The sequence below is a fragment of the Bartonella bovis 91-4 genome (genome assembly GCF_000384965.1).
GTDB classification, from domain to species: Bacteria; Pseudomonadota; Alphaproteobacteria; order Rhizobiales; family Rhizobiaceae; genus Bartonella; species Bartonella bovis.
The window spans coordinates 1,379,667-1,495,009 of record NZ_CM001844.1; the positions used below are offsets into that span (position 1 = coordinate 1,379,667).

General features: G+C 40.3%; 112 protein-coding genes, 2 tRNA genes, 1 other RNA gene and 9 pseudogenes (2 of these 124 cut by a window edge). 48 read left to right on the plus strand and 76 right to left on the minus strand.

The genetic code is table 11. The annotated features are described in order from the left end of the window. Positions 1–242, plus strand: partial view of a M23 family metallopeptidase gene (locus tag BBBE_RS05965; protein WP_010701627.1) — the final stretch only. The gene continues 1,771 nt to the left of window position 1, outside the view; only the last 242 of its 2,013 coding nucleotides appear in the window; the start codon falls outside the window, past its left edge; the stop codon is at positions 240–242. A 228-nt stretch (positions 243–470) separates the two neighbouring features. Here the strand turns inward: BBBE_RS05965 and BBBE_RS05970 are convergent, their stop codons facing one another. The 4 genes from BBBE_RS05970 to BBBE_RS05985 are packed head-to-tail and all read right to left on the minus strand — an operon-like array spanning position 471 to position 2,892. Then, complete coding sequence (locus tag BBBE_RS05970; protein ID WP_022708740.1) at positions 471–1,901, minus strand: sensor histidine kinase; 1,431 nt, start codon at positions 1,899–1,901, stop codon at positions 471–473. 29 nt (positions 1,902–1,930) lie between these two features. Continuing rightward, complete coding sequence (locus BBBE_RS05975; RefSeq protein ID WP_022708741.1) at positions 1,931–2,116, minus strand: hypothetical protein; 186 nt, start codon at positions 2,114–2,116, stop codon at positions 1,931–1,933. A gap of 11 nt (positions 2,117–2,127) precedes the next feature. Next, complete coding sequence (locus BBBE_RS05980) at positions 2,128–2,682, minus strand: RNA polymerase sigma factor (RefSeq protein WP_010701629.1); 555 nt, start codon at positions 2,680–2,682, stop codon at positions 2,128–2,130. A gap of 6 nt (positions 2,683–2,688) precedes the next feature. Next, a complete protein-coding gene (locus tag BBBE_RS05985) occupies positions 2,689–2,892 on the minus strand; it encodes a NepR family anti-sigma factor (protein WP_010701630.1) in 204 nt (67 codons plus the stop codon). Between the two features lie 163 nt (positions 2,893–3,055). Here BBBE_RS05985 and BBBE_RS05990 point away from each other — a divergent pair, with 163 nt between their 5' ends. From BBBE_RS05990 to BBBE_RS06005, 4 genes are all read left to right on the plus strand, one after another. After that, positions 3,056–3,850 carry a response regulator gene (locus BBBE_RS05990; protein ID WP_010701631.1) on the plus strand — a complete coding sequence of 265 codons (795 nt, stop codon included), beginning with the start codon at positions 3,056–3,058 and terminating at the stop codon, positions 3,848–3,850. Between the two features lie 20 nt (positions 3,851–3,870). Then, on the plus strand, positions 3,871–4,890 hold the full coding sequence (locus tag BBBE_RS05995) for a sensor histidine kinase (protein WP_010701632.1): 1,020 nt from the start codon (positions 3,871–3,873) through the stop codon (positions 4,888–4,890). Positions 4,891–5,181: 291 nt separating this feature from the next. Further along, entirely contained in the window at positions 5,182–5,490 is a 309-nt protein-coding gene (locus BBBE_RS06000; RefSeq protein ID WP_010701633.1) for a hypothetical protein, read from the plus strand. A gap of 99 nt (positions 5,491–5,589) precedes the next feature. Next, positions 5,590–6,048: a hypothetical protein gene (locus tag BBBE_RS06005; RefSeq protein ID WP_010701634.1), complete on the plus strand. Its 459-nt coding sequence runs from the start codon at positions 5,590–5,592 to the stop codon at positions 6,046–6,048. A gap of 7 nt (positions 6,049–6,055) precedes the next feature. On the opposite strand, the gene BBBE_RS06010 is transcribed toward BBBE_RS06005, so the two are convergent. The 5 genes from BBBE_RS06010 to BBBE_RS06030 all read right to left on the minus strand — a co-directional run bounded on the left by BBBE_RS06010 (position 6,056) and on the right by BBBE_RS06030 (position 10,858). After that, on the minus strand, positions 6,056–6,769 hold the full coding sequence (locus BBBE_RS06010) for a DUF4167 domain-containing protein (RefSeq protein WP_010701635.1): 714 nt from the start codon (positions 6,767–6,769) through the stop codon (positions 6,056–6,058). 1,016 nt (positions 6,770–7,785) lie between these two features. Beyond that, complete coding sequence (locus BBBE_RS06015; protein ID WP_010701636.1) at positions 7,786–8,100, minus strand: hypothetical protein; 315 nt, start codon at positions 8,098–8,100, stop codon at positions 7,786–7,788. A gap of 128 nt (positions 8,101–8,228) precedes the next feature. Continuing rightward, the gene (locus BBBE_RS06020; RefSeq protein ID WP_010701637.1) at positions 8,229–8,945 is read right to left on the minus strand and encodes a CtxA-like, cholera toxin A subunit; all 717 of its coding nucleotides are present in this window, start codon (positions 8,943–8,945) and stop codon (positions 8,229–8,231) included. Positions 8,946–9,698: 753 nt separating this feature from the next. Continuing rightward, on the minus strand, positions 9,699–10,013 hold the full coding sequence (locus tag BBBE_RS06025; protein WP_010701638.1) for a hypothetical protein: 315 nt from the start codon (positions 10,011–10,013) through the stop codon (positions 9,699–9,701). A 128-nt stretch (positions 10,014–10,141) separates the two neighbouring features. Then, a complete protein-coding gene (locus tag BBBE_RS06030; RefSeq protein ID WP_010701639.1) occupies positions 10,142–10,858 on the minus strand; it encodes an enterotoxin A family protein in 717 nt (238 codons plus the stop codon). Positions 10,859–11,383: 525 nt separating this feature from the next. Between BBBE_RS06030 and BBBE_RS06035 the strand changes: the two genes are divergently transcribed. Continuing rightward, positions 11,384–12,316: a formate dehydrogenase accessory protein FdhE gene (locus BBBE_RS06035; RefSeq protein WP_244428350.1), complete on the plus strand. Its 933-nt coding sequence runs from the start codon at positions 11,384–11,386 to the stop codon at positions 12,314–12,316. Between the two features lie 488 nt (positions 12,317–12,804). On the opposite strand, the gene BBBE_RS06040 is transcribed toward BBBE_RS06035, so the two are convergent. From BBBE_RS06040 to infA, 19 genes are all read right to left on the minus strand, one after another. Then, entirely contained in the window at positions 12,805–13,251 is a 447-nt protein-coding gene (locus BBBE_RS06040; protein WP_010701641.1) for a hypothetical protein, read from the minus strand. A gap of 785 nt (positions 13,252–14,036) precedes the next feature. After that, entirely contained in the window at positions 14,037–14,699 is a 663-nt protein-coding gene (locus BBBE_RS06050; RefSeq protein WP_010701642.1) for a lysozyme, read from the minus strand. 71 nt (positions 14,700–14,770) lie between these two features. Then, positions 14,771–15,025, minus strand: coding sequence for a hypothetical protein (locus tag BBBE_RS06055; RefSeq protein WP_010701643.1), 255 nt, complete (start codon positions 15,023–15,025; stop codon positions 14,771–14,773). A gap of 305 nt (positions 15,026–15,330) precedes the next feature. Further along, positions 15,331–16,314, minus strand: coding sequence for a phage tail protein (locus tag BBBE_RS06060; protein ID WP_010701644.1), 984 nt, complete (start codon positions 16,312–16,314; stop codon positions 15,331–15,333). Further along, positions 16,311–17,435 carry a tail fiber domain-containing protein gene (locus BBBE_RS06065; protein WP_010701645.1) on the minus strand — a complete coding sequence of 375 codons (1,125 nt, stop codon included), beginning with the start codon at positions 17,433–17,435 and terminating at the stop codon, positions 16,311–16,313. The genes BBBE_RS06060 and BBBE_RS06065 overlap by 4 nt, the downstream gene beginning before the upstream one ends. Beyond that, positions 17,432–17,956: a hypothetical protein gene (locus BBBE_RS06070; protein ID WP_010701646.1), complete on the minus strand. Its 525-nt coding sequence runs from the start codon at positions 17,954–17,956 to the stop codon at positions 17,432–17,434. Before BBBE_RS06070 ends, BBBE_RS06065 begins: the two co-directional genes overlap by 4 nt. Positions 17,957–18,089: 133 nt before the next feature. Further along, a complete protein-coding gene (locus tag BBBE_RS06075; protein WP_010701647.1) occupies positions 18,090–19,553 on the minus strand; it encodes a hypothetical protein in 1,464 nt (487 codons plus the stop codon). A gap of 80 nt (positions 19,554–19,633) precedes the next feature. Further along, a complete protein-coding gene (locus BBBE_RS06080) occupies positions 19,634–20,347 on the minus strand; it encodes a hypothetical protein (RefSeq protein ID WP_035464712.1) in 714 nt (237 codons plus the stop codon). Positions 20,348–20,535: 188 nt separating this feature from the next. Further along, positions 20,536–21,654: a N4-gp56 family major capsid protein gene (locus BBBE_RS06085; RefSeq protein WP_010701649.1), complete on the minus strand. Its 1,119-nt coding sequence runs from the start codon at positions 21,652–21,654 to the stop codon at positions 20,536–20,538. Between the two features lie 144 nt (positions 21,655–21,798). After that, positions 21,799–22,632 (minus strand): hypothetical protein, encoded by an 834-nt coding sequence (locus BBBE_RS06090; protein WP_010701650.1) that lies wholly within the window; start codon positions 22,630–22,632, stop codon positions 21,799–21,801. 416 nt (positions 22,633–23,048) lie between these two features. Then, positions 23,049–24,902, minus strand: a complete 1,854-nt coding sequence (locus BBBE_RS06095) for a portal protein (protein WP_192812782.1) — start codon at positions 24,900–24,902, stop codon at positions 23,049–23,051. A gap of 476 nt (positions 24,903–25,378) precedes the next feature. Next, positions 25,379–26,704, minus strand: coding sequence for a phage terminase large subunit (locus BBBE_RS06100; RefSeq protein WP_010701652.1), 1,326 nt, complete (start codon positions 26,702–26,704; stop codon positions 25,379–25,381). A gap of 305 nt (positions 26,705–27,009) precedes the next feature. After that, positions 27,010–27,135, minus strand: coding sequence for a hypothetical protein (locus BBBE_RS07595; RefSeq protein ID WP_022708750.1), 126 nt, complete (start codon positions 27,133–27,135; stop codon positions 27,010–27,012). A gap of 362 nt (positions 27,136–27,497) precedes the next feature. Beyond that, positions 27,498–27,827: a hypothetical protein gene (locus BBBE_RS06105; RefSeq protein WP_010701653.1), complete on the minus strand. Its 330-nt coding sequence runs from the start codon at positions 27,825–27,827 to the stop codon at positions 27,498–27,500. Between the two features lie 408 nt (positions 27,828–28,235). Continuing rightward, positions 28,236–28,361 carry a hypothetical protein gene (locus tag BBBE_RS07600; protein WP_275450431.1) on the minus strand — a complete coding sequence of 42 codons (126 nt, stop codon included), beginning with the start codon at positions 28,359–28,361 and terminating at the stop codon, positions 28,236–28,238. 625 nt (positions 28,362–28,986) lie between these two features. Continuing rightward, the gene (clpB, locus tag BBBE_RS06110) at positions 28,987–31,590 is read right to left on the minus strand and encodes an ATP-dependent chaperone ClpB (RefSeq protein ID WP_010701654.1); all 2,604 of its coding nucleotides are present in this window, start codon (positions 31,588–31,590) and stop codon (positions 28,987–28,989) included. Between the two features lie 505 nt (positions 31,591–32,095). Continuing rightward, positions 32,096–32,296, minus strand: coding sequence for a DNA gyrase inhibitor YacG (yacG, locus tag BBBE_RS06115; protein WP_010701655.1), 201 nt, complete (start codon positions 32,294–32,296; stop codon positions 32,096–32,098). 706 nt (positions 32,297–33,002) lie between these two features. Continuing rightward, positions 33,003–33,632 carry a Maf family protein gene (locus tag BBBE_RS06120; RefSeq protein WP_010701656.1) on the minus strand — a complete coding sequence of 210 codons (630 nt, stop codon included), beginning with the start codon at positions 33,630–33,632 and terminating at the stop codon, positions 33,003–33,005. A 325-nt stretch (positions 33,633–33,957) separates the two neighbouring features. Beyond that, positions 33,958–34,176, minus strand: coding sequence for a translation initiation factor IF-1 (gene infA, locus BBBE_RS06125; RefSeq protein ID WP_004857577.1), 219 nt, complete (start codon positions 34,174–34,176; stop codon positions 33,958–33,960). A gap of 1,196 nt (positions 34,177–35,372) precedes the next feature. Between infA and purE the strand changes: the two genes are divergently transcribed. Both purE and BBBE_RS06140 read left to right on the plus strand, forming a co-directional pair. Further along, positions 35,373–35,888 (plus strand): 5-(carboxyamino)imidazole ribonucleotide mutase, encoded by a 516-nt coding sequence (purE, locus tag BBBE_RS06135; RefSeq protein ID WP_010701657.1) that lies wholly within the window; start codon positions 35,373–35,375, stop codon positions 35,886–35,888. Continuing rightward, positions 35,872–36,984, plus strand: a complete 1,113-nt coding sequence (locus tag BBBE_RS06140) for a 5-(carboxyamino)imidazole ribonucleotide synthase (protein ID WP_010701658.1) — start codon at positions 35,872–35,874, stop codon at positions 36,982–36,984. The genes purE and BBBE_RS06140 overlap by 17 nt, the downstream gene beginning before the upstream one ends. A gap of 135 nt (positions 36,985–37,119) precedes the next feature. On the opposite strand, the gene BBBE_RS06145 is transcribed toward BBBE_RS06140, so the two are convergent. Together BBBE_RS06145 and BBBE_RS07360 are read right to left on the minus strand one after the other, a co-directional pair. Then, positions 37,120–37,302, minus strand: a complete 183-nt coding sequence (locus tag BBBE_RS06145) for a hypothetical protein (RefSeq protein WP_022708754.1) — start codon at positions 37,300–37,302, stop codon at positions 37,120–37,122. Next, positions 37,299–37,487, minus strand: a complete 189-nt coding sequence (locus BBBE_RS07360; RefSeq protein ID WP_152023209.1) for a hypothetical protein — start codon at positions 37,485–37,487, stop codon at positions 37,299–37,301. Before BBBE_RS07360 ends, BBBE_RS06145 begins: the two co-directional genes overlap by 4 nt. A gap of 1,239 nt (positions 37,488–38,726) precedes the next feature. On the opposite strand from BBBE_RS07360, the gene ykgO reads away from it, so the two are divergent. From ykgO to BBBE_RS06170, 5 genes are all read left to right on the plus strand, one after another. Then, a complete protein-coding gene (ykgO, locus tag BBBE_RS06155) occupies positions 38,727–38,852 on the plus strand; it encodes a type B 50S ribosomal protein L36 (protein ID WP_034990194.1) in 126 nt (41 codons plus the stop codon). A gap of 122 nt (positions 38,853–38,974) precedes the next feature. Next, a complete protein-coding gene (locus tag BBBE_RS06160; RefSeq protein WP_022708759.1) occupies positions 38,975–39,841 on the plus strand; it encodes a tetratricopeptide repeat protein in 867 nt (288 codons plus the stop codon). A 76-nt stretch (positions 39,842–39,917) separates the two neighbouring features. After that, positions 39,918–40,078: non-coding RNA, 6S RNA (ssrS, locus tag BBBE_RS07260), on the plus strand. 815 nt (positions 40,079–40,893) lie between these two features. Beyond that, complete coding sequence (locus BBBE_RS06165; protein WP_010701661.1) at positions 40,894–41,502, plus strand: 5-formyltetrahydrofolate cyclo-ligase; 609 nt, start codon at positions 40,894–40,896, stop codon at positions 41,500–41,502. 3 nt (positions 41,503–41,505) lie between these two features. Beyond that, positions 41,506–42,369: a TIGR00282 family metallophosphoesterase gene (locus BBBE_RS06170; RefSeq protein ID WP_022708762.1), complete on the plus strand. Its 864-nt coding sequence runs from the start codon at positions 41,506–41,508 to the stop codon at positions 42,367–42,369. 841 nt (positions 42,370–43,210) lie between these two features. Here BBBE_RS06170 and murA read toward each other — a convergent pair. Next, positions 43,211–44,503 (minus strand): UDP-N-acetylglucosamine 1-carboxyvinyltransferase, encoded by a 1,293-nt coding sequence (murA, locus tag BBBE_RS06175; protein WP_010701664.1) that lies wholly within the window; start codon positions 44,501–44,503, stop codon positions 43,211–43,213. Between the two features lie 169 nt (positions 44,504–44,672). Further along, entirely contained in the window at positions 44,673–44,867 is a 195-nt protein-coding gene (locus BBBE_RS06180) for a hypothetical protein (protein WP_035464552.1), read from the minus strand. 224 nt (positions 44,868–45,091) lie between these two features. Between BBBE_RS06180 and BBBE_RS06185 the strand changes: the two genes are divergently transcribed. Next, positions 45,092–45,166 (plus strand) — tRNA-Thr (locus BBBE_RS06185). 93 nt (positions 45,167–45,259) lie between these two features. On the opposite strand, the gene BBBE_RS07450 is transcribed toward BBBE_RS06185, so the two are convergent. The 5 genes from BBBE_RS07450 to BBBE_RS06205 form a co-directional block, all read right to left on the minus strand. Next, a complete protein-coding gene (locus BBBE_RS07450) occupies positions 45,260–45,421 on the minus strand; it encodes a hypothetical protein (RefSeq protein ID WP_022708766.1) in 162 nt (53 codons plus the stop codon). Between the two features lie 268 nt (positions 45,422–45,689). Next, positions 45,690–46,355, minus strand: a complete 666-nt coding sequence (locus BBBE_RS06190) for a YqaJ viral recombinase family protein (RefSeq protein WP_010701665.1) — start codon at positions 46,353–46,355, stop codon at positions 45,690–45,692. 713 nt (positions 46,356–47,068) lie between these two features. Next, positions 47,069–47,257, minus strand: a complete 189-nt coding sequence (locus BBBE_RS06195) for a hypothetical protein (protein ID WP_010701666.1) — start codon at positions 47,255–47,257, stop codon at positions 47,069–47,071. 6 nt (positions 47,258–47,263) lie between these two features. Continuing rightward, positions 47,264–47,653, minus strand: coding sequence for a hypothetical protein (locus BBBE_RS06200; protein WP_010701667.1), 390 nt, complete (start codon positions 47,651–47,653; stop codon positions 47,264–47,266). Between the two features lie 353 nt (positions 47,654–48,006). Then, on the minus strand, positions 48,007–48,324 hold the full coding sequence (locus tag BBBE_RS06205) for a transcriptional regulator (protein WP_010701668.1): 318 nt from the start codon (positions 48,322–48,324) through the stop codon (positions 48,007–48,009). A 491-nt stretch (positions 48,325–48,815) separates the two neighbouring features. Here BBBE_RS06205 and BBBE_RS06210 point away from each other — a divergent pair, with 491 nt between their 5' ends. The 3 genes from BBBE_RS06210 to BBBE_RS06220 all read left to right on the plus strand — a co-directional run bounded on the left by BBBE_RS06210 (position 48,816) and on the right by BBBE_RS06220 (position 52,684). Next, the gene (locus BBBE_RS06210) at positions 48,816–49,670 is read left to right on the plus strand and encodes a YdaU family protein (RefSeq protein ID WP_010701669.1); all 855 of its coding nucleotides are present in this window, start codon (positions 48,816–48,818) and stop codon (positions 49,668–49,670) included. Between the two features lie 87 nt (positions 49,671–49,757). Then, entirely contained in the window at positions 49,758–51,719 is a 1,962-nt protein-coding gene (locus BBBE_RS06215) for a toprim domain-containing protein (RefSeq protein WP_010701670.1), read from the plus strand. Between the two features lie 386 nt (positions 51,720–52,105). Further along, complete coding sequence (locus BBBE_RS06220) at positions 52,106–52,684, plus strand: hypothetical protein (RefSeq protein WP_010701671.1); 579 nt, start codon at positions 52,106–52,108, stop codon at positions 52,682–52,684. Between the two features lie 480 nt (positions 52,685–53,164). On the opposite strand, the gene BBBE_RS06225 is transcribed toward BBBE_RS06220, so the two are convergent. After that, positions 53,165–53,482 carry a hypothetical protein gene (locus BBBE_RS06225; RefSeq protein ID WP_022708770.1) on the minus strand — a complete coding sequence of 106 codons (318 nt, stop codon included), beginning with the start codon at positions 53,480–53,482 and terminating at the stop codon, positions 53,165–53,167. Positions 53,483–53,774: 292 nt separating this feature from the next. Between BBBE_RS06225 and BBBE_RS07265 the strand changes: the two are divergent. From BBBE_RS07265 to BBBE_RS07560, 4 genes and pseudogenes are all read left to right on the plus strand, one after another. Continuing rightward, positions 53,775–53,879, plus strand: a pseudogene (locus BBBE_RS07265) (single-stranded DNA-binding protein); the annotation flags it as partial. 264 nt (positions 53,880–54,143) lie between these two features. Beyond that, on the plus strand, positions 54,144–54,323 hold the full coding sequence (locus BBBE_RS06230; RefSeq protein WP_035464553.1) for a type II toxin-antitoxin system HicA family toxin: 180 nt from the start codon (positions 54,144–54,146) through the stop codon (positions 54,321–54,323). Beyond that, complete coding sequence (locus BBBE_RS06235; RefSeq protein ID WP_010701672.1) at positions 54,320–54,715, plus strand: type II toxin-antitoxin system HicB family antitoxin; 396 nt, start codon at positions 54,320–54,322, stop codon at positions 54,713–54,715. Before BBBE_RS06230 ends, BBBE_RS06235 begins: the two co-directional genes overlap by 4 nt. A gap of 364 nt (positions 54,716–55,079) precedes the next feature. After that, positions 55,080–55,226: a hypothetical protein gene (locus BBBE_RS07560; RefSeq protein ID WP_244428351.1), complete on the plus strand. Its 147-nt coding sequence runs from the start codon at positions 55,080–55,082 to the stop codon at positions 55,224–55,226. Between the two features lie 433 nt (positions 55,227–55,659). Here BBBE_RS07560 and BBBE_RS06240 read toward each other — a convergent pair whose 3' ends face one another. Further along, positions 55,660–55,956 (minus strand): HigA family addiction module antitoxin, encoded by a 297-nt coding sequence (locus BBBE_RS06240; protein WP_010701673.1) that lies wholly within the window; start codon positions 55,954–55,956, stop codon positions 55,660–55,662. Positions 55,957–55,974: 18 nt separating this feature from the next. Then, positions 55,975–56,259, minus strand: a complete 285-nt coding sequence (locus BBBE_RS06245; RefSeq protein ID WP_010701674.1) for a type II toxin-antitoxin system RelE/ParE family toxin — start codon at positions 56,257–56,259, stop codon at positions 55,975–55,977. A gap of 90 nt (positions 56,260–56,349) precedes the next feature. On the opposite strand from BBBE_RS06245, the gene BBBE_RS06250 reads away from it, so the two are divergent. Both BBBE_RS06250 and BBBE_RS06255 read left to right on the plus strand, forming a co-directional pair. Then, on the plus strand, positions 56,350–56,919 hold the full coding sequence (locus BBBE_RS06250; RefSeq protein WP_010701675.1) for a hypothetical protein: 570 nt from the start codon (positions 56,350–56,352) through the stop codon (positions 56,917–56,919). Then, positions 56,912–57,790: pseudogene (locus BBBE_RS06255) on the plus strand (phage terminase large subunit family protein); the annotation flags it as partial. The gene BBBE_RS06250 and the pseudogene BBBE_RS06255, both read left to right, overlap by 8 nt. Positions 57,791–57,933: 143 nt before the next feature. Here the strand turns inward: BBBE_RS06255 and BBBE_RS06260 are convergent. The 8 genes and pseudogenes from BBBE_RS06260 to BBBE_RS06290 all read right to left on the minus strand — a co-directional run bounded on the left by BBBE_RS06260 (position 57,934) and on the right by BBBE_RS06290 (position 64,776). Further along, positions 57,934–59,129 (minus strand): annotated as a pseudogene (locus BBBE_RS06260) (multidrug effflux MFS transporter). 440 nt (positions 59,130–59,569) lie between these two features. Beyond that, positions 59,570–60,058, minus strand: coding sequence for a hypothetical protein (locus BBBE_RS06265; RefSeq protein WP_010701676.1), 489 nt, complete (start codon positions 60,056–60,058; stop codon positions 59,570–59,572). Between the two features lie 137 nt (positions 60,059–60,195). Beyond that, on the minus strand, positions 60,196–61,374 hold the full coding sequence (locus tag BBBE_RS06270) for an alpha/beta hydrolase (RefSeq protein ID WP_010701677.1): 1,179 nt from the start codon (positions 61,372–61,374) through the stop codon (positions 60,196–60,198). A 180-nt stretch (positions 61,375–61,554) separates the two neighbouring features. Beyond that, positions 61,555–62,097, minus strand: a pseudogene (locus BBBE_RS06275) (phage tail protein); the annotation flags it as partial. A gap of 3 nt (positions 62,098–62,100) precedes the next feature. Further along, a pseudogene (locus BBBE_RS06280) lies at positions 62,101–62,514 on the minus strand (baseplate J/gp47 family protein); the annotation flags it as partial. Continuing rightward, a pseudogene (locus tag BBBE_RS07365) lies at positions 62,511–62,678 on the minus strand (phage baseplate assembly protein V); the annotation flags it as partial. The pseudogenes BBBE_RS07365 and BBBE_RS06280, both read right to left, overlap by 4 nt. After that, positions 62,662–63,192: a hypothetical protein gene (locus BBBE_RS06285; RefSeq protein ID WP_010701679.1), complete on the minus strand. Its 531-nt coding sequence runs from the start codon at positions 63,190–63,192 to the stop codon at positions 62,662–62,664. The pseudogene BBBE_RS07365 and the gene BBBE_RS06285, both read right to left, overlap by 17 nt. 120 nt (positions 63,193–63,312) lie before the next feature. Beyond that, entirely contained in the window at positions 63,313–64,776 is a 1,464-nt protein-coding gene (locus tag BBBE_RS06290) for an aegerolysin family protein (protein ID WP_022708774.1), read from the minus strand. Positions 64,777–65,393: 617 nt separating this feature from the next. Between BBBE_RS06290 and BBBE_RS07565 the strand changes: the two genes are divergently transcribed. Then, the gene (locus tag BBBE_RS07565) at positions 65,394–65,507 is read left to right on the plus strand and encodes a type II toxin-antitoxin system YafQ family toxin (protein WP_244428352.1); all 114 of its coding nucleotides are present in this window, start codon (positions 65,394–65,396) and stop codon (positions 65,505–65,507) included. 127 nt (positions 65,508–65,634) lie between these two features. On the opposite strand, the pseudogene BBBE_RS07570 reads toward BBBE_RS07565, so the two are convergent. Continuing rightward, positions 65,635–66,011, minus strand: a pseudogene (locus BBBE_RS07570) (hypothetical protein). Between the two features lies 1 nt (position 66,012). After that, a pseudogene (locus BBBE_RS07615) lies at positions 66,013–66,336 on the minus strand (major capsid protein); the annotation flags it as partial. On the opposite strand from BBBE_RS07615, the gene BBBE_RS06300 reads away from it, so the two are divergent. Together BBBE_RS06300 and BBBE_RS07290 are read left to right on the plus strand one after the other, a co-directional pair. Next, on the plus strand, positions 66,292–66,828 hold the full coding sequence (locus BBBE_RS06300) for a lambda exonuclease family protein (protein WP_022708775.1): 537 nt from the start codon (positions 66,292–66,294) through the stop codon (positions 66,826–66,828). The pseudogene BBBE_RS07615 and the gene BBBE_RS06300 overlap by 45 nt on opposite strands. A gap of 79 nt (positions 66,829–66,907) precedes the next feature. Further along, positions 66,908–67,048, plus strand: coding sequence for a helix-turn-helix transcriptional regulator (locus tag BBBE_RS07290; protein WP_010701682.1), 141 nt, complete (start codon positions 66,908–66,910; stop codon positions 67,046–67,048). 161 nt (positions 67,049–67,209) lie between these two features. Here BBBE_RS07290 and BBBE_RS06305 read toward each other — a convergent pair. Then, positions 67,210–67,294: transfer RNA gene (locus BBBE_RS06305), tRNA-Leu, on the minus strand. A gap of 222 nt (positions 67,295–67,516) precedes the next feature. On the opposite strand from BBBE_RS06305, the gene BBBE_RS06310 reads away from it, so the two are divergent. From BBBE_RS06310 to dut, 4 genes are all read left to right on the plus strand, one after another. Further along, positions 67,517–68,119: a YqaA family protein gene (locus BBBE_RS06310; RefSeq protein WP_010701683.1), complete on the plus strand. Its 603-nt coding sequence runs from the start codon at positions 67,517–67,519 to the stop codon at positions 68,117–68,119. Between the two features lie 34 nt (positions 68,120–68,153). Next, complete coding sequence (locus tag BBBE_RS06315) at positions 68,154–68,729, plus strand: disulfide bond formation protein B (RefSeq protein WP_010701684.1); 576 nt, start codon at positions 68,154–68,156, stop codon at positions 68,727–68,729. 373 nt (positions 68,730–69,102) lie between these two features. After that, entirely contained in the window at positions 69,103–69,852 is a 750-nt protein-coding gene (locus BBBE_RS06320) for a VIT1/CCC1 transporter family protein (RefSeq protein WP_420806251.1), read from the plus strand. 319 nt (positions 69,853–70,171) lie between these two features. Further along, positions 70,172–70,699, plus strand: coding sequence for a dUTP diphosphatase (gene dut, locus BBBE_RS06325; protein WP_010701686.1), 528 nt, complete (start codon positions 70,172–70,174; stop codon positions 70,697–70,699). A gap of 216 nt (positions 70,700–70,915) precedes the next feature. Here dut and BBBE_RS06330 read toward each other — a convergent pair whose 3' ends face one another. Continuing rightward, a complete protein-coding gene (locus tag BBBE_RS06330) occupies positions 70,916–71,473 on the minus strand; it encodes a biopolymer transporter ExbD (protein WP_010701687.1) in 558 nt (185 codons plus the stop codon). Next, on the minus strand, positions 71,470–72,282 hold the full coding sequence (gene exbB, locus BBBE_RS06335; protein ID WP_022708777.1) for a tonB-system energizer ExbB: 813 nt from the start codon (positions 72,280–72,282) through the stop codon (positions 71,470–71,472). Before exbB ends, BBBE_RS06330 begins: the two co-directional genes overlap by 4 nt. Positions 72,283–72,850: 568 nt before the next feature. Here exbB and BBBE_RS06345 point away from each other — a divergent pair. Both BBBE_RS06345 and BBBE_RS06350 read left to right on the plus strand, forming a co-directional pair. After that, positions 72,851–73,177, plus strand: coding sequence for an ElaB/YgaM/YqjD family protein (locus BBBE_RS06345; protein WP_010701689.1), 327 nt, complete (start codon positions 72,851–72,853; stop codon positions 73,175–73,177). Positions 73,178–73,180: 3 nt separating this feature from the next. Next, on the plus strand, positions 73,181–73,618 hold the full coding sequence (locus BBBE_RS06350) for a hypothetical protein (protein WP_010701690.1): 438 nt from the start codon (positions 73,181–73,183) through the stop codon (positions 73,616–73,618). 19 nt (positions 73,619–73,637) lie between these two features. On the opposite strand, the gene BBBE_RS07455 is transcribed toward BBBE_RS06350, so the two are convergent. The 7 genes from BBBE_RS07455 to BBBE_RS06380 all read right to left on the minus strand — a co-directional run bounded on the left by BBBE_RS07455 (position 73,638) and on the right by BBBE_RS06380 (position 83,143). Continuing rightward, positions 73,638–73,778 (minus strand): hypothetical protein, encoded by a 141-nt coding sequence (locus tag BBBE_RS07455; RefSeq protein ID WP_022708779.1) that lies wholly within the window; start codon positions 73,776–73,778, stop codon positions 73,638–73,640. 341 nt (positions 73,779–74,119) lie between these two features. After that, the gene (gene glmM, locus BBBE_RS06355) at positions 74,120–75,469 is read right to left on the minus strand and encodes a phosphoglucosamine mutase (protein WP_010701691.1); all 1,350 of its coding nucleotides are present in this window, start codon (positions 75,467–75,469) and stop codon (positions 74,120–74,122) included. A gap of 499 nt (positions 75,470–75,968) precedes the next feature. Continuing rightward, a complete protein-coding gene (ftsH, locus tag BBBE_RS06360) occupies positions 75,969–78,044 on the minus strand; it encodes an ATP-dependent zinc metalloprotease FtsH (protein WP_010701692.1) in 2,076 nt (691 codons plus the stop codon). Between the two features lie 123 nt (positions 78,045–78,167). After that, positions 78,168–79,775, minus strand: coding sequence for a tRNA lysidine(34) synthetase TilS (gene tilS / locus BBBE_RS06365; protein ID WP_010701693.1), 1,608 nt, complete (start codon positions 79,773–79,775; stop codon positions 78,168–78,170). Then, a complete protein-coding gene (locus tag BBBE_RS07375; protein WP_152023210.1) occupies positions 79,760–80,638 on the minus strand; it encodes a tol-pal system YbgF family protein in 879 nt (292 codons plus the stop codon). Before BBBE_RS07375 ends, tilS begins: the two co-directional genes overlap by 16 nt. A gap of 760 nt (positions 80,639–81,398) precedes the next feature. After that, the gene (pal, locus tag BBBE_RS06375) at positions 81,399–81,917 is read right to left on the minus strand and encodes a peptidoglycan-associated lipoprotein Pal (protein ID WP_010701695.1); all 519 of its coding nucleotides are present in this window, start codon (positions 81,915–81,917) and stop codon (positions 81,399–81,401) included. A 509-nt stretch (positions 81,918–82,426) separates the two neighbouring features. Then, entirely contained in the window at positions 82,427–83,143 is a 717-nt protein-coding gene (locus tag BBBE_RS06380; RefSeq protein WP_010701696.1) for a DUF1013 domain-containing protein, read from the minus strand. A gap of 397 nt (positions 83,144–83,540) precedes the next feature. Here BBBE_RS06380 and BBBE_RS06385 point away from each other — a divergent pair, with 397 nt between their 5' ends. Further along, the gene (locus tag BBBE_RS06385; RefSeq protein WP_010701697.1) at positions 83,541–84,287 is read left to right on the plus strand and encodes a YebC/PmpR family DNA-binding transcriptional regulator; all 747 of its coding nucleotides are present in this window, start codon (positions 83,541–83,543) and stop codon (positions 84,285–84,287) included. Positions 84,288–84,724: 437 nt separating this feature from the next. Here BBBE_RS06385 and rpmE read toward each other — a convergent pair whose 3' ends face one another. After that, a complete protein-coding gene (gene rpmE / locus BBBE_RS06390) occupies positions 84,725–84,946 on the minus strand; it encodes a 50S ribosomal protein L31 (protein ID WP_010701698.1) in 222 nt (73 codons plus the stop codon). A gap of 207 nt (positions 84,947–85,153) precedes the next feature. Here rpmE and BBBE_RS06395 point away from each other — a divergent pair, with 207 nt between their 5' ends. After that, entirely contained in the window at positions 85,154–86,971 is a 1,818-nt protein-coding gene (locus tag BBBE_RS06395) for an ABC transporter transmembrane domain-containing protein (RefSeq protein ID WP_010701699.1), read from the plus strand. 339 nt (positions 86,972–87,310) lie between these two features. Here BBBE_RS06395 and BBBE_RS06400 read toward each other — a convergent pair whose 3' ends face one another. From BBBE_RS06400 to BBBE_RS06415, 4 genes are all read right to left on the minus strand, one after another. Next, complete coding sequence (locus BBBE_RS06400; protein WP_010701700.1) at positions 87,311–88,102, minus strand: inositol monophosphatase family protein; 792 nt, start codon at positions 88,100–88,102, stop codon at positions 87,311–87,313. Between the two features lie 3 nt (positions 88,103–88,105). After that, on the minus strand, positions 88,106–88,678 hold the full coding sequence (efp, locus tag BBBE_RS06405) for an elongation factor P (RefSeq protein WP_010701701.1): 573 nt from the start codon (positions 88,676–88,678) through the stop codon (positions 88,106–88,108). Between the two features lie 384 nt (positions 88,679–89,062). Beyond that, a complete protein-coding gene (locus tag BBBE_RS06410) occupies positions 89,063–90,145 on the minus strand; it encodes a tetratricopeptide repeat protein (RefSeq protein ID WP_010701702.1) in 1,083 nt (360 codons plus the stop codon). Between the two features lie 36 nt (positions 90,146–90,181). Continuing rightward, on the minus strand, positions 90,182–90,847 hold the full coding sequence (locus BBBE_RS06415; RefSeq protein ID WP_010701703.1) for a thiamine phosphate synthase: 666 nt from the start codon (positions 90,845–90,847) through the stop codon (positions 90,182–90,184). Positions 90,848–90,946: 99 nt separating this feature from the next. Between BBBE_RS06415 and BBBE_RS06420 the strand changes: the two genes are divergently transcribed. Together BBBE_RS06420 and BBBE_RS06425 are read left to right on the plus strand one after the other, a co-directional pair. Then, positions 90,947–92,119, plus strand: a complete 1,173-nt coding sequence (locus BBBE_RS06420; protein ID WP_010701704.1) for an OpgC family protein — start codon at positions 90,947–90,949, stop codon at positions 92,117–92,119. Between the two features lie 151 nt (positions 92,120–92,270). Continuing rightward, entirely contained in the window at positions 92,271–92,789 is a 519-nt protein-coding gene (locus tag BBBE_RS06425; protein WP_010701705.1) for a DUF1465 family protein, read from the plus strand. An 8-nt stretch (positions 92,790–92,797) separates the two neighbouring features. Here BBBE_RS06425 and BBBE_RS07460 read toward each other — a convergent pair whose 3' ends face one another. Beyond that, positions 92,798–92,992: a hypothetical protein gene (locus BBBE_RS07460; RefSeq protein ID WP_022708782.1), complete on the minus strand. Its 195-nt coding sequence runs from the start codon at positions 92,990–92,992 to the stop codon at positions 92,798–92,800. 232 nt (positions 92,993–93,224) lie between these two features. Here BBBE_RS07460 and ruvC point away from each other — a divergent pair, with 232 nt between their 5' ends. From ruvC to tolB, 8 genes and pseudogenes are all read left to right on the plus strand, one after another. Further along, positions 93,225–93,728, plus strand: a complete 504-nt coding sequence (ruvC, locus tag BBBE_RS06435) for a crossover junction endodeoxyribonuclease RuvC (protein ID WP_010701706.1) — start codon at positions 93,225–93,227, stop codon at positions 93,726–93,728. A 3-nt stretch (positions 93,729–93,731) separates the two neighbouring features. Next, positions 93,732–94,367: a Holliday junction branch migration protein RuvA gene (gene ruvA, locus BBBE_RS06440; protein WP_010701707.1), complete on the plus strand. Its 636-nt coding sequence runs from the start codon at positions 93,732–93,734 to the stop codon at positions 94,365–94,367. 59 nt (positions 94,368–94,426) lie between these two features. After that, positions 94,427–95,521: a Holliday junction branch migration DNA helicase RuvB gene (gene ruvB / locus BBBE_RS06445; RefSeq protein ID WP_010701708.1), complete on the plus strand. Its 1,095-nt coding sequence runs from the start codon at positions 94,427–94,429 to the stop codon at positions 95,519–95,521. A gap of 181 nt (positions 95,522–95,702) precedes the next feature. Then, positions 95,703–96,119: pseudogene (gene ybgC, locus BBBE_RS06450) on the plus strand (tol-pal system-associated acyl-CoA thioesterase); the annotation flags it as partial. Between the two features lie 172 nt (positions 96,120–96,291). Further along, positions 96,292–97,005, plus strand: coding sequence for a protein TolQ (gene tolQ / locus BBBE_RS06455; protein WP_010701710.1), 714 nt, complete (start codon positions 96,292–96,294; stop codon positions 97,003–97,005). A gap of 10 nt (positions 97,006–97,015) precedes the next feature. Next, a complete protein-coding gene (gene tolR / locus BBBE_RS06460) occupies positions 97,016–97,468 on the plus strand; it encodes a protein TolR (protein WP_010701711.1) in 453 nt (150 codons plus the stop codon). 89 nt (positions 97,469–97,557) lie between these two features. Then, on the plus strand, positions 97,558–98,685 hold the full coding sequence (locus BBBE_RS06465) for a hypothetical protein (RefSeq protein WP_010701712.1): 1,128 nt from the start codon (positions 97,558–97,560) through the stop codon (positions 98,683–98,685). A gap of 63 nt (positions 98,686–98,748) precedes the next feature. Beyond that, positions 98,749–100,083: a Tol-Pal system beta propeller repeat protein TolB gene (tolB, locus tag BBBE_RS06470; protein WP_010701713.1), complete on the plus strand. Its 1,335-nt coding sequence runs from the start codon at positions 98,749–98,751 to the stop codon at positions 100,081–100,083. Positions 100,084–100,306: 223 nt separating this feature from the next. Here tolB and BBBE_RS06475 read toward each other — a convergent pair whose 3' ends face one another. The 4 genes from BBBE_RS06475 to tkt all read right to left on the minus strand — a co-directional run bounded on the left by BBBE_RS06475 (position 100,307) and on the right by tkt (position 105,896). After that, on the minus strand, positions 100,307–101,338 hold the full coding sequence (locus BBBE_RS06475; protein WP_010701714.1) for a class I fructose-bisphosphate aldolase: 1,032 nt from the start codon (positions 101,336–101,338) through the stop codon (positions 100,307–100,309). An 81-nt stretch (positions 101,339–101,419) separates the two neighbouring features. Then, positions 101,420–102,616: a phosphoglycerate kinase gene (locus tag BBBE_RS06480; protein ID WP_010701715.1), complete on the minus strand. Its 1,197-nt coding sequence runs from the start codon at positions 102,614–102,616 to the stop codon at positions 101,420–101,422. A 269-nt stretch (positions 102,617–102,885) separates the two neighbouring features. Continuing rightward, positions 102,886–103,893, minus strand: a complete 1,008-nt coding sequence (gene gap, locus BBBE_RS06490; protein WP_010701716.1) for a type I glyceraldehyde-3-phosphate dehydrogenase — start codon at positions 103,891–103,893, stop codon at positions 102,886–102,888. Beyond that, positions 103,890–105,896, minus strand: a complete 2,007-nt coding sequence (tkt, locus tag BBBE_RS06495) for a transketolase (RefSeq protein ID WP_010701717.1) — start codon at positions 105,894–105,896, stop codon at positions 103,890–103,892. Before tkt ends, gap begins: the two co-directional genes overlap by 4 nt. A 347-nt stretch (positions 105,897–106,243) precedes the next feature. Here tkt and BBBE_RS06500 point away from each other — a divergent pair, with 347 nt between their 5' ends. Both BBBE_RS06500 and BBBE_RS06505 read left to right on the plus strand, forming a co-directional pair. Next, complete coding sequence (locus BBBE_RS06500; protein WP_010701718.1) at positions 106,244–106,519, plus strand: DUF4164 domain-containing protein; 276 nt, start codon at positions 106,244–106,246, stop codon at positions 106,517–106,519. A 12-nt stretch (positions 106,520–106,531) separates the two neighbouring features. After that, positions 106,532–106,897 (plus strand): cell division protein ZapA, encoded by a 366-nt coding sequence (locus BBBE_RS06505; RefSeq protein WP_010701719.1) that lies wholly within the window; start codon positions 106,532–106,534, stop codon positions 106,895–106,897. Between the two features lie 176 nt (positions 106,898–107,073). On the opposite strand, the gene pyk is transcribed toward BBBE_RS06505, so the two are convergent. Continuing rightward, entirely contained in the window at positions 107,074–108,510 is a 1,437-nt protein-coding gene (pyk, locus tag BBBE_RS06510; protein ID WP_010701720.1) for a pyruvate kinase, read from the minus strand. Next, positions 108,507–109,049: a DUF1036 domain-containing protein gene (locus BBBE_RS06515; protein ID WP_010701721.1), complete on the minus strand. Its 543-nt coding sequence runs from the start codon at positions 109,047–109,049 to the stop codon at positions 108,507–108,509. Before BBBE_RS06515 ends, pyk begins: the two co-directional genes overlap by 4 nt. 269 nt (positions 109,050–109,318) lie before the next feature. Between BBBE_RS06515 and BBBE_RS06520 the strand changes: the two genes are divergently transcribed. After that, the gene (locus tag BBBE_RS06520) at positions 109,319–109,576 is read left to right on the plus strand and encodes a DUF2312 domain-containing protein (RefSeq protein ID WP_010701722.1); all 258 of its coding nucleotides are present in this window, start codon (positions 109,319–109,321) and stop codon (positions 109,574–109,576) included. Here BBBE_RS06520 and BBBE_RS06525 read toward each other — a convergent pair. The 4 genes from BBBE_RS06525 to BBBE_RS06535 form a co-directional block, all read right to left on the minus strand. Continuing rightward, positions 109,573–111,399, minus strand: a complete 1,827-nt coding sequence (locus BBBE_RS06525) for an ABC-F family ATP-binding cassette domain-containing protein (RefSeq protein ID WP_010701723.1) — start codon at positions 111,397–111,399, stop codon at positions 109,573–109,575. The two genes, BBBE_RS06520 and BBBE_RS06525, sit on opposite strands and share 4 nt — an antisense overlap. After that, entirely contained in the window at positions 111,399–111,794 is a 396-nt protein-coding gene (locus BBBE_RS06530) for a glycine zipper domain-containing protein (RefSeq protein ID WP_010701724.1), read from the minus strand. Before BBBE_RS06530 ends, BBBE_RS06525 begins: the two co-directional genes overlap by 1 nt. Positions 111,795–113,264: 1,470 nt before the next feature. Then, a complete protein-coding gene (locus BBBE_RS07465; RefSeq protein WP_022708789.1) occupies positions 113,265–113,441 on the minus strand; it encodes a hypothetical protein in 177 nt (58 codons plus the stop codon). A gap of 89 nt (positions 113,442–113,530) precedes the next feature. Next, a complete protein-coding gene (locus BBBE_RS06535; RefSeq protein ID WP_010701725.1) occupies positions 113,531–114,178 on the minus strand; it encodes a thiamine diphosphokinase in 648 nt (215 codons plus the stop codon). A gap of 236 nt (positions 114,179–114,414) precedes the next feature. Here BBBE_RS06535 and BBBE_RS06540 point away from each other — a divergent pair, with 236 nt between their 5' ends. Next, positions 114,415–115,343 carry the 5' portion of a M48 family metalloprotease gene (locus BBBE_RS06540; protein ID WP_476693089.1) on the plus strand. Its footprint extends 505 nt past the window's final position, so only the first 929 of its 1,434 coding nucleotides appear in the window; the start codon lies at positions 114,415–114,417; its stop codon lies beyond the right edge, outside the window.

Consider the following 115,343-nt stretch of genomic DNA (forward strand, 5'->3'; position numbering starts at 1 on the left):
TTAAACGAGGAATGAAAGTGCAGCAAGGGCAAATAATTGGATATGTTGGATCAACTGGTCTTGCAACAGGGCCTCATTGCCATTTTGAAATTATTGTTAACGGCACAAAAGTTGACCCCATGCGCATCCGCATACCCAACAGTAAAGAATTAATCAATCAAGATCTACAAACATTCCTGCGAGAAAAACGCAATATTGATTCTTTAATCAATAGCCCCACAAAATCAACCAATGATTCTTAAATCAGACTTTAGTTCTGATGATCAGAAAAAATACTAAAAGTACACTCTTTTCAATTTTTTAAAGCAACAAAAGAGTAAAAAGGCTTATACAAATAGAATACTAAAAAGGAGAGCTAAAAAACGCATAAAGCCGAATGTTTTAAAGCCTACAAAAAAGCAACGCTTGGCTTTCCCTTACACAAGGAAGCAACACATAAAAGAAGAGAAGGAATTTTTAAATAGCGCTTCTTAAGAGACAAATGATGAACCATTCGCCTTACGGGTTTTTAGTTTTGGTAAAGGAATGATTACCTTTGTACCACCTAAATCAGATGTTTCAAACGATGGTTTTTCACCAAACTGCATACAAAGTTGTTCGACAACCAAGTGGCCAAGGCCCGCTTTTTCTTCTAAATTTTGGTTGTTAATGCCCACACCGTCATCTTCAACAATCAAGATCATTTGATCATTATCCTGAGGAATAAAAGAAACATAAATATTCCCACACCGTTGATCAGGAAAAGCATGTTTTAAAGCATTTGTCAGCAATTCACCAAGAATAATCCCAAGTGTTGTTGCATCTCTTGATGATAATTGGCAATCTTTGAAAGATGTATGAATGGTGATATTTTCGCGCAATTCAAGAGGCACAGCCAATTCAACATCATGAACAACCGAGCTTAGAAATTCGGCCACTAAAGTTGTTTCCATATCATCACACAAACGCAAACGTCGGTGTGCTGTGGAGATTGTTTGGATACGATCACGTGCAGCACCAAGAACAGAACGTACTTCTTCATTTTTACTTCGATTTAATTGCAAAGCAAGCAGAGAAGACACTGTACTGAGTGAATTTCCGATGCGGTGACTTGCATCTTGCAAAAGCATTTCAACACGCTGGCGTTCTTTTTCAGCGTGGTTGCGTGCTTTTTCCAATTCTTGTGTTCGCTCTTTCACACGTGCTTCAAGAGCAGCATTTTCACTATGAAGCAACAATTGATATGTTTTTAAGTAACGAACATCACGGCGAAACCGGTTAATTACAAAATAAGCTGAAATAAAAGTGCTGACAACAGCAACAATTGCTGCCAACGTTAAGGCAGCACGCATCATAGCTATGTCTTTGCGTTGTTTTTGCCGTGTAGTATTATCACCATTGATAAAATTTGTCATTAACTGAGCTAAACGTGCAACTTGAAGTTTTGAAATTTCAGGAGAAGGCGGTAGTTTAACTGATGGATCGGAAAAAGAATCAAGAGAAACCATATGCGCAATCATAATGGCTTTGCGTGTTTCAACTTCTTTTTTAAAAGCAGTAAACCATTCATACCATTGTGGCTTGGAGTAAACAATAAGCCCAGTGTAATCAAGAATATCATCAAGATCACGAGCTGCATTTGTAAAGTGAGCTTTATCTTCCTCTCTGCGGGTACTTTCATAGCGACGGTCCGCTGCCGCCATATTAATCAAATTAATTAGCACCAAATCAGCTTGTTCTCGCAGCTGTGAACTTGTATTCAACCGCGCAATTTCCCGATCTACTGCGTTAGATAATAACATAATAAAAATTGCAGCTAAACAAGCCATCAAAAGAGAGATGATAATTGCCACCCAACGCCAACGTGTAATCGTTGAACCAGAAGAAGATATTTGAGGGAGAAAATCCGTCTGTGTTGTCATAGAATTTCCATCAATAAACCTGACAATCGTCATTCTTCAGTGTATAGGAGAAGGGCTTTTCTGATCATCGGTGTAAAAACCCCAACAGATGCTTGATGCAGGCCTTTTTTATTTTTTCTCAAAATGCAGGCCAAACTGTTCAAAAGATCTTCCAAACGGTGATTTCCTGTAAAAGTTGTAATGGAAAGACAAAAAACAAAGCTTTTTACCATCATGGTGACGCTCTTTAGTTATTAAATGAGCACAATGTACTTCCAGCCGAATAAGTATCGGGGCCATAATCGGATTCACCATTTACTTTGAGAAGTTCTTGCAAACGATTGCGCGCTCTACTGACACGGCTTTTAATTGTCCCTACAGCGCAATCACAAATAGCTGCAGCATCTTCATATGAAAAACCAGATGCACCAATTAAAATAATTGCTTCTCTCTGATCAGCAGAAAGCATGTCTAAGGCCTTTTTAAAATCTTGCAAATCCAATGACCCATATTGAGCGGGGTGAATAGCGACATTTTTAGACAAAAGGCCATCACTATCTTGAACCTCTCTACCTCTTTTGCGCATCTGACTGTAAAATTCATTACGCAAAATGGTAAAAAGCCAAGCTTTGATATTTGTACCCATTTCAAAACTGTCTTGCTTAGCCCATGCTTTCATAATGGTGTCTTGAACTAGATCTTCCGCCTTATCGTGCTTACCACTTAAAGAAATAGCAAAAGCGCGTAGAGCTGGCAGAATCAAAAGCAATTCTTGTTTAAAATTTTTCGCACCCGTCATCATAAAGGATCAAACCTCTTTTGCACTGTTTAAAGAGGCACGTTCTACCTGATCCAATTTTTCCAAAAGTTCTAGAAAACGAACAGGAATAGCTTCTTCCTGAATTCCCATATAAAATTGGCGCAATTTCAGAACGATTTCGCTATTAACGCCAAAAAGATTATCGCCAAGTGCAGAAGGATCGGTGAGATTTTTTTCACCACAGTCGTTCATTTTTCAGTCCCTTAACCCATATATTAATTCAAAGAAGATTTTTCTCTTCATGGTTGTAAATATAGTTGCGCTCAAAAAGTTCCATATGAGGGAAGGAACTTTTTCGTATGTTGGGAATTTTAATTTTCAAAAGCGCTTTTAAAGACAGAAGGAGTTATCAATCATGTCATTATCAATGCGTATTGCCCCACATCTTCCTTATCTTCGGCGTTTTGCTCGGTCTGTTACAGGCAGCCAATCGTCTGGCGATGCTTATGTAGCAGCAATGTTAGAAGCGCTTATTACCGATATCTCCATTTTTCCAAAAGCATCAAGTGATCGCATTGGAACCTATCGGCTCTTTTGTCATCTTTTTGATCAAACCACACCCAACATCGCCGAGCCACTGCCGCAATTTGGTCTTGAACAAAAAGCAAACGCAAAATTATCGTATCTTACACCACGTGCACGCCAAGCATTTTTACTCATTGCTGTAGAAGGCTTTAATGAGCGTGAAGCGAGCGAAATTATGAATATTGATGCACAAAAGTTTCATCAATTCCTCAACCAAGCATCCATTGATATTTCAGCACAAATAGCTACACAAATTATGATTATTGAAGACGAGCCTCTCATTGCGATGGATATTGAACAAATGGTAGCAAATCTTGGACATCAAGTCGTAGGGATTGCACGCACCCGTGATGAAGCTGTTGTCATGTATCATCAAAAAAAACCTCGGATGGTTTTAGCCGATATTCAATTGGCAGATAACAGTTCGGGTATCGATGCAGTCAATGACATTTTGAAAAATGACCACATACCTGTGATCTTTATCACTGCTTTTCCAGAAAGATTATTGACAGGAGAACGCCCTGAACCGACCTTTTTGGTAACAAAACCCTTTAATCCTGATATGGTAAAAGCACTCATTTCACAGGCTTTATTTTTTCAAGAAAATGCTTCCAAAGCCGCATAATGGAAAGCAATATTTCAATTATGAACATCAACCCTGTTTCTACTCTGCCTATGGACAGATCCCATCTCAGCGCCCTTATGCAGGCCATCCGCAGCGCTGATATTTGTGTTTTCTATCAGACAACAAATCTGATCCATTTATGGGCTGAAAACTTGCCTCAGCATTTGCACAATAAATGGCGCGTGGGGTGTCGTGATAATGATTTTTTTTCGCTCGATCTTGCCGATAAGATGGAAACAATCAAACTACAGGTCTTAACCACTGGCAAAATGCAAACTATTGAAGTGCAATTTGAAGATATGGCAAAACAAGAAATCTGGTATAAATTCTCGATTGATTGTGACCGTAATGATCGTGGAGAAATTATCGGCATAATCACCACTGGTGTTGAAATTTCAGGCTTGCGCCGACGCGAACAAGTGTTGAAAATTTTGCTCCGAGAAGTCAGTCATCGCTCTAAAAATCTTTTGGCTATCATTCAAAGCATTGCTAGCCAAACTGCACGCTATACAGAATCGCTCCAGGTTTTCTTACGCAAATTCCAAGGGCGTCTGCATTCTCTTTCTCATTCTCAAGATCTCATTACCGATTCCAACTGGCGTGGAGCACAATTTCGTGAATTGGTACAATCGCAAGCTTTGGGGTATCTTGTAAAAGAAATAGAACGATTCTCTATTGAAGGTGCTGATCCTTACCTCTTTCCAAATGCAGCTTTGCATATTGGTTTGGCTTTTCATGAATTAATTGTCAATTCACTCTCTTTTGGTGCCCTAGCGCAAGAAAAAGGAAACATATCTGTGCGCTGTGAAATCCACGCAAACACTAATAAACCAGCAAACCTTTTAATCACTTGGCATGAAAATTTTGAACCTGGAACCACTCTTTGTGAGCATAATAAAGCCTGCTTTGGCAGTACAGTTTTAGAAAAAATTGTTCCCATTTCTGTAAATGGATCAGCTTCTTTAAAAGTAACAGAAAAAAGCGTGATTTATTGCTTATCTGTGCCTGATACTTATTTTGATTTTGACACGTTCTCTTAAAAAAATATTTCAAACACGAAGCAATACACCTCCTCATCATTGCCGATATGACAAGCGATTCTATTTATGCCCCCTTTTTGAAGCAAAGACATAAAGTTTGCACTACTAATTTAGTGAAAATCAAACCAATACAACCAACCTCTTGGCAATAAATTTACGCCACTACTCTTTGAGAAATAAATCTGCTCCACTCACCTTTTGGAACAAATCAAATGTGTAAGCGTTTAAGCTACAAACCCTTTTGTAAGCAGTTACTTAAAAAATTATCAACATTTTTGGGGAAGGTATTTTATGAATCCTATCGTTGCTGTCCTTCTTTTAGTTTCATGTACCGATGATTTGAACAGCTGTTATTCCAATGACTCCATGGTGAAAGTCTACCCAACAGCACAAATATGTGAGCAAAATATCATACCATCAATCAAAAAATTAACGTCTTCAGGTCAGCAAATCTTTGCCCAATGCACAGACATACCAATAAACTCAACACAACAAAAAACCTCCCTTGTTTGGTCTGTTACAAACCAAGGCAACTTCTTGCTTCAAAGTCTCCATAACAATGATAACGAGCAAACAGATCTTAAAGCAGACACCTTGTGACCTCTTTCTTGTCTTTTCTAAGCACTTATCCATTGTAAAAAAATTATTTAAAGCATAAACCCTTTAAGCCTTAAAAAAAGAACAATGGAAAAATGTACCATGACTTATAATAATACGCATGCTTTTGAGGAAAATCACCCAGAACAACGCACCTTATCTCAAGATGAACCTTTAGATCCTGCAGTAGAACGGGTGAGAAAAAAACTCATGCGTTTAATGATCATATCCATTTCAATTACAATCATTCTTATTCTTTTTGTGTTTGCGGGAATAATCTATAAAATTATAACACCTGAAATAGCTTCCAAACAAATAAAGTCTCTTTCTCTTCAAAGCGATAATCTACCCTTTACCAATCACACACTCTCTTTGCCACCAAAAGCACAGATCATATCGCAAAGTCTCTCAGACCATCACATCTCACTGAGAATTTTAATGCCAAACGGGCAAACACATTTTATGATTTATAATTATCACACAGGTGCTCTTATCGCCAATCTTTCCGTAACAATGACACAAGAAACAGCTGTCACAAGGCCTTCAAGCACAATAAACTAACGCAAGCTTAATTTTTTTCACCAACTGAACGCGTTGTTGCCACCTTGCGTCGACGTGGCTTTTTGGGTACCTCCTCTTCACCAGATGAAGGAAGGGAAGCTATTTTTTCTGCAGATTTATTCCTTTTTTCAGACAGTTTTAGAACTGTCTGAGGCTTCTCACTAGAAGACGACTCTTGAGCCTGAGCATGCCGATGCGACAAACGACGCGACTTTTTAGCAGTTTCATTCCCCCCTTCAGCAGTTTTTTTCCCTTTCTCAACCGTTTCAGTTAATCCAGAACCTTTAGTTTCTAGCCCATCAGATGGCCGTACATCTTTTTTGCCACCTTTTCGTCTCTCATTGTGTTCTTGTGATTGCGCGTGCATCACAGGCTTTTCATCATTGCGATCATCTATTTTAGCATCTTCAGCACCTGTTTCTTCACAACTCTTCTCACCATTTTCATCAACCTGAGCTGGTTGAGAGTTATGCCCAACTGCTGCAAGGATAATACGCAAATAATGTTCAGCATGTTGCAGATAATTTTCCGACATAACACGATCGCCAGCACCTTGTGCATCACGCGCAAGACTTATGTATTTATCAGCAATTTGCTGGGCATTACCACGAATTTTAACATCCGGTCCGTTACTTTCATAATTGCGGGACAATGGATTAGGGCCACGACGATTATTGTTATTATTACGATTGCGTACCCGTCTATTTTGCTGTGACCTCATATGTATCCCTTTTGGACTATACTTATTAACTGATTCTTCTTATCGCATTATTTCTTTAATAATGCTGACCATGTTCAAAATACGGTTATGGAACTATCCCCGTTTTATTTAACTTAAATGATATTGAATTGACATCATATCAAAAGCGCATATTTTTTGAAAATCACCCAACACAGCAGGGAATATTTTAGTATAATTCCCAATTTGCCTGCTAACAAGCAGAAACGTAACGATGTTCTCATAAAATTCCAAGTGTTTTTTTTAAAAATAGCTCATATTTCTTAAAAAAATGATCATCTTGTGGAAAAATAGTAAAAAAAAGTACTCTCATATGGTACAAAAAGCTCAATAAATACCCTTTCCCTTGGGCATTATCACCTCTTAAAACCTATAAGACTTTACTGCCCCTTCACATATGAAACCTATAAAAAGCGCAATGAAGATAACATTTCTAACAATAAACAAACCACATCTTACCTTCTCATCAGAGGCTTTTCAAGCACTCATTGCCTTTTATATTCAACTCTCCCACGAAGCTTTCATTAACTCATTTCGTTTGAATTGGCTAACAATAGTGTTATTCAAGCAGCACTTGCACCAACAAATCATAAGCTTTAATAAAACGCTCTAATTATGTTATAAATGTGATCACTCTATAATGTGGTCTAGATCAGTGATTCATAACAAGCCATGGTGTCATCATGAAACAAATGATGCATAAGCTAAAATCAAATGAAAGTTTTCATATAAATTTTAGAATGTAAAAAACACACCTCAACAATAAAACGAGCATTTTTCACTTTCTATTTTCACCGTTAATTGGTATTTTTATATAAATTGCTTTTTCAATTTTAACTACAAAGCTAAGTAGTAAACTTTCCTTAGTACATACACGCTACAAATTCTCTATCCCTCCTAATTGATTCTCTATCCCCTCCTAATTGAATAAAAAATGAGAGGCTTTCCCGCCTCTCATCAAACTCTTTAGAGCATTCACCAAAACATAACTTGCTATATTATTTGAAAGTAATGCCTAATACTGGTTTTACTTCCTTTCCATTACCTACAAACCTTACTTCTACTGGTCTTTCTAGAATGAGTGCTGTTTTAGCCAAATCCAGAATGTTTTTTCCATACACGTTATCACACGACCACTCTCCTAACTGATGATCACCTGGATTTGATCCGTATGTTACTTTTAAAGTGCACTGTTTTTCATCGATTTTAACCCAATTTATATAGCCTGGTTGTTCATACGGCCCAGCAAATGCTGTTCCAACCATTAAAACCATCATACTCAAAGATAAAAGTATTTTTTCTTTAATTTTCATAATAATTTTCCTCCCTTAAAATTTAAAATAAAATAAGATTATTTTTCACGTATTATATAAACGCTATACTTATAAATTATACAGTATATAAGTAGTATTATAAATAGATATATTTATAATACTTTATTTTAATCAAGAATAGTAACTATCACTCCAAGTATAGAGTAATGAGTTTTCCAAAAGAACTCTTCTCCAAATTCCTGTGCTGATTTAATAGGAGAACAAGATGCTATTGATGTACAGTTAGCAAATTCAATCCATGGAGATTCTGTCCAAGCTACGTGCTTAATAGGAAAACCAGCTAGTTGTGGTTGAGCACCTGATGATGAAAAATTTCCATATAACCGCTCGTTGTAATCTGGATTGGGAACAAATGGATCAACTTTCCCGTTTCTTACTCTTTCCCATCCAATAATTTGATTCCAACGAATAACACCCAATGCAGATACTTCTTCCTCAATCGCATATCGACTATACTTTCCCAACGATTCATTAAGATCAACAAAATTAGGGGTAGTCTTAATATGATAAACATAACCATCCTTATCAAGGTTAAGATCAATCCACTCCATTGCAAATTCTCGAGAAATTGTTGTTGAAACGTAGCCATTACCTAGCCCAGTAGGAAACATTGTAAGCATATGATCCCATAAATTTATGCTTGGTGGAGGTTTATCAATCCATGATTCATCTAAACATCTAGGATAAAAACCACCAGTGATTTTTACATCTTTAGGATCATTTTTAGTTGCGCGATAGACTGTTTTGATATCATCGGCAAAAGCAGAACACGAAAATATAAAAATCATTAAAGAAATAAATGATTTCAGTATAATTTTTCTCATAAAAACCTCCCCATTATTATATAAATAATACATATACCGTTATTAATTTAAGCCATAAATGATGCGTAATTAAAACCATCATGACACAGTGCAAAGAGCACCTTTTAAGTGCTTTTTCCAAAGCACTTCTCCTTAAAAATCACCAAAATCTTACTGCCCCTTCACACATAAAGTCTATAAAACACAATAGAGACAACCCCTCATTATACTAAACAAACCAAATCTCACCTTGTCATTAGAAGCTTTTTTTCAACCGCTCATTGCCCTATATAACGTGCTTGTGCGTGAGATCTTTTAATTTGTTATGTGTGATCGGTCAGCTAATAGCGTTATTCAAGCAGCACTTGCACCAATAAACACGAGCTTTAATATATATTATAAATATTCACTCTATAATGTGATCTAGATCAGTGATTCATAACAAGCCATGGTGTTATCATGAAACAAATGATGCATAAGCTAAAATCAAATGAAAGTTTTCATATAAATTTTAGAATGTAAAAAACACACCTGAACAATAAAACGAGCATTTTTCACTTTCTATTTTCACCGCTAATTGGTATTTTTATATAAATTGCTTTTTCAATTTTAATTACAAAGCTAAGTAGTAAACTTTCCTTAGTACATACACGCTACAAATTCTCTATCCCTCCTAATTGATTCTCTATCCCCTCCTAATTGAATGAAAAATGAGAGGCTTTCCTGCCTCTCATCAAACTCTTTAGAGCATTCACCAAAACATAACTTGCTATATTATTTCAAAGTAATGCCTAATACTGGTCTTACTTCCTTTCCATTACCTACAAACCTTACTTCTACTGGTCTGTCTAGAATGAGTGCTGTTTTAGCCAAATCCAGAATGTTTTTTCCATACACGCTATTACACGACCACGTTCCTAACTGCTGACTACCTGGGCTTGATTTGTATATTATTTTTAAAGTGCAATGTTTTTCATCGATTTTAACCCAATCTATATAGCCTGGTTGTTCATACGGCCCAGCAAATGCTGTTCCAATCATTAAAACCATTATACTCAAAGATAAAAGTATTTTTTCTTTAATTTTCATAATAATTTTCCTCCTTTAAAATTTAAAATAAAATAAGATTATTTTTCGCTTATTATATAAACGCTATACTTATAAATTATACAGTATATAAGTAGTATTATAAATAGATATATTTATAATACTTTATTTTAATCAAGAATAGCAAATATCACTCCAAGTATAGAGTAATGAGCTTTCCAAAAGAACTCTTCTCCAAATTCCTGTGCTGATTTAATAGGAAAACAAAATAATTTTGATACGCAGTTAGAAAATTCAACCCATGGATGTTCTGTCCAAGCTTTGTAATTAATAGGAAAACCAGCTAGTTGTGGTTGAGCACCTGATGATGAAAAACTTCCATATAACCGCTCATTGTAATCTGGATTGGGAACAAATGGATCAACTTTCCCATTTCTTATTCTTTCCCACCCAATAATTTGATTCCAATGAATAACACCCAATGCAGCTACTTCTCGTTCAGACGAATATGGACTATACTTTCCCAACGATTCATTAACATCAACAAAATTAGGGGTAGTCTTAATATGATAAACATAACCATTCTTATCAAGATTAAAATGGACCCAACCTATTGCGAATTTTCGAGCAGTTGTTGTTGAGATGTAGCCATTACCTAGCTCAGTAGTAGACACTGAGCTCACATGATCCCACAAATTTATGTTTGGTGGAGGTTGATTAATCCATAACTCATCTAAACCTTTAGGATACAAACCACCAGCGATCTTTGCATCTTCAGGAGTAGCCTTAGTTGCGCGATAGACTATTTGGACACTATCGGCAAAAGCAGAACATGAAAATATAAAAATCATTAAAGAAATAAATGATTTTAGTATAGTTTTTCTCATAAAAACCTCCCCATTATTATAATACATACACCATCATTAATTAATTTAAGCCCTGATGATGAGTAATTAAAACCATCATGACACAATGCAAAAAACACCTTTTAAGGGCTTTTTTCCAAAGCATTTCCCCTTAAAAACTACCGAAATCTTACTGCCTCTTCACACATAAAGCCTATAAAACACAATGAAGACAACCCTTTATTATACTAAACAAACCAAAACCTGTTATCAGAAGCTTTTTTTCAACCGCTCATTGCCCTATATAACGTGCTTGTATGTGGAATCTTTAATAATTTGTTATGTGTGGATCGATCAGCCAATGGTGTTATTCAAACAACACTTGCAACAACAAATCAAAATTTTTATTAAGACTTTCCAATTGTGTTATAAATATGATCACTCTATAGTGTTGTCTACATCAGTGATTCATAACAAGCTCAGGGTGTCATCATAAACAAATGATGCATAAGCTAAAATCAAATGAAAGTTTTCATATAAATTCTAGAGTGTAAAAAACACACCTCAATGATGAAAAAACAAACAAGGGGAATGATTACCATGCTACAACGCAATACTCTCTTTGAAAAAAAGAGCGAGAGTAACACTGCCCACCCCTCCCCTTGGGTCAAACTGCCTGATAGAGAAATTTTGTTTAAAAAGCGAGCTCACCGTTTTGCGCATTTAGCCACAACCAGCCCCAATAAAGAAGATCTCTTATTTTGGGCTCATTTTTGTAATGCACAGCAACAATTAACAAACACATTGCAAGATTTTTCCACAGCACTCAGCCGCTTTACAACTGTATCTACCCCTCCTTTTGATAGATCAAAAATATTGAGCTTAGGATTTTATGATAGTGTTGTGCACAATTTTTTAAATCATATTTCGACCAGCGCACTACCTTTAAAATATCAAGAAGCTTTCAATCAAATACAACAAAAACAAGACCAATGGCGCTTATGGGGGCATAATCTGTTAAATTATCCGCTTTCCCACCAACATTTAGCAGAACATATTTTCATCATCGGTGCTTTGCAAATTATTTACTGCCTCACCGCTTCACAGCTTGATCCTCAAACATTGACCCCACAACAAAACAACCTTTGCCCAGCCTGTGCAGGTACACATTTGGCCAACATTGTTGGTGGCTGGAAAGGAGAAGAAAAACAACGGCTTTGTTCCTGCCTTTATTGTGGCGCATCATGGCGCTCAGCACATCTTCAATGCACTTTTTGTAACACAACACACAACACATTTCACCATAACTTTGAAAAAGATTCAAAAAATATTCTACTAGACAGTATTCTCATTGAAACATGTGAAGTATGTAGACATGATTACAACCAACTCAATCAACAAGACCATTCCTCTCTCAATGTTTTTGCTGACGATAATGAGAACGCTCATCCCAGATTTTTTCTTGAAATTTCACCTTCATTTGAAGCAGAAGAACTCTAACCCTTTTTTAACAAAAAATGAGCAGTTGAGTATTCCCCTACTCCTAACATCATCCCATTTTGGGTAGCAATTTAAGAAAGTGTTTGCTTTGCTATCCTTCATAAGCATTGCACTATCGCAAACCATCATAAAATTTACAGATATCGAAGTATTCTTCGCATCTCTTTAAAAGATTTTTGATCACAAAAAAGTAATGCCACCTTGTAAAGGAATGGCTCACGCACTCATACCTTTCAATACAAAAAATGCACAATATCATTTAAAAGTACAACCTTTAATGTGCTTCAAATAATATGCTTCAAACCAACCTTTTTACTTAACCAATATTCCTTGAAATAAACATTCATTAGCATTTTATAAAACACTAAACTTACGCATCATCCATTTTATGTTTTACAAACTAAAATCAAATTGAAAAACATTCCTGTTGCCTCACATATTTATCTTTTATCGTGTTTTGTCTGTTCTCAATTCTTTTATTAAAGAATCTAAAAATGATTGCGCGTTTTATTATTATTTTCATCTTGTTCATTGATTAAACAATCCCGTAAGAGAAAATAATTTCCATCTCCTGGTCTAATCACTTTGATACATTTTTCCTTTGAGTTATCAGAGATCTCTTCCCACATTTCGCGAACGGTAAAATAGGCTTCACTTTCTAAGCGCAAGCAGCGTGAATAAACCTCTCCGCGTATATCCGGTAGAACTGAAGCAGCAATTTCTTTACAATAAATATACAAATCAAATGCTGGAATAACGAGCTTAATAGGCACATGTTGTGGAATCTGTTTTGTGAAAAAAAAGTGATCAGAAATTTTTTGAACTGCAAAATAAGAAATCAACCCACACAAAAAAAATGCAAAGAGAATAACAACAATCTTACGATATGCTTTTCTACGATAATATCTTAATCTTGCGTGGATTTTTTTGTTCATGAACTATCTGCCTTTAACCAATTATGGCAAATTTTGAACAGTAAATAAGCGCACTAAGCATAACGCTCCACAAAAAACCATGAACAATCAACAGCATTATGAATTGTCTTGCATTAAAAAGCAATCACCCGTTCCATAAAAACACTTATCTTTTCATGATTAATGAAGCCATAATCAAGAGCGAGTAAAGCTTTAATGATTTTATAGCTCTTTTAAGTGTTCTCAACCTTTTTTACTCATCATTTAATAAAACAAGCACGCACTCCCCTATCTCTTTATAAAACCCCCACCTCTTTTCAGAAACGATAGGTATTATACCATAAAGATATTGGTGCATATTCTTAACTCCTATGAGGATCAAAAATACCCTACCTTAAACACCATATCACCTCACTCATCTGAACCAACTTTATTGTTTGTGTCATCTACACTTTCTAACATTTTTTCTTTTGCCCAAAACGGATCACAACCATGAAACCAGCATGATAGTAACTGTTCTGTTTTAACCAAATGCACTGATCTATTCAAATGTTATGGCCATTAATAAGGGGTAGTTTTGTCCAATCCGCGCAAAACAATAAACCACTCATTTGGCACCCCGTCCCAAAAATGACAGATATAAAAGACAGAAAGTAAAAAAACTTTATCATTGATTTTCTTACGATTTTGAAAAGACAACATAGTTTGAATAAGCGTTTTTGTCCGTTCAAAAGAACAGCCATAAAAAGCCGCATTATGCGACAAATGATACAAGCAACAGCCAAACTTCTAATGCAACAATAAGATCACAATTGTTCTTCTCTCATTCGAGAAAGGTATACGAAAATACCTACAATCGTTGCGATAACCATAACGGCTGCTAAAGCCCATTGTACAGGCCCATATCCGGTAAAAAGCCCCGTTAAACCTGAAAAAGCCCCAATGACTGGTGCCAGAAATTCTGCTGTCAAAATAGAAACGTCACTTTTAGCTTCCACCGTTTGATAATTGGAACAAACATAAGCCCCTTTAGCCCACAATCCCGCTTCAGCAGCACGTCGGTGCACAAGACCTTGCAAACGTTGCCCGCCTGATTTTGTCCATTTCTGTAATTCAGCCGGCACAGCTTCATAATCACCTTTATTGAGCTTTTTTAAAAGTGTAGAGTTACAAAAAGCGCTTTCCCCCACATTATAGCAAAAGGACACAAGAGCAGCGAATTGCTCATCAGTTAAAGGTTGAGAAACCGTCTGTTCAACCGTTTGTTCAAATTGTGCTAAATCTTTTTGCAAAATGGCTTCTGCTTCATCTTTTGTAATCTTCATACCCTCTTGTACAACAGGCGCACCCGCCATGGACGTGTGCCCATAACCAATGGTCCACACATCCATAACGTCTTTGTAGGCCTCCAAACGCAACCCTTCCCATTTTTTAATTAACGCCAACCCTTCTTCTGATATTGTCCGCATTTTTAAAATCCTTATAAATTTCCCCAGGCGTTAATATTCACCACCCTAAATTGTTGCCTGACACATATTACCTATGCCTTGCTTGCAGTCCCTCTACTTCCATTGTCCTGGAGAATTGTTGTCAATTGTTCTTCTAAAGCAGCAATACGCTGCAACAATTGTGTAGTGATTTGAGTATTCCTTTTATCCTTACGTCTCATCTCTTGCTGCACATTCTTTAAGAGAGCATTTAAAGGAGCATGGCCCATTCTCCCACTGGCATAAAGAACCAAGCGAATATGTTCAGGGTCATCAATATCAGCGATAGAAAATGGAAAAAGCGCCATTTCGTTCTCTCATCCTTTTAAATGCTAAAAAACAACTCTTTTGGAAAATGCTTAAATGCCCCACAAACATAACCATCAACCCAGCCACTTAAATCAAACAAACCAGCTGCCTAACATTTGAGCAAACCACAAAGCCATCAATCAACCGCTCAAAAAAGCGAGCCTGTTATTTTCTCAAATAAGGTGTGACCCACCAATTTTCTGTGTGGCTTCTTAATATCTTAATGGAAATAGTGGAACGAAGAATCTTTACATATGTGCAATGTATTTAAGTTCTAGATTCTCATGCTTTCATATTCAAATTCTCATACCTTAATAGCGTAAACAACTGCCACATTGACAGGGCGTGTTTCTATGCCACCTGTTTTATTGATTGTAAATGTGTGCGTATGACTACCTGCAGGCTTTGTTAAAACCCGTTTCTCATAACTATGATATCTGGGCAAAGCACTTCCTCTAGCCGCATCTACCGAGAAGATCTGTTCTAAAAATTCATGCTTATGCTCACCCGCATTATTGATTTGTCCTGTATGCGTATGAGATTTAATAGCATCGTTTTGCCTGCTTCCCAAAACACGACCTTTATCAATCTCTCCTTTACTATCAAGCCCACGCAAAAACATTCCACGTAAATCAGGAACATTGAACGTCGTTTTTTTATCACCACTGCCCCATGTTTCACCAATAGCCGCAAAAAGACTTTTATAATTTTCACGCAAGTAAGCCTTTCCATCACATAAAAGCCATCCTTTAGGCAATTTTTCCATAGCAAAAGTCGCAATGAAACCTGCTGGGAAATTACTTACTGGTTTTGGAGCAGCTGCAGGTGTGGGATTGGTTAAATACCAGCCATCTTTATCTTCTCCGTCAATACCACATTGATAAACAAGTTCATAAAGACCGCCAGTTCGTATCTCTCCACCACTTAAAGGTACCAATCCGTCCTGTATCATCTTATAAACAGGCTGAGCAGGCAATTGATTTAACACAATGCTTGTTGTTGCAGCATTAATCCCTGCCGCCTTAAAGCGAACAACAATATCGTTTGTATAAGCTGCAATAGGAGACTTGGTAACCAGATGAATAGATGTATTATTTTCATCTTTTGGGGTGGTAAATTTTGCTTCAATTGTCCCGCCACTATCTGTTAAATATTCTCTAATGCGTTGCATCATTGCGCGCGCACTATCATTGACTGAGCTTGGTGGTTGTCCTTCTGCCCAATTAATGATCTCATCAGCACGTGCATTTTCATGCGCAACCAACGACCAATCATAAATCGAACTCATAGGGCCTGTCCTTGTTGTACAAAATCAATACCAGAAAAGAGAGAAAATGAAGGAGAAAAGCGTTTATTTTCAGGTGTCGTGACTTTTTCCATTTCAAAGCCAATTTTATCATAATCGACATACAACAACTGTGTTTTTTCATCCATATGAACAGCATCAGGATTTAAATGCAACAAATCCTGCGCCATCACCCCACGATAACGCTGGGGGTCTCCTTTATAATTAAATTCATAAAGCGGGTAGCCATTTTTCTCCCCCACAGACACAATATTGTCTTTAACTCTGGCATCAGAAAGACCCATAATACTACCAATTAATCCAACTAATTGCTGTGCATCACGTAAAGGATCTTTGGTGACTGAAGGCACTGTTACACTCTGTCCTGTCTGAGTGCCATAATTTCCAGCTGCCGTTGTGCCCACTTTCAGCAATTGTTCTAATCGATTCCACGCTTGATTGTCTTGCTCCATCCATTTTTCGCGCTCAACATCTAAAGCATGCTGGTTATTGGCATCTTGTACCATACCACCCTTTAAAGCATTACTTTGAGCATTGCTTTGTCCTTGATAGAAGTTGCTTGCAGCATTAATCTGATTTTGCGTAGCCTTATCAATCATCTGATTGGCATTCATCATATTCGACACATCTTGATTATATTGTTGTGCTGCTGCATTTGTTGCCAAAGCCCCCAACTCATCAGTTAACACACCGGTATGCGCCCCAGAACCATAGCGCCCCGCCCCCGCCATAGACTGATTAACAGCATCAGAAGTTTTAGAAAGTGCATTGTCTAGCGCATCATTAAATTTACTATTGTTTCCAATCCAACCACCACTCGCCATATCGCTAAGATTTTGTTGACTTTGAGTTGGTCCATTCAGCCACTGATTGATCGTTGGGTTGTTAAACTGGTTGGCAGCATCTCCTAACCCCTGAATAGCATTAAGCGTTGCATCACTCAAATCAGCATGGCGATCACCTTCGTAAACATTTCCTCCAATACCTTTATTATACAAATCAAGAGCATCAGAACTTGCTTGTTGTAAGATACCTTGCGCCCATATTGGTGGTGCATTTGTTTGTGTTGTTGTTTGAAATTGAGGGGTTTTTCGTCTACTCATGGGGTGAGAACCTTTCTATAATGAATAAGATTGATAGCATGTCCATGTTGGCCAAGCATTTTAGACCACCCAAACCTTCCCATAGTCAGCATTTCATCAGCGTGAATTGTGCGAGCCCATTTTTCAACCTGATCAACCAATTTGACCAATTTTAGCCCACCCTTTCCAGCAAGGTCTAAAATGACAACGCGTTTTTTTCCTGTGTGCGTTATTTCAATTTTAGTGATTGCGAAAGCACTAAATTGAGTTTCATTTTTTAAGATCAACCACAATTGCGCTTGTCCACCAGCAATCTCTTTTGCAACAGCATCCAAACACACATCATCGGGAAACCGCTTGGCATATTTTTGCATCGCCGCATTAATAGCCTCTTGATAGAGAACTATTTTTTCCCACGGCCATTGATTGGTAAGATGAATAGAATACAAATCTTGACTGTCTTGTTGCGTAGCTACATTTTGAGCTTTTTTTCCCTTTGGACAATCAATCGCAGCATCTTTTTGTCCAGCTGACTTAACCATTTGTCGCACTTTTCTTAAATACCTTCTGCCCATTCATCCGCCCTCGCACCTTATTTGGCCATTCACTCACATCCTTTGCCCATCCGTGCGCTTCCCGCACCCTACTTGGCCACTCCCGCATCCTTTAACAAACTCACCGCAAGCCAGCAGATTTCAACGCCACATCAAATCCCGTTATATGCGACCAGTTAGCCCCTTCAGGAATTCGCAACTTAAAGCGATAAAACCGCGCCCTCACACGACAATGAACTTGACCTGTATGAGAAGAAGGTTGTCGTTCTGGAAACCAAACAATTTTTTCATCGATTGATTGGCGCAAACGCATCCCCACAGACACATAAAATTTCGTACTATTGACCTGGGGCATAATGTTGCTCACACGAGTCATCATGCCACTTGTTTGTCCCATTTCTTGCGATGTCACCACACAGGCCATTGGCTCACCAGAAAATGACCCAAGCCTTCCTTGTTGATCAAACGCACCAAGAGCAGGCGCTTCATTTTGCCAAACTTTACTGTCGAGAGAAAATGGCAAATCATCCAAACTACAAGAAACCCGATCAAGCCCTTCCAAGCTATATCCAGCAGAAAAAATAGGCAAAATCATTGCAATGTCAGCAGTCGCCATAGACCACTTTTGTAAGCCCCAATCATAAATCAACAAGGTGCGTTCTTGCGTGTTCTCATCAAGATCGATCATCCAATAAACACGTGTATAAACACCATCAATCGCAGACCATAAAATAGGTAGGCTACTTTGATTGATTCTGGTAATCATAGTCCGATCGACTTTTTCAAAGCCAATGGGCGTAATATGTCCATCAATGGTAATTTGATAAAATCCACCCTCATCAACAAAGAAAGCAAGATCACCTCGGCACACAATTGATTCAGAAGTTTTTGCACCTCGTTTATCGTGAATTTTTTGAAAACTAAAGATGATCTTGGATCCAGGAATAAAGGACCCAGCATAAATAGCCGAACGCATAAAGATCAGTGGATTGGTCGTCTCTGTCGCCCCTTGCACATATCCACCATCAGGAAAATCCTGATAATCGCAGCTTTTCTTGCCTACAGTCCAAAATTCCGCATCATTTAACCCAGACCAATGCACACGTCGGGGGTGTTCAGTTAATTTCATTAAACAAACAAAATCACCCCAAACACGAACAATTCCAGCATGTGGTGGGTTTCCTCCTAAATCTCTAAAAGTTTCGTCATGATCAATATCTATAACTTGTGGTTTATCATTGGCATTAACAGCAATGACATAATCACCAAACAAAGCAAATGACCAAGGCGCATCAACATTAGCAAAATAACTCTTTCCCTTTTGGCTAATATCTTTCCACTGCATACTTGTATTATCGAGAAGATAGATTTTTTGTTCCGTCCCAACAATAATAGACACACCATTTTTTGTTCTCACAGCAATAGCGCCTAAAATTGCATCAGGGCAAGGCTGAGATAAAGGGCTAAAACTTGGCATAGGAATATAAGACCCATCAGCAGGCAGCACATTGATGAGATCATCAGTAAAAAGACCATTAATATCAGCAATATCAGGCCTATATTCAGCAACTGAAAAAAAAGCCATTTTAAAACCTCATAATCCCAATCATCTAACCACCCAAATCATCTAAAACCAAAAAGCACCTAAAACTTTTCTCCAAGTGCCTAAAATCCTGTTGGCATAACTTGTGAGCAACCCTTTTTGCGCGATGTTTCATAACGCAAAATCTGAAGCTGTTCTTGAAAATCGCCCAAAGAAACAGCAGCACATTCAGGATCTTTGAGAATATTTTTGTAAAGTTCGTATTTTGCTCGCGCTTTAATAAAATCAAAGGCGTGAGTAAACCAAGGATGATCTTCCCCCTCCATACCCCCTTCAGAAAAACGCAAAGAACTATAGGAAAAACGAACTATCCCAACCGTTTCAGGCGTGGGAAAAAGGCCTATTTTACGCTGACAATAAGTATAAAAAACAGGTATCCCCCGCGGCGGGTTGGATCCATAATCCTTTTGCAACAGCTTAGCAGTTTTATAGATAAGTTGTGTTCGTGTTCCACCAGCATGCTCTAAAAACACACCATCAAGAGCCCCCACAGTCTTAATTAAATCCTCCACCGTCTTAATCAAAACATTGTCGTCTTGCCCATACCACGTTTGCCCACTTTGTGTTTTGAAAGCCACCTCTTTGCGTTCATTGAAGAAAAAAGGTTCCCGTTCACATATGCGCAAAGCAGCACAAATGGAATCATAAATTTGAACACAATATTCACCCGTTGTATCATCAATCTCATCTTGAATAAGCTCAACCATGCGGGAAAAAGTTGTCGCACAGCTTAATTTGAAATCAAGAGGGTGAAAATCGACAGCTGGAATAGTCATTGGCATAAACAATCTCTTTGTATGTGTTATCTTCTCCCCCAACAAAATGCTCTGTTGGGAAAGAACATGTTAAAAGCTTGTTCAAGCACCCAAATAAACGGCGCCCTCACTTTAAAAACTCTCAATAGATACACCCCAATAGACGCACCCCAAGCTTTAAAGTTAAACACAAGCTAACTTTGAAGATCTCAAATAGATTTCGCATAAGTTGTAATAACGATTGTCCCTAAATCCTGCTTCCCTTGGGAGTGTCCATACAACTGAAAGACCGGTTTTTTCATCCCAATAATCGTTTTAGCAGCCACACCAAACTCACGTTCATAGTCAAAGAGCTCTTCCACCAATTTATAGCGTGTAGCCCCACGGTCTTTACCAAAAGCGATAATGGCACTTTGCGCCCCAAGTAGAACAGCACGGCGTGTATCCTTAACAAAATTATTGTTTAAAACTGTCTCTACACCTGCTGTCACATGCGCAGATTCACGCAAAATAACTCCATTATACATACCAAGTGACCCATTATAGATAGGGTTTTTCATGCGGCTTCCACTATAGATCGCTTTGGTAATATCAAGCCACTGGCCAGGCTCTGTATTGGTACGCAATTGTCTCACTTGCGTTGGGTGAAGATACATCACATAGACACTTTCTCCATCGACACGCACCGGTCTAATTTTTGGCATGGCAAGCTTAGCACGTTCAACCGCTTGATCGATCAATTGCAGATCAAACACATCGTTTTCATCTATATCTTCATCTTGCTTTTTTTCATTAGGACGTATTATACGTTTATCGGTCGGAGCAGTCGGCCTGTTAAACCCGTAATGGACAGGTTTTAGCTTAAACTCTCGTCCCTCAAAGTTTATCCTATCTGCCGAATATCCACACACCTGAATAAAAAACATCATGCTTAAACGATCAGCATACCAATCAACCAAAGCATTTTTAGCTTCTGCGCGTAAATTATATAAAACACGTTGCTGATCGATTGTTCCTTCATTTTTGACACGCACAGCATGAGAAAGTTCATTAATAACCAAGCGATCACTTGTAAATTTTAAATCCTCTTCTTTGCCTTCAAGCTCCTCCCCTTCACTAACACCTTCACCAAATAAATGCGTACGCAAACCAAAGGTAATAGAGTCACCACCTGCCTTAGTGGTCTCATCTTTCAACTGTATGATGCTATTGGAATCTCTCCCAATTAATGGGGCGATAGAAGTCGCTTTTGATATTTCCCGATTAAGTAATTTAGACCATGCTTTCACAGCCAATGAATCATTGACTTCGATACTAGTTACAGCCATTTTTTCCTCTTATAGTCTTGATTAAAAATCCGGCCAAAAGCCGGTGCCGAATGTTCCCCTATCTGATAACCAGATGCCTGATAATCAAAACAGCGGTTACTTAATAATGCGTTGTGTTTTTTGGCAGATTTCCACCTCTCTTTTTTAAAGATCCACATCGCCCATTAAACGGTTAAAAGCAGCTTTATTGTTGGGATCATCGATCCAAGTACTAAACTCTGCTTCAGACATTTTGTCGAGCATTTCCAAAGACATAGGCCCCTTTGGGTTCAAACCATTATAGGCAGAAAGTGTACGCGCAGAATTTTGTCTTTCCTGCACATGCTCAACAGTGTTTTGCATAGGAGCAACAGTATCAACAGTGTTACCTTGTTTGCTCATATACCCCATATTCTGCGCAATAGAGTAGATCACTTGCGCCGGATTTTGCTTACTTTGTGCACAATCGCGCAAGATTTGCTTCAACTCATTGCCAATCAATACATCAATAACTTTGGGATCGGCTCTTTCAGGGTAGAGAGAAGAGCAAGAAGCCAACTGCTTTGCGCGCATATCATAAACAAAATCAGCAGCTTGATCAAAATCAAAATGCTTGTGCTTAACAGCCGCAACAGATTGATTAAAAAAGGAACGCAGCTGCTCTGCCTCTGAGGGGGCAGTGGCATTTTGGTCACCTTGCGCCTGCACCAATTCCTTTTGTGCCAATTCCTTTTGTGCCTGATTTTGTTGTGCCAATTCCTGTTGTGTTTGAGTTTTTTTTCCCAGCCATTTTACATAACCCATAAAATCTGTATTAGGATCTGGTGGCGATTCATCCCCCTGATGCTCTGAAAATTCTTCAGAAACCTCACCTTTTTGAGAATTTTCACCCAAAGGCATACTTGCTTTTTCCCCTATCGCTCCACCCTCTCCATTTTCTTGAAAAGGATCCTGCATGAGTTGGTTTTGCTCTTCTGGTGTTAATATCTCTTCATCCATTGTGCTAACCTTCTTTCTTCAATAATACTTTCTTCTCAGACAATGCTTTTTTCTCAAACAATGCCCTTCTTTTCAGACAATAAGGTGTACCTCTTGCCTTTCCCTATCGCTTCACTTTTTCCACTTGTTTTTCAAGAAAATCCCCCATACGTGGTACCTAATCCCCTCACACAAGTAGGCCTCCCTCTCAAACAAAACTCCTGCCTCAACAACGCTCATCCCTCACACAATGCCCACTTCAGACAATAGTCTCCTCCCAGGCAATAAACCTTCCCCCTTTAAAGCGCTCACTCCTTTACGGTGTGCCCCTCCCCTCAAGAAATGCCTTCTTCCTTAAACATAAATCTCAACCTCCATCACCCCCCCAAACAACAAAACAAAGCAATAAGAAGCAATGAAGACACAACTCTTACCCTTTAAGAAGTTTGTTGCGCACTTTGCGCCATACGCAAAAGAGCTTGTATCGCTTGTCTCATCTCTTGTGTGCCTCCATTTTGCACCCCAACTTGTTGATCATCCTGCAATTGCCCCTGTTGCTGCCCAGATTTTGTAGCAATTTTGTGAATGAGCGATGCTGGTAAAGGTGAATAGCGCAATAAATCAAGCATAATATCTGGTGTTGCAAAATTTTGCATCAAAGGAAGCAACTGCGTAATCACAGCAAAGGTGCGCTCTTTTTCATTGGGGCTTGTTGGAGCATCATCCACCACAATATCATATTCCAAACTCGTAATAACTTCCCGTGTCAGCGGAACATACTGAGCATTTTCTTCCCCAGCAATGCGTACCAATCGCCCATCAGAGAGATAATTTTGAATAAGATAAAGAATAATTTTTCCCTGTCGTTGTCGATAGCGTCGCAAACCATCAAAGAAGGATGCTAACAAATTAAGTGATGATTGACGGCGCTGTTCTTCAAGAACACCCGGTTGGTTTACCGCACGTGTTCCAACAAATTCTGCAGACAATCCTGTAACCTGGGAAATAGCCCCCTTTGCTTCATTAAAAAGCTGGAAAAAGCCGTTGGGAAATTGCCCAGCAGGTTTTGGCTGTATTCTTCCACTAGCCAAAGCACCACTTTTAAGCCATGTAATCGTATCAGCTCTTGCCCAGCTTTCCATAGCTTGGCGATCGTCGTCAAAAGCATCTCGTTCAGCCATAACCCCGCCTTTGGACTGGCTATTGAGCAAATGCATCACTTGGCTAAAATATTTATTAGCCCACCGTTGTGGATCTTTTGCAGGTTTTACAACCCCGTAAAAATGTCGACTGAATTTATCAAAATAGCCGGTAATGCATTCCCACCCCAATTGATTTTGTGGCACCAATGGTTTATCAGGGGCTTCAAGCAATCTTTTACCCAAAAAAGCCCGTTTGACAACTTTTTTGGTCAATCTTGTTGCCTGGATATGCGGATTATTTTTGCGCAAAAATTGAAAATCTTCCTCAGAATAATCAATATATTGTCCCGTTTCCAGATTGAGAACTTTATAATAAACCTCACGTTCAAACCACCGACACTCAGCCAGCGTCACCATCGTGCGCTCATGATAGCTAAATTCATCGTCGACTGTATCCTCATAATTTTGTACACCATTTCTACCCGAGTGCGTTGAAACAAGATGGTGTGCCCAATCAGCATGCAAATCACTCCAATGAACATCGGGAAACATTTTTTGCGCAATTTCTAAAGGCTTTTCATCAATATACCATAGACGCTGCGCATCAATAAGATTAGGCTTAACAGCACTTGCATCCCATACCATTTTCATAGGATCCAAGCGTGCAATTACAGGCTTTCCATTAGGGTCATCTTCATAATCAAGCCGCGTATCAGTCCAACCCATCCCACAAATAATAGCATCTTGAAAAGCGTCAGAATCTTCATATTCTCCATCCGCCTCATCACGAAACCATTCAGCCGCTCCTGTTAAAATCTGGTTTGCCAGAGCTGCTCCTGGTTGCCGAGGAATAAACTGAACTTGTCGTTTATTGTTGCGTTCAGCCCCAATTACAGCATTCACCAAAGGAGCAATGCGGTTAAAAGTCATCACAGGTCTATTGTGTTCTCGCAACACAGCAAGATCTTGCTCATTCCATTGGCGCCCATTATAAAAGTTATAATCTTCTTGAGCGTTTTTTCGCCACTGTTCAACATGCGCAATATCTTCTTGATACCAGGTAACAAGTTTCTTAAAAAGCGCCTGATGTTGAAGCGTCTCAATCGAATCGATTAAAGATGTCTGTTGGTCCATTAAAAAGCCACCCATAATGTTAAAAACCATCCACGATGGTAAACTCACCTACAATGTGCAAAACCCCGCACAAACCTTAACCCCCACAAGCTCAAATCCTGCCCCCTCACAGTTTTCCCCTTCGTGGTCTTCACCCTTCTACCGTCAACAACGCCCATGTACTTCAAAACACCCATCAGATCCTCAAGCCACCATAAGCCCCACAAGCACTCAATACACCCACGAACTTTCAACTCTCATAGGCTCAATTCCTCCTGATCTCGCTCTCAACAAACTCAAACCCGCCCCTTCACGGTTTTCCCCTCAAGCCTTCCTCCCTCACAGCATTTTCGTCCCCCCATAAACTCAAATCCTGCCCCCTCACAGTTTTCCCCTTCATGGTCTTCACTCTTCATACACTTTCAAAGCATCCATAAACCCCACAAACCATGAGACGCCCACAAACAACTCATTTCCTTCAAAGTACCCATGCCCACAAGTACCCATGCGCTTTAAAAAGCCATCCACGAAGTTGAAGAACTCTGAGAAGAACGATAAACATTTTTTCGTGGCCGGATATTTGGCTGTTCATAAGCAACACACATCAACCCAAAACTATCAGCCCCATGGCTTGCCCAATCATGTTCAGCACCCAAACCAATATTACGCTGTTCGTCGCGTTTTTCATGGTACCATGCAAGCGCTTTTCGTCCCGCTGTTGTCGTATCACGATTAAACCATATAGCTGGAAATAAACGCCTCACAGCTTCAATACGCATTTTGACAGCGCCAACACCTTGGTTGGGAATAATTTTGGTCTGAAAACCAGCGTGTTGGAGAGCACTTTCAAAACTAACATTACAAACACGATCTTTTGTCGCCCCATCATGGGGCAAAACCATTAAAGCTTTGTCATATCCCCTTTGGCACACCCATCCAATATGCTCAGATAAAGGCTGCCCTTGTGCTTCATAATAATCGAGAACACGGATTTCGCGCCCAATAAATTGTGCAACCCACAAAGCCGTCGCATCAGCCTTTGCTCCCGTTCCACCAATATCCCAAAAGATCTTGATCTGAATAAGCGGGTCACGCGGCACATGAGCAATGCGTCCTTCCTGCTCAGCCTCAAGCAATAATTTTTGGTAATATGCCCCTTGCACAGCTTGTAGATATTCTCCTTCCCAAATATGATTATACTGCTCAGGCCTTTGTTTAAAATCAGCTTCTCTGGCACGATTGAGCCTATCCGGAAATTGAGGATTATCCCGCCAATTGATATCAGCCCCTTTGATATGAGGGTCCTTCACAGCACGAAATCGCTTTTCAACAGGGGCATTCTCGCGTAAAGGGTTCCACGTAACCCATAATTCACAATGCCAATTTTCCCCCTCTTCCCGCAAAGTTGGAATCAACGTTTGCCAAGCTGGCTCAGTAACAGGCTCAGCCTCATCAACCCAGCAAAGCAGAATGCGCCCCATTGACTTAATGCTTGCAATATTGCGATCTAAACCAGCAAATGCATAAACAATACGACCATCTTTTGATCTAACGTATTTATCACCAATCTCATAATAGTCTTTCAAGAAACTGTAAGATTCTATAGCGCGTTTAATTTCTTCTAGCGAACTTTCATTTAGTGAATTTTGGAACTGTCTTGCACATAAAATAATGCCTCTCTCTCCTGCCTTTCCATGCCGATATCCAACCACAGCCGACATCAGAGCAAAGGAGCGTGTTTTCCCAGATCCACGCCCTCCCCAAGCAGCACGCACATCAGCCTGACCAGAAAAAACAGGAATCAATTTCGGAATAAGAGCAATTTGAACGGTTGTCATTACAAGCTATCATTGTAACATCATGAGAATAACCCCATAGCAGATCAAACACAGTACCATCCCCTCATGAGGGCACAGCCCTCCACCTAATGCAGCTCCTCTTGCCCAGCGCACGCGGATCCTCCCTCAGCGCACACGAGACCTTCACCAACTACACGAAACTTCCCCCACCATAGCGAGCATCCTCACCATGCGAGGATCTCTCCTCACTATACAAACCTCTTTACCGCACGAGAGCCTGCCTACCACGTCATGTAGCCCTCTCCACTACACACAGCCCTCGTCCTAATACGCAGTCGTTCCACCTAATGCAGCTCCTCTTGCCCAGCGCACGCGGATCCTCCCTCAGCGCACACGAGACTTTCACCAACTACACGAAACTCCCCCACCATAGCGAGCATCCTCACCATGCGAGGGTCTCTCCTCACCATACAAACCTCTTTACCGCACGAGAGCCTGCCTACCACGTCATGTAGCCCTCTCCACTACACACAGCTCTCGTCCTAATACGTAGTCGTTCCACCTAATGCAGCTCCTCTTGCCCAGCGCACGCGGATCCTTCCTCAGCGCACACGAGACTTTCACCAACTACACGAAACTTCCCCCACCATAGCGAGCATCCTCACCACTACAGCCAAACTTGGTTGCACGGAAAACCACTGCCCACTATCAACAAAGAGTCCACATAAACTTAAAAAAACAAAACCCAGCGTTAAAATGTATCAGAAACTGTGCACAAACCACCGTCAACAAAAACCCCCACAACCAACAGAGCAAAAGTTTTCAGAAATATTTATACATCAAGAACAGATGTTTTACGATCATCCGTTATTGTTGCCTTGGGAGCCACCGGCACAATTTCAACACGCGACACTGTTTTAACATCGCTCCCTCCTTCTCCACTTACTTGCAGAGGCAAAACCTTTGCTAAAAGCGAGAAAAAAGACACCGGATTATTAACCGCATGGTACTCAAGATAAGACACCAAGCCATCATGACCATAATGATCTCCTGCTTTCGTAGCAGCTGCCAAAAGAGCATCTTTGAGCAATTTCGTATTTTTATTCAATGAGCCTTTAGGCCGCCCTCTTTTACGTACAGACATAGACTGTTCGTTCGTCACGTTAACATTCCTTTATTGACTATAAACAAATTTATTGCAGCCCCTTATAAAGCTTAACACAAATCACTCATTCATCTACTTTATGAAAAAAACTAAAATAGCAGTCAAAAATCAGCAAATGTTCTAAAACATTGACTTATTTTTTAAGAAAACTCTATTGTTTCCAATAAGGAGCCCTATCACCTCTAACAATAAGGACTTCCCGCAATAAAGAATGGACATCACCCAACCCCCACAAAGAAAAGCCCTTCTCATTTCATGTTCTAAACAACAACATCGTATCGATAATACAACCCACCAATAATACAACCCTCAAAGAAATGACCACGTAATAAAAGTAAAAAAACTCCCCTCTTAAGATATTCTATACCCAAAGACCCGTAAAACCACCTTAGTCATTCCCCTTCATCAATATCGCCCACTACCAATAATCTCCCCACCATAAATCCCCAAAATCCCACACCAAAATGACAAGCAAACAATCCTCCCATCAGGGGGCAAAACCATCAGCGCATCCAAAAGAACTTGAGACAAACACAAAACTCAATCACAAAAAATGATACGCAAACTATAATAAATCTAAAATAACAAGAAAAACTCTAAACACGCCACAAATAAGGCCCAGACATAAGCCACCAAAAACCTCTCCGGCCCACCTACCCCAAACGTTGTAAAAAAACTGTCACTTAAAAAAAACTCTCACCCAAACGACAAATGCTTGATAAGCGACTTACCCTTCACGCTCACCTCTCGAAGCCCTTTTCATAAGGAAGGCAGTCAAATTACCAACGTCCCACAAACTACCAACGTCCCAACGTTTTCAAACACTCCCTGCCATGTTTTTAAACACCCCCACGTAGCCAACGCCTCTATACTCTGGATATTCCGGCACCCCCATCTTCTCGATAGTGCCATATTCCCGACATTTCACCCACATTTGTTATGAAATCACCACTTTTCATGAAATCTCATCTACATTAATCGCCACCACAATTACAGCCACGATTACAGCGCATAAAACCTCGCGCGGCAGACACCATCTCCGCGAGAACTCATTTTCCAAATATTTATGAATGAGAGATACAATTGTGATTATGCTATAATGATATCAGTTTACGTTCACCTTGTCAACTCTCATCAACTTTTTTCTCTTTTGATTTTAAGCACTTGTGGGCTGCCCCGTACCCGTGATGGGAGAAAAAGTCAAACGATCGCCTGTTTTTATAATAGCAACTGCTGTTTCATCGTGGATAGTCCCAAGTAAAATATCTTCAGCCAAAGGATCTTGAATTTCCTTTTGTATAATGCGCTTTAAAGGCCGCGCTCCATAAAGCGGGTCATAGCCCTTATTGGCTAAGAATTCTTTTGCTTCTTGTTCGATCTGCACTGTAATTTTGCGCTCATTGAGCAAATTTTGTAAGTGTTTGACCTGAATATCAACAATTGCTTCCATATCTTTGCGCTGCAATCTCTCAAAGAGAATAATTTCATCAACTCGGTTTAAAAATTCAGGCCGAAATGCTGCTTTAACAATACGCATAACATCATCTCTGGCCGCACCAGTTACTTGTCCTTCAGGCAGAGCCGTTAAAATATCAGCCCCAAGGTTAGAAGTCATAATGAGTAAGGTATTACGAAAATCAACTGTCCGCCCTTGGCTATCAGTTAAACGTCCTTCATCAAGCACTTGTAATAAGAGATTAAAGATATCAGGATGCGCTTTTTCAATTTCGTCAAAAAGAATAACTTGATAGGGTCTGCGTCTTACAGCTTCTGTCAACACACCGCCTTCTTCATATCCAACATATCCAGGGGGCGCACCAATCAGCCGTGCACCGGCATGTTTTTCCATATATTCAGACATATCAATACGCAACATTGCGTTAGAGTCTTGGAATAAAAAAGCCGCAAGCGCCTTTGTTAATTCAGTTTTTCCAACACCAGTTGGTCCCAAAAACATGAAAGACCCAATAGGCCGGTTGGGGTCTTGCAATCCAGCACGGGCACGGCGCACAGCACGAGCCACAGCCTGAACAGCATCTTTTTGCCCCACAACACGTTGGCTGATCTCATCTTCCATACGTAACAACCGCTCACGTTCTGCCTCAAGCATCCGATCAACAGGAACCCCCGTCCAACGCGAAACGATCTGCGCCACATGCTCAGCCATCACAACTTCTTCAATCAGATTATTGCGTTGCTCATCATTTTCAGCAGCATTTAATTGTTTTTCAAGATCAGGGATCACACTATAGGCTAATTCTCCAGCCTGTTGAAATTGGCCATTACGCTGTGCAATAGCCAAAGCATTTCGTGCCTCTTCGAGCCTTTTTTTCAAATCAGCGGCATGTCCCAATTTTTGTTTTTCAGCCTGCCAGGCTTGCGTCATTTCAGTAGACTGTTTTTCCAATGTATCAAGCTCAGTTTCCACCGTTTGCAAACGCTCTTTTGCAGTAGGATCAACCTCTGTTTTCAAAGCTTCTCGCTCAATCTTTAACTGCAAAATTCGCCGATCAATATGGTCAAGCTCTTCTGGCTTGGAATCAACCTGCATACGCAACCGCGCCGCAGCCTCATCAATCAGGTCAATCGCTTTATCAGGCAAGAAGCGATCGGTAATATACCGGTTTGAAAGGCGTGCAGCAGCAATCAAAGCACTATCAGCCAAGCGCACCTTGTGGTGTTGCTCATATTTTTCTTTAATCCCACGTAAAATAGAAATCGTATCATCAAGTGTCGGCTCAGGCACAAAAACGGGCTGGAAGCGGCGTGCTAAAGCAGCATCCTTTTCTACATATTTACGATATTCCTCAAGCGTTGTCGCCCCAATACAATGGAGCTCACCCCGGGCCAAAGCAGGTTTAAGTAAATTGGAAGCATCCATAGGCCCGTCAGACTTTCCAGCACCAACAAGATTATGTAATTCATCAATAAATAAAATGATCTGCCCATTTTCAGCTTGCACATCTGCCAAAACGGCTTTCAAACGTTCTTCAAATTCACCACGATATTTTGCCCCCGCAATAAGCGCCCCCATATCAAGCGCATAAAGATGTTTATCACGCAAGGTTTCAGGAACATCCCCATTGACAATACGCAGTGCCAAACCTTCAACAATTGCAGTTTTCCCAACACCAGGCTCTCCGATAAGAACAGGGTTATTCTTAGTCCGGCGTGATAAAACCTGAATAGCCCGGCGAATCTCTTCCTCCCGACCAATAACAGGGTCAAGCTTGCCTTCCCGTGCATCTTTTGTTAAATCACGTGCATATTTTTCCAAGGCGTTATATTGACTTTCAGCATGCGCACTTGTTGCTGTTTTTCCTTTTCGCATTGTATTAATCGCATGATTAAGAGCCTGTGGTGTCACCCCTGCATTGGATAAAATATCGGCAGTTTTAGCTGTTTTTTCCATAACAAGCGCTTGCAAAACACGTTCCACAGTCACAAACTGATCACCAGCCTTTTGCGCCAAATCCTCAGCCATCCTTAACACTTTTGCCAAAGGCTGCGACATATAGAGCTGGCCATTTCCCCCCTGTACTTTAGGTAAAGCATCAAGCGCCACTTTGAGCGCACTTTCAAGTGCAGGCAAATCACCCCCAGCTTTCTGGATCAAAGAAACAGCCAAACCTTGACCATCCTCCAACAGTGCTTTCAAAAAGTGCTCAGGCATAAATTGCTGATGATCAGAAGCAAGAGCACTGCCTTGTGCTGTTTGTAAAAACATTTGCAGCTGTTCACTATATTTATCCACGTTCATTGTTTTTCCTTCTCTTGCACTCTTACATGTCCATCCTTAAAGACATCGCTTCAAAGGATCCTCTCAAAAATTACACTCGAATTGTTCATACGACATAATAAACAATCACCCGCTGTAACAAATGAATACACTGTAACCAAACTGTCACACCTTAGAATATGGGTTCTCACAATAATCATGGCAAGAGGGAAACGTACTAATCATGGCAAAAGGCAAGCAAATAATAAGTATAACAAAAAGAGGATAAGCAACAACATTATTTAAAAGCATAATAATGTGTATAAAAATGCACCTTTTCTCAAGTTTTCTTTTATTCTACCACGCTTTTTTACGCTACTTTTATTTTATTCAATTATTTTACTCTATTTTCATGCTATTCCATTTTTACTCTAAGCTATTTTTACTCTAATCCATCACTTATTCCACTATAGTGGATGTACATTCTCCTCCATTAACAATGTAACTTTTGCCAATCTTTTATTCTTCCTCACCTGCTTTACCTGTATTATTCTTCTTCATCTGTATTGTGTGGTGGTGGTGGTAAAATATAAGCACCTGAAAGCCACCGATTTAAATCAATTGCTCGGCACCGTGAGGAACAGAAAGGATAAGAATCCTGCTGTGACATTTTTCCGCATTCTGGACAAGGGCGCGATGGACGCCGTGGTGTTGATTGTTCCTGCATCGTTTCTCCTTTTTTATGCATTTGCCTTCCCCTTATACATTATCTCCCTTTTTCCACCCCCTCAAATTCATCCTCCCCCTCTCATCCATATGTACTCCCCCTTACCGTACATTATTTCTTTCCTCCAGATCCATTCTCTCAAATCAAAACCCTCGGCATTTTCGCCGCAGTATTCCACCACACCAACGCAACCAACCTTACTCCAACCCTCTCTCGCTCCCTAACCTCTTACACAAGCGCCCAACACTTCTCCCCCAACACCTCACTCACCTTACAACACCTCCTCCTCACCTCTCACACTATACACACATACCCCATCCTTCCCCAACATCCTTCCCACGCACACTAACCCACACAGCCCACCTTTTCTCAACTCATCCCCTCCAAAGCATCTCAGTACACATTCCATCCTCCAGATCCGCCCTCTCAAACAAAAACCCTTAGATCTTCTCCCCAACATTCCATCACACCAACACACCCAACTACCCCCAACCAACCTCGCTTGACTTCCTAAAACCTTATCCCCGTCCTCTCACACCCTTCCTCCACCAATGCAACCAACTTTGCCTCCACTTCTCCCTTACTCGCACATCTCTCCTTTATTCCCGCACATCATTTACCTTTTCACGTGCACCTCTCTTCACCAACATAACACTCTCCCCCACCTACTACCCTCCTTTTGCACTATCTAAGCAGCGCTTCAGTCCTCTTATTTTCAATGCATATTTTAAGTCCACTTAGAAAGAACAGGGTAATGATAAGCTGTTAAAAGGTCCATCGTTTGAGCCAACGGCAAACCAACCACATTAGAATAAGAACCAGAAATATTGGTAACAAAAACCCCAGCTTTTCCTTGAATAGCATAACCTCCAGCTTTTCCTTCCCACTCTCGGCAAGCTAGATAAGCCTCAATCATTGAAGGGGTCAAACATCGAAAACGAACACAACTTTTGACTAATTGAACAGTTTTTCTCCCACATTCGTCTACAATACAAACAGCACTATATACGTTGTGAACACACCCTGACAGCAAGCGCAAACATTCATAGGCTTCCTCTTTTCCACCGGGTTTAGGAAGAATAATGCGCCCAACAGCAACAACAGTATCGGCAGCTAAGATCAAGCATTTTTTCGACGACACAACATGTTGGCTATTATGATCACAGCATAACAGGCTGTCATAAGCTTTGAGCGCTTTTTCACATGCTAGGCGTTTTGCTAGATGAGCAGGGTGCTCTTTTGGCTTTGGCGTTTCATCAATCATAGCCGCATAAACCCGGCTGGGATCAACACCAATTTGCGCTAAAAGTTCTAAACGACGCGGTGAAGCAGAAGCAAGTACCAAATCGATTTCCATAGTGAAAACCCCTTTGAGATTGCGTTAAAATGCATCACCTGACTTTATTTTGAAACTCTTTCCTCTACAAAAGAATCTTTTTAAAGCCATCAGATTTTTTTAAATCACGAAACTTTATTACGTAACACCTTACACCACACCCTTACTTTGCTTATAGCCCACTTATGCCCCCACACTTATGCCCCCATCAACACGTGGAGTTTTTTAAACTCATGCACTAGATTGTTCTGAAATTTCTCATTTTTGAACAATTTTGCGAATTTTTACTTTAGGCAATTTTCATTGAAGCAATTGGAAAGTTTTGGGAAAGCAACGTCTGTATCCCTTATTTATAGCGATATGTAATACGCCCTTTTGTCAAATCATAAGGGGTCATCTCAACCATAATTTTATCACCAGCCAACACACGAATACGGTTTTTACGCATTCTTCCAGCCGTATGAGCAATAATTTCGTGATCATTTTCTAGTTTTACGCGAAACATTGCATTAGGCAAGAGCTCGGTTACAATACCAGAAAATTCCAAAACTTCTTCTTTGGACATAAATAAATAACTTTCTTTATATAGTGAATTGATTGGATTTTATTTTACTGACTTTATTTTTATTTTTCTGACTTTATAATGCAAATTTAATGTAAATTCATTGATTGCTTACATTGCAAATTATTGGAGGATACTCATATCGTATTTTTACAGTTTTGTGAACAGGGATTTAACAAAGAATGAGATTTTCCTTTATATTTATTAACAACCCTGTTTGACTTAAGGCTTTCGTGCCTGTTTTGATTTAAGAGTTTTGATCTTAAAAATCTTACTTTCCAATTCCTTTCCAGCCTTATTTTGCAAATCCCATTCTCTAGCTCCTTCTCATACGCCTACTCAACATCCTTTTTTTCCAACACTCACACTTCCCTTATCTCCATACCCCTCTCCCCTCACAGCTTTTTTTCTCCTTACCTTTCGCGCCTCCCCACAGCGTACCTAACCTTTCCTAACATCTTTCCCACACGCACTAACCTCGCAGTCCACACCTTATGCCGGTACATCACAAGCTCCCCTTTGTCCACATACCTCTCTCCCCCACAGCTGTCTTCTTCCTTACCTCTCGCAACCCTCACACCAGTGCACCAAGTCTGCCCAACACAAGCATAGCGCACACTCAACACCCCTTCCAGATAACATCCCCCTTACCCACACAGCACTCTCTCCAGATCCACCTTTTCATCTGCGTCCTCTCACACCCCCCCCACAGCGTACCCAACCTGTCCTAACACAGCACACTCTCCCCCGCCTATATTGACACCACACAAGCGCTCAACAGTTTCCTCTCGCCTCATCCCCAAAATGCTTCTACAACGTACCTAAATCTTGTTCCACACACCATTTTTCCTCCAAATCTGCCCACTCAAATCCCGTCCCTTCCAATCAAGCACACACAACACTCCCATTCCCATCCCCTGTCTTCAAATTATTCTCATCACCAATAATCTATCCCCATTATCTTTATTTCTTTTCCGCAAAGCACGATCCAAGATGAATCCATTGAAGAAAAACCGTTAACGCTTATTATCTAACTTTGCAAAAAATTACTTTGACTGTGCAAAAATTAACTTTGCAAAAAAATGGAAAACTTTTTAAAATAGCAGACTTTCAAAAGTTACGAAAATGAATCTCCTAAAAAGTAAGAAAGTAGATTCCTTTGACAATACATAAAGTCTAGCAACAAAAAAGGATGTGGAATGGCCAAACACGCATTTGACGTCGCGCTTTTAATGGGCAGCCAATCTGATTGGCAAACAATGCGCCATAGCGCAGATATTTTAACACAGCTTGGCATTTCTCATGTTTCACAGATTATTTCTGCCCACCGCACCCCTGATCGGCTTTATCACTTTGCGAAAGGGGCAAAAGCAGCAGGCTTTAAAGTTTTGATAGCAGGTGCCGGAGGTGCAGCACATCTTCCCGGCATGCTTGCAGCCCTAACCCCATTGCCTGTTTTTGGAGTTCCTGTGCAATCACGCACCCTATTGGGGAAAGATTCTTTACTCTCCATAGTGCAAATGCCTGCAGGCATACCAGTTGGCACATTGGCAATAGGTAAAGCAGGCGCCATTAATGCGGCGCTTTTATCAGCAGCAGTAATGGCTGTTTATGATGAAGACCTTGCTAAACGTCTTGAAGAATGGCGAAAACAACAAACAGAAAACATTGCTGAGTACCCTATAAATGAGGTTTTAGATGCCCCATCCTCCTGAGAGTTTACAACCGGGAAGTATGATTGGTTTGATTGGTGGGGGGCAATTAGCTCGTATGTTAGCCATAGCAGCAGCAGAACTTGGCTATCGCACAGTTGTTCTTTGTCCTCAAGCACATTGCCCAGCAGCGCAAACAGCCAATCATCATATCGTTGCTCCCTATGATGATGAAGTAGCACTAGATCGTCTGATTGAAATGTGCGATGTTGTCACATATGAATTTGAAAATCTTCCTCTCCAAACAGCTCTCTATATTGAAAAAGAAAGGCATCTTTATCCATCATCTAAAGCTTTAGAAATTGCGCAAGACCGGGTTCTTGAAAAAAGCTTTTTAAATGAGAAAGGTATTCTCACAGCTTCATGGTACGCAGTTCATAATCGTGCTTCTCTAGTTTCAGGGCTGTCTGCGTTGGGTGGACATGGTATTTTGAAAACAAGACGCTTTGGATACGATGGTAAAAACCAAGTTGTGCTTCATCATCCCAGTGAACAAGAGATTGACGCAGCTTTAAGCACCCTTCACTATCAGCCCTCAATTTTAGAAGAAATTGTGTCCTTTTCATCGGAAATTTCAGTTCTCTCATCGCGCTCATCCCAGGGAGCTTCTATCTCTTACGACTGCCCTGAAAATCAGCACAAAAATGGTATTCTTCATAAAACATTTGTTCCTTCAAAAGTTTCGCATGTCGTGCAAGAAGCCGCACAAGAGGTAAGCTCTATGGTCATGCGCACTCTAAATTATGTTGGTGTTTTATGCATTGAATTTTTTGTTTTAGCAGATGATCGTTTTCTTGTGAATGAATTAGCTCCTCGTGTGCACAACTCTGGTCATTGGACGCAAAAAGCATGCATAACCTCACAATTTGAACAGCATATCCGTGCCATTTGTGGCCTTCCTTTAGGTAACACACACCGCCATAGCAATTGTGAAATGACCAATCTTCTTGGCCATAATTTGAATGACTTTAAACATTTTCTCACGCAAGAGCACACATCAGTGCATCTATACGGTAAAAGTTGCGTACAACCGGAACGCAAAATGGGTCATGTCATCCAGTTAACAGGGCCAGCCACTCGCTCCCCTCATCTCCCATAACCTACCACCCTTCTCACCCGCCATCCCCACAAGCACACATCCTCACCTACAAAACCTCTCGCGCCTCTTAACCACCCCATACCCTTTCTACAATACAAAAACCTATACCCCCATTACCCAACTCACACCACACACTTAACGCTTCTCCCACCAATACACCTCCTCGCCCCTACTTGTTCCCAAACTCTCCCGTCTACACCGCTCCACACAAGCGCAACCAACCTGTTTTACACAATACGCTTTTTCTTCCGCCTCTTTTTCTAAAGTTTTCCATCGCCCAGCATACACCCACACAACGTCTAACCCTTTCTCACTCACATGCCTTTCCCACAGCTCTTTTCACCCTCACCTCTCACCCTCTCCACCGCTGTATTCAATGCTCCCCGCAAGCGCATCCTCTCCTTTTCTAGACAAACTGCCAATACTCTTCCACTTGCACCAATCCACACAGTACGCTCTCTCCCTCCCAACCACACCTCCCATCCTCGCTTTCCAATACTCACACTCCTTTTTGATCACATACCTCTTTCCCAAACCCATCTTCAAAATCAAAACTGTAAGCATATTCTCCCAAGTCATCCCCCGCATCGAAGGAACCAACCTATCCCCACCAACACTCACTTGCTTCCCATACCCATCATCCCCCAAAATGCTCGCCCATTGGCACTAACCTCACACCACATTCACAACCTCCACTCTTCTATCCACACATCACACCACCCACACTCCATATCCTGAACACCCATAGAGTACACATTCTTCTTCTTTACCCGGCACCCTCTCACCTCACCTAATCTCCCATCTCAACTCACACCTCCAAAGCCCTAAGCACCTTCTCCCAAGAACACCTCCCCCACATAGTGCCTAACACCCTTTTCTTTCACCCCCCCTTACCCGCACATCACCGCCCCAAAAACGCTCTCCCCAAACACCTCTTCCCACTCACACGCACTCCATAGCCCACTCCTCCTCAATCTTCCCCCTTACGCGCCCCTAAGCTCCTTCTTACTTCCCACCACACCCCACAGCTTTCCTCCTTACTTCCCACAGATCCCCCCTTGCAACCTTTTCCTTACCGTCTACACCTCCCCCACATAGTGCCCAACACCCTCTTCTTTCACCCCCCTTACCCGCACATCATCACCCCAAAAACGCTCTCCCCAAACACCTCTTCCCACTCACACGCACTCCATAGCCTACTCCTCCTCAATCTTCCCCCTCACGCGCCCTTAAGCTCCTCCTTACTTCCCACCACACCCCACAGCTTTCCTCCTTACTTCCCACAGATCCCCCCTTGCAACCTTTTCCTTATCGTCTACACCTCCCCCACATAGTGCCCAACACCCTCTTCTTTCACCCCCCCTTACCCGCACATCATCGCCCTAAAAACGCTCTCCCTAAACACCTCTTCCCACTCACACGCACTCCATAGCCCACTTCTCCTCAATCTTCCCCCTCACGCGCCCTTAAGCTCCTCCTTACTTCCCACCACACCCCACAGTTCTCCTCTTTCTTAATAATGTGCTCAATGTCTTTCCATTTTCCTTAATTCTACAACCAATGCTTAGTTGACAAAACTAAGACACCCTGCTAAAAATTTATCTTTCTTCTTATTCATTAGCGGTGAATGGTGTTATCTCTTTAAGAGAAGCGCGGTGTTTTTTAAAAGCAGTGATTAAGAGAAACTGCAATGATGCCAAAAAGTATCATGTTATGAGTATGCGTTATAAACGGTGATTATTATGAAAATTAAAAATTCGCTCAAAGCACTCAAAACACGTCACCGCCACAATCGGTTGGTGCGCCGTAAAGGTCGTATTTATATCCTCAATAAAACCAATCCACGTTTTAGAGCACGTCAAGGTTAATGAAGAAGGCGCCTGCTGTTTTTGCGGGTACCTTGTTTTGAAGCTCTCAAAGCTCTTTTTTTGGCGTATCTTCCTTTATGACACATTTTCCTTCTCTGTATTTCAAGACTTTGAAAAAACAGATGTTTATTTTGATCTGTGTCACCATTCTTTTTTTGCTTTCTGGCGGTAATGGGAACATTCCTTCATTCGCGTTTACCTCATCCACTTCTTCCCCATTTTCACCTCCTCCATCCTCATTTTCGCTCACTCCATCTCTATCCCTTGCATCTCTATCCACATCGTCTTCACTTTCACCCTCTTCGTTTACACCTACTCTTGTTGTTTCTGCGACATCTTCCCCATCTTCACCGTTTGAAGAGCCTTCCCCACAATCGCTTCTACCGCTGGATGACCTCATCCCGAATCAATCATCAACAACATCTCGTGAACCAGATGCAGCCACAACTGTTTTAGAAGATCAAAAATCGACATATCACAGCCACGCTCATCGAACTAAACAGCGTAAAGAAAAAGAAATTGTACGCTTACTGAAAGAATTAAAATACTGTGCCAATGCAAAGGAAGCTAAAACTATAAGTCAGCAAATTCAAAGGTTATGGGCACAATCTGGTAGTGAAACCATTGACCTTTTGATGACATGGGCTGAACAAGGCATTAGTGAAGAAAATTATGGCCTTGCCTTAGATTATCTTGACACAGCAATTGCACTTTCCCCCACTTACGCTGAAGCCTGGAGCAGACGTGCATGGATACATATTCAATTAAGTGACTTCAAACTAGCAATGCTAGACCTTCATCACGCTCTTCAACTTGAACCACGCAATTATATTGCGTTTTTTGAGCTTGGAATCGTCATGGAAGCCACACAAAGACCAGAGCTTGCCATTAAAGCCTACGAAACAGCTTTGACATTTTACCCACAAATGCAAAAAGTTCAAAACCGCATTGACATACTTTTAAGCAAAAACTCCGATCAAAATATCTGAATTTTTGTCATTTAAAAAAATCATAAAATAATTTTTTGTCTAGTAGAAATCATCAAACTATCTTATAATAAGAAATGGTGTTCTGCACTTCTCGACAGGAAATAACATATTCCTGAGACCTTATTGATTCCCAAGGGAGCTGTCCCTGAGAAAGCTCGTGGGCTTTTTCACACGGCACCCACCTAGTAGCCTAGGTTCTCGGAATCAAACTTTTCCATCGGTTGTTGCGGTTCACCACTTTCCCTTCCACCCGGGTAATCTTTTCCTGCGTTCTGGCACACCCCACAGTACACAATCCACACCCTTCCATCAATGCTCCCCTCTTTCCACTAAACACTCTCTTCTCATAGCCCATCCTCCTCTCCACTCACCCCTTTTAAATCCCTGGCATCCTTCCAACAGTATCCCCGCATCTATAGACTCGTATTCTTCCACAAACACAATTATTTCCTCTCACTCTCTCCCACATACTTCCCAGACCTCCCCCAAAATCTTCTCATCCAACACCCCAAACCCTTCTCGTTTGCACCAACCTCGCCTCTTCGCTCACCCTAGCCTCCTACACAAAGACCAAGCTTCTCCCACACCCCGCACCCTTCCCACTCGCACAAACCTCACCCTACCCTCACAATTTGTATTCTTCTCTTCCACAAATATAACCATCCCCTCTCACTCTCTTCTACGTATCTCTCAGCCCCCTAATTTCCATTTTCTTCCAAAATTCGCCCTCAAGCTTTCCTCCCCTCAAACCTCCTCACCCTTAAAAAATCCCCCAACGCGCACACCACGCCTCAATGCTCTTATTCACACAGTCCATACCCCTTCTCTCTCGCACCAACCTCGCACTACCCGCGCACCTCATATTTTCTCACCAGCGCACTCAAGTTTACCCTTAAGTCCATACCTGCTTTTTTTTATCCACCTTTTTTCATAGTATCTTCCCTTTATCCATCCTTATCTTTATATTGATTAAAACAATCGGCTCGCCTCCATCAAAACTTTTTTTAAATGCGATTGCTTTCCACTGATTGAAGAGATAATAAAATTGAACAATGCTCACAACCTCCCAATGTTTGCAGTCTATTTCATCTGATCGATCACATTTGCGTGCTCTTGGTATATCGCGTCGTAATGCTCTTTGTGCACATCAGCGCACAACCTTTTCGCACCGTGCCTGTTCTCACATCGCACATTATCTTGAAAAAATGATGGGGGATTGTTCACATACAATTCTTGCCGGCTATTGGCCAATCCACTCAGAAATAGACCCACGCCCTTTGTTTGATTTTGTCTTATCACGTGGAGGGCATGTGGCACTGCCCGCTGTAATAGATGAAACAACTATGGTTTTTCGAACATTTACACCAACAACACAGCTAGAACCCATGCGGTTTAATACATTTGGTCCCAGCGCCAACAATGCAGTTGTCACTCCCACCATAATCATTGTGCCACTTTGTGCGTTTGACAGCCAGTGTCACCGCCTTGGTTATGGCGCAGGCTACTATGACCGCACTATTGAACAGCTTCAAAAAGATGACCATCGTGCGCATTTATGGGGCTTAAGCTTCTCGTGTCAAGAAGTGGAGTCTATCCCTGAAAGAAAGCATGACCTTGTTTTGCAGAAAATTTTCACAGAAAAGGGTTTTATAGAACGCTAAATTATGCTTAAAACGCTTATGCGATTTTTATTTTTAGGAGACATTGTGGGGCAAATAGGTTGCGCCACTGTTTGTCACACACTCCCCAAACTCATTGAACATTGGCAGCTTGACTGTGTTGTTGTAAATGGTGAAAATGCTTCTCATGGCTTTGGCATCACGCAAGAGGTGTACCAAAACCTCTTAGCAGCAGGTGCTGACGTTATCACCACAGGCAATCACGCTTTTCACCATAAAGAAACCTTAGAATTTGCCACTTATAGTAACCGTTTTTTACGTCCTGCCAATTTTATCCAAGGCACGCCTGGTAAAGGGTCTTGCTTCATAACAGCAAAAAATGGAGCACAAGTCCTTGTTGCCAATATTTTGGGAAGCGTTTTTATGCCATGTAGCACCGATGACCCATTTGAAGCAGCTGAAAAGATTGTTTCCGCCTGCCCTTTGCGTGAACAGGCAGACGCTATCATAGTTGATTTTCACGCAGAAGCAACAAGTGAAAAGCAATGTTTTAGCCATTTTCTTGACGGTCGTGTCAGCGTTATCGTAGGAACCCATACACATATCCCCACAGCTGATGCACAGATTTTAGAAGGAGGCAGCGCGTATTTATCAGACGCAGGAATGTGCGGAGATTACAATTCCTCGCTTGGAATGGATAAGGAAGAACCTTTATACCGTTTTCTTTATAAGAAAAAACGAGGTCACTATGAACCCGCGCAAGGCGCCATAACACTTTGTGGATTTGCTGTCGAACTCTCAGATCGCACAGGCCTTGCACAACATGTCTCAGCCGTACGCTTAGGCCCCCGTTTAAAAAATGAGATTCCAGATTTTTGGGAAGCTTTGCCCGACGACTTTCAAGTGTAAGCCCTCTCTTCCCCCACGTGCCCCTTACCCTCTCCTACACCTCTCACTCACCCAAACAACAACCGCCCCTCCAGCCTCTCTTTCCATCCTCCGCCGACCCTCCTTTAAAACTCACACACCTTCCAGCTTCATCCCCCAACAATATCTCCTTATATCCCACAGTTCTTCCCACCTCACACCAGCCTCGCGCCCTTTTTCCATATACTCCCCTTTATCCCCCTGCTACCTTCTCCCAAAGCCATCTCCCTCCAGCCTACCTCAAGCAACCTCAGCTCCGCCGGTACAGCTCAACTTATCCCCCACATACCCCTTACTCTCTCCTACACCTCTCACTCACCCAAACAACAGCCGCCCCTCCATCCTCCTCCCTCTCCAAAACTCACATGCCCCTCACACACTTACGCACCTTCCAGCTTCATCCCCCAACAATATCTCCTTATATCCCGCAGTTCTTCCCGCCTCATACCAGCCTTGCGCCCTTCCTCCATATATTCCCCTTTATCCCCCGACCATCTTTTCCCAAAGCTATCTTCCGCCAGCCTACCTCAAGCAACCTTATCCTCGCCGACACAACTTAACCTATCCTCCCACGTGCCCCTTACCCTCTCCTACACCTCTCACTCACCCAAACAACAACCGCCCCTCCAGCCTCTCTTTCCATCCTCCGCCAACCCTCCTTTAAAACTCACACACCTTCCAGCTTCATCCCCCAATAATATCTCCTTATATCCCACAGTTCTTCCCGCCTCACACCAGCCTTGCGCCCTTCCTCCATATGCTCTCTTAAAATTCTCCTCGAGAGGGCTTTAAAGAAAGCATTATTCAAGCTGCTATACTTTTTTCAAGTCGTTATACGTTGAATATTGGCCCCACAATTAGACAATTTTTCTTCCAACCGTTCAAACCCACGATCAAGATGATAAACGCGACCGACAGTTGTCTCTCCTTGTGCAGCAAGTGCAGCAATAACAAGAGAAACGGAAGCACGTAGATCTGTAGCCATTACTTGTGCTCCTTGCAAATGATTGGTTCCATGAATAATGGCTGTACTTCCATCGAGCGTAATGTGGGCACCCAAGCGCACCAATTCTTGCACATGCATGAACCGATTTTCGAAAACGGTTTCAGTAATCCTCGCACACCCTTGAGCACAAACCATCAAGGCCATAAATTGTGCTTGAAGATCGGTTGGGAAAGCAGGAAAAGGAGCAGTTGTAACATCAACCGGCGTAATCGTTTGTTCATGATCGCGGATAATTTCAAGACCATCTGGTTTGTGTTTAATAGTGAGCCCTGTTTTTTGCAGAACTTCAAGCACTTTAATGAGATGATCGGGATTTGCATGTTTTAACAACACCTGCCCACCAGTCATTGCCACAGCCATTGCATAGGTCCCTGCTTCGATTCGATCAGGAATCACACCAATGCGTGCACCGTGCAATTTTTCAACCCCATGGATTGTAAGGGTTGAAGTACCTTCCCCGGTGATATTAGCCCCCATTGCATTGAGTGCTTGAATGAGATTGGCCACTTCAGGTTCACAAGCTGCATTTTTGAGAACGGTTTTGCCCTGTGCCAAAGTAGCAGCCATCAGCATAATGTGCGTTCCCCCAACAGTGATTTTAGGGAATTGGTACTGGGCACCTTTTAATCCCTGGGGTGCGGTTGCATGCACATACCCCCTTTCGATTGTAATTTGTGCACCCAAACATTTGAGCCCATCGAGAATAAAATCAACCGGCCTTGTTCCAATAGCACATCCCCCAGGCAATGAAACACTTGCTTCCCCACACCGTGCCAGCAAAGGCCCGATAACCCAAAAGCTTGCACGCATTTTTGTAACAAGTTCATAAGGGGCACACGTTGATGTGATTGTTTTTGCAGTAAAATGAATTGTTCTTGAATTGGCACAATCTTTATGAAATTTGCGCCCTTCAACAGCATAACCGACACCATGATTATTCAAAATTCGAATCAAAAGCTCAACATCGCTCAAATGAGGAACATTATCTAAAATCAATGTCTCCTCGGTAAGCAATGCCGCAATCATCAAAGGCAAAGCAGCATTTTTAGCACCTGAAATAGGAATAACCCCCTGAAGTGTATTTCCTCCAATAATTTTAATTGAATCCATCGTATTTGTACTCTACCTTACCCTATCTTACTTTATTCTTTTTTCACCTTTGAGATCTTTTTGAGACCTTTCCTCACAAGACATTACTCTTGAGTGTCGCGATTTCTTAACTATGGTTTAGCTAGAACTCATTAAAACTACACTGGTTTAAAGAATGAGGTCACACTTTTTAAACCACACGTTCTTTTTCGCAAACTGAAAATTCTTTTGTGCATTCTTGTTGTGAATCTTGCGAGCGTTTTCGACTTTGTTCTTTTCGCCGTCTCAGATTGTCGCGCAATTGCTTTGTCAGCCTTTGCTCACGTTGTTTTTTCTTATCATTTTGGGCATCTTTTGTTTGTGTACTTTGATTTTGATATGTCATAGCAATAACTTTTACAACCCTTGCAATAACTCTTATAGCCCTTTAACTTTTATAAGCTTTTTGTTTTTACAACCTTTTGGAAGAATAATATATTTTAAGTCAAGAATTTCTTAAAAAAAGCGTTTACGTCATGCCACAAGAAACGTTTTCTTGCAAGAAGAGATAAATGCTCTCTTGCCTATTTTATAACAATATGGCACAAGGCACCGCAAAGGCTGACACGTGCTGCGGTAGCTCAGTGGTAGAGCACTCCCTTGGTAAGGGAGAGGTCGAGAGTTCAATCCTCTCTCGCAGCACCATTTCCTCAGAACAACCCCAATTTTCTCTCTTACCTTTTCTCCATCAATGAAAACTGCCTACCCTACCCAACGCACAGGGCCCTTACTTTCACATTAATGCCCTTTCCGTCTCCTAAACTTACCTCCCATCATCGTCTCTCCCAAACCCTTTCCCATCGGCATACCTCCCAAACTCATACCTCTCCAAAACTCATCCCTAACCACACATTCCTTTTCGCCTACAACAACCTCACGCCCCACACCAACCAAGCCCAATCTTTCTCCACATCTTCATCCCACCAACGCAAACCTCAAGCTCTTAAATCTTTCCTCCCCAGCAAACTCCCAATCTCCCACCCCCCACCTCTTACCCTAAATCCTCCTCAAAGAAGGCTCCTACCACCACCATCAGATCTTGCCTCTCCTCCCATCACCGCTATACCATCAAACCTCCCTCACCTACCCCAAAACACCTCACACAACCTTCCCCTAACACCACCCAACCTTCCCCCACTGACATAGCTAAACCTTCCCAGATCCACCTTTAATTTGTCTGTTTAGGGATGTTTCCTTGCCGTATTGTTGTAAATAACCCTCTGCCGACTTGCTGAATTTTATGTACCATATTTTCCAAAGCATCATTAAAACGGTTAATTTCAGCTTCAAGCCTATGAATATAAGGTTCATCGCGATAAGCGCGTTTAATTAAAGGCGGCATATCAGGCCAATACAGCATCAAATCTACCCATTCACGTTGAGCAATCCATAACCCTCCCTGACATTGTGCTTTATGCTCAACAGGAAATATATTTTGATAAAAATAAGGAATCAAAATTTCAGGTTTTTTCGTTTTAATTTCTAACAAACCACTTGTTCCAATAAAAGCATCGGGCGAAAAACCTTTTTTGCGATCATCAGCCAAAACAAAACCAATACACTCAGGCTCTGTCTGCATAAACGTTCCATATAGCTGGCGCGCATTTGGTTCCAGTTGTGTACCGCGTCGCATAGAAAGCGTTGTCCCCTCTTCCACAGATTTTCCTGTGATTCTTTCTCCAGCAAGTTTCATCATCACACAGTGATATTTCTGCGTTTTTTGTCCATCTTTTTTGCGCGCCATAACCATCTCAAACAAAGAAGCCGTAATCAAACCATTGCGCACTTGACGCCATTCATCCGTTCCTTGAACACAATCAATAATAATTGGCATTATCTTTCCATCTCCACTTTTTTATTTCCCTCCACCAACGCACACAGTCCTCACCCTCAATCCACCGCACACAACCAATGCAACAAACTTAAACCGCCCCCAAACACAGCCCGCATCCTCTCTTCACAAACTCACACCCCTCAAAGCCCATCCTCCAAAACACGTCCCTCATAACCCGCATCTCTTCTCGTTCACACTAGCCTGGCCCCACACAGTTCAATCTTCCTCCTTACCTTCCTCCCATCAACGCTCCCTTACAAACTCACGCCCCAGACACCCCTTTAAACCCCATCCTCTTACCCACCATCTATCTTACTCCAAACACACCTTCCTCCTCCCACCAGCTAATTCCTTTCAAGCTCTCTGCTATTTCTCCCAAATCCACCGCACACAACCGGTGCAACAAACTTAAACCACCCCCAAACACAGCCCACATCCTCTCCTCACAAACTCACACCCCTCAAAGCCCATCCTCCAAAACACGTCGCTCATAACCCGCATCTCTTCTCGTTCACACTAGCCTGGCCCCACACAGTTCAATCTTCCTCCTTACCTTCCTCCCATCAACAAAAGTGACCTACCCCACCAACGCACACAGCCCACCCCTTCCACGCTCTTTACCTTCCCTCACCCCCCATAAAAGGTCCCAACCAGAAAAGGCCCCCTCTTTACAAGCAAATCTCCCTTGAAAGAGGGGCAAAGCAATCAACAGCCTATGACACTATATAAAAATCATTTTGGGGTGACCGGCAGCTCAAATTATAAGCAACACGCTGAGCAACCTTTCGTGAAATAAAAGGAACTGCTTTGTGTTTTTGTGGTTCAAGCATAATCGCATTGCGAAGAGTACCAGCGTAATAAAGGGGAACCCCTTGATAAATTGTTTGAAGATAATTTGCCATATCAATTTACCTCCAATAGCGATCCAAAACATCACACGCACGTAAGCGATGCTGTTCTTCATAAGACCCATAGACATTATCCTGATACACACGGGTAGCCTTGTCCTCTAAATACTCGTGATACACATCACTATCGAGAATAAAAGGGTGAAAATAACCCTCTCGTTCATCAAGATCGTGGCACTTCATATATATCTCAGCAACTTGTTCACTCACATCATCAGCATGGAGAGTCTTTAAATCGAGCCGTAAAAACCTTTGAACAGCATCGCACTGCTCCATAAGATCCAAAACCTCCTCAAGGCAATCAATAGGTCCAACATAAACATCATCATCTGAATCCTCACCAAGAATGATGAGGATTTCATCCTCTTTAACGAATGGAATATCTTTCATAAATTTCTCCCTCAGACAGTTGATAAAGCTAAACTCTGTCTTGACATAGTCAAATATAGCGTTAGTCTTATCTCCTCTATGGGAGATATGTCAATTATTTTATCCTTAATAAAAGATATATTTTAACTTTTACGAACATTTTCACAGCACGTAAAAATTGACTAATTTTCCATCGCATTTTTATGTTGTTCTCTATTCGTTCTAAATTAACACAACAACAAACAAAAAGGCACAAATAATAGGCATAAATAGACAGATCAATGGAGACACAAACAGAGATGGGAGAGCTGAAATGAGTGATTTAAAATTAATACAGTATTGGGAAAATCTTGAACCTGAAACTCAAAAAGCTGTTATGGTTTTACTTCGTCAGTTGGCCGGCGCAAGAGAGTTAAAATTGCCTGTCTCTCTTCAGGAGAAATCTTTGCAAGAAGATCAATAAATTCTCGATCTTCAGAAGAAGAATTTTCTCCATAAAGAATATAACTCATACTCACATTAATTGTCTGACACACGTTTGAAAGCGATTCAATCGTTGGGTCTTTTCCTTCAGAAAGAATAGAATGGAGATAACCAGCTCCTTTACCTGCCGCAAGGGAAATAGAGCGTTTTGATCGCCCACTTTTTTTGAGCGCTTCATTTAATCTATGTCGCCAACCATCAATATTCATAGTCTCACCCTTAGTTGTCTTCAATAAAATACACAGTCTTTCACAAAATTGACTTGCAATATCCTTTAAAGAGGATATAAAATTATAAATAAATTTTATTTTAGGGAGTAAATTTTACATTTTATCAAAAAACAATAAACACCCCAAAGGATGCAAACAGACCACCTCCAAAGTCTGTGCGTCTTTTGTATGTATTATTTATCCTTTACAGTTTATGCAACCTCAAATTGCAAACTCCATTTCTTCTAGTAAATACAACTGGCTTTCAGATGATTTAAGAAAAACATAAAAGTGAACATAATACTCTAACAAATAATAGAACAAAATGAAACAAAACCAAAACAAACCAGAAACATTTTACGAAATCGTAAACTTTAATTGGGTGCATTAAGAAGAAAGAAAAGGCTATTTCAGATTTTTTCTCAACAAAAAGCTGCATCAATCAAAACCTTTAAATAAAAGAGACAAAACCTTAAGAAAGCTGATCTCCCATGAAACAAGCTGAGCAATCTGAATTTCCCAATTATGAAGCATCCACACTTCCTTATGTTTGCTGGTATCAAAATGACTTTTTAGGTGGGGTACGTGGGATGCGTGCACATGAAATTGGGATTTATACAATTCTACTCAATGAAATTTATGCGCGGGGTCGTCCTTTAGATTTATCCCCAGAACGTTTAGCACGCCTTTGTGGTTGCGATAAGCGAACTTTTATCAGTGTTTTAGAAATGTTGATTACAGAAGGCAAGATTTTAAATTTAACCTGTGGATTATGGAATAAGCGATGCGAAAATGTGTTTCGTGAGCGTGCACAATTGCTTGAACAAAAATCTTTCGCAGGTCATTCTTCGGCACAAAAACGTAAAAAAATCAATGCAAAAATTCAACATCTGCTTAACACATGCCCTACAGATGATGAACTTAACTCAAAAGCTCAGAATGAAGAAAAAGAAACACCTAACGGTGTTTCACAAAAGACAGGTGCCTTTTCTGATACACCCCCCCACTCCAGCACGCACTCTTCCACCACAACAAGCTTGAAAGGCCACCGCCTTCCTGCCAATTGGGTGGGCGACATTCACGCAGCAATCTCAGAAGGTTTGAGTGAAGAACAAGCCCGCTGGCAAGAAAAGAAATTTCGCGACTATTGGCACGCTAAAAGCGGCCAACAAGCCTTAAAGGTCGACTGGTCAGCCACATGGCGCAATTGGTACCGGCGTGAAATTGAGCGATTAAAAGAAAACCAAGAAAAGCTTTGTGCTTTATCATCCGGTTCAAACACAGTGTCTTGCAACACTCAAGAAGAAACTCTTTACCGCAACCTTATCAATTATCAAGCAACATAACCCACATCAAGCAAAATAGCCCAAACACAAGCGCAATACCAATACAACTCACAGCACAAATATAAACACAATACAAGCAGGGGGAACATGAGCACGATTTTTGAAATCAAACAAAAACTTGCATCTCAAGCAGAGTCAGTTGCACAAATACTTCTTCCACAAGGCCAAAAACGCGGCAATAATTGGATTGTGGGCAGCACACAAGGTGAACCCGGTCAAAGCTTATCGCTCTGTTTAAAGGGCAGCAAAGCAGGTCTGTGGTATGATTTTGCAGAAGGAAACGGCGGCGACCTTTTAGACCTGTGGTGTATTGTCAAAGGGATCAGCCTTTCTCAAGCACTGGATGAAGCCCGCGCTTATTTGAATCTTTCACGCCCAAAACCCTTTATGACCCCGCGTCATTCCTATCGCCTTCCCCCCATTCCAAAAGGGAGCCAACCTCGTCATGAGGTGAAAAATTATTTACACACAAAACGGCATATTCCTTTAGATATTTTAAAGCGCTATCGCATCCAAGAAGATGGAAACCAGATCATTTTTCCATTTTATAAACCCGATGGCACACTTGCATTGGTAAAAGTGCGCGCTGCACAAGAAGGTGCAAAAGCAAAACCCACAGTTTCTCATTGTGAACCGATTTTATTTGGTTGGCAAGCCATCTGCCCAACACAGCGCACCCTTGTTATCACCGAAGGAGAAATTGATGCACTTTCGTTAGCAACCTATGGATACCCAGCCTTATCAGTACCCTTTGGAGGCGGCAAAGGGGGCAAACAGGCCTGGATTGAAAATGAATTCGACCATTTAGAAATTTTTGAAAAAATTTTCTTAGCAACAGACATGGACAAACCAGGCGAAGAAGCCGCCCTTGAAATCGCCCATAGGCTTGGTCTCCACCGATGTTATCGTGTCCACTTGCCCTATAAGGATGCCAATGAGTGCTTAAAAGCAGGTGTCGAGACTTCAACCATAAAAGCTGCTTTTTCAAAAGCCCAAAGCTTTGCACCAAAGGGATTAAAGCGTGCATCTGATTATCACAATCAGGTGATTGAGTTGTTTTGGCCAACACCCAAACAGCACATTGGTTATACGGTTCCTTATCCAAAGCTAAATGGCAAATTATATTTTCGCCCAGCAGAATTAACCCTCTGGAGCGGTGCAAGCGGTACCGGTAAAAGCCAATTGTTATCAGACTGTATTGTCCATTGGATTGCGCAAAAAAGCCGCATTTGTTTAGCCTCACTCGAAATGAAGGGGGAACAATCGTTGCGTCGTTTAATCAGACAAACAGGGGGGTGTAACCAACCAACAAAAACCATGATCGAACAGATTCTTCATTTTTTAGATGATGGCCTCATTTTGTATGAACACGTAGGTAAATCAGACATCCAAACCTTGCTTGATGTGTTTGACTATTGCCGTGCAAAATATGGTTGCGATCAATTTGTTATCGACAGTTTGATGCGGCTTGGTATCGCAGCAGATGATTATACAGGGCAAGAACAAGCAGTCTATAAAATTGTTGACTGGGCAATTTTAAATGCTGTGCACGTTCACCTTGTCGCCCATGCACGCAAAAGTGGTATAGAAAAAGATATTCCTGGCACTGAAGACATAAAAGGAGCCTCAGAAATTGGAGCCAATGCATTTAATATCATTACAATCTGGCGCAACCGGTCACTAGAAGATAAAATTCTTGCAAGCCAAAGTGCAACAGAAAAAGCTGAATTAGAAGCCCGCCCCGGGGTGATTATGAATATTGCCAAACAACGTTCAGGCGATTTTGAAGGAAAAATCGGCCTGTGGTTTGACTCCAAAACCTACCGCTACCGTTGTTCTTCAACACCCCAACAAAAATCACGCCGTTATCTTGAATTCACAATCCATCCCTCCTCACAACCACATCACCCCCCTTCACAAATTCACCCTTCCTCACAAATTCACCCTCAAGAGCACACAAACACACAACCCTCACAATCCCAAAAGAAACACACAACCCAAGCTATCTTAAAAACCTGCCCAACAATGCAGCCTTGCCCCGCCCCTTAAAGCGCACCCACACACCTCAACACACTCCACCCCTTAAAGCGCACCCCACATCTTAAAAATAAAACCATACAAAAACAAACCATACCCTAAAGAACACTCTAACTCCTTAAAAGCACTCCACAGTATAAAGAGCACTCATACCGTAAAGAACACATATTGACACACTGTTTTAGAAATTTTTTCTCAAATCATCCCCCATTTTATTCATCCTCTCTCATTCTTACTTAAACCTCCCCATTATCCCTCCATTTTACTCATGTCCCCCCCTCATGCTCTTAAATCTCGATTTTCCTCATCCTCTCGTTTTTATTCACCCCCTCTCGTTTAACCCCTTATTTTCATTTGAAAATCTTCTGACACATTTTTCATTTTAAAGGAGGCAAACAATGAAATATCACCACGATAGAAAAAATATCGATGCACTCAAAAAAAACACTATAAATTACGCACACCCATACACAAAACATCAGCACATTGGCCACTTAAAAACAGAAGAAATGCTTATCGAAATAAGCAATCCTTATTTTCAACCCACCTATAAAGAAAGCCCCAGCAACCCACAAACCATTGTTGCAGTTGCCAACACTCATAGCCGCCCCATTGCTCTTTTATATGCAAAAGGGCATATCAGCAAAGCGCAATATAAAGCAGCAGAACGTTTTTATTATTATTGGCATATACAACAAGGTAACACACATATGAGCATCGATTACAGCCGTCAAAAAGTTGATAGTGGTCTTTTTTATACAGACACTCTTGAACGCCAAATGGAAGCAACAGATCAATTACAAACGATTAAGATTCAACTAGGTGTTCTTGGTTATCAACTTGTTGAACAAGTGATCGTCTATAACCTATCAATCAAAGACTTAAGCCCTTTAAAACGCAAGCAAAACTCTCTTGCCGACCACTTACGCGATTGTCTAGACTTGATGGCAACCCACTGGGGTTATGCGAAAACTTAAATAGTAACTTAAATAGTCTTGAATAAACGCATAAAACTCCCCACAAAAAACCGATGCACCTATCCATTCAAGAACACCCCCTCACTCAAGAGGATGAAATCCCCACCACCACCCCACTCACTTAAATTCAAAACCAGCATACATTTTCAACTTCCCAACTTATCCCTTTCAAGCTCTCTGCTATTTCCCCCAAAAAGCCATCATACACACCAGAACAAACAACTTGGGTCGCTCCCCCCCCCCACACCAACCCCTTATATTCTCTTTTCCAACTCACACCCCTCCCAAATTCATCCTCTCACACTAATGCCCCAGCCATCTCCCTCAAACCATCTCCCACAAGAATACCTGTCAAGCCCCCAGCCATCTCACCCCCAAAAAGCCATCATACACCAGAGCAAACAACTTAGACCTCTACACGCTCTTCCGCATCCCTTCTCGCCCGCACTAGCCTGGCACCCCGCAACCCACTCTTCCCTCTCACCTTCCTTCCATCAACGCTCCCTCAAAGCACCCAACCTCTTTCTTCTCACAAGCCCTCCAATTTCCCAACCTTACCTCTCTTTCATCAGAAAGCATGCTTAATGCTATAAGCTTGCGTTTGTCAGCATAAGATTGAAAAGAGAAACACCCATATTTGTAAGGCACAAACTCATAACTTTGTTTTTCTTCCCATTGCGTAAATAAAAATAAATACTTTTGAAAATCTATATTTGAAAGACATCCTCCAAATTCTTGAAGTAAGGCTAACAATAGTTTTTGCCGTTTGAATAGGGTCTTGCCTTTTGTTGTTTGCATAGTGTTATCTCAGGTGTCTGATTGAACAGTATTTACAGTACAAACCAGCAGATGAGTTTGAAAAACCACTCAAATTTCAATAAGTGCGCTGGTTTATGATTTGCTTGGCATCAAACAATAAAATTATAGCACAAAACAGCATTTATGCACGAATAAAATAAAAAATAAATTGTTTATTTTCAATAATTTATACCATTTTTCTTTGGAAAATGCACTATGTTATGATAATGAAAAATAGCTTTTCATATCCGTATTTCATTTCAATTATTTTCCTTAGAAAAGATATAAAAACATGATCAATAAAGTAATTTTAATCGGCTATCTTGGTGCCGATCTTGAGAGCAGAATAATGCCATCTGGAATAGAAGTGGCGAATTTTCGTATAGGCACTTCTCAAAGAATGGCAAGAAGTTATCAGAGAAACACAGGGTTTATATCGTCAATATAATCTTCATGATGCATGAGAGCATCTGATTATAAAAAGACCAACAATTGCTATATCTTCTCAGCTCTCTACGCATGGCTCTCAATGCTCTTCAGAAATATTTTGATCGTTAATAAAAGGATTGATATCAGATTTAAAATCAATAAAATATGTATATACTTACACATTATGCGTATAGTACATGGAACAAGATAACCGAAAAATCATTGCAAAAAAATCATTGCAAAATTGAAGTACGACGGCTTTAAGCTTGTTAAAGTAAAAAGTTCTCATCATAAATTTAAAAAAAATGGTCAAGTAATTATTGCTCCTCATTCTAAAAAAAACCTTCCAATCGGTACAGCGCATTCCATTGCACAACAAGCGGGCTGGTTAAAAAAAGGAAAAGAAGAATGAAAAGATTTTTTGCTCTTGTTCACAAGGATGAAAATTCTGCCTTTGGTGTTCAGTTTCCTGATTTTGAAGGGCTGTTTTCTGCTTCTGATCAGGAAGAAAATCTCATTGCCAATGCAACAGAAGCTCTTCAACTATATTGCGAAGAAATGGATAAGTTGCCAGCTCCTTTAAAATTCGAAGAAGTAATACAGAAAGAAGCTGTCAAAACAGCTTTGTCGGAAGGAGCTTTTTTAATACAAGTTCCATTTATTGAAAATGATTCAGAAGTGGTGCATACGAATATATCAATTGAACGAGGGCTTCTGCGTGCAATTGATGATTGTGCACAAGAAAGAGGTTTAACACGATCTGCTTTTTTAGCAACAGCAGCACGTCATGAGCTTAATATTTAGATAATCAAATGTGAAAAAACTTACAGTTTTTCTTTTATAAAGATTTGCGCTTAACAAATACCAGATTCAGATTTGGCAAAATAAAAAATAAGATTGTGATTTTTTAGTTGACATGGGGGTGAAAACAGTATTTAATAATAGTATAGTGCTAATTTTACTGCACTAAAAATTACAGAATCATGTAAGTTTTTCTTGTTTGTGTTGTAGTTAAAATCCCTGCAAATGCGGGGTTTTTTGTTAAACAAATCAAATTTATTCATTTTTATTCATTTTTATTTATTGACCTCACTTTCCCCCCCTTTGAGAGTGAGGTCTTTTTTATGTCTGACATTTCTCAAAAGGAATAATCATACAAAAAATAAAAGTGGTCATCACAAAGCCTATGTGCGTTCTTGGTGACAATAAAGACACTGTTCGTTTTGAACCCTCCACAAAAAGTAACCCATTCGTTGAGATTTTCTCGCAAGTCTATGATCGTCTTAAACGTGCTGGTGCTGTAAGGCTTTATTAAGTTTTTGCGAGAACAAGTGGAGATAAATTCACGATTGCAAAACAAGAAGGCACCTTGATTGCTTATGTCATGTCTAAAACAAAGACTTCAAGTTCTATTGAACACCATGCCCGCGAGAGGCTAATACCCGCGAGAGGCTAACTAAAAATATACACAGCCAAATTGCTCGGCAAGAATATATGATCAATCAAAAGGCCCCACACTCTTAAACCATACCAAATTATAGACAAGCATATGATGATGATTTTAATGTTCCAAATCAAATTATTGAGAGAAAAGTTTTTAAAAGGTACTTTCCAGTGGGGGGGTGCGGGGCAATCAAGCGCAACATATCACTAGCGACTGAATTTTCAAATGACTGTACATTGTACACATAGCTTATTGATAAATAACAACTATCATACACCACCTTCCTTCTATGGTGAGAGAGCTTTTAAGCCATTTGTTTAAATTTATCTATTTTGGCAAATTCGTCAGCTTTTTCAGTTTGTAGTACATTAACGTCGTAAGCAGCTTGCATGTTAAGCCAGAACTCAGCTGTGGTATCAAAAAAATAGGCCAATCTTAGCGCTGTATCAGGAGTTATAGGGCTATTTTCAGCAACAATACGCTCTATCCGGGTACGTGGAACATTCAATGCTTTAGCAAGAGCATAAGCAGAAAGGGCGTATTCTTTTAAATATTCTTCCCGTAGAATTTCTCCAGGATGGATCGCTATGTAACTTTTCATTTCAAACTCCTCTACGGATCAATGATAATCTACAATTTCAACTTTATAAGAACCATTAGAACGCCACTCAAAACAAATACGAAATTGGTTGTTGATACGGATAGAATATTGACCATGGTGATTACCTTTTAATGTTTCTAAGCGATTTCCCGGGGGGCTACGTAGATCTTTAAGATTAACTGCTTTATCGAGCATAAATAATTTTCTTTGGGCCATACGCATCAAAGCCTCTGGAAAACCTTTCGGTAGCTTACCTTCCAGAAGTTCCTTACATCGCTTATCCGCAAAGGTTTCAATTACCAAATTACTCTCATTCGTTAGTTTGCGTATCGTGAAATGATACTAATTTAAAAGAAAAGATCAATAATAAAAAATATTCAATCACGAAAACACATGACTAAACAGACCAGAGAAGACCTATCAGCTCGAGCGTTTGCGAAAAAGATGGGTGTTTATCCTAATGCGGTTATTGCTCGTTTTAAGACGGGAAAGTTTAATGAAGCCCTTTATGATGATGGTTCAATCAATGAAGAATTAGCTACAGCTTTATGGAATGAGAATCCCACCAAGCAAGCCTATGTTATAGGCGAAGATGGAAAGCCTCGCACAAAGACAAAGCAAGATTCTATAGAAGGAGCTAATGAATACAAGATAAAACTCCAAAGAATGCAAGTTGCTCTTGAAAGTGAGACAATTGACCTTGAGCAAAAAAAAGAAACAACCCTTGACCGTGAAGAAGTAAAGAGGGCAGCACGTAATTTTGGAAGAGCTTATCGTGATATTATGCTGCATTTTCCTCACCGCTTTGGTGCACGTATTGCAGCTCAGGTTGAGTGTGATGGTGCAAGCCTGATTGGTGCCATTGATCATTATATCCGAGAAGCTTTACAGGAAATAAATAAAATTCCCGTTCCTTTCCATGATCAGGATACTCAAGGTCATAAGGAGGAGAAGAGTGACTGATACAGGAGAAGGTTTTTTTTATTTTCATGCCTGTCAAGCGTGTCAACCAGACCCTCCCTACACAGTTTCACAATGGGCAGATAAAAACCGTTATTTAAGCACACTATCCAGTGCTGAACCTGGATTATGGAGGACTAAACGTACCCCTTATCTACGGGAAATCATGGATAATCTTTCCTCTTACATCCCAATTGAAAAAACAGTTGTAATGAAAGGTGCACAGATTGGTATGTCAGAGGCTGGCTTGAATTTTTGTGGTTATGCCATTCATCATAGTCCTGGCCCTGCTCTTTATGTGATGCCCACAGTTGAAATGGCAAAGAAAGTGTCTAAAACGCGTCTTGATCCCATGATTAAGGCCAGTCCTGCATTAAATGAACGTATCGCCCCTGCCCGCGCTAGAGACAGTGGAAATACAATGTTTTCGAAAGAATTTGATGGTGGGGTGTTGATGCTTACAGGAGCCAATAGTGCTGCTGGCTTGCGATCGATGCCTATTCGTTATTTGGTCCTTGATGAAGTTGATGGCTATCCATTGAATGTTGATGGAGAAGGAGATCCTGTCAATCTTGCTGAAGCACGTAGTGCAACTTTTATTCAACGAAAGATTTTTAAATTATCAACACCAACTCATCGTGACACAAGTCGTATCGCTAAAGATTTTGTCTTAGGAGATCAGAGATATTACAATGTGCCTTGTGATGAGTGTGGCACACTTCAACCCATTGTCTGGTCACAAATTAAATGGCCTAAAGGAGCTCTTGAACAGGCTGTGTTTGTTTGTGCCCATTGTGGTCATGAGCATGCTGAGCACCGTAAAGAAGATTTATTATCTGAAGAAAAAGGTGCTTGTTGGATACCAACAAAAGAGCCAACCGAGCTTTTGTTAGATTTTTAATATGCTCAATTATATACTCAAGTGGAAAAGAAAATTGATTCCGATATCCCCCATCACGTAAAGTGACATCAAGGTGCTTTAACATAAATCGTCCTGTTAACATTAACTAATTTGGTTTACGATTTTATCTCCAAGGTTATAAAATAATTCGCTCTTCGAATATAAATGATAAAACCTACTAGGCAATATGTAGCCAATAAAATCGCTACAACCTATGGAATATGTCCAGATATTTTTCCGATAATTGCGGCACTTAATGCAGCACTACCCAATTGCAAAGCTCCCATAACACCAGATGCTGCTCCAGCAGCGTGTGAATGAGACGAAATAGCCAATGCAGTTCCTAACGGCAATAAAAAACCATTACCAAAGGTAATAATAGAGATAGTTATTAAGCTTGTCACAAGTGGCCACAGACTTACAAATATTTGTAAAGCAAACAATATCCCCTTATGACAAAAATAATATATCCACGCCGTATAGTTTGTTCCATAGCCTCTTGCTTGAGAAACTTTCTTGCTACTAAATTACCTAAGATATAAGTCAAAAAAACACCAATGTAACTATAACCAATATAGACAGACGACAGACCTAAAGTTGCCAACAAAAAAGGCGATTCTACAATATAAGCAAAATAAGTCGCGTAAGCAAAACACGAAAGTAAGTGCATAAAAGAGAAACTGTTTATTTTAAAACTCCGAAACTGTTCTTAATGAGTTCTATAGTAGTAAAAGATTGACGTTTTATAGGCGGTAAAGTCTCTGTCAGTACAAAACAACATAACACAATAATTAAGAGTATAAAAAGACTTAAAAAGATAAAAGTCGCCTGCCAATGAAAAGTCTGTAATAACATTTCCCCAATGAACGGCGCGAGTGCTGGTGATGCTCCACAAAAGGAAAAATAACTAGATAAAGTTTTCCTGCCTCTTTTTTATCTAACAAATCATTGATAATAGCGCGGCTCAAAACAATCCCTGCACAATCTCCAAGACTTTGAAAAAATGCAGTACAAGCAAAACCTGAAAAGTATCTATATAAATTATACTAAAAGTCGTAAAAAACCATAAAAATAAACCAAATAAAAGTGTCTTTTTACGCCCAAAATTATCACTAAGAGGCCCATAAATTAGTTGCCTAAAAGCTAATCCCCATAAAAAAATCGCTATTGCATCTTGGATTTGAAATTCAGTAATCTAGTAATGATAACGCATATCCCTAAGTGCAGGAAAAAAGATATCCGTAGAAATCAAACCACCTACTGATAAACATACAATAAATATAATAAATAGTAATGTAGGTTTATAATTCATAAAAAACGCACTTTATAATTTATAAATTTAACTTATCTTAATAAAAGATATAATTTAAATTTAATATTATAATATATTTATACTTGTTTAAAGTTAATTTATTTTTTATAAACAAATAAGATAATTTTCACTATGCATTAATTTTATATAAAAATACTTTTTATTATTATAAAAATAAAAAATAAACTATATTATTTAAAATTTACTAATATGAATTCATATTATACTGTGCTATAATATATTTTAATAACTGATTTTAAGATAAAATTACACCATAACTCCTAAGATTATAAGTAATTATCTACCATTATTAAATATCTAAATAACAATAACAGTTTTATTGATAACCATTACTTTCCATGTTGGAAAAAATTTGAAACTTCATCTACAAAGTAGAAATCTCAATCCAAAAAGCATTTTAGTTCTAACTTTAGGCAATCTTACTCTTCAAAAAGATGTGGATTTTCAAAAGAAAGCTTTTTTCGTGCTTTTTGTAATCGCTTAATGACTTCGTCAATCTTTGAGATAGAACAAAAAGATTCTTGATTATTTAATAGGCGTTGTTTGTCTCCACCTTCACACAAATACTGCATCTGAGATTGAAGCATCCTAATTTCCTGAAATAAAAAACGACTCGTCTCTTTAAAGCTATTATTCAATGAAAATAGTTGATCAGAAATTGATATTAAAACTTGTTTTAAAAAACGTTCATGTTCTTGACGCTTGCGATATTCCAAAATAAGAGCGTAACTCATCTTATCTAGCTGCTTTTTAGTGACATCAATTTGACGCAATAAATCCGGACTTTTTTCATTGCTATCTTTTTGCACCTTCAAAAGCATAGCATAAACATCTAGTAGCTTGACTGCAGAATAGGATAAATAATCAGCTAACGTAGATGTATTAACATAGTGTTTTTCTGTAACCATCACAAATCCACCTAATGACTGGTTTTACAAAATTATCCCACTATTCATTTTTTACTCTACAAGATTATTCTAAAAAAAGTGCTAAAATATTGCTCTTAATTCATTCTATTGAGCATTATGCTTTCCAAGCTTCACATTTAATAATCAGTTAAAGGAGATAAAAGATGTACAGGTGCAAAAAGAATAAAGTCTGTTGTTTTTTTCAAAATATGACCACTATCAGCAAAGATCTCTTGACTCGGTGATAATTCCGTACCCTGCATAATCGCTGAAGCTAGAGAACCTTCTCGAGAAAGAGCCATTAATGTCGGTGAAGATGCAAACACACTATGCGCCCCCCCATCAACATTAGAAAAATCTAAAACTGCTATTTTATTCTTGCGCAATATTTCAATGCTTGAACCATCCCCTACACGAGCATGCCCACCTGTAAGACGTCTTGACAAAGCGAGAGCTTTATCCTTACGAGATACTAAAATAGCTGTTGGGTGAGGTAATTTTTTAATATCGTAAAGCTGACGCTCAAATACATCAAGATCAATATCTGGTGCAGCCATTAAGAAACTTGTAATACGATAAATTGGTTTATATTTTTTCTGCAAAGCTAAAGTTCTGAATGCTTCCATGATAACAAAATTGCCCATAGAATGCGCAACAACCGAAATCTGATCAGCTGTTGTTTCACTGATAACTGTTAAAAGCTCTATTAACCCGTCACGTGCAAAATTAGCGCTATCACGATCATAAATATAAAAAGGCACAGATCCAGCAGAAGGCCACGAATAATGTACAGCAACTGCATCTAAAGAATAATCATAAGAAAATTGAGCTGTGCGGAATGTACCATCTGCAAAATTATTATTATAACCATGAATAAAAAGGAAAATTTCTTTTTTTCCTTTTGGTTTTTTGGCTAACGCAAGATTTAATTGCTGTTTAAACCGCTCTTTATTATCATATCGCTGCAAAGCTACTGCTGTAAAATATTTATCGAGGCTGGGTTTATACGCGTTTTTTTCAACGATACCTTTCATATGCTGTTGAGGAATTCCTACATCAACACGATTATAGTGTACTTTACTTGACCGCCCTGCCCCATAAGGTTGAGAATAACTGTCTTGGGTCATGCGGCTTGTTGCAACATACACTGGAACGATAGCTTTGGGAGGAATCGATCCACCTTCCACTTCTTGTTGTGCAGCAATCATAGATGGCGTTGCATTTATCCCATGCCAAAGTACAGCACGCTGGTTGCTACATGCTGTAAGCAATGTGGTGCAAATAAAAAATACTATGTATTTTAAAAATATTTTCATTACAACACCACCTAATCTTATTAAAAAAGAGCTCACGCTTTAAGCTTATAATAAAAAACGACTCTCAACAAACTGAAATAGAATTACTATTAGTAATATATTATAATAAAAATAGATAAAGAAGGAATTTTTGTGTTCACTCACATTAATAACAAAAAATGCAAATGATAATAATAGAGGATATATAATGGTGCGGGTGGTCACGCATACACCGCTTTGAGTGTCAAACATGCTGTCATCTAATCGAGAGATATTTCCCTCTGCAATGGGTGCGTCATACCCATAAACACCACGCCAAAGATCAGAGCGCAGACATTTGGAAAGTTTAACGATCCCTTCAATGGCTTCAAGTTTGTCTGTGTCAGGCAATTGATCAAAATAAAGCTGAAATGAATTCCACCATTCTCGCTCTGGCCATGCCCCTACAAAACGCGCACTAAGATCTAACCATTCAAGCCCTTTATCAATAGCCGCTAAAGATCCACGAACCCGCTGCCACTGCGGTCCCGTTTCAAGCAAAACAGCAAGATCTGGCACATAAGATGTTAGCTCTCCAAGCCCATATTCTTCAACCAACCATGGTAAGAAGCTTGGGTCTATGATATCAAGCTTTGCACGAGAGATAAAATCTATTGAACTTTCAATACTTTTATGAAAGTCACAAGCATCGGCAAGGCGTTTTTCAAATTCTGTTGTATTTGTTGGCAGTAAGCGCCCAAGCATTGACTATATACGCCCTTTGAAGTTAAGCGTCACTTTACCAATGGCTAAAATTTCTTCACTGGAGACGGCAATATCATCTTTAGGGGTAACAGCAACAGTCTTCTGCACACCAGGGATCATCAGTTTTGAAATCCACCATGATAAACTTAACTCACGACCAAGAGCTTGCTCTTTCTTCCAAGCTGTGCGTAAATTTGCCTCCATTTGGGTTAAGATCTCTAAAGAAATTTCAGGTAAGAGCCAAACATCTGCTTCTAAATCTACAACCGTTGTTACTGCAGCGTGAACCTCAATTGTATCATTGGTCATAATCACGCTTTTATCCGTCAGCACTTCTTTGACTCTTTGTAATAAATCCTCACTCGCTGTTGCTTGCTCATTCTTACCAAAAATAGCCACGTGAATAGTGAGTTTTTTTCTGCGCGGGTTTGAGTATCTGGAATCCAATCGCTTACAATATTACCGCTTTGAACAAGATAACGTACGTTTTTATGATCAACGTGGCTAATCTTACCTACCATAACCATATTGGCCACACGTCTTTTTAAATCTGTAATTTCTCTATCACGCCGCTCTAACATGGGAATTTTCAGTGGTTTGATATTTATCCTCATTATTAAGACCTGTGTCGGGATCAAAGCCTACACAAGGCTCAAAAAAGACAGTGCTTTCTTCTTCAGGAGAGATATTGGTTACATAAATGACTTCAAAGGTTAAAATAGAACCATGCAATGCTAAGGAGCCATTATCGCCAAAAGCCATGGCAATGTTTTGTAAGCGACAGCTTTCAACTGTGTTGTTGAGATTGGGGTTGTTATGGAAAATAGTTTCAATTTCCCAGGCTAATTGATCAACAAAACGTGCTCCATTTTCTCTTGTGTCATAGCATTCAACATCGACCGTTAAAATACGACGCCTTGCCCCATAATCGTGCCCACTTTCTATCTTTTCATTTTGCGTTGATACATTAACAAATGGATGATCTTCAGGAGAGAAATTAAAGTCTCGCATGTTGTAGATTTCATCACCAGCGGCTGTCTTGCCAGCTTTGATTAACTCAACAAACCTCTTTCTTAGCGTTTCTCGTGGATGCATCTTAATTCCTGTTATTGAAAAGCCGTAAAAAACTGGAGATTTTCTACCAGCTCTAATTAAAAAAGGCTGGACATTTAACCCAGCCTTTATGTTTTTTCACTCTTGAAGAGAAGAACGTTACTATAAATTACTGCAAGTATTAGAAAAGCTTTGGTTATCCCCTATAAAGCCTAAATTACGCACCACGACACCCGTGCCGTTCTTTCCATTATAAGCTTTGACGTTAACTGATTTTCCTTTTACATCTAAGAGATAATAATCTCCCCTATAGAGAGCTCCAGCAGTGTATACAGGTATATTTCCGAATACTTTATCGTCTTTTGCTTGGCAAAAACTTTGTACATGGGTATGCCCTACAAATATTGCTGCGATATCATAACGTGCAAGAATTGATTTAAATTTTGTCAAATCTTGGATGTTTTCGGGTTTAATAAAATGTGAATCATGATCACCGACATGCCGACGAGCGTCATGGAAATTTAAAATTGTAGTCTTGCCCCTGTCAGCAGCAGCTTTTAAATCTTTTTCTAGCCAGTCCAGAGACTTTGTTATATTTATGCTAAAGTAGACATCACTCATATGAACAGTATAAATTGGAAAATTTTGCAGTTGTACATAATGAATATCTCCGTAATCCCATGAATAACTTAAACTCCCTTCGATAAAGCGAGTTGGTTGAACACCGGGAAATGAAGAAATAAATTTATCAGTTACGTCTTTGTTGAAATTGGGTAATTGAGTTTCGTATTTATTTATTTCCGATAACATTCTAGTAACTGCACTCATAGCGCACGAATCTCGACTAATAGTTCCAATAAGGGTGCAATCACCAACATTATTTGCATAATCATGGTTACCTAACCCTTCATATAAATTGGGAATGTTATATACATTTTTATAATCAGTATAGGTTTTTGGTCGACCAAATTCAGTCAAATCACCATTTACTAGATGAAAGTCAGCCCGGTGTGACTTTATCGCTTGTGCAACCTTCGTATTTGTTTTTATCCACGGGTCTCTATTTGCCGTTGAGTTAGGATCACCGTAATCCAAACGCCATGCTTGTGGATCAGCTGCTATTATAAGCAAATGATCTTTCATTGAAGATTTTCTATTGACATTCCAAGTCATTGTTGCGTTATTACCTTTTCCGGTACCCTTAGTCGTAAAAAAGTAATCTTTATCGGATGAATTTACAGAATAACTATTCTTTCCCGTATATGGATTGTTCCATTTAAATGTTAAAATAGTCCCATCATCTTGTACTTGATATTTAACCCATCCTCCGGCTCCAGTAAGCCAAGCATTAGATGTTGTACCCATTTTTCCTGCTTGGCCAGATTCTATGGTACCAGGTTTTCTCTTCCATTCTCCACCACTAAGTCCGTAACTAATTGGGACCAGGGAAGTACCCTTAATATTGTTGACAATAGTTACATCTGTTGAACGATCATCAAATGCTTTTGTTTCATCCTTATATTGTCGAGCATCAATAAACATGTTTTTTGTATTTTCGGAATGAAAACTCGTACAACCAGAGATAATAAAAGCAATCATCGTGATTGCAATATATTTATAATTCATAATTTATATCATCCTCATCGAAATTAAATTTAAATATAGTATTATTATATTACAAAATAATTTGTTCTAAAAGTACTTAATAATACATTTTCAATGTAAGTTATATATATATATTATATTTAATAGTAGGTATGCTATATTTGAATTGTGTAAATTATAATTATGGTTTTATTAATTTTCTTTGAACAGTGCTATTAATTTTGGATAATGCATCAGATAAAAGCTTCCGTAGCGCTATGTTTGAAATTAGACATTAATGTAATATAAAAATGGTGGAGAAGCTGTTATGGTTACTAGTCGTATAGTTCAAGCACGTATTCGCGAAGATATTCAGAATGTAGCTAGCCAAATCATTTAAGCCTCTGGTTTGTCAGTGCGTGATGTGGTTAGAGTATTGATGACCGTATTGCACAAGATAAAGCTATTCCATCAGTGTTATTTCCACCGAATGCGAAAATAATTAGAAGCTTTTGCTGAACTCGACAAAGGTGGCTTAAAAAAGTTTAATTCAGTGGATGAATTATTTGATGATTTGTATGCGCACGATTGAGCGTACTATTGTTTTCAAACGTGATTTCAAGCGTGAAATGAAAGGAAAGTATAGCTACTTTTAGAGAATGATTTGCGCAAAATTATTGAAAGCATTAGTGAATAATCAACCGTTAGAACCGCGGCATCGTGATCATGTATTAATCAGAAATTGGAGTGATTTCCGAGAGTGTTTTATTTGACCTGATTTAGTATTGATTTATCGTTTAATCAATCAGGATAGATTAGTTTTGGTGCACCTTGGTTTTCACTATGAACTTGATTTATGATTGAAGAATCAATCTGCTTTTTGTTTTAAATAATAATGTTTTACAATTTGTCAGCTACAGCCTCCTCATGTAGAATAAGCTTATACATATTTGATTCTGATGCCTGTATATTTGCAACAGTAAAATGCTCTTGAGAAGAACTCACTTTATTGCTGTCAATTTCTTTAGGAGTAAACAGAACAATACAATCTCCTAGTTCAGGGAACACGCCACCAATATCATTGATGCAAACATCGAGCTCTTTCCTTGGGATTGTTGTTGTTACTCTTCCTCCGGCCTCTGATTCTGCATGCTTAATGCTATAAATCGCTGTGATATGAAAAGACTGCCCTGTTTTCTTTCATGTATTGATCACAGGCTGCCTAAAGGTATCGCGTACACTTCAACCATTTGACTGAGCAGCCCATGCCATTGCATTTTATTGCGCCTTTACCACTGCTTTGAAGAGCATTTCAGGATGCGTACAAATGAAGAGTGGGTAATTGTATACCTCAGGTCTCACCCATGCGTCATTTTAGCGATCTATAACAAGTGTAGGGTAAAGAGGTTTGCCGACTGTATTGACAAACTTCATGCTTTCACCCGGAGCAAAAGTTTTTTGGAAGACACCAGGCACATTAACAGGAACGAATTGACATTCATTAGGTTTGATTCCTATGCTTCGTTCTGCATTAGATTTGGTGTTCATGTTATAATCATGAATGTTGCAGTAATTAATGAAAGTCACACCTACAAAATCAAACTCATTACAGAACACTTAACAGGCAAAACAGTATCATCTTATGAAACACCTGCCATGCGATGGGGAAATGAACATGAACACAGGGCAATTGAAGAATACAGCTTCATTTATGATACCCCTGTCACACGATGTGGATTTATTCCTCACCCAACAATTGAAATGGCAGGCGCTAGTCCTGATGGTCTCATTGGAAATGATGGCCTTGTAGAAGTCAAATGCCCTCAAGAAACAACACATGTACGTTTTTTACGAGATAGTAAAATCAAACCTGAATATATCTTACAAATGCAATTTCAAATGGCTTGTACAGGGCGAAAATGGTGTGATTTTGTCAGTTTTAATCCATTGTTCACCAATCAAGCAACTCATTTGCGTGTAAAGACGCTACGCATCCCACGTGATGATGAACAGATTGAGCTCATCAATAAAGCTGTTGAAACATTTTTAGCAGAAATAGAACAAGATATGCAATTCTTGACACAAGCTGCTTAAACCCCATAGGGGCTCTTTCATTGCATTCTCTCTAGCGTCCCCACACATTCTATTTAATATAAAAAAGAAAGGTAATAAGATGATATTTGATGATGGCGATAGATATGTCACGACACGTGAATGTGCACAGCTTTTTAATGTGTCAACAACAACGATTCGCAATTGGGTGATACGAGGAGTATTTCTCCAACCATATAAGCTTGGTAAGTCAGTAAGATAGAGAAAAAAAGAGGTTTTAACATTCACCCCAAAGGAAATAAGCTAAAAATAACACAAATTTAGATAAAATTATATAAACTCTAAAGGGTGAACCAAAAGGGGGGCTGAAAATTATCTAATTAAATAAAAATCTATATATTTCAATATGTTAAAAATATAAAATGGTGCGGGTGGTCGGACTCGAACCGACACTCCTCTCGGAACCAGATTTTGAGTCTGGCGCGTCTACCAGTTCCACCACACCCGCACATGCAGCTTTTATCAACTAGAGCTTTATCAAGACATAAGACAAGCGTGTGCCCTTTTCTCTTGCACTATATGAAGAAGTAGAGATTCGTCAACACTGGACTTTCATTTTTTAACTGGACTTTTGTTTTTTTAAGTCTATGCAATCATTTTTAACCCATTAAATTGATCTGGTTTAACTTTGAAAGTACGTACATATTAAACTATAGGGGCTTTTAAATTAATGATATTAAATAAATTAAAGGCATGGGTGGTATCGTTAGCACAGCGTCGCACAGCACCACATTGGCTTGGGTTAATTGCTTTTTTTGAAAGTTCCTTTTTTCCAGTTCCCGCTGATGCCTTGTGCATTCCAATGGCACTTGTGCGCCCGCAAAAAGCCTATCACTATGCGCTCATTGGCACAGTGTGTTCTACTTTAGGGGGGGTGTTTGGCTGGATTATAGGTTTTTATGCCTATGACACCATCGCCAAACCGATTTTAGAATTCTACGGTAAATATGAAAGTTTTCAGACATTTCAAAATGATGCAACATTAAAATTTCTCATAATTTTATTAATCACATCAGGGCTTTTCCATTTTCCACCCATCAAGCTTGTCACGCTTTTATCAGGGCTCATGGGGGTATCTCTCCCGCTTTTTATCATTATCTGTCTCTTAGCACGCGGAACTCGTTTTTATTTTTTTGCCTGGTTTATTCAACGTTTTGGTCAAAAAACGCTCGATTTGCTTTTTCGTCACTTCACATGGTTTGTACCCATTGGTCTAATTCTTGTCTTGTTAACCTATAATCTATTAATCTATAAATTGTATTCTGCTTTTTGAAAATCGTTTCTCTTCCACTTGAAGGAATATGTAAATGAGTGCCTCTTTGTCTTGCCAATGTTTTATTAAAAAACATTTTCTTCACAAACAAAGCAATAAAGAACAAAGCTTATGGGCCTTTTTTCTTGCTTTTTGTCTTGCCGCCACACTGGGTATCGCACTAAGTTTTGAAATTATCGGTGGTTATCTTCCATGCCACTTATGCCTAATTGAGCGCCTTCCCTATTATGGCGCTCTCCCACTATTAGTTATAGCAGGCCTTTTGGCGTGGGCTTCTTTCCTTCCCTCTCTAATACGATTCTTATTTATATGTGTTTTTGTGCTCATGGCAACAAGCCTTGGACTTGCAATCTATCATACCGGTGTTGAATATCATTTTTGGCCAGCACCAGCCCACTGCAGCCTAAATACAACAATATCCACAACAGATATAAACCAGCTTTTTACTTCACTTGAAAAGCCCCCAGCATCTGCCTCTTGTTCTCAAGTACCAGCGCGCTTTCTTTTTTTGTCATTTGCTGGGTGGAACGTCCTTGCCAGTTTGTTGTGCATGCTCACCAGTATGTATGTAGCATCCAAAGGGCTCCTCTCAAATGATGATGAAAAATAAACCTTAAAAGCTAAAAACTACCTATAACACAGCATACACCCCCCTTCTCCAACACACAGGCCCCTATAATACAAGCTCTATCGTGTAACACAGCTCACACCCTTGCAGTATAAAGCCTGCATCTTACAACTCAAACTGCATTCTACAACAAAAGCCTACACCCTTTAAGCTCAGCCATACTTTAAAGCGTATAACATCCACGATTGACTTTCGGCACCCAATCTTAAATTTTAATATTTTAAAATTGACTTTTGTTTGATACCCTCTATTTTTTAGAATTATTCTAATAATGAGAGCAACAATGTCAAACTCACCTTCACCTTCTTCCCCTTCTTCACCCCATAATGCTTTTGAGCCTCCTTTATGCCAAGAGATGGTCGCTTATGCTCTCAAATTACAAGAAGAACAAGCCGCACTTTATTTAAAATATGCCAAAGCTTTACAAGAGCATTGTCCAGAGCAAGCTGCAACTTTTGCCAAAATGGGCACTAAAGAACTTGAGCATTTTCAAGAATCTTTGCGCATAGCTTGCAATACTCATGCAACAACTCCACACCCCTCATCTGATGACCCCTCTCTTTCAGAAATTTCCCATCAAGAAGAAAACTTTCAAACAACACAAGAAGAAAATCAAGCCACTCCATCACAAACGCAAGAATATAAACAAACACTTTTAACGTGGATTCAACCTGGCCTTGCAGGTTTAATGGATGGATCTGTTTCAACCCTTGCCCCCACGTTTGCAGCAGCCTTTGCAACAGGTGATACCTATCAAACTTTTTTGATAGGTTTTTCTGCTGCAATTGGTGCAGGCCTTTCAATGGGCTTTACTGAAGCAGCTCATGATGATGGAAAATTATCAGGGCGTGGCTCTCCATTAAAAAGAGGCATTGCCAATGGTGTCATGACAATGATTGGGGGGTTAGGCCATGCTCTTCCCTATCTCATTGACAACTTTTTCCTTGCAACCACCCTTGCTTGTCTTATCGTATTTTTTGAACTCTGGGCTATTGTCTGGATTCAAAATAAATTTATGGCGACACCTTTCTGGCGTGCTTCCTTCCAAGTTATTGTGGGCGGAGCTTTAGTCCTTGCAACAGGTATTCTCATTGGCAGTACATAAACAAAAGTGCTCACTCCTCACCCCGCCTCACCTCATCTTTCCCCCTCTGCCATCTCATCTCTTCTCGCACCCCATCTCACCCCTTCCCAATGCTCACGCACACAGCCAAAAAAGCACCGCCCTTTGTAATTTTTCCACCTCCCAATGATCATCCGACACGCCTCACCAACAAGTCCTCATTAATAGACCTTCATCACCAGCACCTTATCGGGCAAATCTCTACCAACAAGCCTTTATCGACAAGTCTTTACCAGCTTGTTTTACTTAAAAGCTTTTGTTAAAGTAACTTATGTCATTTATATTTTGAAAACTCCAAACTATGTCTCATCCTTCCTCCATCTCATCTCACCCCTCACAAAAGCTTGCCCTATCGGTAGAGCGCCTTGCCCACGGGCAAAATTTAGATCTTCCCCAATATGCCACAGCTGGTTCTACTGGCCTTGACTTGCGTGCAGCTTTGGCAGAAAATGAAACAATCGTTTTAGCCCCTGGCCAGCGCGCCCTCATCCCCACAGGTTTAATTTTTCACCTCTCACCTGGCTATGAAGCACAAATACGTCCACGCTCTGGCTTGGCTTTAAAACATGGCATCACATGCTTAAATACCCCCGGAACAATTGATAGTGACTACCGCGGTGAAGTAAAAGTTCTGCTCATCAATCTAGGGCAAGAAGACTTCCTCATTCAACGTGGAATGCGCATTGCACAAACAGTTATCGCACCCGTTATTCAAGTTGATGTGCGTGTCATCGAACCAAATCAGAAAAACACCCCATGCAAAGGGCATGAAGCAAACCACACTCAAGAGCGCGGAACAGGCGGCTTTGGCTCAACAGGGCATGATTAATCTCCCACTTCCTTAAAAAACTAAGTTCCCCACCATTGCTTTTAAGCAACAATACCTCATGCTTTATTAAAAAAACATAACTCCCTACCTTAAAAAGGCGCAAATCCCCTTCATTCTTTTTAAGAGAATGCCTTTCCCATCACCGGCAAAAAATACAAACCCACCCATCTTCATTTTATGAAAAACTAAAGCCCCTCTATCTGAAGCAAAAACACCTCATTCTCTTCTCTCAAAAGAAAGGCTTTCCCCATTTTCCCCATCACTTCTGCTGTCTGCCTCACCGTTACCATTGCTGCTCCCCTTACTGCTATTATTTCCCCCATTACCTCTGTTTGCCCCATTATTATTGTTTAAAGTTTTGTGCATTCCCACAAGACCAATTTTTGTATATCCAGCTGTTTGCAACTGGTCTAACACATTGATAACACGGCCATAGTCAATTTCTTCATCTGCTTGAATCAAAATCTTTGTTTCTAAATTCCCTTGTGTTTCTTCAGACAAGATCTCAATAAATTGTCTCTCTCCCACAAGAGTATCACCAACATAAAAAGAATGATCCTTCTGTAAAGTAATATAAAGAGGTTTATCAGGTTGGGGAACAGGCGCCTTTGTTATAGAAGGCAACTGAACAGAAATAACAGATGTTGCCAAAGGCGCAGCCACCATAAACACAATAAGCAGTACCAAAACAACATCGATAAAAGGCGTTACATTGATCTCACTATGGACCTGAAAATCACCGCTCTCCCACTCATTATGATAGTCTGTTTTCATTGTTTGCGGCTTTTCTGCTGTCTTTGTTGGTCGAGTTCACGGCTTAAAAGCCTTTCAATAGCAGCAGCAATATCCCCTAAATCATTTCGATATCCATTAAGAGCACGCGTTAAACCATTATACATAACAACAGCAGGAATAGCGACAAAAAGCCCCACAGCCGTTGCAAGCAAAGCTTCAGCAATCCCAGGCGCCACAACATCTAAGCGCGTTGTCTGAGTTTGAGCAATCCCAATAAAAGCATTCATAATCCCCCAAACGGTTGCAAAAAGCCCAACAAAAGGGGCAATAGCACCAATAGTTGCAAGAATGGCAGTTCCACAAGCCATACGCCCTGTAGCAGCCAACACACATCGTGCTAAAAGCAAATGGACCCGTTCTTTCACACCCTCATTGAAAGCACACAAAGTAGTATCGTCATCTCTGCGTTCTCTGGCGCCTTGAAACTTGATAAAGACGACCTGCTGAGTAGAAAGATCCACCTCTTTGAGCGTTTCTTCTAAAAAAACTGCACCTGCTCCCAGAAAGACCAAATTTTTTTCTTGCTGATTTTTAAAGTCAGAAGCCAAATGCGTGAAAGTTTGAGCGTTTAGAGAAAACCGCAACGCACGACGCGCTTTGCGCTTTGCCAACGTTATTTCAACAATTTTAGCCAAAGCAATCGTCCAAGATACAAGAGAAGCAAGTATCAACACAATAATCACAGCTTGCACAACCCTATCGGCAGCCATGAACATCGAAAAGGGAGAAAAATCACCCGCCGCAAATAAAGTAAAACTTTTATCTAAAGATTCTATTTCAGATTCCATCGCTTCCCACAAATCTCCCCAATATCCCCCCTCATCTTCCTCCATCTAAAAAACCGGTTATAAAAAATAAAAGAAGACAAATCAAGTCCAGTTTTATAATAAAAAGTGCCATCACTTTTACTCACACCCCTCACACATTCACGTACCTCTCTTAAAACTCCACTCACACGAACCCTTAAAGCTCCCCACAAACTTAAAACCGGCACACACTCATACCTCTCTTTTAAAGCAGCTCACACCCCACAGGCTCGCCTTCACAACTATAGGTTTAATTCATAACACCATAGTTCACGCATAAAGGAAGGCATAGACTGTCATAAAACAAAAATATCGTGAAAATTTTACCCATGTAAGCTCCATGTTTAAAGGTTTTTTTTGCAACCTACCCTACACGATCAAGACTCACCAGGGTAAATAACACTTATAAAAAATACACCTATAAATTGTATTTTATGGAACCAATATGATTTAGCGGCGTTAAACACTAACGAATGTTCAAAATCTTTGACTCTGGTGATGGTATTCACCGTGAACCGAAAACAACCCAAGAAAAAAAGGAAGAATCATTATGGCAAACAACAAGACAGCAGAAGACAGAGCAGCATCAACAGAAAAAGATTTACACGCTCAATTGAAGCAATTACGCAGTGAAATGGCAAACATAACCTCAGCATTAAGTGACCTTGGTTCAGACACATTAAGCGAAGCTAAAAACAAAGCAACAAAACTCTATACTTCTATGAAAGACAATGGCGAAAACATCGCTTCACAAACCAAAGACGTCTTAAGCGATTTTGAACAAAATTTGAGCAGATGTGTACGCAAAAATCCTAGCAAGAGCGTTTTGGTTGCAGCAAGCATTGGTTTTGTTCTCTCTTACTTGATCCGCCGTTAACCCATGCAAACATCTATTGTATCCTTACTGTACCAGTTGACTGGTGGAAATCTTAAAAATACGATCAAACAGATCCGTATCCAAGCAATTTGCTATGGGATTATTGGGTTTTCATTACTGATAGCTCTGGTGTTTTTAAATGTTTTGAGCTTTTTTGCATTGCGTTTAGTAATGCACCCAGTTGGAGCAGCTACAACAATGGTATTTATTTGGTTCTTTGTTGCAGTATTAAGTGTTTTGCTAAGTCGGTTTTTCAAAGCATATCAACAGCGCAATTATCAAAAATACTATGAAGAACAGCACCGTAAATTTATGACAGAGTCAACTCTTTCTAGCATTGCAATGCTGGGTAAATACTTGCCTCTTGTTAAATTAGGATTGCCAACCTTGGGACTTGCAGCTTATCTTCTGTGGCGAAAAGATAAAAAAGATCACTTTTAAAATACATAGTTGTTGTGATTCACGCCCCCCCAAAAGGCACATTCTCTCGGTATAGAAAGAATGTGCCTTTTCCTCTGCAAAAAGCACCCCTTCCCCGCACATCACTGCCCCTCCCAAATCCGCCCTCTTCCAACCCAAGCCCTAACATCTTCTCACGCACCAACACTCCCCCACACCGGTACCTAATCTGCCTCACAAGAGCACACCTTCTCTCTCTTTCAAGCACACACACCTTCAACCAAACTTGCTTATGAAATATTGAGAAAACCTCAACACAAAAATAAAAATAGAATAAGCCCCTATTACCATTATCAAAATGATAAACGAATAAGATTGATTTAATTCAAGCCTTACAATTTGCGATTTATTTTCACCGGTCTTTAATGGGAAGAGTAATCCTCAATCACCAAAAATCCCCCAAAAGATAAGGCCCTCTAAATCTCTTTTTTAAAAAAACTATTCCCCCCAAGAAGAACATTCTACAGCTACATTTGGAATATTCTAAACACGATCATGGCGCACAATAACATCCGCAATATCTGCCGCAATGGCTTCAATAACTTTGGTATCATCACCCTCAACCATCACACGAATCAACGGTTCAGTTCCAGAAGCACGAATAACCAACCGTATCCTTTCCCCTAAACCTTCTGTTGCTTGATCAATTGCAGCCTTGACTGAAGATTTATTCAACACATTTTTGTCTTTAATTGTTATATTTTTCAAAATTTGAGGTACAGGTTCAAAACGTTTACACAGCTCGCTCATCGAGAGTTTGTTTTCTTTCATACACGCTAAAATCTGCAAAGCAACAACCAGCCCATCACCCGTTGTCCCAAAATCACTCAAGACAATGTGCCCACAAGCCTCTCCACCAACATTATAACCCTTCTCACGCATCGCTTCAACAACATAACGATCCCCAACCTTAGTACGTATCAAATCTAACCCCTTAGCGTTTAAAAAACGCTCCAGTCCAAGATTTGCCATAATGGTTGTCACAACACCACTGCACTGCAGCCGCCCAGTTTTGTGCCAATGTTCAGCAAGCACCGCAATCAATTGATCACCATCAATGGTTTGAGCTTTTTCATCAACCATTAAAACACGATCACCATCCCCATCAAGCGCAATCCCCACATCAGCACGCACCTCGTGCACTTTCTCTTTTAAAGACGTCAGATCCGTAGATCCGCATTTTTGATTAATATTAAAGCCATTGGGTTCATGATTGATTGCAATAACCTCTGCACCCAATTCCCATAAAGCAAGTGGTGCAGCCTTATATGCAGCGCCATTGGCACAATCGACCACAATACGCAAAGCATCCAAACGTACATCACGCGGTAGCGTGCGTTTTGCATATTCAATATAACGGTAAATGTCCCCTTCAACCCGTTTTGCACGCCCAATTTCTGCACAATTTGCTAAAGAATGCGAAAGATCTTTCTCAAGCAATTGCTCAATCTGTGCTTCGATTTTATCTGAAAGCTTAAAACCATCAGGGCCAAAAAGCTTAATACCATTGTCGTAATAAGGGTTATGAGAAGCAGAAATCATCACCCCAATATCCGCCCGCAAAGAACGGCAAAGCATAGCAACAGCAGGGGTTGGTACAGGCCCAAGCAAGAAAGCTTCCATTCCAGCAGCAGTAAATCCTGAAACCAAAGCATTTTCCAGCATATAACCAGACAATCGGGTATCTTTACCAATCACCACACGGCACGACTGCCCTTGTGAGCGAAACAAAACTCCCACAGCCATCCCCACTTTCAGGGCAAAATCTGGTGTCATAGGAAAACAATTGGCTTTTCCCCGAATACCATCTGTTCCGAAATATTTTTGCGCCATCTTTTTCCCTTTCCACCCACAGACCCTTTGGGGATCACCGACTCCTCAGGCCACAGTCCCTTTAAAACCATCGCCCTTTAAATCACAAACCACTCAAATCACCAACTTGCCTCTGCCCATCTTCAAAACCACCAACCACTCTCACAGACCTTTTAAGAATCACTGACCTCGCAATCCACAAACCTTGATCTTCAAGTCCCCCACACAAAACAACCAATTTTCAAAAAAAAGCCAGCTTCTTCATAGACCTATTAATAAACAACTACCTCAACGCATAAAAAAATCCTGTTTCCTATAGACACTTTCGCACCCATAAAAGCAATCCCCTCAATACTTTTTCACCTCTAAAATTCTGCCGCACACAAAAAAGCCTTACACACCAGCCAAAGACCTCTCATTTATTGTTAAATCTCTGACTTAATCAGTAAAACTCTCCCACTTACCGCTTTACTCAAATCTTAAAGGGAAATTTTTTACCTTGAGTACTATCTACCCATTTCTAAGCATCTGGATTGTTCTTAGAATCATTCTTTGCTTTCACCTTATTGTCATTACTTACTTTTAGCGTACTCTTAGAAACACTTTTAGAACTACGAGCCTTCTTTTCAGTAACACCAGTGTTCTTCTCAGCAGCATCAGTCTTTTTTTCAGAAACATCAGTTTTCTTTTCTTCAACACGAAGTTGTGATTTTTCTTTTCCACCCTTACCACCTGTTTTGGGCACAGATGAAGTACGTGAAGGAACATGATCATTGCCTTGCGTGCGTGAAGGTGGTTTGCCTGCAATCACTTCATTAATTTCTGCACCAGTTAATGTCTCATATTCTAACAAACCTTGAGCCAATGCGAACCACTGTTTCTTTTTCGTTGTGAGAACTTTTGTTGCACTTTTATAAGCATCATCAATAAGTCTGCGCACTTCCATATCGATCATGCGTGCCGTTTCTTCAGAAACATTTTGCGTTCTTGCAACTGAATGACCTAAAAAAACTTCATCTTGATTATCGCCATAAGCAACATTGCCAAGCATCTCAGAAAATCCCCACCGGGTGATCATAGCACGTGCCAATTTCGTGGCCTGTTCAATATCAGAAGCCGCACCAGATGTGATATTTTCCTTTCCGAATTTTAGTTCTTCGGCCACTCTTCCACCCATCATAATAGCCAAGCGTGAAATCATCCACCGATAGCTCATGGAATAGCGATCACCTTCAGGCAATTGCATGACCATCCCCAAAGCTCTTCCTCTTGGTACAATTGTTGCTTTGTGAACAGGGTCAGCAGCAGGCACATTTAAAGCCACAATAGCATGCCCTGCTTCGTGATAAGCAGTCAGCTCTTTTTCCTCTTGTGTCATAGCAGTTGAACGGCGTTCAGCCCCCATCATGACTTTATCTTTTGCATCTTCAAACTCTTGCATTGTCACCACTCTTTTGTTGCGACTTGCAGCCATTAAAGCAGCTTCATTAACAAGGTTCATCAGATCAGCACCGGAAAATCCTGGTGTTCCTCGCGCTAAAACCTTCAAATCAACATTGGGCGCTACAGGCACATTGCGCACATGAACTTTCAAAATCTGCTCACGCCCAGCAACATCAGGGTTTGGCACCACAACTTGTCGATCAAAACGCCCTGGTCTTAACAAAGCAGGGTCAAGCACATCTGGCCGGTTTGTTGCTGCAATTAAAATAATGCTTTCATTAGGCTCAAACCCATCCATTTCAACAAGCAATTGGTTTAATGTTTGTTCGCGCTCATCGTTTCCCCCGCCAAGTCCTGCACCACGATGGCGCCCAACCGCATCGATTTCATCAATAAAGATAATGCAAGGAGCATTTTTTTTAGCTTGTTCAAACATATCACGAACACGGCTTGCCCCAACACCTACAAACATTTCCACAAAGTCTGACCCTGAGATGGTAAAAAATGGAACATTGGCTTCCCCAGCAACAGAGCGTGCAAGTAAAGTTTTTCCAGTTCCTGGTGGCCCAACAAGCAAAACACCACGGGGAATACGCCCCCCTAAACGCTGAAATTTTTGTGGATCACGTAGAAAATCGACAATTTCTTGTAAATCTTGCTTTGCTTCTTCAACACCAGCAACATCTTGAAAGGTGACCCGCCCATGCGCTTCACTTAGTAATTTTGCTTTTGATTTCCCAAACCCCATTGCACCACGTGATCCATTTTGCATTTGTCGCATAAAAAAGATCCACGCCCCAACAATAATAATAACAGGAAGAAGAGAGAATAATAAATTCAATAAAATACTATTCCCAGAACTTTCAGGTACAGCCTTCACATTCACCTTGTTATCTTCCAATTTCTGTACCAAAGCAGGATCTCTTGGTGCATAAGTTGAAATGATTCGACGATCAGCGGTATGTCCTGTTAACTTTTGACCTTGGATAGTCACAGTTGTAAACTCGTTATTCTCGACTTTCTTTAAGAAATCAGAATAGGAAAGCTCACCATTTCCGGTTCGCTGGCTGCTTCCATTAAAGAAAGAAAACAACGCAATGAGTACTAAGGCAATAAGCCCCCAAATCATGAGGGAGCGGTAATTGGAATTCATATTCAGTCCACTTATCAGATATAAATTTTTATAGAATAATGAGTAACATATAATCTTGTCCCCGCCTTGCCAAGACATGAATAGGGTGTTTATCATTTTTTAAAGCGATTTTTTGTATCTTTTTCATGTAATGTTAAAAAAAGGCTTTATAACATTAATAAAAGCAGCATCTTCACACAACAAAAGCCAATCAAAAGGTGCAAGAATGCGCTGCACAATTACTTTATGACGACAAGAGAAATAAGAAAGCTCTGGAATATCAACGCCTTTGGCACCTAAAACCAATGGAAGAGATTGCAACGAAGGAAAATGAGGTCGTTTACAATCAACCATATTCTCAAAATCAATCATATCCCCAATTACCTCATCCTTGCCAATATGGGTGCTAGAAAAATGTTCCCCATACCTAAGAAACTGTTTTAAATGAACAAGATCAGCAGCACGCACTTTAAGGGCATCTGCTTCATGATTGGTGATCTGATAACGCCCATCCCATAAAAGGGTTTGCCCAGGAAGGACGATCGCTTCTTGAATGTTTCGTGCTTCACGCCAAAAAGCAATTCCCTTTTGACTATATTCAATAAGAGATCTAGCCAAAGTAAAGCGTTTTTTTTCTAAAGAGTGGAAACATAATTTTTGATTAAGAGCGCTCAACTTTTGAGATGCAAGCAAATAAGAACTGCCTCCCATCAACACAGCAAATAACCCCACAACAAATGGAAACCCCGGATGATGGCGTAAAAAGGGTGCAGGCCTTTTAATAAAACATCGCCCATATTCAACAACAATATCCAAAGCTAGAATCAAATCAGCAATCATTTGTGCGTATTGACGCCGTTTTAATGCAGCTTCATTAACTTTTTGAGCAATTTTAGAAAAGTTTTTAGGATGAATAGAACGGCGCACACGTACACGTTCAAAACGTAAATCATCATTCGTCGGATCATCAATCCATGCTATTTCCCGCAAACGCAAATAAGCACGCAATGTATCGCGCTTAATGCCAAGTAATGGGCGAATCAAACGCACTTTTTGGCGCAATAATGCCTCACGCGCAATACAAGACAAACCACGCTCAATCAGTGCACCATTGTCTTGCAGTTCATCACCCTCTTTTAACGAGCTCGCCGCATCCATTTCCTCCCATGTATTATTACTATCACCTTGCTCCCCCTGTTGTGAAACGCCATCAACCTCAACCCCACATCGCATAGCACAAGCCTTACCACCGCGCCCTATATCAAAAACACTCTCATTCTCTGATCTTAAAGCAAAACTTTTATCTTGTTGCAAAACAGCTCTATCCTTTAAGACACGTTGGCAGCGCATATAATAAGTTTCGACCTGATCATTGAGAGTGTGCCCTGTCATAATGAGCGTTGCACCTTGTTTTTCAGCTTCTTGGAACAATAAATCATACCGTGCAACACGCGCTTTTTGAGAAACATCTGTCTTTGGCTTTGCACCTTCCCACCGCACAATGACATGCTTAATCTGATAGGCACGACAAATTTCTGCTACCTTCTGCGCTTCATAAGCTGATTCTTCACGTAATTGATGATCAACCGTAACAACAATAATCTCAGGGGGAGAAAGCAATATCTTAAAATAATCTTTGAGTAAAAACAACAAAGCCAGCGAATCACCCCCCCCAGAAGCCGCCACAATCAGCTTTTGACAATGAGTAAAATCTGACTTCTTAAAAATATTTTCTGCTAATTGGGTGAGCACTGAGAACGACTCTGTTCTTGTTTAAGGCGTTTACAAAAAACGCACTCTAACGTTTGGTAGTGTTTTGGAATGTCAGCAAAAACATCACAAGCCGCTTTATTTTGACCAAGAGCAGCCACACTCATTGCTAATTTTAGCAAAATTTCAGAGCCATATAAAGTATCTTTATACGTATACCATACATACAAATAAACCTGTGCGGCCTCATGATAGCGTTCTTGCCCAAGCAAAGATTCTGCTAACCAAAAAACAGCATCACCAACTAAAGGATCCCGCTTATAAAGCTTTTGAAAAGCACAAAAAACTTTTTCAGCTTCAGCATAATTGGCAGAAAGAATAAAATCATAACCCTTTTTGTACAGCCCCTTAGGCAATAAACGTTGATCTTCATCCCCATTCATTTGTTTGGCAGTACCATTTCTTTCACGCTTTTCATCCCCACGCCTAGCATGTTTGCCATACTCTGCTTTTATGCCACTTTTATGCTCATCACCCATAACATCAACAGCACTACTCTTACCCCCTTTTTCGCGCTGCTCTCCCTTTCCACTGCGCTCCTTACCACGCTTGGTTCCTTGAATTGCTTCCTCTCGGCTTGCACCTTGCCCCTTAACCACCTGAACTATCTCCTCTAAATAAGGATTATTCAGTGGGCAATAATAATGAAAAGAGCCATCTTGATTAAAAAGATCAAGCAAGTATTGCCGAAACAAACGCTCTTCTTTCTCTCCTCGCTTACCACGCTCTAGCAACCCTTGTATCGCACGCAAAAGAAGATCCAAATCTTTGCCTTTAAGAAGAGCATCCTGATGATCCACACTCACCTTTTGTTCTGCATCTACGTGAACAAAAAGTGGGTCCATACTCCGGGGAAGAGATGGACCCACGCTTTGGGCAACTAATGTGCCCAAACTCTGATCAGAAGATGGACCCCTGCTCGGGGGAAGAGGCGGGTCCATACTGTGGGCGGACGATGTACCCAAACTCTGACCAGAAGACGGGCCCATACTCCGGGGAAGAGATGGACCCACACTTTGGGCAACTAATGTGCCCAAACTCTGATCAGAAGATGGACCCCTGCTCGGGGGGAGAGGCGGGTCCATACTGTGGGCGGACGATGTGCCCAAACTCTGACCAGAAGACGGGTCCATACTCCGGGGAAGAGAGGGACCCATATTTTGGACAACCAATGTGCCCAAACCGTGATCAGAAAATGAACCCATACTCGAGGAGGGAAGAGATGGGATCACACTTTGGGCACCCAATATACCCAAACTCTGACCAGAAGATGAACCCATGCTCAGGGGAAGAGATGGGCCCATAGTGCGGGCGGAGGATGCGCCCAAACTGTGACTATAATATGAAGTCAAATTGTTATTAGAAAATTGAATAGCATTTTGAGGTGTACTTTGAACAGACCAAAAAAAGCAAACCAATACAATTAATATAAAAACACAAGCATGCCAGAATGATAATTGATACAAAAAACCAGTTTTCCAGCTCTGTTTGCGCCCAACATGCAAAACTTTTCTCCCCTTAAATAGTTGTGAATGACCTCTAACACATCATTAATTTTACTTTTTAACCACCATCCATCTATGGCCTTAACCACTGTTTACAGATTTAACCGTCGTTTACGGAATTGATTGTCAAAACAACACGTCGATTTTGATTCCAACATGAAATATCATCACATACAGCAACAGGTCTTTCTTTTCCGTAAGAAATCGTTCTCATCCGCTGTGAAGACACACCAAGAGAAACAAGATAATCGCGAACAGCAACTGCACGCCGTTGCCCAAGGGCTAAGTTATATTCGCGCGTTCCACGGTCATCGGCATGCCCTTCAACAGTAATATAATAGTGGGGATAGCGCAATAACCATTCAGCTTGACGCTTCAAAACACGTTCAGCATCAAGCTCAATAGAAGAAGAATTAAGACTAAAGAAAACACGGTCTCCCACATTCACCGTAAAATCTTGTGTTGAACCACTTACAGCACTATTAAAATTTGCACCCCCCATAGAAGAATGCATGCCACCCATTTCATTGATATTCTTTTTGGCACAACCAACAACAGCCAACAAGAAAACAAAGACCACAACTAGTGGACGACAAAATATGTTTCGGATAAACCCCATATGCTGATTCTCCTTAATAAAAAGCACTAAAGTTAAGGACTTTTAATACGCTATCCCCTAAAAATTTTATCAGAAAATAAATATTTCACTTAAAGCACACTTCCTTTTCATGTGCATTCTTTTTTACATTCTCTTCTCTTTTGCAACCCTTTTCAAGTCTTTTCGCTCTGCTTTTCACTCTTTTGCGTAAACCTTTAGCGCCCCCTTAAACCCAAGGCCTTTCCAAAGTGCACACTCTGCACACCTACTTTAGCAACTTGAATGACTTTTTAAAAGCACATTTAGCTTGGCAAAAAACCTTATCAACATCAAGATTTTTTGTCTACAACTGGCTATCCTCAACATTGACATTGATCTCAAACGCACCATCACTGGAGACGCAAAATCTCCCTCTCAATATTTTCATTCTCAATGAACGAAAGACAAAATCTTAAAGCTCCCCTTATCTTAAAGCTCCCCTTGCACAAAAATAAACTGCCACCACTTTATAACGAACGCTTGCTATATGACTAATGCTCGTTATCTGATTGATCTTTTTTGAGCGCATTTAGTTTGGCAAAAACCTTATCAGCATCAAGATTTTTATCTACAATTAGTTCATCCTCAACACTAGCAGCTGATTGAGGCTCACCATCATTGAGAGCAAAATTTTCTGTTACTGATGCAGGAAGCAAAGTTTCGCTCCTTGCTGAAGGGAGAGGGCGATTTTTTGCAGCCCGTTGGAGCTCAATATCCAAATCAATTTGCAAGCACAAGCCAAGCCCCACAGGGTCACGAGGAACTAAATTAGCACTATTCCAATGTGTCCGATTACGAATTTGCTCAATGGTTGTTTTTGTTGTTCCAATCAATCGCGAAATCTGTGCATCTTTCAACTCAGGATGATTAAGGACTAACCATAAGATCCCATCGGGGCGATCTTGACGTCGAGACAAAGGAATATAGTGAGCGCGTTTGCGTTTTGGTGTTGGAATACGCACCTTTGATTCGCAAATCTTTAAACGTGCTTTTGGATCAGCCTCCACACGAGCAATTTCACCGCGTGTTAACTGCCCAGAACTAATGGGGTCAAGACCTCTAACCCCATGGGCAGATTCACCATCAGCAATGGCTTTTACTTCCAAAACATGCAACTGACAAAATTCTGCAATCTGATCAAAAGAAAGTGCCGTGTTATCAACCAACCACACAGCTGTCGCTTTGGGCATCAAAAGTTTTGTTGCCATCTTTATACTATCCTTTTGTTTGCCCCTTTGAAACTAAAGGCAAGTTACTGCCCATTTTAGAAACTCTGAGCATTTATTTTGAAATATACAACGGCTTATCACGGCTTCCAATGAAGAGCCATAGAGTAAACCATTTTTCCACGAAATCTCCTCCTTTTTCATGAAATTGTCTTTATAGCGTGATTTTTATACCACGACAAGACACATGTCTTTAGATGATCATAACAAGAGTGTATTTACCTTTTTTATGAATCTTCTTATAAGTTTTTTCAATCTGAGCACCTTATGTTGCAACACATATATTTTGCTAAACAACATATATTAATATATTATTTTGCTAAACAATATATATTTTGCCAGACAAGGTTGTGTGATCATCCAAACTGAAAGGGAAGCCATGGCAGGCCACTCACAATTTAAAAATATTATGCACCGTAAAGGGCGTCAAGATGCAATACGCTCAAAAATGTTCTCTAAACTTGCGCGTGAAATTACAGTTGCAGCCAAACAAGGCGCTCCTGATCCGGCAATGAATCCACGTTTAAGGCTGGCTATCCAAAACGCTAAATCGCAATCCATGCCAAAGGATAATATTGAACGCGCCATTAAAAAAGCCACAGGCGGTGATGTTGAAAATTATGATGAAGTGCGCTATGAAGGCTATGGTCCGGGCGGTGTTGCAATCATTGTTGAAGCTTTAACCGATAACCGTAACCGTACCGCTTCCAATGTGCGTGCTGCCTTTACCAAATCCGGCGGTGCTTTAGGGGAAACAGGGTCTGTTAGCTTCATGTTCAACCGAATCGGTGAAATTATCTATAATCTTGAAGCAGGCACACCAGACAGTATCATGGAAGCAGCCATTGAAGCTGGTGCTGAAGATGTCCAAACAGAAGAAACTGGCTACCACATTCTATGTGCCTTTGAAAATATTGGTGAAGTTTCAAAAATGTTGGAAGCAACGCTTGGTGAGGCTCAGTCCATTAAAACCATTTGGAAAGCAACCACCCTTGCCCCCGTAGATGAAGAAAAAGCTCTGTCTATTTTGCGCCTTCTCACCACATTAGAAGACGATGATGATGTGCAAAATGTCTATGCCAATTTCGATGTCAGTGATGAAATTTTAGCCAAGCTGTCTCCATAAAAGCTGTCTTCATAATCATCACCTGCTCTACTACTGCAGAGTTTGATTGAATGCATCAAAGAGGCCCCCATCAAAGAGTGCTTCTTTGAAAGCAGTAAGGGGCTTTTTTAATTTTTAGTTTCTGTAATGACATTCTTGAGAATTTTTAATTGAGAATTTTCAATGCATGAATTGAGCATTCAGATTACAAAAATCTCTCACCTCACACAATTTTAACTTTCGCAAATCACCTCACGCTTCACACACGCCATGTTCTTGAAAGCTAATGCCTGTGAAATTTTGAAATAGCTCCTCCCACCTCCCACGGTGGCGTTTGCGCTTGATAGTAAGAAGCTCTTAGCACACAATCCAGCACATAACGCGCCAAATCTGCACACTCAAACGTGCTCAATCCTTATCGCAAATTTCACACGCACTGTCTTTAGAGATGGAATATTTTAAACGCCAAGATTACCGAAGCGATTTTTGAATTTAGAAACACGACCACCACGATCAACCAATATCTGGGAACCACCAGTCCATGCCGGATGGGTTGTAGGGTCAATATCCAGAGAAAGAGTATCTCCCTCTTTTCCCCATGTCGAGCGAGTTGCATATTTAGTTCCATCAGTCATAGCAACATAAATCATATGGTAATCGGGATGAATATTTGCTTTCATAATGGCATACTTTCGTTTTTACATAACGAAAAAGCGCTGTTTTGCTTTTTTTAAGTGCGCTCGCTTCGTCTTTTTGATACATTAAGTGAATTGAGATTCTTATAACTGAGCTCACATAAAAAAACAAGTGTGCAAAGCTCATCAATCCATAAAGCCTTAAGAATCTAGAAAACCTTATAAGGAAAAAATAAAAAGATAAGGAATAGGATGAACAAGCACACCCCCTCAACATCATCAAATCGTTCTGCCAAATTTGCACAGCCTTCTAAAAAAAGAGTTTCTTTTGCTTTGCTTGCAACTTTTGCTCCTTATATTAAACGCCATCACTGGCTTGTTCTTTATTCCTTTGTAGCTTTATTTATTGCCGCTTCTGTCACATTGGCCTTGCCTCTTGCCATTCGTCAGATGCTTGATCATGGTTTTTCTGTTTCAAGTCACGGTAATATTAATTTTTATTTTGGTATCTTATTTGTATTAGCTTTGCTTCTAGCACTTGCTTCAGCATGCCGTTATTATTGTGTCATCACATTGGGTGAGCGCATTGTCGCCGATTTACGCCGTGATCTTTTTGTCCACATCACACAGCTTTCACCTGCTTTTTTTGACCATTCTCGCTCTGGCGAAATTATGTCTAGGCTTTCCACAGATACAACACAAATAAAAACCGCTGTTGGGTCAACAAGCTCAACAGCTTTGCGTCATCTCATTGTGATAATTGGTGCAATCGTGATGATGGTCATCACCAATCTTAAACTGTCTCTTCTTGTTGTGCTTGCCATCCCCCTTGTTGCCATTCCATTAATTGTCTTAGGGCGTAAAGTGCGTCAACGTACACGCACTGCGCAAGACTGTTTAGCAGATGCAAATGCTCTTGCCTCTGAACAGATAAACGCTATTCGAACTGTGCAAGCTTTTACATCTGAAAATTTTATTTCTGCTCGTTTTGCATCTCTTATTGAACGCACCTTTCAAACAGCGCAATTTTCTGTAGTCCTCCGCTCCTTTTTTACCGGATGTGCTATTTTTCTAGTTTTCGGAAGCATTGTTGCAGTCTTATGGATCGGATCACGTGATGTTTTAAATGGCACTATGTCTGGCGGCACACTTGGTCAATTTGTCCTTTATGCGATTTTCGGCGCCATGACTTTTGCACAACTATCCGAACTTGGTGCAGAATTAGTACAAGCAGCAGGTGCAACAGAACGAATTGCCGAATTGTTGCAAGAAAAACCAACCATCACAACACCAGATTCCCCATTGCCCTTAGCAAATCCCGTTCAAGGAGCTATCGTTTTTGATCAGATTCATTTCAACTACCCTTCCAGGCCCCAAGAAAAAGTTTTGCAAAATTTATCCTTTTCCATAAAAGCTGGTGAAACTGTTGCTTTTGTAGGCCCTTCAGGGGCAGGAAAAAGCACTCTTTTTTCTCTCATTTTGCGTTTTTACGATCCCCTAAAGGGGCAAATCCAATTTGATGGCGTTGATCTTAACCACCTTTCTCTTTACGATTTACGCTCATCAATTGCTTATGTCCCGCAAGAGGTTGTTATTTTTGAAGGCACACTGCGCGAAAATATCATGTTTGGTACAAAAGATGCTAACGAAGCACAAGTCATCGCCGCAGCAAAAGCAGCAAACGCACTTGAATTTATTGAATCTCTTCCTCAAGGCTTGAACAGCCAGGTTGGAGAACGTGGAATTATGCTCTCTGGTGGGCAAAAACAACGCATTGGTATTGCACGAGCAATTTTAAGAAATGCTCCTTTATTGCTCCTTGATGAAGCCACATCAGCTTTAGATGCACACAACGAAAGGCTCGTGCAAGAAGCCTTAGAAGGGCTCATGCACAATCGAACAACATTGGTGATCGCACACCGTTTAGCAACAGTTTTAAAAGCAGACCGCATCCTCGTGCTTGATAAAGGAACCATCATTGAAGAAGGAACCCATGCCCAATTGATTGAGCAAAATGGAGTTTATGCACATTGGGCTCAACTGCAATTTTCACCAGACCAAAAATCATAAAAAATTTTTAAAACATCTAGAAATCTTACAACATACCAAAACATAACACTCAAATCATTTCAAAACATTTAGAATGCTATCAACCCATCCCCCTCAAGGTGCTCCAACAAACACTGAAAACAGCCCCTCTTCTTTTATCTCAAAGATCAGTAAAGCAAGTGGGCAAGCTCTTCCTCCCTCATCAGTTCTACCAAACACACCTCTCAACGGGCCCCACCAGCGCTGGAAACAAACGCCCCTGCCCTTATACCTTACAGATCAGTAGGCAAACCTCTTTCCCCTCATTTTATGAACTCACAAGTTTAATATGCATCTGACTGCCAGTAAAAGCCTGGTCTTTCACACGCCTTTTTTAAGCGTTTGACTTAATTGAGCATGAATAAATTCATTACCAGCGATGATGTTTTTTGTGCCAAACATAGCGCTCTCACCATCTTTATCGCTAACAAAACCACCCGCTTCACGAACAATGATGATTCCAGCAGCCATATCCCAAATTTGAAGATTATCTTCCCAAAACCCATCTGTTCTTCCTGCAGCCACATACGCTAAATCAAGAGAAGCCGCACCAAAACGACGAACCCCAGAAACTTCACCCATAACATTACGCAACTCAACAAGATAGTGCCCATGATTGTGACCTCCAAAATGGGGTGTTCCTGTTGCAATCACACATTCTCCCAACTTACGCCGTGCCGCTACACGGCAACGTCGATCGTTTAAAAAAGAACCACACCCGCGCTCAGCTGTAAAAAGCTCATCTAAAATAGGATTATAAATCACACCAGCAACGATCTGCCCTTGACGTTCCAACGCAATAGAAACAGCAAAAAAGGGAATACCATGTAAGAAATTTGTTGTGCCATCTAAAGGATCAACAATAAAACGATGTTGAGAATCCTCTCCAATAATCTCTTCTGATTCTTCCATCAGAAAACTAAATTTAGGTCGTGCCTTTATCAATTCAGAAAAAATAATCTTTTCAGCCTTGCGATCTGCTTGGCTTACATAATCAGCCGGCCCCTTTAAAGACACTTGTAAGTTTTGAACCTCACCATAATCACGCACCAAAGAACGTCCCGCCTTAAGGGCAGCTTGAACCATGACATTCATGATCGCAGAACGTGCCATATTTTATCCCTTTTCATTAGCGCGACGCACATAAATCAATTCATTAGTGTCAACAACAACACGTTCATCAACCTGAATGAAAGGTGGCACGAGAATACGAATACCATTTTCTAAAATTGCGGGCTTATAAGATGAGGTAACAGTTTGCCCTTTAATTGCAGGCTCAGTCTCAGCAATTGTTACAACAACCTGATCAGGCAGTGATATGCCAATTGGTTTTTCTTGATAAAGCTCAACAGTGACAACCATTCCATCTTGTAAAAAAGCAGCGCGATCACCGACAAAATCTTTGTGCAATTCAAGTTGTTCATAAGAGCTTGAATCCATAAAAACCAAAACATCACCTTGCTGATAAAGGAACGTAAAATCCTTTTGTTCAAGCCGCACTTTCTCAACAGTCTCAGCAGCACGAAACCGTTCATTGAGTTTTGTCCCATCAATCAGATTTTTCATCTCAACCTGGTTAAATGCACCACCTTTTCCTGGCTTGACAGCATTGCATTTAACAGCAACCCACAAACCTCCTTGATGCTCGATAACATTTCCAGGACGAATTTCATTACCATTAATTTTCATCGTTTATATTCCATCTGATTCCTTTAAAGAAGCCCTTTAATCTTTCCAGGCTTCATGTGCCTTTTTCAAGCCATTGCGGCTTTTAAAGCTTAATTTTATTTTTTCAAATTTATTTATTTTCTCAAACCATTATGGTTTTTAAAGCCTCATTTGTTTTTTTCAAACAAGATAAGCATTGTTGTGTACTCTAGCTTTTCAGCTTTTTGCAAGACTATAAAACACCTTGGAAGAAAACCTTGAACAACTTTGCCAAAAAACCACCCCTATTACAAACAACTACCCCACAGGATTTGCCAACAAATGACCTTCATGAAAAGAGCTCAAAACTCACTTAAATGAAAATGATCTTCCAAAACCATCAATCGATTTTTACCGAAAATGCGCTTAAAGAACAGGTATGAATGCGGCCGCTTTTTGTTCTGCTTTCTTCAATTGCGCCTCATCCATTCCCTGGAGCATCACTTCAAGATCAGAAGCTTGTACTTTCGCCTGTTTTGCCACCATATACCATGCAGCAGCAGTAACAACATCGCCTTCCACCCCTATTCCATCACGGTAAAGTCTTGCCAGATTAACTTGTGCCACTGCAACCATTTTAACGGCATTGTCAAATAGCAAATAAAAAGCCCGTTTAAAATCAGTCTCCCCACCACGACCCTCAATCAACCATTGTGCCAACATTATTTGGGCCATAAGGTGTTTATTTTGAGCTGCAACCTCAATCAATCTTCGTGCATTATAATCATCTTTTGGCTTTGTTAAAGTACCCACAGATAAAATTCTTGCAGCAGCAAAAGCAGCCTCAGGGTCACCAAGAGCAGCACCTCTTAAAAACAATACCAAAGCTTGTTCTTTTGCTTCATCTTGTTGATTTTGTAAATCCACCTCTTCAAGATGTTTTTTTTCATCAAAAGCTTTATGGAGAACAATTTGCCCATAATAGAAATAGGCTTCTCTCACACCAGCATGAGTTGCCTTTTGAATAAATTCTATGCCACGCTCTTTATCTTTTGTGACAAAAGTCCCACTAAATAACATAAGACCATAGCGCAGTTGTGCTTGTGGGTCACCGTTTTTTGCAGCACTCCCAAACCATAAAGCAGCGCGCTCACCATCAAGAGGAACAGCATATCCCTCCATATACATTTGACCAATCAAAGTTTGCGCAGTTGGATCATTGTATTCAGCACGCTTGAGCGCTTCATAAAAAGCTTTTAAATAGTTGCCTTGCACATAATAATCATAGGCTTTATCATATTGCCCTGCTTTTAATATTTGAGCAGAACTCTCACGATCTTTGGGTTCTGTAGAACTTTGAGACACCTTTAAAATGGATTGATCTTGTGATTTTTCTACTTTTGTAGTTTCAACTTCAACCGTTGATGCTTCTTCTCCAACAAAAGCTGCAACAGCAGACCAAGACAAAACCCCTGTAAAAATCAACACATATGCAAAAAATTTGACCATGGATGGCCTCTCCCCACTAATTACAAATATTCCTTCCTATAATAAAGGGTGACTTTTGCATTTTTCTTTGATCTTATCAAGTACAATAAAGGGGTGATCATGAGCAAAAATCATCTCTTCAATGGCAATAAATTCGCATGCCGTTTTTAAGGCTTCATCAACAGTTTCAAGATCACTGCCTGCTTGAATAATAGCAGGCACCTCCATAATCTCAGCCCACCATTGTGCTAAAGCAATATTTCGAGGATGGGAAAATGGTTTTTTATCAGCACCCAATTTTCCAAAAAACACATAATCCCCCCCAGCTTCAGCAACACTCATAGCACAGTGGCGTGTTCGTAAATTTCCAAAACCAACTATTTTTTTGTTTTTTTTCTGATTCTCCAACACATCAAAAGCATCAAGACCACTCTCCAGGTGCATCCCATCAGCTTTAATTCTGCCAGCAACACGGCTATCTTCAGCAATAATAAGGGCAGCGCCATTTTGTTGAATATCATCAGCATATATCTGAGCACTATTTTGTAAAAAAGCACCATCACCCTGATTAACAAATGAATCATATAAAATAACGCAAGCAAAAGACTTTGTTTGCAAGAGCTGACGCAAAAATACAGGATCAATAATACGCCGAACATCCAATGTTAGAACCAACTGAGGAAAAGAATAATGTTCAATTGGTTTATTTTTCTGATGGACCATACAGCCTCCCTTAAAGATTAAATTAAATAAAGATTTATTTTATCATCACGCTTTGTTAAAGGCAGATCTACCCCTTTAATCATGAAGAAGGATCTCTTGATGGCACATCATAGTATTTCCCCTCACGATACATTTCTTTTAAACTGTGATAAGCATACCTCCCCTTTATCTCACCGTGATACCCGTATTGATGTGTTGCGTGCTTTGGCTCTGTTAACGATTTTCATCAACCATATTCCTGGAACATTTTATGAACATCTCACACTTAAAAACTTTGGTTTTTCTGATTCGGCAGAAATATTTGTTTTGCTTTCAGGGGTTTCTCTTGGATTAAGCTTCCATGCTCAGGCCCTCACAAGCTGTTTTACTTCATACATGCGCAAGCTTTGGAAGAGAGCTTTTGTGCTTTATAAAGCACATCTTTTTACAACCTTTATCACATTAGCCCTCTTTTTGGGAGCCTCTGTATTATGGCGCTCAGAACAACTTTCATCTATGAATAATGTGGGGATATTTTTAACACAACCTTTCATCACATTTTTAAGCACTTTAAGTCTTGGCCATCAATTAGGCTATAATAATATTCTTTCTCTTTATATTGTTTGTATGTTGTTTGCCCCTTTTGCCCTCTATCTTACGAACAAACATAAAGGTTTTCTTCTTTTTATATCATTGATGATATATCTTATATGCGGCTTTTATAGCATTGCACCACTTTCTTATCCACTCCAAGGGCAGTGGTTTTTAAATCCTTTGTCGTGGCAGTTCCTTTTTATTATTGGGTTAACAAGCGCGATACACCTCAAACAAGGAGGGAAAATAGCCTTTCGTCCTTTAATTGTTATTTTCTCAGCAAGTTATCTTGTGTTTGCACTGTTATGGGTGCGTTTAGAATGGTGGGGAAGCTTTGGATCATCTAACTGGTCCTCACCCCTCATGAATTTTAATAAAACGTTCTTAAGTCTTCCTCGCTTGGTGCATATTCTGGCCTTAGCATCTTTAATCCTTTTCCTTCCCTGTTTGCATGAGCGACTTCACCTCTCCACAAGACATCCTTTAGCCATTTTAGGTAAATACAGCTTACCAGTTTTTGTCACAGGCACCATTTTTGCAATGTGCGGCCAAATTTTCAAAACACTAACAACAAGCACATTTTTTTTCGACACCCTCTTGATGATAAGCGGTATCGCAATACAATTTGCTGTAGCTTACTATTATGAAAATCAAAGAACTTATCGCCTTGCATCTTCAAAAAACAAAACAAATTTATAAATATTGCTACCTTACTCATTAACCTTAGCATAAGAAGTATATTGCGCAATTGTCTTTAAAAAGGCATCTTCTATAACAATGAGAAAATAAATCTTTAAATTGGTCTTTAATGTCATTATTTTTCTCATATTGGAGTATGGAGTATAAAGACGTGAATGCACATGAACCTTCACAAGATAAACCCATTATCATGATGGAACACGATGCTTTTGAGAGCGTTTTTAACCGTCTCTATGAAGAAACGATGGACCTCATTGAAGAAACAGCAGATTATATCGATAAAGAAGGTAAATGCGCTGCTCGCCACCTTTCAGACAAAACTTCTGCACTTTATGCAAAAGAAGCCATGTATTTAAGTACACGGCTAATGCAAATCGCCTCTCGACTTTTACTTTTTCGTGCAGGGCGTGAAGGAGAAATGTCTCCCGAACAAATACAAAAAGAGATTGCAAAAATTTCTCTTCATACACCATCACTAGGGCCAGAAACCGCTCATTGGACAGAGTTACCAGAAATTTTCCGCCATTTTGTAGCACGTTCTCTGCGTTTAGAAGAACGTATGCGCCATGTCAGTTATGATATCGATCAAACTTCTTGCAAAACCTTACAAAAGAACAATCCTGTAAGCAAACAAATTCAATTGCTCAAACGTGCTTTTCGGCGCTCTTAAATCCCCCCTTACCACGCAAAAACCACTTCCATTCTCTCTACCAACGCGTGCTTAAAGTTTCCTGATCTCTTCTCCCAAGCCATCTCCCCAATCTCCCAACCCCCACCTCTTACACTAATTACCCCTTCACCAACATAGCCCAACTTCTGCCCCCATCTTCTTCCCATCAATGCAAGCTTCTTGCTCCTCCACGCTCTTTCCAAACACATCTCCACCAATACACCCAACCCTTGCTACTCTAAAACAAGCTTCCTACCACCGGTGCTTTCAGCCCTGCCCTTTCCTCTTTATTAAAAAACACAATTTTTTCACAAGTCATTTCATTACATTCTTTTAGCGTTTTTACTGCATTCTTTTGGATTGTATTAATGTTTCTATGTTCTTTTTGTGTATTGCATCTATTCAAGAACAAAGAAATAACATAGGCTTAATTATATGGTAAAAGCGATTCGTATTATAGGCATCGATCCTGGATTACAGCGAACAGGGTGGGGCGTCGTTGATCTATTAGGCAATCACCTACACTTTATTGCATCGGGCACACTACGCTCTGATGCAAAAAGCCATCTTGCTTCCAGACTGTATCAGCTTCATCAAGGGCTTTCTGATGTTGTGCACCGTTTCATGCCTCATGAAGCAGCTGTTGAGAATGTTTTTGTCAACAAAGATGCTAGTGCCACTTTAAAACTTGGTCAAGCACGCGCTATTGCACTTCTCGTACCGGCCCAAGCAGGTCTTCCAGTTTCTGAATATGCTCCAAACACCATCAAAAAATCTGTTATTGGTGTGGGCCATGGTGCAAAAGAACAAATTCATATGATGGTCAAAACTCTTCTCCCACGCGCTGAATTTGACAGCAGCGACGCAGCTGATGCACTGGCACTGGCACTTTGTCATAGTACCCATCGTACTAGTTTATCCTATAGTTCACAAGGTTAATACATGATCGGCAAATTAAAAGGCATACTTGACAGCATCTGCGACGATTACATCATCCTTGATGTGCAAGGTGTGGGGTATAGCATCTTTGTATCAAACAGGCTTTTATCTTCTTTACCAACCCTTGGTGAACACTTAAACCTGTTTATTGAAACGCATGTTCGTGCAGAAGCCATTCGTCTTTTTGGTTTTACCACGAAAGCTGAACGAGACTGGTTTTGCCTTTTACAAAATGTGCCAGGAGTAGGTGCAAAAGTTGCTTTAGCTATTTTAGGAACTTTATCTCCTGGTGAACTTGCCCAAGCGATTGCATTAAACGATGTAGCAATGATCAAACGTGCCCCTGGAATCGGTCAAAAAGTCAGTGAAAGAATTATAAGCGAATTCAAAAACAAAGCATTGCCCTTCAATGAAGAGAGCAAAAATACTGAACATCTTGTGTCAAACCTCCAAGCACAAGAAACCAATCAACCAATCAACGATGCACTATCGGCTTTAATCAAGCTTGGTTTTGAGCGTGACCAAGCAGCAAAAGCTCTGGCTTCAGCACTCTCCAACCTTGAAGAGGAGAGCGTTTCCTCAGCGCTTCTCATTCGCTACAGTCTAAAATTGCTTTCCAATTCATCCAACACAAGGTAACTTTTTTCATACAACATTTTTCTGCTCAAAATACAAGGTAACAGATATACAAGGTAACAATGCATAAAGATGAAAGCCAACGCCTTCTTGGTGCCATACCCCTTCCCAATGACCCAGACCGTTCCTTAAGGCCACAAGTTCTTGATGATTTTATTGGTCAAGAAGCAGCGCGTGCAAATTTAAAAATATTTATTGAAGCAGCAAAAACCCGTAAAGAAGCTTTAGATCATGTTTTATTTGTAGGGCCGCCAGGTTTAGGAAAAACAACACTTTCGCAAATTATGGCTAAGGAATTAGGTGTTAATTTTCGTTCAACATCAGGGCCAGTCATTGCCAAAGCAGGCGATTTAGCAGCCCTTTTAACCAACTTAGAAGAACGTGATGTTTTGTTTATTGATGAAATTCACCGTTTAAATCCAGCCATTGAAGAAATTCTTTATCCTGCAATGGAAGATTATCAACTCGATCTAATCATTGGTGAAGGACCAGCAGCACGTTCAGTCAAAATCGACCTTGCTAAATTCACCTTAGTGGCAGCAACCACACGTTTAGGATTATTAACCACCCCCTTACGGGATCGTTTTGGCATCCCCATCCGGTTAAGTTTTTATACTATAGAAGAATTAGAATATATCGTTCAGCGTAATGCTCGCCTTTTTTCAGTCCAGATAAGCGATGATGGTGCCCATGAAATTGCATGTCGTGCACGTGGAACCCCGCGAATTGCAGGAAGATTGTTGCGCCGGGTTTGTGACTTTGCTCTTGTTAAAGGTTCAGAAAAAATTGACCGCTTCATTGCAGATGAAGCCCTTTCACGTCTTGAGGTTGACCACCTTGGTCTTGACCCTTTAGACCGGCGCTATCTGATCCTCATTGCAGAAACTTTCCTAGGCGGCCCTGTTGGCATTGAAACAATTGCAGCTGCTCTTTCAGAGCCACGTGACGCCATTGAAGATATTATTGAACCCTATCTCCTCCAGCAAGGTTTTATTCAGCGCACAGCCCGCGGGCGAATTATTACAGAAAAAGCTTGGGCACACCTAGGGCTTTGTGCCCCTGAATCGGCAGCTTTAGCACAAAAATCCTCGCCATCAGCTAACACGCAAGATCATTCCTCAATACAACCCACTTTATGGGAAAAAGAAGATGACTAAAACACCCCACACCAACATCAATAACACGCACATCAATAATCATCCTCACACTACTCACACCAACACCTCCCATACCAACAACCCTCTTGCCCATAATACTCGCGTCTACAATACTCACGCCAATGATACTTGCACCAACGACACTTCAACCAATTATAGTGGGGATGATTTAGCTTATGTTCATAATCTCCCAACAAGAGTTTACGTTGCAGATACCGATTTTTCTGGCGTCGTATATCATGCACGTTATTTGGAATTCTTTGAACGGGGGCGCTCAGAATTCTTGCGAAACATAGGGTGTAATAACATAGAGTTAGCATCAGGCACACAATCAACATCAAGCACAGAGGAAAAATTATTTTTTGTCGTACATCGCATAAACATTACTTATTCCCGCCCTGCACACATGGATGACCTTTTAACGGTTCAAACACGACTAGAACGTGTTCAAGGGGCACGCTTTTTTATGAATCAGCAAATCATGCGGGGTAACATCTTGTTGGTTGAAGCACAAGTAACGCTTGCTATCATGAATCAAGAAGGAAAACCACGCCGTTTACCAAAAGATCTTTTTTCTTCCACACTTGTTTCAAAATGAAACTGACTTACTTTAAAAAATAATAGAAGCAAAACAAACGGTTTTGAGCATTTTCATACTTGAATATCTTTTTGTTTAGAAACTTTAAACTTTGTTTTGTCAAATTTAGAAACTATAAAACAACATGCTTTAATGAGATTTTATTAAATCTCTCATTTAAAGGAACGATATCATGGCACACATAGAATTTGGCTCTCCAGATACCCTTGGAATGTGGAGTTTGTTTATGCAGGCCAATTGGGTTGTCAAGGCTGTCATGATTGGGCTTATTCTTGCATCAATATGGAGCTGGGCAATTATTATCGATAAAATATTCACATACCGAAAAATACGTTACAACATCAAACAGTTTGAGCAAGTTTTTTGGTCAGGTAAATCATTAGAAGAGCTTTATGTAACCTATCAAAATCAGCATAACAACAGCATCTGTGTTGTTTTTATAGCAGCAATGAAGGAATGGAAAAAATCCCTCACCAAAGGGGTTCAACCATCGTGGAATTTACAAAGCAGAATTGAAAAAGCCATGGATTTAGCCTTAGGGCGTGAGAGTGCAAAAATAGAATCAAAATTAGGCTTTTTAGCCACACTTGGATCAGCTGCCCCCTTTATCGGTTTATTTGGAACAGTTGTTGGAATTATGAATTCATTTCTTTCAATTTCGGCTTCTCAAAATACATCTCTTGCGGTGGTAGCACCAGGTATTGCAGAAGCTCTTTTAGCAACAGCAATTGGCCTGTTAGCTGCCATCCCAGCTGTGATTGCTTACAATAAACTAACGCATGAAAGCACTCAAATCATAGCACATATAGAAGACTTTGCTGATGAATTTTCAACGATTATGTCACGGCAAATTGATGAGAAAATAACCTTAAACTCATTGCAATAGGCAGTTTCCAATGGCACTTTCTCTTGCTTCTCCTTCTCAAAAAAATACACGAAAACATCGTCGTTTGCAAAATCATTTAATCAGCGAAATTAACATAACGCCTTTTGTGGATGTTATGCTTGTTTTACTGATTATTTTTATGGTTTCTGCTCCCCTTTTGGTCAATGGTATTCCTCTTGATTTACCCAAAAGCCAAGCAGGACCAGTGCAAACAGAGCGTCCTCCTTTAACAGTTTCGCTTGATACACAAGGGCGTTTTGCAATCAATCAAGACTATTATTCCACATCACAAGCATTGATTACAAAATTAAAAGAGCAGCTATCAACCGATCCAACATTGCAAAACCAACGCATTTTTGTGCGCGCTGCTAAAACTGTTGAATATGAAAAAGTTTTACAACTTCTCGCTGATATTCAAAAGGCCGGTTTTTCGCAAGTTGCTTTAGCCAGTTTAGCACAATAATAAACTCATAAAACTAGATGATCGGCAAAAGCGCACACAAAACCATATAACAGTCGATCAACAGTAAAAAAGGCTAAGGCTTAAAGAAGATGAACACAAACTCTCATCATACTATGAAAAAAAGCTTAGCTTTCTCACTTGCAGCACATATAGCCATTCTCACCTGGGGTGGAATGCATTTGACGCATTCCACTTCTTTTCCTCAACATCAACTAGAAGCCATCCCCATCACCTTAGCCCCCCTTGATCAAGAGCTTGCAAGTGCACAAGGCTCACAAAATGCACCATTTAACGAACGTCCAGCACCAAAACCAACCGCACAACCACAAGAAAAAGAAGATGCACGCCATATAGGGGATGGAACACTCGATAGTAAAGCGCCTTTAAAGCCAAAAGAAAAACTACAAAATCAAAATGTTGAGACAACACCTCTCTCTTTTGGTGAAAAAGATGCATCTCAACAAGAAGTACCTCCCCTTACAACACCAGAAAAGCAAAAAACAAAAGTAGAGCCTTCTCCACAAACAACGCCAGAAATTACCTCAAAAGCCACTGATGAGATACCCCAAAACGAAAATATAACACAACAAGAGGAACCAGAAACACCAAAAATAACAGAAACAACGACTCCAACAGAACCTGAAAACAAACCACAGCAAATTGTGCAGCTGCCAACAAAGGTTCCTCTTCCACAGACAAAAATGAAGCAAAAACCCACTAAACACGTTTCATCCCAAAGTGCACAATCACCTCAAAAAAAAGGTGAACAAACGATTGAAGATATTTTAGCGATGGATGAAAGCAATCTGATCAATCGTGCACGCACGCAAGGAGGCGGTGCAAAACGCTCCAAAGAGGCACAATCTCAAGGGGCGCGAAAAGATATTGGCGATACCACAAAAATGGCACAAACCCTCGTCAATCTTGCGGGCGCATGTATTCAAAAAAAGCTTAAACTTGTTGCTATTGGTGGAAATTTGAATAACCGTCCAGTTGTGCGTTTGCAATTTCAATTAAACCGTAATGGAATGATTATAGGCACTCCAATCATTGAGCCTCTTAAAGGTGATGAAAGTCAACAAGCCGTCATGATTCAACAAGTATATGCAGCCGTTTTTGCATGCCAGCCCTACCCAGATCTCCCGCGTGATCAGTATAATTTATGGGGGCAAGGTTTTGATTTTAATGTTGATCCGCTTCAAGAGAAAGCTCTATAATTTAACAAAAAGCTTATATAATATGAAGATATGTCTCTCTTACAAGAAAGGATAAAATCCAGCATGACAAGAATGAGATACACTCTTTTTTCTTGGTTGATTGTCACCATAAGTGTATGGCTTTCCAACTTTTCATTAGCTCACGCACAGCTTAAGGGAACCATCGCCAGTGCTGATTTTAACCCCATCTCGATCGCAATCACAGATTTTATATCCAATGATTCAATAGGGCTGAAGATTGCTGCTGTCGTTGCAGCAGATCTTGAACGATCTGGACTTTTTTTACCACTAAACAAAGCATCTTTTCCTGAAACAATCATCAATCCCGATAGTCAGCCACGTTTTTCCGCGTGGCAACACACAAATATCCAGGGGTTAGTTAGCGGGCACGTTAACAGAGAAGCAAGCGGACGATTGAGAATTGACTTTCGTCTATGGGATGTTTTTAGCAATCGCCAAATCAAAGGGCGGCGATTTTATACAGCTCCAGAACACTGGCGACGCGTTGCCCATATGATCGCAGATGAAATCTACGGTAAAATGACAGGTGAACGTGGCTATTTTGATACACGCATTGTTTTTGTTGATGAAACAGGCCCGCGCAATGCACGGGTTAAACGCTTAGCCATTATGGATCAAGATGGCGCAAATCTAACCTATCTTTCCGATGGAAGTGAATTAGTGCTCACACCTCGTTTTTCACCCAATAGGCAAGAAATTACCTACATGGCGTATGATAAGAATAAAACACCTCATGTGTATCTTCAGCAAATTGAAATGGGGCAAAGAGAATTAATCGGAACTTTTGACAATATGACAATTGCCCCTCGCTTTTCGCCAGATGGGCAAAAAGTGATTATGAGTTTATTACAAAATAACGGCAGCGCAAACCTTTATACGATGGATCTGCGCACACGCACCATGACGCGCCTGACCACAACTAAAGCTATTGATACATCAGCTTCTTATTCACCTGATGGCAAGCAGATCGTCTTTTCATCTGATCGTGAGGGAACACCACAAATTTATGTTATGAATGCCGATGGCACTAATCCTCACCGTATTTCTTCTAATGAGGGCAACTATTCCACCCCCATTTGGTCACCGCGTGGTGACTATATCGCTTTCACAAAGCAATTTCAGGGGCAATTTTCCATTGGCGTTATGCACCCCAATGGGCAAGGTGAACGGCTTTTAACCACAGGTTTTCATAATGAAGGCCCCACTTGGGCCCCCAATGGCCGTGTGCTCATGTTCTTTCGTCAAAATGCGGGTGTAGGAACAAAAATCTACACAATCGATATTACCGGGCGCAACGAACGCCAATTACCAACACCTCATGATGCTTCTGACCCAGCATGGTCAGCCTTGCTTACTGTGCATTCATATAACAAATAATCAAACCAACAAACACACACGCATCTTTCCCATGCGGGCCTTCACCCCATGAACATGCTTGAAAAATCTTCACTTACAGCGCCATCAATAACAACATCTCCCACATGAACAAACAAATGCACTTTAAAGGCAAAACACAACCCTCATCATTATGATGCACGCAATCAACGTGTCAATAATAACTACCATTCCCACTATAATCGTATTTTGCCCACATAAATGGTCAAGCACAAGAATGTTCGTGCTCTTTTGTCCATTGTCCTAAAGCTGCCAGATGATTCATCTTTGCACGATGATAAAAAGCCTTTTGTGCAGCTGCAACATTTTCTTGTTTTCCGCCCCATGTTTTCAAAGCAGCAGATTGCAACGCACGACCATAAGAAAAAGTCAATGTCCAAGGCCATGGGCCTGAAGCATTCATAGCTGATAAATGCGCTGTGGCTTCCTCATCTGACTGGCCCCCTGAAAGAAAAGCAATTCCTGGAACAGCAGAAGGGACAGTCTGCTTGAGAACACAAAGAGTTTTTTCAGCCACTTCTTCAATACAAGCTTTACGCGCATCTTTCCCATCAATAACCATATTGGGTTTTAAAATCATACCCTCAAGTATGACCCGTGCCTCGAATAATTCTGTAAATACTGTCTTTAAAACCTCTTGCGTCACCTCAAAGCAGCGTTCAATCGAATGCTGGCGCGATTGGCCATCCATCAGCACCTCTGGCTCCACAATCGGCACAAGACCTGCTTCCTGACATAAAGAAGCATAACGTGCCAAAGCTTGTGCATTTTGACGCATAGCTCCTCTTGTTGGCAAAGAATGCTCATTAATAGTAATCACCGCACGCCATTTGGCAAAACGTGCTCCTAAAGAAAAATAGTCCTTTAAACGTTCCCGAAGACCATCTAACCCTTCTGTAATCATCTCATAAGGAAAAGCTGCCAAAGGCTTAGCACCCGTATCAACCTTAATACCTGGCAGTGCACCAACATCTCGAATAAGATCAGTCAACATTTGACCAGAGGATGCTTTTTGACGAATGGTTTCATCAAATAAAATTACACCAGAAATAGCGCATTTCATAGCATCCTTCGCAGTAAAAAGCATTTCACGATAAGCACGACGATAATCTTCATTTGCTTCTAAACCAATTGATTCAAACCGTTTACCAATTGTTGCATTGCTTTCATCTGCTGCCAAAATGCCTTTTCCTGCACTCACCAAACAAAGCGCTATATCTTCAAGACGTTCTTTCATAAAAAGCTCCTCTTTTTTCCCAATTTCTCTCAACAACAATGGCTTATTAGAATCTTCCCATAAGCCATCATATACCATAACTTATTCAAGCCTGCATAAAGCCAAAACACCAGGAAGGCTTTTGCCTTCCATCCACTCCAAAAAAGCCCCCCCTGCGGTTGAAAGATAAGTAAAATCATTCGCAACGCCCGCATGATTGAGTGCAAAAACTGTATCACCACCTCCAGCAATTGACACTAACTTACCTTGTTGAGTACGTTTTGCAACGTGGCGCGCCACTGCAATCGTCCCCTGATCAAAGGGAGGAACTTCAAAAACACCAAGTGGCCCATTCCACACAACAGTTGCAGCAGTATCAAGCATCTCATTAATCCGTTCAATAGAACGAGGACCAACATCCAAAATCATCTCATTATCAGAAATATCCTCAAGATCACACTGACGATACGGGGTATTTTTTTCACAATGCAATCCAACCACCACATCCACCGGTAAAACAAGCTCACACTGATATTCGTGCGCTTTTTCAATAATCTCTTCAACTGTTTCCATTAAAGTGTGCTCATAGAGTGATTTACCAATAGCATAGCCTTGTGCCGCTAAAAAACTATTAGCCATACCACCACCAATCACCAAAATATTGACCTTTTGAACCAAATGATTGAGCACAAAAAGCTTACTTGAAACCTTAGCGCCACCCACAACAGCCGCCAAGGGATACGCCGGGTTACCAAGCCCTTGTTCTAAAGCATGCAATTCGCGTTGCAAAGAACGCCCCGCATAAGAAGGCAAAAAATGCGTAATTCCCTCTGTTGATGCATGAGCACGATGAGAAACAGAAAAAGCATCATTCACATAAATGTCAGCACTGCATGCTAAAGCTTCAGCAAAAGCATCATCGTTATCCTCTTCATCTTGATGAAAACGCAAATTTTCAAGAAGTAGAATATCGCCCTCTTTTAAGGCTTGAACAGCAGCACGCACTTCAAGGCCAACACATTTATCCAAAAAAGAAATCTCCTGACCCATGATTTTGGAAAGAGCCTGCGCAACAGGACGAAGCGAAAGCTCTGAAACTTTTTGCCCTTTAGGACGGCCGCAATGGGAAATCAGTATAAGTTTAGCACCACGCTTTTGCAGTTCACTCAGCGTCTCTTTATGGCGTTCAAGGCGCGTTTCATCACATACTTTTCCCTGTAACATCGGGACATTAAAATCCACCCGCACCAGCACACATTTTCCTGCAACATCGACCTCATCAATTGTCCGAAACTTCATTACTGTTCCCTTTTTTGATTCTTTTCATCAATTGTTTAGCTTAACTCCTTTACCCAAAAAGTTCTCGCAAACACATATCTCTTATCGAAAGATCTGATTAAATAACACTACCTTCTTTAAGTCCAAGAGCAAAAACAGCGCTTATCTCCATTCTTAAAAAAAAGACTCTCTTTTCAAAAAAAATTTCATCAAGCCAACTGTACAAAGGAAAATTCTCGCTAGCATGTCTATTAAAAAAAAAACAAAGGCCCTCTTTTAGTCCTCTTTCTTTACAAAGTTTTGGCAAAAGCCACAGCAGTATCAGCCATGCGATTTGAAAAACCCCATTCATTATCGTACCAAACAAGAACGCGGCAAAGTTTACCATCAATAACTTTAGTTTGCTCATTTTGAACAATAGCCGAATGTGGATTATGATTAAAATCACTGCTAACAAGTTTTTCTGCTGTATAGTCTAAAATCCCCTTAAGCTGACCTTGCGCAGCATCACAAATGGCAGCATTAATCTCTTCAACTGTTGTGGAACGCTGAGCTGTAAATGTCAAATCAACAACAGAAACATTAGGCGTTGGAACACGAATGGCCACCCCATCTAACAGACCTTTTAATTCTGGCAAAACCAATCCCACTGCCTTAGCAGCCCCTGTTGATGTGGGGATCATAGAAAGAGCAGCAGCACGAGCACGGTAAAGATCACTGTGCATTGTATCTAAAACAGGTTGATCACCCGTATAAGAATGGATTGTCGTCATAAAGCCCTTTTCAATACCAACAACCTTGTGGAGCACTTGCGCAACAGGTGCCAAACAATTGGTTGTGCAAGAAGCATTCGACACCACCTGGTGTTCTTTACTTAAAGCCTGGTGGTTAACCCCATACACCACAGTTAAATCAGCATCATTAGAAGGCGCAGAAATAAGAACACGTTTTGCACCAGCCACCAAGTGGGCACTTGCTTTATCGCGCTCGGTAAAAAGACCTGTACATTCTAAGGCAATATCAATACCCAAATCCCCCCAAGGTAAACACGCAGGGTCACGCTGTGCTGTTACCTGAATCAAACCATGCCCAACATCAAGTGCATCACCCACCACCTTAACAGGTGCGCCAAAACGCCCGTGCACCGAATCATAGCGCAATAAATGGGCATTGGTTTCTACAGGACCCAAATCATTGATCGCAACAACCTCAATATCTTTGCGTCCACTTTCAACAATAGCGCGCAAAATAGAGCGCCCAATACGACCAAATCCATTAATTGCAACGCGAATACTCATTTGATTTTTCCCTCATTGATTTGTTTCAATTTTTCTTCAACAACAGTGACCACATTTTCACATGTAATCCCAAAATGCATATAGAGATCATCTATCGGTGCACTTGCACCAAATCCTTCCATACCAATAAATACACCATCACTGCCAATAAAGTAATCCCACCCTTGCCGAATGGCTGCCTCAACGGCAATTTTAAGGGGTGCATCGCCAATTAAAGCTTTCTGATAGGAAGCAGATTGTTCAAAAAACAACTCAAAACAAGGCACCGAAACCACACGCGTTGGAATACCCTTTTCTTCTAAAATAGCATGCGCTTTTACAACAATTTCCACTTCTGATCCTGAAGCAAAAAGGGTAACTTGAGCCGTATCACTTGCCATCAATAATTCATAAGCACCAAGCATACATAAATTGTCTTCTTTATAATCTCGGCGCAAAAATGGTAAATTCTGTCTGCTCAAAGCCAAAGTAGAAGGCGTTTTGCACGCTTTCAAAGCCAATTGCCAACATTCCACTGTTTCCATAGCATCAGCAGGTCTGAAAACAAAATGATTAGGAAGTGCGCGCAAAGCAGCCAAATGCTCTACCGGTTGATGAGTAGGACCATCCTCTCCAAGACCAATGGAATCATGGGTCATCACATAAATCACCCGCAAACCCATTAAGGAAGACAAGCGCATAGCAGGGCGCATATAGTCAGAAAAACATAAAAAAGTCCCACCATAAGGAATGAACCCTCCATAAAGAGCAAGGCCATTCATCACTGCACCCATTGCATGCTCACGAATACCATAATGTAAATAACGGCCTGAAAAATCATCAGCAGTAATGCTTTTCATTTGGCTGGTTTTTGTACAGTTAGAACCAGTTAAATCGGCAGAACCACCAATGGTTTCAACAACCACTCCATTAATGACTTCAAGAGCCATTTCAGAAGCTTTACGCGTTGCAACATGGGGGCAATCTAGAACCAATTGTTTTTTATATTCATCAAGCACACTCTCAAAGCTACTCACAAGATCGCCACGCATCAATCGCTCAAATTCAACCCGTTTTAATACAGGTAAAGCAGAAAGCTTTTCCTCCCATTTTGTTCGCTCCTTTGCAGCATTAAGACCTGCCAAACGCCAGCTATCAAGAATATCAGCAGGAACAACAAAAGGCTCTTGTGCCCAACCTAAAGCTTTACGGGTTGCAGCAATTTCTTCTGCCCCTAAGGGCGACCCATGAACCTTATTGGTCCCCCCCTTACGAGGTGCCCCAAAACCAATAATTGTCTTACACGCAATTAAAGTTGGTTTGTCAGAAATTTGTGCCGTTTCAATGGCGCGTGCCAATGCACTTTGATTATGCCCATTGACCTTAATTGTATTCCAACCACACGCTTTAAAACGCGCCACTTGGTCTGTACTATCTGTAAGAGAAATAGCCCCATCAATTGATATATCATTATCATCCCAAAATACAATCAGCTTATTTAGTTTTAAATGACCAGCAAGCGAAATTGCTTCTTGAGCTATACCTTCCATTAAACACCCATCGCCCACAAGCACATAAGTATAATGGTTAATCAAATCACAAAAACGCGCATTCAACAAACGCTCACCCAATGCCATTCCCACAGCATTGGCCAACCCTTGTCCAAGTGGTCCGGTGGTTGTTTCAACTCCTGCAGCATGGCCATATTCTGGATGCCCAGCAATCTTAGAACCCATTTGACGAAAATTTCGGATATCCTCAAGTGAGATATCTTCATAGCCTGAAAGATACATTAAAGCATAAAGCAACATTGACCCATGCCCAGCTGACAAAACAAAGCGATCACGGTTGGGCCAACGAGGATTTTTGGGATCATGAACTAAAAATTTTGTGTAAAGAACTGTAGCAATATCAGCCGCCCCCATTGGTAAGCCAGGGTGTCCAGATTGTGCTTTTTCAATCGCATCAATAGCAAGAAAGCGAATAGCATTGGCCATTTGATTTTGTTGTTCAGTATTTGTCATGAATGATAGACCATTTTTTTAATTTGTTATTTTTTGACAACTTGAAGACACTTTTTATAATACGTATATATTTTGCTATATATGTTCCCTATAATCACGCCTTTCTATTTTTTATGGTTTTTATGCTCCTAAATTATGTTTTATGTCTTAAATTATGCCCCTAACATCATGCCAATCATACCTATAACATTTATGCCAACAGTGTTTAAAAATCCAGTTTTTAATTAACATCAACATCCTGCTTTTCTTGCTAAAACATTCTTTATCTTTCACAATAAAATCTATGCAACAAAAGAGAATGAGTGATTCGTCTTTGTAAAAAGGCTAAGTTAAAGGATACAATCACTATGAACCAAGAGACTGATATTCTGCCACAAGCTTTAAAGCAACTAGAAAAAGCACTCAGAAATTTAGAAGCCGCCATTACTAATCGTCACACTATTATCGATAAACACAATGAATGGGAAGCAGAAATTCAACAAATGAACGCTGATCGTAGCCGTCTTGCTCAAGAACTTGATAAATCAGAAGCACACGTAGAACGGCTAGAAATAACCAATAAAGAAGTTTCCAAACGATTGATTCGTGCTATGGAAACAATTCGTATCGTACTTGACAGGTAAAGGTTTAAACACATGGAAACTGTTTCTGTCACTATTGATGGCAAAATTTATCGTATGGCTTGCGATAAAGGGCAAGAAAGCCACCTTCAGAAGCTTGCAGCCCAATTAGATCAATATATCACGCACCTGAAAAATGATTTTGGAGAAATCGGTGATCATCGCCTATCTGTTATGGCTGGCATTATGATTATCGATGAAATGGAAGAAATAAAAAGAGAAAACAGAAAGCTGCAAGAAAGCTGTGCAGCTCTTTTACAACAAAACTCTGAACGAGACAAAACCCTAACCAAAATTGTGCAAGAAACAACTGAGCACATTGAAATGCTGACCGATCAATTGCTGCAGGATAATGAAACCAACCCTACCCTTCTAAAATAACAAAAAAGCATAAAGATTCTCATCAATCCAAAAATTACCCAACGACTTGAGTTATTGTAGTTTGCAAACACTTAAAGCGCAAACCATATATTTTCCAAGCTTTATATCTTCCAAGATTTTTTGCCAAAAAAGAGTATGCGCTTTTCAATAACTCCTTTAAATACCTTTTAAAAGCGTCAAACACTCTTTGAAGAATTTGAGTCATAAGAAGCAATACGCAATAAATTTGTTGCACCAGGCGTTCCAAAGGGAACCCCAGCAATCACAATAAACCGATCACCCGTCTTACAAAAGCCTTCCTGAAAAGCGATTGCAGCCGCACGGTACACCATATCATCTAAATCATGCGCATCTTCACTAACCACACAATGAAGCCCCCAAACCAAAGCTAACCGCCGCGCTGTTTGAACAATCGGTGATAAGGCAATAATGGGTCTGTCTGGGCGTTCACGTGATGTACGCACACCTGTTGCACCTGAAGCAGTATAGGCAACTATAGCCTCTAACTGAAGCGTTTCAGCTATCTGACGCGCTGCAAAAGAAATTGCATCTGGCCCTGTTGCCTCTGGTTTAGGGCGCTGTGCATTAACCATTGTCGCATAGGTGTGATCACACTCAACTTGCTTTGCAATACGATCCATCATGCCCACAGCCTCTTCAGGATAAAGACCAGAAGCTGATTCTGCCGATAACATCACCGCATCAACACCAGCATAAACAGCTGTGGCCACATCAGAAACTTCTGCCCGTGTTGGTACAGGCGCTGTAATCATTGATTCAAGCATTTGCGTTGCAACAACCACAGGTTTTCCTGCCAGACGGCACGCTTTGATAATCTTCATCTGAAGAGATGGCACTTGTTCTAAAGGCACTTCCACCCCAAGGTCTCCTCGTGCAATCATAAGGCTATCAGACACATCAATAATATCTTCTATATGCTCTAAAGCCTGAGGTTTTTCGATCTTAGCCATCAAGGATACTTTGCCTTGTGTCAGCTTGCGAACTGATAAAATATCTTCTGGATGTTGAATAAAAGAAAGTGCCACCCAATCAACCGACTGTTCCAAAACAACCATAAGATCAGCATGATCTTTTGGTGTCATCATCCCACAAGGCAAAACCGTATCAGGAAGGTTGATCCCTTTGCGATCAGAGATATGTGTTCCAGCAATCACACGGCATTTAATAGATGCACCATCACAAGCTTCAGCCAAAAGTTCAAGCTTCCCATCATCGAGCAATAAATGATCACCTGGTCTAACAGCTGCTAAAACTTCCTCATGAGGTAAAAAAACACGCCGTGCATCACCAAGCACATCTTTATTATCTAACGTAAAACTTTGCCCAACAATCAAATCCTCTTTGCCATTTGCAAAACGCCCGATTCGTAATTTTGGCCCTTGTAGATCCGCTAAAATGCCAATAGGCCGACAAACTGCCTTTTCAACAGCTCGTATACGCTCAACCACATCACGCATTGTCGCATGATCTGTATGGCTCATATTAATCCGAAAAACATCCGCTCCAGCTTTAAAAAGCTTCTCAATCATTGATACTGAAAAAGAAGAAGGACCAAGAGTGGCAATAATTTTAATCTTACGTGCACGTTTCATGGTGAGGCCTCTGAAGTATTAGGAGACTTCGAAACTGAATTATTTAAAAAAGGCCTATCGATTAACTGAACCATCCAACTTGTTTGATCACCTGTATCAATTTCTTCAAATGTAGCCTTTTGAAACCCCCTAGCAAAACAATCATGAACACCTTCAATAACAAATTTGCTATCCTTCACACACATCGTCACAGAACCAACCCAACTGCCCTTTTTCTGTGCATCTTCTGCATATAAATAATAAAACCGCGATGAAAGAGGCCCATCAATCAAAGTTTTACACATTGTAGGTGGAACAACCCACCAACCTTCACTCATCCAGTCTGAAGGTATGCGATAACCAAGGGCAATGCCTACTGTTTTTTGAGTCATATTACAAACCCGAAAATCAGCTCTTACATATTCTGTACATAAGAACAAAATAAGAACATTCAACAAAAAAACCTTCAATTTTTTCTGCCTTGTCTGTTGAAACAGGCCTTCGTGCTTTTTAACATTTTCAAGCCCAATTTTACAAAAACGGTCCCTACAATAAAACATTCATCCCTTCTTTTCTTTTTTCTTCAAAATATTGCAACTTTAAGTGTAATTTATCACATTTTTATTTTATCTCTTTTTTATCTTTCCTTTATCCACACATAGACTTATCTTCTCTTTATCCATCAGATTTCTTCATTCACTTTAATTTAAAGCTAATTTAATAAAAAAAGCGAAACAATTGACTTTTCTCACACTCTTTAGACATCCCTAATGTAAGAGTTTATTATTCAAAGAGCCAATTTATAACACATACCTTGGAGAAAAATATAATGAGCACTCTAACAGATGAAACACAAGCCATATCCGTCAATCAATTGCGCGCTTTTATCGAACGTATTGAACGATTAGAAGAAGAAAAAAAAGCAATCTCCGACGATATTAAAGACGTTTATACTGAACTTAAAGGATCTGGTTTTGACAGTAAAGCCGTGCGACACATTATACGACTGCGCAAAAAAGAAGATCATGAACGCAGTGAAGAAGAAGCCATCATTCAACTTTATAAAAGTGCACTTGGCATGGATTAATTTAAGCAATTATCTTTTTCAATAGCTTCACGCAAAAGTTCAAGATCCAACCACTCTTCTTCCTTTTGCATGCATAAATTCTTTTTCTCTTCAAGTGTCGCAGATAAACACTCAAAACGATTCTGATCACAATTATAAAGTGAAGGATCAGATAATTCTTTTTCAAGATTTCTAATCTCATTTTGCAAAAGCGTTATGTGTTCAGGCAAGTGCTCCAGTGCATAAACCTGTTTATAAGATAATCTGCGTAGCACTGCCTTTGAGGAAGAGGCTGTTTGTTTTTTCCGATCACGTGCAATAGGCTTGTGCACTTCTTGACGCTGCAAAAGCTCAGTCTGCTTTCTTTGTGCCATCATATCGCTATAGCCACCAGCATAAACTATCCAGCGCCCATTGCCTTCAGGTGCCAAGATATGAGACACGGTTCGATCTAAAAAATCTCTATCATGGCTCACCACTATCACTGTCCCCGCAAAATCAGCAATGAGCTCTTGCAGCAAATCCAATGTTTCCATATCAAGATCATTGGTTGGTTCATCTAAAATCAAACAATTTGCAGGCTGTAATAAAAGTCGCGCTAACATTAAACGGGCTCTTTCCCCCCCTGATAATTCTTTAATAGGGGTATAAGCTTGTTCGGGTAAAAACAAACAATCTTTAAGATAAGAAACAACATGGCGCTGTTGCCCATTAATGAGCACACTATCACCCCTGCCTCCTGTCAAATAATGCGCTAAAGTTTCTTCCTCATTTAAAATCCGCTGTTGATCAAGCAAAGCCATGGTCACATTAACCCCATGCTTAATCACCCCACCATCTGCCAACTCGCGGCCAATCAAAACAGAAAGCAGCGTTGTTTTTCCAACACCATTGGGGCCTACAATGCCAATCTTGTCACCACGCTGCAGACGCAATGAAAAATCTTTAACAATAACGCGCTCACCATAAAACTTTGAAATCCGTTTTGCTTCAAGCACCAATTGACCACTATCTTGGCGTTCAGATATTGCAAAAAGCGCACGTTGTGCAGGCCCTTTATAGGTTTTATGGAGCTTTCGCATCTCCTTTAACACACTCAAACGCCGCTCATTACGCTTGCGCCGTGCGCTCACTCCGTAACGTACCCATTGTTCCTCACGAACAATCTGACGCCCCAATTTATGATGATCACGAGCCTCTTTTTCTAGCTCTTTATCACGCCAATTTTCAAATGCAGAAAAACGCTTTTCAACCCTTCTAGTCACACCCCGATCAAGCCATATGGTTGAATGTGCCACTGTTTCTAAAAAACGCCGATCATGCGAAATAACGACAATAGCTGAACGTAAAGAACACAAAACACTTTCAAGCCACTCAATGGTTGATACATCAAGATGATTGGTTGGCTCATCTAATAAAAGAACATCAGGTTTTGCTGCAATCGCTTGCAATAAGGATATGCGCCGCTTTTCTCCACCAGAAAGCGTTGTTAATTTCTCAGTCCCAACAAAACCAAGATCTCTAAGAAGGCTCTGCACCCATTGAACATCATATCCATCGTTTAAACCAGCCTCTACACAAGTATAAACGTCATCTCCACCTTCTGAAAAACCAGAATTTTGTGACACATAACGTACACACGCGTGAGGGTGGTGAAAAATCTCCCCCTCACTTGGTTCTAATAGGCCAGCTGCAATTTTTAAGAGCGTTGACTTTCCACACCCATTGCGGCCAACAAGTGCAATACGCTCCCCTTGCCCAACCGACAAACAAGCCTGATTGAGCAAAGGGGTTGTCCCAAAAGTTAAGACAATACGATCAAGTCGTAAAAGTGGTACACCCATTAATAAGGCTGTACGGGTTGCGGGCAAGGAGCTTGATAAAGCTGACCTCTCGTATTACGATAGGTGCACAATTGTGGCATTGGTTGTACGGGCTGTGGGCAAGGAGCTTGATAAAGTTGACCTCTCACATCACGATAAGTACACAACTGTACCTGTTGAGGCATTTGCTGTTTTTTCTGAGCAGCAGCAGCACCTGTTACTGTACCTGCAATGGCGCCAATTGCTGCACCTGGAACCGCTCCAGAACTGCTTCCACTAATTGCTGTTCCGGCCAAAGCACCTAATGCAGCGCCACCAACACCATATCCTGCAACTGTTTGCTCAGTTGTTGTGCAAGCTACCGAACTCAACCCAACAATTGCAATAACCGTCATTGTTAAAATTGACTTTAACATATCAAAACCCTTTCTTTGTTAAAAACAAAATAAAGTTACATGTATCTATCAGCCCTTACCCTTCTTGCTCTTATTATTTTATTCTTATACATTGACAAGAGCTTGGTAGAATAAAGTATAGATATTCATAACATAACTTTGCTATACTACCAATGGCAATAAAAAGTTCCACTAATACAATTAGTTCACACTGATACAAATTTGCCACCAAGAACTACTTTTAGAAAATCCTCCTGAAATCTTATTTTCCTGCTTAAAGCACTTTCAGCCAAAAAGTTTTTTTGGAATCTCTGTATCTGCCAAAGCACCTCTTACCAAAGTACTTAACGCAGTACCACAAATACCATAGTGTGCAATTTAGTGTAGCAATTTATTGCTTAGTTGTTGCGCAAACTACTCAACTTGATCCAAACCTAACCCAACGACTGAAACAACTGCCATTTGTTAAAACTGATTTTAACATATCACTCCCCCTTTTTGTTTAAATATGCCTTAGCAATATTTATTTTTTTGTCCCCGCTATTATTTGTCATGCATAAAAAAAAGCTTTGTGGAATTAAATATAGATGCTCACACTATAATCTTGCCACACTATAAATGGCAAAAAAATTCACAAATACAGTTAATTCACAACAGCCATCAATTACTGCACCAAAAGTTTTTTCAGAGAAATTTCCAGAAATTATCTGTCTCCCTGTCAAACTATTTACTTAACATTCTAGAGCTATAATCTTCAATCCCTTGGTCAGTAGGGGTACAAGCCACTACACCCAAACCAATAATTGAAATAGCTGTTAATGTAAAAATTGATTTTAACATATTAAAACCCCTTCTTTGTTAAAAATAAAAAAAATTACATACCCCATCAGCACTTAGCTTTCTGCCTCCGCTATTTTATTTCAGGCATTAAGAAGAGCTTTATGGAATTAAGTATCGATAGCTTATATAGAATATATATAGCTTCTAAAAAGATAGTCTTTACATTATAATTTTGTAATAAAGAGTTCTACAAATATTAACTACTTAGCGCAAACAACTGTTACACTCGTAGTTATGCTTAAAGTTATCTCAAAAAATTCGCATTTCTGTTACAAATTCCGGCGAATTACTAACTGATGCATTATAAATAAACCATTCTAAAATTTGTGAATCAACGCGTTTACTGACCATTCAACTTAAATCAACGATTGAAACAATTGCCCTTTATTAAACTGATTTTCATAAATCACCACCCCCTCTTCCTTTGAAAATAAAATCATGTACCCCACCAGCGCTTAGCTCCCTGCCCCCGCTATTTTCTTTTATGTATTAAGAAGAGTCTTATGGAATTAAGTATAGATGCTTATACAGTGATATATATAGCTCCTAGTAATATAGCCTCCACCTTATAAATCACAAAAAGAGTTGTACACATATTCAGCATTTAGCGGAAATTACGCTACACTCACAGTTGTCATAAGTTTTCCTAAGTTATCTCCAAGAATCATCTTTCCTATCACAAAACTCTGGTGCATGATTAACTAATGCATTATCAACCGGCAAATCACTAAAAAGAGCCTCTAACAATGCTGGATCAACACGCCTACAAGCCATCGAACTTAAACCAACGATTAAAACAATTATCATTGTTAAAATTGGTTTCAACATATCAAAATCCTTTCTTTGTTAAATTCAAAATGAAGTTATATGTTTTATCAGTTCTTATATCCCTGTATTTTTGCTTCTTTATTTTTATATTAAGAAGAACTTTGCGCAGAATGTATAGACGCTAATATTATAGCTTTACCATAGTATAAATGACAATAAAAAATTCCACACACACGGTTAGAAAGTGTCAAAGAAGACCCGAAAGGCACATTTTGGTCCAAAAGAGGCCATTGAACACCTGACATTGTTAAACCTTGCAAATCAGAAAATCCGATAATACTAAACAGGCAACCATCAGGTAAATCACACGAAAAAGACTTTGACACAATCGGCCATCCCTCTTCGCGACCACTGGTCAACAAAACCGAAATGCCTTGTTCTTCCATAGCTATTGCTTGCATCATATGAGAAAGGCTATGATCACTGCGATCGCCCCCAAAAGCACCGCATAAAATAAGCCGTTTGGCACCTTCGCGTAAAGCTCTCTGACATGCTAATGCGCCATCTGTTGCATCTTTATCGGCAGGAAAAACTTCACGGGGAATATCACCATATGCATGCAGTAAAATCTGATCACAAGAATCAAAATCCCCTAACCAAAGTTCAGGCACCACATTTAATGCTGCAGCATGACGTATCCCACCATCAGCAGCAATCACTCGGCTTTTGCGAATTTGATTGAGCAAACGATCGGTGATACAAATATCTCCATTTAACAATATTGTAAATGTTGTCATGCCATATTATGCCTTTCATAAAGCTTTCTTTATTATTATTTTATAGACTCTTATCATAAAGAAACCAAAAGGGATCCTTGATTGTAACAAGACAAATTAAAATACACATGAAGTTTTTAAAGAAAAATATTCAACAAACCAGGTGCACAATGATCCAAGGCATCAGATTTTTTCAGCAAATATTTTCTTCTCTTAGGAAAATCTGGCCAATAGCGATCATAAGCTTCCTGTTTTTATTGTCTGCATGCCACACTATTTTCCAGGTAAATGATAAACTTGATTCTCCCCCCCCTCCTGCTTTAGAAGATCACACCAGCAAAATAGCCGACCAAACCAACAACACAAATGACCTCTATACTACATTGGGTGCTACGTACCATTTACGTATTTTGCAAACATATGGCGGCGAATATTACAATCCAAAACTTGAACATATGTTAGCAAAAATCGTAAACAGGCTGACAGCTGTTTCACAAAATCCTGATCAAACCTATCATGTCACTATTTTAGACACAGAAAATATCAATGCATTTGCCCTTCCAGGCAGCTATATTTATGTTACCCGTGGCATGTTGGCATTGGCAAATGATACGTCAGAAGTTGCAGCAATCTTAGCCCATGAAATAGCACACATTACAGCCAATCATGGCATTTTGCGTCTTCAAAAAGAAATTGAGCTAAAACTTGCAGATCATACTGCCACAGACATGCTAGGGCCTTCTAGTGCCAAATCGCACAATATTTTGAAAGATAAAAAACAACTGGCACAATTTACGCGCAGTCAAGAACTCCAAGCTGATTCAATTGGCATCGAAATGCTCAACCAAGCCGGTTACGACCCATTTGCATTTCCACGTTTCTTAAAATCAATGGAAGCTTATAGTGACTTTCGCGATAGCTCACCTTCCACAAATGTTTCCCTTGATTTTTTGGCAACCCATCCAACCACTCCACAACGAATCCAGCTTGCTATAAAAAAAGCTCATGAAATCAGTGCGCCTAACATTGGAGAAACAGATCGTAGCACTTTTTTAAAGTATATTGATGGTATGATTTTTGGTGGAAGCCTTCACGAAGGGTATATCCGAGGAAACCAATTTATTCACCCACAATTGCGTATAGCTTTTTCTTTTCCCAATAATTTTACCATCAACACATCAGGGCA

Coding starts and splice junctions, on each gene's coding strand:
- BBBE_RS05970 (WP_022708740.1), bottom strand. CDS start 1,901: ATGACAACACAGACGGATTTTCTCCCTCAAATATCTTCTTCTGGTTCA.
- BBBE_RS05975 (WP_022708741.1), bottom strand. CDS start 2,116: ATGATGGTAAAAAGCTTTGTTTTTTGTCTTTCCATTACAACTTTTACA.
- BBBE_RS05980 (WP_010701629.1), bottom strand. CDS start 2,682: ATGATGACGGGTGCGAAAAATTTTAAACAAGAATTGCTTTTGATTCTG.
- BBBE_RS05985 (WP_010701630.1), bottom strand. CDS start 2,892: ATGAACGACTGTGGTGAAAAAAATCTCACCGATCCTTCTGCACTTGGC.
- BBBE_RS05990 (WP_010701631.1), top strand. CDS start 3,056: ATGTCATTATCAATGCGTATTGCCCCACATCTTCCTTATCTTCGGCGT.
- BBBE_RS05995 (WP_010701632.1), top strand. CDS start 3,871: ATGAACATCAACCCTGTTTCTACTCTGCCTATGGACAGATCCCATCTC.
- BBBE_RS06000 (WP_010701633.1), top strand. CDS start 5,182: ATGAATCCTATCGTTGCTGTCCTTCTTTTAGTTTCATGTACCGATGAT.
- BBBE_RS06005 (WP_010701634.1), top strand. CDS start 5,590: ATGACTTATAATAATACGCATGCTTTTGAGGAAAATCACCCAGAACAA.
- BBBE_RS06010 (WP_010701635.1), bottom strand. CDS start 6,769: ATGAGGTCACAGCAAAATAGACGGGTACGCAATCGTAATAATAACAAT.
- BBBE_RS06015 (WP_010701636.1), bottom strand. CDS start 8,100: ATGAAAATTAAAGAAAAAATACTTTTATCTTTGAGTATGATGGTTTTA.
- BBBE_RS06020 (WP_010701637.1), bottom strand. CDS start 8,945: ATGAGAAAAATTATACTGAAATCATTTATTTCTTTAATGATTTTTATA.
- BBBE_RS06025 (WP_010701638.1), bottom strand. CDS start 10,013: ATGAAAATTAAAGAAAAAATACTTTTATCTTTGAGTATAATGGTTTTA.
- BBBE_RS06030 (WP_010701639.1), bottom strand. CDS start 10,858: ATGAGAAAAACTATACTAAAATCATTTATTTCTTTAATGATTTTTATA.
- BBBE_RS06035 (WP_244428350.1), top strand. CDS start 11,384: ATGATGAAAAAACAAACAAGGGGAATGATTACCATGCTACAACGCAAT.
- BBBE_RS06040 (WP_010701641.1), bottom strand. CDS start 13,251: ATGAACAAAAAAATCCACGCAAGATTAAGATATTATCGTAGAAAAGCA.
- BBBE_RS06050 (WP_010701642.1), bottom strand. CDS start 14,699: ATGCGGACAATATCAGAAGAAGGGTTGGCGTTAATTAAAAAATGGGAA.
- BBBE_RS06055 (WP_010701643.1), bottom strand. CDS start 15,025: ATGGCGCTTTTTCCATTTTCTATCGCTGATATTGATGACCCTGAACAT.
- BBBE_RS06060 (WP_010701644.1), bottom strand. CDS start 16,314: ATGAGTTCGATTTATGATTGGTCGTTGGTTGCGCATGAAAATGCACGT.
- BBBE_RS06065 (WP_010701645.1), bottom strand. CDS start 17,435: ATGAGTAGACGAAAAACCCCTCAATTTCAAACAACAACACAAACAAAT.
- BBBE_RS06070 (WP_010701646.1), bottom strand. CDS start 17,956: ATGGTTAAGTCAGCTGGACAAAAAGATGCTGCGATTGATTGTCCAAAG.
- BBBE_RS06075 (WP_010701647.1), bottom strand. CDS start 19,553: ATGGCTTTTTTTTCAGTTGCTGAATATAGGCCTGATATTGCTGATATT.
- BBBE_RS06080 (WP_035464712.1), bottom strand. CDS start 20,347: ATGACTATTCCAGCTGTCGATTTTCACCCTCTTGATTTCAAATTAAGC.
- BBBE_RS06085 (WP_010701649.1), bottom strand. CDS start 21,654: ATGGCTGTAACTAGTATCGAAGTCAATGATTCATTGGCTGTGAAAGCA.
- BBBE_RS06090 (WP_010701650.1), bottom strand. CDS start 22,632: ATGGATGAAGAGATATTAACACCAGAAGAGCAAAACCAACTCATGCAG.
- BBBE_RS06095 (WP_192812782.1), bottom strand. CDS start 24,902: ATGGGTGGCTTTTTAATGGACCAACAGACATCTTTAATCGATTCGATT.
- BBBE_RS06100 (WP_010701652.1), bottom strand. CDS start 26,704: ATGACAACCGTTCAAATTGCTCTTATTCCGAAATTGATTCCTGTTTTT.
- BBBE_RS07595 (WP_022708750.1), bottom strand. CDS start 27,135: ATGGTGAGGAGAGACCCTCGCATGGTGAGGATGCTCGCTATGGTGGGG.
- clpB (WP_010701654.1), bottom strand. CDS start 31,590: ATGAACGTGGATAAATATAGTGAACAGCTGCAAATGTTTTTACAAACA.
- yacG (WP_010701655.1), bottom strand. CDS start 32,296: ATGCATAAAAAAGGAGAAACGATGCAGGAACAATCAACACCACGGCGT.
- BBBE_RS06120 (WP_010701656.1), bottom strand. CDS start 33,632: ATGGAAATCGATTTGGTACTTGCTTCTGCTTCACCGCGTCGTTTAGAA.
- infA (WP_004857577.1), bottom strand. CDS start 34,176: ATGTCCAAAGAAGAAGTTTTGGAATTTTCTGGTATTGTAACCGAGCTC.
- purE (WP_010701657.1), top strand. CDS start 35,373: ATGGCCAAACACGCATTTGACGTCGCGCTTTTAATGGGCAGCCAATCT.
- BBBE_RS06140 (WP_010701658.1), top strand. CDS start 35,872: ATGCCCCATCCTCCTGAGAGTTTACAACCGGGAAGTATGATTGGTTTG.
- ykgO (WP_034990194.1), top strand. CDS start 38,727: ATGAAAATTAAAAATTCGCTCAAAGCACTCAAAACACGTCACCGCCAC.
- BBBE_RS06160 (WP_022708759.1), top strand. CDS start 38,975: ATGTTTATTTTGATCTGTGTCACCATTCTTTTTTTGCTTTCTGGCGGT.
- BBBE_RS06165 (WP_010701661.1), top strand. CDS start 40,894: ATGCTCACAACCTCCCAATGTTTGCAGTCTATTTCATCTGATCGATCA.
- BBBE_RS06170 (WP_022708762.1), top strand. CDS start 41,506: ATGCTTAAAACGCTTATGCGATTTTTATTTTTAGGAGACATTGTGGGG.
- murA (WP_010701664.1), bottom strand. CDS start 44,503: ATGGATTCAATTAAAATTATTGGAGGAAATACACTTCAGGGGGTTATT.
- BBBE_RS06180 (WP_035464552.1), bottom strand. CDS start 44,867: ATGACATATCAAAATCAAAGTACACAAACAAAAGATGCCCAAAATGAT.
- BBBE_RS06190 (WP_010701665.1), bottom strand. CDS start 46,355: ATGCCAATTATTATTGATTGTGTTCAAGGAACGGATGAATGGCGTCAA.
- BBBE_RS06195 (WP_010701666.1), bottom strand. CDS start 47,257: ATGGCAAATTATCTTCAAACAATTTATCAAGGGGTTCCCCTTTATTAC.
- BBBE_RS06200 (WP_010701667.1), bottom strand. CDS start 47,653: ATGAAAGATATTCCATTCGTTAAAGAGGATGAAATCCTCATCATTCTT.
- BBBE_RS06205 (WP_010701668.1), bottom strand. CDS start 48,324: ATGAATATTGATGGTTGGCGACATAGATTAAATGAAGCGCTCAAAAAA.
- BBBE_RS06210 (WP_010701669.1), top strand. CDS start 48,816: ATGAAACAAGCTGAGCAATCTGAATTTCCCAATTATGAAGCATCCACA.
- BBBE_RS06215 (WP_010701670.1), top strand. CDS start 49,758: ATGAGCACGATTTTTGAAATCAAACAAAAACTTGCATCTCAAGCAGAG.
- BBBE_RS06220 (WP_010701671.1), top strand. CDS start 52,106: ATGAAATATCACCACGATAGAAAAAATATCGATGCACTCAAAAAAAAC.
- BBBE_RS06225 (WP_022708770.1), bottom strand. CDS start 53,482: ATGCAAACAACAAAAGGCAAGACCCTATTCAAACGGCAAAAACTATTG.
- BBBE_RS06235 (WP_010701672.1), top strand. CDS start 54,320: ATGAAAAGATTTTTTGCTCTTGTTCACAAGGATGAAAATTCTGCCTTT.
- BBBE_RS06240 (WP_010701673.1), bottom strand. CDS start 55,956: ATGAAAAGTTACATAGCGATCCATCCTGGAGAAATTCTACGGGAAGAA.
- BBBE_RS06250 (WP_010701675.1), top strand. CDS start 56,350: ATGACTAAACAGACCAGAGAAGACCTATCAGCTCGAGCGTTTGCGAAA.
- BBBE_RS06265 (WP_010701676.1), bottom strand. CDS start 60,058: ATGGTTACAGAAAAACACTATGTTAATACATCTACGTTAGCTGATTAT.
- BBBE_RS06270 (WP_010701677.1), bottom strand. CDS start 61,374: ATGAAAATATTTTTAAAATACATAGTATTTTTTATTTGCACCACATTG.
- BBBE_RS06285 (WP_010701679.1), bottom strand. CDS start 63,192: ATGCATCCACGAGAAACGCTAAGAAAGAGGTTTGTTGAGTTAATCAAA.
- BBBE_RS06290 (WP_022708774.1), bottom strand. CDS start 64,776: ATGAATTATAAATATATTGCAATCACGATGATTGCTTTTATTATCTCT.
- BBBE_RS07565 (WP_244428352.1), top strand. CDS start 65,394: ATGATTTGCGCAAAATTATTGAAAGCATTAGTGAATAATCAACCGTTA.
- BBBE_RS06300 (WP_022708775.1), top strand. CDS start 66,292: ATGAATGTTGCAGTAATTAATGAAAGTCACACCTACAAAATCAAACTC.
- BBBE_RS07290 (WP_010701682.1), top strand. CDS start 66,908: ATGATATTTGATGATGGCGATAGATATGTCACGACACGTGAATGTGCA.
- BBBE_RS06310 (WP_010701683.1), top strand. CDS start 67,517: ATGATATTAAATAAATTAAAGGCATGGGTGGTATCGTTAGCACAGCGT.
- BBBE_RS06315 (WP_010701684.1), top strand. CDS start 68,154: ATGAGTGCCTCTTTGTCTTGCCAATGTTTTATTAAAAAACATTTTCTT.
- BBBE_RS06320 (WP_420806251.1), top strand. CDS start 69,103: ATGGTCGCTTATGCTCTCAAATTACAAGAAGAACAAGCCGCACTTTAT.
- dut (WP_010701686.1), top strand. CDS start 70,172: ATGTCTCATCCTTCCTCCATCTCATCTCACCCCTCACAAAAGCTTGCC.
- BBBE_RS06330 (WP_010701687.1), bottom strand. CDS start 71,473: ATGAAAACAGACTATCATAATGAGTGGGAGAGCGGTGATTTTCAGGTC.
- exbB (WP_022708777.1), bottom strand. CDS start 72,282: ATGGAATCTGAAATAGAATCTTTAGATAAAAGTTTTACTTTATTTGCG.
- BBBE_RS06345 (WP_010701689.1), top strand. CDS start 72,851: ATGGCAAACAACAAGACAGCAGAAGACAGAGCAGCATCAACAGAAAAA.
- BBBE_RS06350 (WP_010701690.1), top strand. CDS start 73,181: ATGCAAACATCTATTGTATCCTTACTGTACCAGTTGACTGGTGGAAAT.
- glmM (WP_010701691.1), bottom strand. CDS start 75,469: ATGGCGCAAAAATATTTCGGAACAGATGGTATTCGGGGAAAAGCCAAT.
- ftsH (WP_010701692.1), bottom strand. CDS start 78,044: ATGAATTCCAATTACCGCTCCCTCATGATTTGGGGGCTTATTGCCTTA.
- BBBE_RS07375 (WP_152023210.1), bottom strand. CDS start 80,638: ATGGACCCACTTTTTGTTCACGTAGATGCAGAACAAAAGGTGAGTGTG.
- pal (WP_010701695.1), bottom strand. CDS start 81,917: ATGGGGTTTATCCGAAACATATTTTGTCGTCCACTAGTTGTGGTCTTT.
- BBBE_RS06380 (WP_010701696.1), bottom strand. CDS start 83,143: ATGGCAACAAAACTTTTGATGCCCAAAGCGACAGCTGTGTGGTTGGTT.
- BBBE_RS06385 (WP_010701697.1), top strand. CDS start 83,541: ATGGCAGGCCACTCACAATTTAAAAATATTATGCACCGTAAAGGGCGT.
- rpmE (WP_010701698.1), bottom strand. CDS start 84,946: ATGAAAGCAAATATTCATCCCGATTACCATATGATTTATGTTGCTATG.
- BBBE_RS06395 (WP_010701699.1), top strand. CDS start 85,154: ATGAACAAGCACACCCCCTCAACATCATCAAATCGTTCTGCCAAATTT.
- BBBE_RS06400 (WP_010701700.1), bottom strand. CDS start 88,102: ATGGCACGTTCTGCGATCATGAATGTCATGGTTCAAGCTGCCCTTAAG.
- efp (WP_010701701.1), bottom strand. CDS start 88,678: ATGAAAATTAATGGTAATGAAATTCGTCCTGGAAATGTTATCGAGCAT.
- BBBE_RS06410 (WP_010701702.1), bottom strand. CDS start 90,145: ATGGTCAAATTTTTTGCATATGTGTTGATTTTTACAGGGGTTTTGTCT.
- BBBE_RS06415 (WP_010701703.1), bottom strand. CDS start 90,847: ATGGTCCATCAGAAAAATAAACCAATTGAACATTATTCTTTTCCTCAG.
- BBBE_RS06420 (WP_010701704.1), top strand. CDS start 90,947: ATGGCACATCATAGTATTTCCCCTCACGATACATTTCTTTTAAACTGT.
- ruvC (WP_010701706.1), top strand. CDS start 93,225: ATGGTAAAAGCGATTCGTATTATAGGCATCGATCCTGGATTACAGCGA.
- ruvA (WP_010701707.1), top strand. CDS start 93,732: ATGATCGGCAAATTAAAAGGCATACTTGACAGCATCTGCGACGATTAC.
- ruvB (WP_010701708.1), top strand. CDS start 94,427: ATGCATAAAGATGAAAGCCAACGCCTTCTTGGTGCCATACCCCTTCCC.
- tolQ (WP_010701710.1), top strand. CDS start 96,292: ATGGCACACATAGAATTTGGCTCTCCAGATACCCTTGGAATGTGGAGT.
- tolR (WP_010701711.1), top strand. CDS start 97,016: ATGGCACTTTCTCTTGCTTCTCCTTCTCAAAAAAATACACGAAAACAT.
- BBBE_RS06465 (WP_010701712.1), top strand. CDS start 97,558: ATGAACACAAACTCTCATCATACTATGAAAAAAAGCTTAGCTTTCTCA.
- tolB (WP_010701713.1), top strand. CDS start 98,749: ATGACAAGAATGAGATACACTCTTTTTTCTTGGTTGATTGTCACCATA.
- BBBE_RS06475 (WP_010701714.1), bottom strand. CDS start 101,338: ATGAAAGAACGTCTTGAAGATATAGCGCTTTGTTTGGTGAGTGCAGGA.
- BBBE_RS06480 (WP_010701715.1), bottom strand. CDS start 102,616: ATGAAGTTTCGGACAATTGATGAGGTCGATGTTGCAGGAAAATGTGTG.
- gap (WP_010701716.1), bottom strand. CDS start 103,893: ATGAGTATTCGCGTTGCAATTAATGGATTTGGTCGTATTGGGCGCTCT.
- tkt (WP_010701717.1), bottom strand. CDS start 105,896: ATGACAAATACTGAACAACAAAATCAAATGGCCAATGCTATTCGCTTT.
- BBBE_RS06500 (WP_010701718.1), top strand. CDS start 106,244: ATGAACCAAGAGACTGATATTCTGCCACAAGCTTTAAAGCAACTAGAA.
- BBBE_RS06505 (WP_010701719.1), top strand. CDS start 106,532: ATGGAAACTGTTTCTGTCACTATTGATGGCAAAATTTATCGTATGGCT.
- pyk (WP_010701720.1), bottom strand. CDS start 108,510: ATGAAACGTGCACGTAAGATTAAAATTATTGCCACTCTTGGTCCTTCT.
- BBBE_RS06515 (WP_010701721.1), bottom strand. CDS start 109,049: ATGTTTTATTGTAGGGACCGTTTTTGTAAAATTGGGCTTGAAAATGTT.
- BBBE_RS06520 (WP_010701722.1), top strand. CDS start 109,319: ATGAGCACTCTAACAGATGAAACACAAGCCATATCCGTCAATCAATTG.
- BBBE_RS06525 (WP_010701723.1), bottom strand. CDS start 111,399: ATGGGTGTACCACTTTTACGACTTGATCGTATTGTCTTAACTTTTGGG.
- BBBE_RS06530 (WP_010701724.1), bottom strand. CDS start 111,794: ATGTTAAAGTCAATTTTAACAATGACGGTTATTGCAATTGTTGGGTTG.
- BBBE_RS07465 (WP_022708789.1), bottom strand. CDS start 113,441: ATGTTGAAACCAATTTTAACAATGATAATTGTTTTAATCGTTGGTTTA.
- BBBE_RS06535 (WP_010701725.1), bottom strand. CDS start 114,178: ATGACAACATTTACAATATTGTTAAATGGAGATATTTGTATCACCGAT.